The sequence below is a fragment of the Frigoribacterium sp. VKM Ac-2836 genome (assembly GCF_013248995.1).
Taxonomy (GTDB): domain Bacteria; phylum Actinomycetota; class Actinomycetes; order Actinomycetales; family Microbacteriaceae; genus Frigoribacterium.
Genome location: NZ_JABRPK010000003.1, coordinates 111,093 through 218,344 on the forward strand (window position 1 = coordinate 111,093; position 107,252 = coordinate 218,344).

Genomic DNA, 107,252 nt, shown 5'->3' on the forward strand with positions numbered 1-107,252 from the left:
CACGAACGTCAAGACCACGGCCGCCGAGTCGTGGTCCGCACGGGCCGGGGTCTGCCAGGACATCGCCCACGTCACGGTCGGCGCCCTGCGTGCGGCGGGCATCCCGGCGCGCTACGTCAGCGGTTATCTGCACCCCAAGCCCTCGGCCGAGCTGCGCGAGACCGTCACGGGCGAGTCGCACGCCTGGGTCGAGTTCTTCTGCGGCACCTGGCACGGCTACGACCCCACCAACCTGATCGACATCGGCGAACGGCACGTGGTGGTCGGCCAGGGCCGCGACTACCGCGACGTACCGCCGCTGCGCGGGGTGTACGCCGGGTCGTCGAACAGCGAGCTCTTCGTCACCGTCGAGATCACCCGCGAGGCCTAGGCCCGGCTGACCGAGATGTCACGACGTGCCGCTCAGCTCCGAAACTGAGCGGCACGTCGTGACATCTCGCCACAGCGTGGGACGAGGAGGCGCGGGTCAGCAGGCCGTGTAGGCGTGCGCCGAGTCGTCGGCCGGCACCAGGTCGTGGTCGCGCACGATCGTCGAGGGGGCCGGGTCGAGTGCGTCGATCCGTGCGCAGACCTGCTCGACCGAGCCGCGCAGGGCGTCGGTGTACTCGACGTCGAATACCAGCCCGCCGAACACGTCCGTGTAGGCGTCGCATTCGTCGTAGCGGTCGCACTCCTCGGTGACGGCGAAGTCGTAGCCGACCTCGTCCCGGCCCCGGGTGCCGAGGTCGGCGGTGTTCTTCTGCGCCGTCGCGAGCCCGGCGGCGTGGGCCCGGGCGACGAGCAGGGTGGCGAAGGCGACCGCCTCGTCCTCGCCGAAGGCGCCCTCCGAGCGCGTCCACGAGTCGAGGTTGTCGAACTCCACCGCTCGGTACCCCGAGGTGGCGCAGCCCTCGATCGTCGAGGCCTGTCGTTCGGCGACGGCCTGCCGGTTCGTCTCGGTCGACAGGTCGAACAGGTGCTCGTCGGGCCAGCCCGGGTCGACCAGCGGTTCGCCGTCGGCGGTCCGCACGAGCAGCTCGTCCGGCCACTCCGCCCCGGGTTGGGTCTGGAACCCGTTCACGTAGCAGATGCCGTATGCGCCCTGGGCGGGATCGTCGGTGCTGTCGCGGGCGACGACGGTGGCTCCGTCGGGGACGGGTGACGCGCCTCCCAGTTGGTAGTCGAAGCGGGCGCCCTCGGGCGGCAGGTCGACGCCGTCGACCGCAGGGGTGCCCGGCGTCGCCACTGCGGACGAGGAGGCGCGCTCGGGGCGCTCACCGGCCTCGGCCCCGATGGTGGTGCAGCCCGTCACGGCGAGTGCCACGGCGACCAGGCCGACGAGTCCAAGGGGTGCGCGCATGCGGCGAGCCTAGGGGATGCCCTCGGACGCGCCGTCGAGTGGACGCCGCACCGCCGCACATCGTGGTGCCTCGTCCACTCGAAGGCGTCCTCCGGCGAGGGGGACTGCGGCGGCGTCAGGCGCTGTGTGTGAGCGGGGCCGACTCTTGCTCGGTGACGGCGGCGTCGGTCGGGCCGGCCAGGGCGGCGGCGGCCGACGCGGGCGTCCCCGTCGGAACTCGGCGCGAGGTCAAGAAGTCGAGGCGGGCGGCCTCGCGGGCGGACTCACGATCGAGTTCGGCCTGGCGGGCGGCGGCCCGGGCGGCCGACAGGGTGCGCGCGTTCTCCCGGGCGCGGGCGGCGGCGGCCGAGGAGGCGCGGCGTGCGCTCGCCCCCGTGGCCCGAGCGGCGACGACGGCACCGGCCGCGGTGGCCCGGCTGCCGTGACGCACGCCGTCCCAGGTCGAGCGGGCGGCCGGTCGGGTGCGCGTCGCGACGGTGCCACCGGTCGTACGGAACCAGGCGGCCACGACCGGCGTGGTGCGTCGGACCCACGCGACCACGGCCTGTGCGGCTCGGCGGGTGGCTCGGGCCGTGGCCCGACCGGCCCGGGCCAGGGCGTCACCGGTGGCGCGTGCGGCGTCCCCGACGCGGACGGCGGCGGACGAGAGGACGGGACGCACGCGGTCGGCGAGGCTCGGCCCCGGCGGTGTCGGTTCGAGCGCGCTCGGGGAAGTCGGCGCGGTCTCGATCGGCGTGCCCGTGGCGGGGGCGACGGCCGGAGTCGGCGCTGCGGCGACCACGGGGGCGGCGGCGAGGACGGCGGCGGCGGGCCGTCCTGCCGGGAGGTCCCGCGCCTCCTGAGGTGTCGCTCGAACGGTGACCGAGGCCGTCTCACGGACGACCTCGTGCTCGGGGGGGCGCGCCGGCTCGTCGCGCGGCAGGGCGCCGAGCACCCGGTCGGCCAGCCCGACGAGAGCGAGGGCGACGCCACCGACGGCGAGGGCGGCACCGAGCAACCAGATGGCGATGGTGACGAAATCGAGGTCGCCGAGGGGCATGAAGCCGCCCGCGAAGAGGCCCAAGCTGACCAGGCGGAAGGTGGCCGCCAGGACGAGCGCCGCGCCCGAGACGAACATCGCCAATGCGACCCAGCCCGTGACTGCTGCCTTGCCCATGCGACACCTCCCTGGTGGTGGGCGCGCGTCGCGGGTCGGGCCCGCGCGGACGTCCCCTGCGAATGTAACCCGGCCGAGGGCTCGACGGTAACCCGCCGCCTCGGACGCGCCGTTCCCGGACGATGCTCGGCTTCTGCGGGGGCTTCTCGCATTCGGGGCCGGGAGGATCACGTGCATGGCCAACTTCGACCGTCTCCTGGGTGCCGCCGCGCGTGCGCTCGGCAACTCCTCTTCTTCTTCGTCCGGCGGGCGCGGTGGTGCGTCCGGCGGCTCGACCGACTGGCGCGACATGGTGCGCAAGGTCTCCGACAAGGTGACCGGCGACGACCGGCAGGGCGGCGGCGGGTCGGCCTCCGGTGGCGGGCCGGCCTCCGGCGGCGGGCCGACCCCCGGCGGCCACGCCCCCCAGGGCTCCGCTGCCGACCGCGCCGCCCTCGCCAAGTACGACTACCTGCTGCAGACCGCGCCGCCGCAGCAGCTCGAGCAAGTGCACCGCGACGCGTTCGAGCGGCTCACGCCCGAGCAGCGGCAGCAGGTGCTGGCGCGTCTCAGCGCCGAGGTCCCCGCGGGCGAGCGCCCGGCGTCGAGCGACCCCGCCGACCTGGCCCGTGCGGCGACCCGGGGTGAGACGGCGCACCCCGGTCTGATGAAGCGGGTGCTGGGCAGCACGGGGGGCAAGGTCGCGGCCGGCGCCGCGGTCGGTGCCGGCGTGGCCGGGGTCGCGGGGCTCGCCGTCGCCGTGGCCGGCGCGGCGGCGGTCAGCAGCGTCGCCCTGCCCCTGCTGTCGGAGGCGGTCACGTCGGGCATCGACTTCGACCAGCTGACGAACGGGTTCGGCTTCGAAGGTCTCGACGGTCTGACCGCCGGCGGCGAGGAGTACCTCGGCGGCCTCGGGGACCAGGTCGGCGGCCTGGGCGAGCAGGTCGGTGGGTTCGGCGAACAGCTCGGCAACCTCGGCGACGGATTCCAGATCCCGGGCCTCGGCAACCTCTTCGACCGCTGACCGAAGGCTCACGCTTGTAATCTCGGGGCATGACCGTGATCTCGGCCGGCATCGCCGTCGTCTTCGTGCTCCTCTTCGCCGTCTCGCGCCGGCGCGACGCCCGCCGGTTCCGCAACGGGGTATTCCTGTTGACGGCCGGTGGGTTCGGGCTCGTCGCTCTGTCGGACGTCCTGGTCACCGCGTTCCCGCCGCTCGTCTTCGTGTTCGTCCTCGCCGGGGTCCTGGTCCCGGTGCTGGTGCTCGCGCTCGCGGTCTTCGCGATCGCGAACGGGGTCACGATGCTGAGATCGGAGGGGCGCAGCCTGGGCAACCTGCTGTCGTTGCTCGTCGGCATCGCCCTGATCGGCGTGCCCGTGGTCGTGGTGTTCCTGGTCGAGGCGGGCCGACGCTCGGACGTCGCCGCCCTGCAGGACGTCACCCTCGGCCTCGGCGTCGTGGTCGTCTTCGTCACCGGCTACGCCGCCCTGACCTTCGCCGCGTTCACCCTGTGGTCGCTCGTCTACGCACGACCCCGGGTGCGCCCGCAACCCGACGCCCTGATCGTGCTCGGCTCCGGGCTGATCCGTGGTGAGGTGCCGCCCCTCCTGCGCAGCAGGCTCGACCGGGCGCTGGCGATCTACCGGTCGACCCCCGAGGGAGCGCGTCGGCCCGTGCTCGTGCCCTCGGGTGGGCAGGGCGCCGACGAGCCGCGGCCCGAGGGCCAGGCGATGGCCGAGTACCTGGTCGCCCAGGGCGCCGACCCTGCCGACGTGCTGCCCGAGACCGAGTCGCGGTCCACCCGCGAGAACCTCGTGCTGTCGGGGCGGGTGCTCGCCGACGCCGGACGCACCGGCTCGACCCTCGTCGTCACCAACAACTACCACGTGCTGCGAGCGGCCCTGCTGGCTCGCGACACCGGCAGCAGCGCCGACGTCGTCGGGTCGCCCACCGCCGCGTACTACGTGCCGAGCGCGTTCTTGCGGGAGTGGGTGGCCGTCATGGTCGAACACAAGCTGCTGAACCTGCTGCTGGTCGCCCCGTTCGTCGTGCTGCTCGCCTCCGTGCTGGTGTACGCGCGGTCCTGACCGGGTGGGCGGGGTGGCGGGCCGGCACCGCGCCTCCTCGTCAGGACGGCCGCGAGGCCGTGCCCTCGTCGACGGCGAGCTCGGTCGCGGCCTCGTCGCGTGCGGCGTCCGCCGCCCCGTCGCCGTCGTGCTCCAGGCGGTAGTGGAACCGCCCCGCGCCGAGCACGGGCAGCGCGCCGGTCACGGGGTCGGGTTCGCCCACCCGGACCCGACGGACCCGCAGGTGCTGCCCGCGCACGAGCCAGACGATCGCGACGCCGGCCGCCACGAATCCCGACGCCGCCGCGACGCCGATCGCCCAGCGCGGCCCCGCCACGTTCGCGACCCAGCCGACCACCGGGGCGCCGAGCGGTGTGCCACCGGTGAACACGGCCATGTAGAGCGCCATGACACGGCCGCGCATGCGGGGTGCGGTGGTCAGCTGGACGGTGGCGTTCGCCGTCGTCATCAGGGTGATCGACGCCAGACCCACGGTGACGAGGACGGCGGCGAAGCTCCAGTAGGTCGGCATGAGGGCGGCGACGAGGCAGGTCACGCCGAAGGCCACCGCCGCCGTGACGAGCACCCGCCAGCGGGGTTTCTCGCGCCGGGCCGACAGCAGGGCGCCGACCAGCGACCCCACGGCGATGGCGGAGGACAGCAGGCCGAAGCCGCTGGCGTCCACGCCGAACTCGACGCTGGCCATGGTCGAGGTGAAGATGGCGAAGTTCAGGCCGAAGGTGCCGATGACGAAGACCATGACGAACACGACGACGAGGTCGGGCCGTTCGCGCACGTACCGGAACCCCTCGCGGATCTGCCCCTTGGCCCGCGACACGGCCGGTTTCAGCTCGAGCTGAGCGATCCGGATGAACCTCAGCGACAGCAGCACGGCGGCGAACGAGCCCGCGTTGATCAGGAACACCCAGCCGGTGCCGATCGTCGCGATGAGCACGCCGGCGACCGCGGGGCCGATCAGCCGGGCACCGTTGAAGGACGCCGAGTTGAGGCTCACGGCGTTCGTCAGGTGGCCGGGGGGCACGAGCTCGGAGACGAAGCTCTGCCGCACCGGGGCGTCGATCGCGGCCACGACGCCGAGCAGCAGCGCGAAGAGGTAGACCATCCAGAGCTGCACGCTGTCGGTCAGCACGAGCACGCCCAGCCCGAGTCCGAGCAGCCCCATGCCCAGCTGGGTCACCATCAGCAGTCGTCGCCGATCGAACCGGTCGGCGATGAGCCCCGTGATCGGCACCATCAGGATCGGCGGCGCGAACTGCAGCGCCATGGTGATGCCGAGCGCCGTGGCGTCGTTGTCGGTCAGGTCGGTGAGGACGAGCCAGTCCTGTGCCGTCCGTTGCATCCAGGTGCCGACGTTCGACACGAGGGCGCCGGCGAACCAGAGCCGGTAGTTGAACAGCGAGAGGCTGCGGAACATCGCGTTCACGAGCGGGTCAGCTTGCGGAGGATCTCGGTGGCCTCGGCCAGGGTGCGACGTTCGTCGGCGGTCAGCGCCGAGAGGCGGGGCACGAGCCACTCGTCACGACGCCGACGCGTCTCGAAGACGAACGCGGCCCCGGCCTCGGTCGTCTCGAGCAGCACGCGACGCTTGTCGTCGTCGTCGACCGTGCGACGCAGCAGACCGGCCTCGACGAGTTTGCCGACGGTGCGGTTCATCGACGGGGGAGTGACGCCCTCGTGCGCCGTCAGCGCCCCGATCGTGAGCGGCTGGTTCTGCACGACGTAGCCGAGGGCGGCCATCTGGGCGTCGCTCACGTCGGCGTCGGCCTTCTGCTGCCGCAGTCGTCGGGCGAGCCGCAACACGGCACCGCGCACGTCGGTCGCGAGGTGCGCGTGCGGCACGGCCCGGGGGGCGGGCGGGACGGGAGGCGCGGAGTCGGTCATCGCCGAGCCACGATACTCGTTTAGTTCGGCTAAGTAAATGTCTGGGTGCGGGGTGTGCACATCGCGACGGTCGGAGGCCGACACGCCGCTCGTTCCGGAAAGTGAGCGGCGCGCCGCGCTCGACGTGTCGGGATGTGCACGCCTCCGGCCCTCGGCGTGGTCGCGATTTGCACAGGCGGCAGGCAACGGGCGGCAGGCGGCAGGCGGCAGGCGGCAGGCGGCAGGCAACGGGGCGAGGAGGCGCGGGTGCGGCGGAGAGGAGGCGCGGCGGGCGAGGGTCCCGGCGCGGCAGCGCGGGGAAGCGTGCGCCTAGGCTCGGCGTGATGAGAGACGACGACGTCCCGGCCGACGCGAGCCGCCCCTCCTGGCTGTCCGGCCGTGGGGCCGTGCTGACGGTGGCGCTCATCGTGGGCATCTCGCCGTTCGCGACCGACATGTACATCCCGGCGTTGCCGGCCATCGCGCGCGACCTCGGGGCGACGACGGCCGAGGTGCAGCTGAGCCTGACGGCGTTCCTCGTCGCGTTCGCGGTCGGTCAGATCGTGATCGGCCCGATCAGCGACGGTCGGGGCAGGAGGCGCATCCTGCTGGGCGGGACCCTCCTGTTCGCCCTCGCATCGATCGCCTGCGCCGGGGCACCCGACGCGGCCACCCTCGTCGTCGCGCGCGTCGCGCAGGGCCTCGGCGGTGCGGCCGGTTCGGTCGCTGCCCGGGCCATGGTCGGGGACTCGACGACGGGTCTCGTGCGCAGCAGGCTGTTCGCGACGCTCGCCGCGATCAACGCCGTGGGCCCGGTCGTCGCACCACTCGTCGGCGGCGTGGTGCTCTCGGTGTCCAGCTGGCGGGCGACCTTCGTCGTGCTGGCCGTGCTCGGGGCCGCGTTGACCTGGGCGGCCGCGCGCCGCCTGCCCGAGACGCTCGTCGATCCCGAGCCCGGTGCGGGGTCGCTGCTCGCGTCCCTGCGGCGGATGGGCACACTGCTCGCGATGCCGCGCTTCCGCTGGTACCTCGTGACGGGCTGTGCCGCGACGATCGGGTTCTTCTCGTACATCGCCACGTCGTCGTTCGTCTTCCAGGAGCAGTACGGCTTCGGCGAGGGCCTCTACACGCTCGTCTTCGCCTCGAACGCATCGTGCATGATCGCGTCGACCCTGGTGTTCCGTCGCCTGGTCGGGCGCTTCGCCGAGGACCACCTCTTCACCGTGGGACTCGTCACTTGCACCGTGGGCTCGGCTCTGGTGCTGGTGGGTGCGCTGTCCGGTCTCGGCCCGGCGATGATCTGGCCGGCGCTGGCGCTCGTCACCGCGGGCTGGGGCTGGGTCATCCCCGGGTCGATCACGCTGACGCAGGCGCTGGGACACCGCGCACCCGGCACGGCGGCCGCACTCGCTGGCGGTCTGCAGTTCGGGCTCGGCGGTGCCGCGACGCCGCTCGCCGGTGCGCTCGGCGGCACGGCCGTCGTGATGGGTGCCCTGATGCTGGGGTTCATCGCGACCGGCCTGGTGGTGCAGCTCGCGGCGTCGTCGCGGGGCGGCACCCCGGCGACCTGACCCCCGGGACGCGACCCGCGCCTCCTGCGTTCGATCCGGGGCTGGTGCGCGGGGCCCGGTGGTGTCACCCTGGGCTCGACGCCGCCCGGCGCCGCGACCCCAGGAGGACACCGTGACCGTGCAACTCACCCCGTACCTGGCGTTCCGTGACCAGACGCGCGAGGCCTTCGACTTCTACGCCTCGGTGTTCGGCGGCAGCCCCACCTTCAGCACCTTCGGCGAGTTCGGCGTCGGCACGCCCGACGAGGCGGAGAAGGTCATGCACGGTCAGCTGCAGACGCCGTCGGGCCTGCTGCTGATGGGCGCCGACCGTCCCGACTCGTACCCGCTCGAGGAGGCGAGCAGCATCTCGCTGTCCCTGTTCGGCGGCCCCGACGACGCCGACGCCCTGACCGGCTGGTTCGAGGCGCTCGCCGTGGGCGGCACCGTGCACGAGGCCTTGGCGCAGGCGCCGTGGGGCGACTCGTTCGGCATGCTCGACGACCGGTACGGCCAACACTGGATGGTCAACATCGGCGGCGCGGCGGCCTGACGCCGGAACGCGCCGCCGACCGATCAGGAGGCGCGGTGGCGGTCGCGAGGACACCACGCCCCGGTGCCCGGCTCAGTCGCGCGCGAGCCGACCGATCACGCTCTCGTCGAGCCGGGCGAGCAGGTCCGCCACGTCGTCGTAGACCTCCTCGGCCCCGGCGTCGACCAGCTCGGCCCGCGAGAACCCACCGCTGAGCACGCCGACGCAGGTGACGCCCGCACGGTGTGCCGCTTCGACGTCCCACACGGCGTCGCCGACCATCACCGCGCGCTCGGCCGGCACGTCCGCCTTCGCGAGGGCGATCTCGACGATGCCCGGGTCGGGTTTGGCGGTCTCGACGTCCTCGCTCGAGGTGACGGCCCAGAGGGCGTCCTCGACGTCGAGCAGCCCGCGCAGCGCCGCCAGCTCGTCCTCGGGCGCACTCGTGGCGAGCACGACGCCGTGCCCGCGTCGTGCGAGCTCGGCCAGCAGATCGGTGGCCCCCTCGAACACGTGCAGGTCGCCCTCGTCGCCCAGGTGCTCGGAGTAGTGACGAGAGTGGGCGTCCTTCGCGTCGTCCAGGAGGCGCGCGGCGACGTCCTTCCCGACCAGACCCTCGATCAGCAGTGACGAGTCCTTGCCGATCGACCGGTGGATGCGCCAGCTGTCGACCGGGTGGCCGAGGTCGGTGAAGGCCCGCGACCAAGCGTCGACGTGGGCGAAGTTCGAGTCGACCAGGGTGCCGTCGATGTCGAAGAGGACGGCGGTGGCAAGGGAAGAGGGGTCGTCGGAGGCGCGGGAGGTCATCCCGCCAGCCTGCCCCCGAAACGGAGAAGCTGCACGGGCTGCACGAATTACCACACAGCAAAGCGACACCTGTTGCCCGCTTATCCATGCGGGCGTATGTTCGCACCGGGGCTCGTCGACGAGCCCGACCGGCCCCGGCGGTCGGCCCACGATCGAGAAAGGCACGCACCATGGCACGATTCAGCGACAAGACGGCCCTCGTCACCGGCGGAGGCAGCGGCATCGGCGCCGCGATCTCCCGAACCCTCGCAGCCGAGGGGGCCTCGGTGGTCGTCACCGACATCAAGCTCGAGTCGGCCCAGGGCGTCGTCGACCAGATCGTCGCCGCGGGCGGCACGGCCGTGGCGTTCGAGCAGAACACCGCGAAGCCCGAGCAGTCCGAGGCGGCCGTCGAGTTCGCCAAGACCACCTACGGCGCGCTGCACCTCGCCGTCAACAACGCGGGCATCGGTGCCCCGGCCGCCGACATCGGCGAGTACGACATCGCCGCCTGGGACCGCGTCCGCTCGGTCGACCTCGACGGCGTCTTCTACGGCCTGCGCTACCAGCTGCCCGCCATGGTCGAGGCAGGCGGCGGCTCGATCGTGAACATGAGCTCGGTGCTCGGTTCGGTCGGCATCGCCCAGAACGCGGCCTACGTGGCGAGCAAGCACGCCCTGGTGGGCCTGACCAAGGTCGCCGCCCTCGAGTACTCGAAGCGCGGCGTCCGCACGAACGCGGTCGGCCCCGGCTTCATCGACACGCCCCTCGTACGCGCCTCGCTGGACGGCGACGCGCTCTCGTACCTCGAGTCGCAGCACGCCACCGGCCGCCTCGGCACCGACGCCGAGGTGTCGGCCCTCGTGCTCTTCCTGCTGAGCGACGAGGCGTCGTTCGTCACGGGCAGCTACCACCTCGTCGACGGCGGCTACTCGGCGCACTGACCCGCGCCTCCTCGGCCCCGCGCCCTCAGCCCGCCGAGATGTCACGACGTGCCGCTCAGTTCCGGACGTGAGCGGCACGTCGTGACATCTCGCCCGGGTCGCACCCGCTTCAGCCCCGCTTCAGCGCACGCCCGCCATGATGGGCAGGACGCGCAAACGGCGCGACCGAGGGAGGCCCCGTGCGCGTGCTCGTCGTCGAGGACCAGGCGGCGCTGGCCGAGGGCCTGAGGCTCGGGCTCGAGGCCGAGGGCATCGCGGTCGACGTGGCGGCCACCGGAACCGACGGCCTCTGGCGCACCCGCGAGGGCCGCTACGACGTGGTCGTCCTCGACATCATGCTGCCGGGCCTCAGCGGCTACGCCGTCTGCCGGGCCATGCGCGAGGGCGGCGACTGGACGCCCGTCATCATGCTGACCGCCAAGGACGGCGAGTGGGACCAGGTCGAGGCCCTCGACACCGGGGCCGACGACTACCTGACCAAGCCGTTCTCGTTCGCCGTGCTGCTGGCCCGGCTGCGCGCCCTCGTCCGCCGCGGCGCCCGCGAACGACCCGTCGTGCTCGAGGCAGGCGACCTGCGCGTCGACCCGGCTTCGCGCAGCGTCCACCGCGGCGACGTCGCGGTCGAACTCACCAGCCGCGAGTTCGCGGTGCTCGAGTTCCTCATGCGGCACGCCGGCAGCGTCGTCACCAAGCGCGAGGTGCTCGACGGGGTCTGGAACGACGACTTCGAGGGCGACCCCAACATCGTCGAGGTCTACGTGCGACACCTGCGCAACAAGGTGGACCGGCCGTTCGGCCGCGAGGCCATCGTCACGCTGCGCGGAGCGGGCTACCGTCTGGAGGCGCGGGGTGGCTGAGCGCGCCCCTCGCGCCCCTCGCGCCCCGACAACCGGGTCCGGGTCGGCCAAGGGTGCCGGGTCGGGCCGGCCCCGACGGGCGTCGCTGCGGTCCCGCATCACCGTGGCCGCCGTGCTCGCGGTGGCACTCACGCTGGGGGTGTTCACGCTCGTCTTCGCGCTCGTGCAGCAGGCCGTGCTGGCCGACGCCCCGCGCCAGGCCGCCTCGGCCGACGTGGACCGGGCGGTGTCGGCCCTGGCCTTCGGTTCGACTCCCGACGTCGCCGTCGCGGGCGAGGCGGACGGTGCCCTGGTCGTGGTGACCGACGCGTCGGGGAGGGTGCTCGCCTCGGGCGGTGACGACGACCTCGTCGGCCTCGCCGCGTCGATCGCCTCGTCCGACTCGGGTGACCGCGTGTCGCTCGACGATGACGAGTTCGTCGTCGAACGGCAGGACGTCGGGGTCGAGAGCACCGCGACGCCGACGCCGACCGCGTCGGCCTCGATCGCGACCCCCACGCCCGCGGCGTCGGAAGGGGACGACGACGACTCCGACGACGACTCGGGAGACGACTTCTCGCCCTCCGAGGAGGCCACGTCCGTGCCCCGCGACGTGGTCTCGACCGAGTACGGCGTCGTCGCCGCGCGCTCCCTCGACGAGGCGAGCGCCGCCTCCTCCGCCAGTCTCGTCACGCTCGGCATCGCGATCCCGGTCGCGTTGCTGGTGCTGGGGGTGACCACCTGGCTCGTCGTGGGTCGTGCCCTGCGGCCGGTCGAGTCGATGCGCCGCCAGGTCGACTCGGTCACGGCGCAGAGCCTCTCGCGCCGGCTGCCCGACCCGGGCGGCGGTGACGAGATCGCCCGCCTCGCCCGCACGCTGAACGGCATGCTCGACCGGCTCGACGCGTCCGCAACGGCCCAGCGGCGCTTCGTCGGCGACGCCTCGCACGAGCTCAAGACGCCTCTCGCCACGATCCGGCAGCACGCCGAGGTCGCCCTGCTGCACCCCGGCAGCATCGACGGTGCGGCCCTGGCAGGCACCGTCCTCGGCGAGGAGGCGCGGCTGACGGCGCTCGTCCAGGGCCTGCTGGTCCTCGCCCGGGCGGACGAGGGGGCCCTCGGGGTGACACGGCGCCCGGTCGACCTCGACGACCTCGTGGTGGCCGAGACCGCCCGTCTGCGCGGCCTCGCACGCCCCGACGGTCACGCACCGTTGGCCGTCGACGCCACGGCCGTCGGTCCGGCCCGCGTCGACGGCGACGAGGGACTGCTCGGCCAGGTCGTCCGCAACCTCGTGGCGAACGCGGCCCGTCACGCCGAGGGCCGCGTCGCCGTCGCCCTCGCCGAGCGCGACGGAGGCGTCGAGCTCACCGTCGACGACGACGGGGCCGGCGTCGCCGAGGCCGACCGCGAGCGCGTGTTCGACCGGTTCGTGCGACTCGACGAGGCCCGCGCCCGCGAGGCGGGCGGCAGCGGCCTGGGGCTCGCCATCGTGCGCGAGATCGTCCGCGTCCACGGAGGCGCGGTGTCGGTCGGTGCCTCACCCCTCGGTGGTGCCCGGTTCGTGGTGACGCTGCCCGCCGGCCGGGCGTGACGTGACCGGGCCGACCCGCGCCTCCTGAACGGATCTTCAGGTCGCTTCAGCACGGCTTCAGTGCCCGCTCGCGAGAGTGGGGTCCATCAGCTCGAGAGAGCGACAGACCCGGCCGACACGGCCCCACGAACGGAGCGGACCATGCTGAAGAACACCCTCACCACGAAGAAGTCCCTGCTCATCGCCGGCGGCATCGCCGGGGTGCTCGTCCTCGGTGGCGGAGGGGTCGCCCTCGCGTCGGGTCTCGACGACGGCGTGCCCGCGCAGACCCGCGACCGGGCCCAGGAGGCGGCGCTCGCCGAGACCGGCGGCGGCACCGTCACCGAGGTGGACAGCCTCGACGACGGGCTCGTCGGCTACGAGGTCGAGGTCGTCCTGCCGGACGGGCGCGAGGCGACGGTGCTGCTCGACGGCGACTACGCCGTGACCTCGAGCCGCGTCGACGACGACTCGCGGGGGTCCGATGCCACCCCGACGCCCGTCGCGGGTTCGGGGCGAGACGACTCGGACGACGACTCGAACCGGGACGACGACCTGACCGGCGCCGACTACGACCGGGCCGAGGCCGCCGCACTCGCCGCCGCCGGTGGGGGCACGGTGACCGACGCCGACCGCAGCGACGACACCGGCGTGGCCTACGAGGTCGACGTGCGCCTCGACGACGGCACCGAGGTCGACGTCGACCTCGACCAGGCGTTCGGTGTCGTGCGCACCGACGTCGACGCCCGCCGCTGACACCACTGCCCTGCCCCAGGGCGCCGCGATGGCACGACGTGCCGCTCACCTCCGGAGGTGAGCGGCACGTCGTGACGTCTCGACCCGGGGCGGGCCGGTGATGGGAGACTGGTGCCGTGCCCACCTTCTCCGCCGCCCGAGGCGATTACGAGTTCACCGACGCCTACGGCGTGACCGTGCACTACTACGTCTGGAAGGCCGCGGCGCCCAAAGCCGTGGTGCAGATCGCCCACGGCCTCGGCGAGTACGCGCTGCGCTACGAAGACCTCGCGCAGGACCTCGTGCGCGCCGGCTACACGGTCTACGCGAACGACCACCTCGGCCACGGCGAGACCGGACTCGGCCAGTGGGGCGGCGACCACACGAAGCTCGGCCGCCTCGGCCCCTCGGGGCTGCGCGGGGCGATGGAGGCGGTGGTCCGGTTGACGGGCATCGCGCGCTCCGAGAACCCCGGCTCGCCGCTCGTGCTGCTCGGCCACTCCTGGGGCTCGTTGATGGCGCAGAAGCTCGTCGACGAGGGGTCGGACCGGTTCGACGCCGTCGTGCTGAGCGGCACGGCCTACCGTATGCCCGGCAGCATGAACGCCGGTGATCTGAACGCCCGGCACGCCCACCTCGGTGACACCGGCTACGAGTGGCTCAGCCGTGACCAGGCCGTGGTCGACGCCATGGCCGCCGACCCCCTGTCGGTGCAGGCCACGGCTCGGCAACTGTTCGGCACGGTCGACACGTTGCGCTTGATGGGCCGCCCGTCGACGCGGCTCGCGAGCGACCTGCCCGTGCTCGTCCTCGTCGGCGACGACGACCCGCTCGGCGGCGAGGCGAGCGCCCGGAAGCTCGCCGACGCGTACGTGAACCGCAGCCGGCTCAGCGACGTCGAGCTCGTGGTCTACCGCGGCGCCCGGCACGAGGTGTTCCGCGAGACCAACCGCGACGAGGTCGTGGCCGACCTGGTGCGCTGGCTCGACGACCGCGTGGGGCACCAGGCATAGGCTGCGACCATGCACGGTGAGTACAAGGTCCCAGGCGGAAAGCTCGTGGTCGTCGACCTCGACGTCAAAGAGGGGCGCATCGCCGGGTTCCGGCTCGCCGGTGACTTCTTCCTCGAGCCCGACACGGCGCTCGACGCCATCGACCGGGCGGTGAACGGCCTGCCGGTCGAATCCGACGCGGCGACGATCGCGGCGACGATCAGGCAGGGCCTGCCGGCCGACGCGGTGCTGCTGGGCTTCTCGCCCGAGGCGATCGCCGTGGCGATCCGTCGCAGCCTCTCGAAGGCGACCGACTGGCGCGACTACGACTGGCAGATCATCCACGACGCTCCGGTGTCGCCCAACGTTCACCTCGCCCTCGACCAGGTGCTCACCGAAGAGGTGGGGGCGGGTCGCCGGGGGCCCACGCTGCGCTTCTGGGAGTGGGACCAGCCGGCCGTGGTCATCGGCAGTTTCCAGTCGCTGAAGAACGAGGTCGACCTCGACGCCGCCTCGACCCACGGCTTCGAGGTGGTGCGCCGTATCAGCGGCGGCGGCGCCATGTTCATGGACGCGCAGTCCATCGTCACCTACTCGCTCTACGCCCCGGGCGAGCTCGTGCAGGGCATGAGCTTCGCCGACTCGTACGCGTACCTCGACGAATGGGTCATCACCGCGCTCAAGTCGCTCGGCATCGACGCGTTCTACCAACCGCTCAACGACATCACGAGCGCCAAGGGCAAGATCGGCGGGGCGGCGCAGAAGCGACTCGGCAACGGGGCGTTGCTGCACCACGCCACCATGTCGTACGACATGGACGGCGACAAGATGGTGCAGGTCCTCCGCATCGGCCGCGAGAAGATGAGCGACAAGGGCACGACCAGCGCCGCGAAGCGGGTCGACCCGCTGCGCAGCCAGACCGGACTGTCACGGTCCGAGATCATCGAGCGACTCAAGCAGACCTTCACCGGCCTCTACGGCGCGACCGAGGGCCACGTCACCGAGGCCGAACTCGACAAAGCGGAGCAACTCGTCACCTCGAAGTTCGCGACGCCCGAGTGGCTGGCGCGGGTGCCCTGAGCACGCGACGGGCGCCGACGAGGCGACCCGCGCCTCCTGCACGGCGCCCGCCTCGGCCGGGCCGGGCAGCGCCGCGCCGGGGTCAGCGGTCGAGCAGCTCGCGGTAGTCGACGTGATCCTCGACGAAGTCGACCACGAACGGGCAGAGCGGCACGACGCGGAGGTCGGTGTTCGCCCGCACGTCGTCGAGGGCGCCCTGGACGAGTCGAGCCCCGAGGCCGGCGGAGCGTCGACTGGGCTCGATCTCGGTGTGGGTGAAGCGGATCTCGTGGCCGACGACGTCGTAGGCCGCGAAGCCGATCGTCTCGCCGTCCTCGACGAGGGCGTACTGGTTCTGGGTGGGGCGGTTCTCTACCTCGGTGGTCATCCCGACACGCTACGCGCCTCGGGCCGGGAGTCGGGCACGTGTCGGCGCCCGGCAGGCAGCAGAATGGTCGGATGCCCCTCGACTGGACCACCGCCTCCCCGAGCCTCGTGGTCCACGGCGACAACCTCGACGTCACGGTGCAGCTGCCCGACGGCGGATTCACCATCGTGTACCTCGACCCCCCGTTCAACACGGGGCGGCAGCAGCGACGCCGGTCCACGACGTCGGTGCGCAGCGCCGAGGACTCGATCACCTCGGTGACGGGCTTCAAGGGCGTGCAGTACGAGCGCATCCGTGGCGACCTGATGGGCTACGACGACCGGTTCGAGGACTACTGGTCGTTCCTCGAGCCACGTCTGGCCGAGGCCTGGCGGTTACTCGCGCCCGACGGCACGCTCTACCTCCACCTCGACTACCGCGAGGCGCACTACGCGAAGGTGCTGCTCGACGCCCTGTTCGGGCGGGACTGCTTCTTGAACGAGATCATCTGGGCCTACGACTACGGCGCGAAGAGCCGCAACCGGTGGCCGACCAAGCACGACACGATCCTGGTCTACGTCAAGGACCCCAAGACCTACCACTTCGACTCGACGAGCGTCGACCGCGAACCGTACATGGCGCCGGGCCTCGTCACGCCCGAGAAGGTGGCCCGGGGCAAGCTGCCGACCGACGTGTGGTGGCACACCATCGTGTCGCCCACGGGGCGGGAGAAGACCGGCTACCCGACGCAGAAGCCCGAGGGTGTGCTGCGGCGCATCGTCCAGGCCTCGAGCCGAGAGGGCGACTGGGTCCTCGACTTCTTCGCCGGCAGCGGTACGACCGGCGCCGTGGCCGAGGCCCTCGGGCGCAACTACCTGCTCGTCGACAGCAACGAGGAGGCGGTGGCCGTCATGCGCAGACGGCTCCCGACGGCGCGGGTCGAGTCGGCCTGAGCCCCCGCGGGCGGATGCGCGCCTCGAGGGTCAGGAGGCGGAGGCGGAGGCAGAGGCGGAGGGGGAGTCGGCCACGGCCGACGTCGGTTCGTCGTCGACGTGGTGGTCGTCGATCTCGATGGCCGCCGTCATGCGCTGCAGGAAGCCCACGACCACGGCGGCCTGGTCGGCGTCCAGCGACTCCGCCGTCGAGATCATGCGCGCGTGCATGGCGGCCATGGTGTCGCGGACCTCGGAGTTCGACTCGCCCGTGGCGGTCAGCAGGACCCCGCGCTTGTCGGACGGGTGCGGGTGTCGCAGCATGTGACCGCTGGTGACGAGTCGGTTGATCAGCACCGAGGTCGAGGCCGAGGTGATCTTCAGCTGGGCGGCGAGCTCTTTCGCACTGACGGGTTCGCCCCGGCGCTGGGCCCGCAACAGGAACCGCAGCGCGGCGAGGTCGGTGTCGTTCATCTTCATCGACTTGCGGGTGCGCGCTCGCATGGCGACCTCGGCGGCGCGGTAGGCGCGCAAGGTGTTGAGCACGGTCACACCGCGTTCTTCGGTGCTGCTGGTGTACCAGTAGCCGGACGCGTCGAAGGGTGCGGCGGTGGCGTGCTGATCGGGCATGAGGCGGAGTCTAGCCCACATCGCTAGCCCGTCTAGCTAAAAAGTTGCGACTGACCAGGGATTATCGGCTCGTGTCAACCCCTGTGCCGCCGGGTGTGCCCGTCTTAGGCTGGAGTGGTCCGCCTCAAGTGGGCAGAGACGTCCCGCCGCGTCGACCGGAGCTTCACGCAGGGGATCGATTCGGTGGGCGTCCCGTGGACGGAGAAAGGCCGCACGCCCGATGGGCGTGCGGCCTTCGATTGTCTCGCCTCCCGCGTGAGCTTCACGGGCAGGGAACGCCGGACACGAGACGATCCGTTCGGCACCGAAGCACCGTCCAGGGAACGCTACCCGACACCTGGTGCGTCGCGACACCAGCTCGCCCGCATCGGGCTCGACGATCGCGTCGGATCAGGACCGTGGCGTCCCGTCGTCGCGTCGCTCGCCCGAGGCCGCGACGTCGATCGACCCGGTGTCGGGTGCGACGAGCGACCCGGTGCGGGCCGCGGCGGCCTGGGCCGAGAGCGCCGCGTCGGCGGCCACGGCGGCCCGGGCGTCGTCGGCCGCCTCGTCGATCGCCGACTTCTGGCGAAGGGGCGTGGCCTTGAGGAAGAAGCTCAGCGCGAAGGCCACGAGCACGACCGCGAGGGCGACCCAGAACACGGTCACGGCCGCGTTCGCGAAACCGTCGAGGAAGGGTGCGGCGAGGCGGCGGTCCGCGGTGTTCAAGAACGACGTGTTGCCGTCGAGCGCCCCGCTGACCTGCGAGGTGTCCCCGCTGCCGGCCGCCTGGTAGAGCTTGAGGATGGCCGCGTTCGCCGGGTCGGTCAGCACCGACTGGTCGGCGAGGGCGGCCTGGGCCCGGCTCTGCAGGCTCGAGTCGGCGAACGCCGCCGCGATCGTCTGGGGGATGCGGCTGAAGAGCACGGAGAACAGCACGGCCGTGCCGAGCGTCCCGCCGATCTGGCGGAAGAACGTCGACGCCGAGGTCGCCACGCCGATGTCGCGGGCACCGACCGAGTTCTGCGACGCGATCGTGAGGGTCTGCATCAGCTGCCCGAGACCCAGGCCGACGAGCAGCATGCCGACCATCATGAACCAGTACGGCTTGTCGAACGAGAGGTTCGTGAACCAGAAGAACCCGGCGGCCATGAACGCCGTGCCCGTGATCGGGAAGATCTTGTACTTGCCCGTCCGAGAGATGAGCTGGCCGGCCACGATCGACGAGATCATCAACCCGGCGATCATCGGCAGCATCTGGAAACCGCTCTCGGTCGGTGTCGCGCCGTTCACGAGCTGGAGGTAGAGCGGCACCGTCAACAGGGCGCCGAACATGCCGAACCCGACGAGCACGCCGAGCACGGTCGCCATCGAGAAGGTCGGGTTGCGGAACAGCTTGAGGGGGATCAGCGCGTCGTCGCCCATCGATCGCTCGATCATGACGAAGGCGACGATGCCGACGGCCCCGATCACGTAGCAGGCGAAGGCCCCGGGCGAGCTCCAGCCCCAGGTGCGGCCCTGCTCGGCCACCAGCAGCAAGGGCACGGCGGCCACGATGACGGACGCGGCGCCGAACCAGTCGATCCGCACGTTCTCCCGTCGCTTCTGGCCCGGGATGTGCAGGAACCGCACGACGATGAAGAGGGCGACGATGCCGATGGGCACGTTGATCAGGAACACCCAGCGCCACCCGGTGACGAACAGGATCTGGTCGGCTCCCGCGAACAGTCCGCCGACGAGCGGGCCGATGACGCTCGAGATGCCGAACACGGCCAGGAAGTAGCCTTGGTACTTGGCGCGCTCGCGCGGGGCGAGGATGTCACCCATGATCGTGAGGGGCAGGGCCATGAGGCCACCGGCGCCCATGCCCTGGATCGCCCGGAAGATCGCGAGCTGGTACATGCTCTCGGAGAAGCCGGCCGCGATCGACCCCAGCAAGAAGATCGTGATGGCGATCAGGAAGAGCGGCCTCCGGCCGAAGATGTCGCTGAGCTTGCCGTAGATCGGCGTCGAGATGGTCGACACGATCAGGTACGCGGTCGTGACCCAGGCCTGCAGGCTGAGCCCGTCGAGGTCGTCGGCGATCGTCCGCATCGAGGTGCCCACGATCGTCTGGTCGAGGGCCGAGAGGAACATGCCGGCCATCAGGCCGAAGATGACGTACAGGATCTGGCGGTGGGTCATCAGGCCCTGACGCTCGGCGGGGGCCGTGGTCGCGGGGGCGGGGGCAGCGCTCGACATGGTGTCTCTTCTGTCTGGTGGGGGAGGCGCGACTGGTCATTGCGCGGTACGCAAAGTTACTTCACGGGCAAGATTTCGACAAGAAGAGGGATCGTGGCGTCCAGGGCCTTCCCGAGACGTCCGACGATGCCCGCCCGTGGCTCGTGACTAGGCTCGGTGCGATGTCTCGACGCCCCTTCCTGCCGCGCCCCGTGACGACCGTCCTGGCCCTCGTGCTGACGACCGGTCTGCTGGCCGCATGCACGGGGGGCGCGCCCGAGCCGAGCCCGAGCACGTCGGCCGTGACCGTCTCGCCGACGCTCACACCCACACCCACACCGACCCCGACCGAGGAGGCGCCTCCCACGTCCCCCACGACACCCGCGTTCGACAAGGCGGCCCGGTCGGTGGACGACCCGGCCAGCCTCTGGGTGGTCAGCGACAAGCTGCGGCCCCTCGACCCGGTCGACTACGTCCCCGCCGACCTCGTCACACCCGACGTCACCCACCAGAACCCGCCGACCCTGCGGGCCGAGGCCGCCGCTGCGGTCGTCGCGATGTTCCAGGCGGGCGAGGCCGAGGGTGCCGGATCGTTCCAGGTGCAGAGCGCGTACCGCTCGTACGACACCCAGGTGAGCGTCTACGCCGGTTGGGTGCAGCGACTCGGGCAGGCCCAGGCCGACGCCCAGAGCGCCCGCCCCGGGTTCAGCGAGCACCAGACGGGGCTCGCCCTCGACATCAGCCCCGTGCCGCTGAGCTGCGCGCTGCAGGCCTGCTTCGGCGACACGCCCCAGGGGCAATGGCTGGCGGCCAACGCATGGCGCTTCGGATTCTTGCTGCGCTACCCGGCCGACAAGGTCGCCGTGACCGGCTTCACGTTCGAGCCGTGGCACTTCCGGTACGTCGGCGTGCCGCTCGCCACCGAGATGCACGACACCGGCGTCACCACCCTCGAGGAGTTCTTCGGCCTGCCCGCCGCCCCGGACTACGCCGGCTGAGCCCGTGTTCGTCCGACGCCCGCCCACCGACGAGAAGCCCGCCACGGGCTGGCAGCTCGTGGTCATCGGCTTGGTCTTCGTCGCCCTCGGCGTGGGGGCGTTCCTGGCGTTCAGCTACTGGGACTGGCAGGGGCGGGTCGAGGGGTTCGCCCTGTTCGGAGTGCCGGTCGGCATCGTCGTCATCGTCTGGGGCATCGTCCGAAGCGCACGCGCCGCCGTGCGCCGTCTGCGCGCCCGTCGCGACCGCCGACGAGAGGTCTCGTAGACAGCCGAACGGGCGTGTTCGTGGGGAGCGGGCGACCCTGATCGCCCGCTCTGCACGAACACGCCCGTCGGGCGATGCGGGAGGCGCGGGTCAGGCGCCGAGGGCGGCGTCGACGATCGTCTTGGCCTCGGCCTGGACGCGGGCCAGGTGCTCGGGGCCCTCGAACGACTCGGCGTAGATCTTGTAGACGTCCTCGGTGCCGCTCGGGCGGGCGGCGAACCAGGCCTTGTCGGTGACCACCTTGACGCCGCCGACCGCCGCGTCGTTGCCCGGGGCCTTGCTGAGCTTCGCCGTGATCGGGTCACCGGCGAGTTCGGTCGCCTCGATCGCGTCGCCGTCGAGCTTGCCCAGGCGGGTCTTCTGCTCTTTGGTCGCGGCCGCGTCGACCCGCTGGTAGACCGGGTCGCCGTACTTCTCGACGAGCTCGGCGTACAGCTGCGACGGGGTCTTACCGGTGACGGCGATGATCTCGCTCGCGAGCAGGGCCAGCAGGATGCCGTCCTTGTCGGTGGTCCAGACCGTGCCGTCCTTGCGCAGGAAGGATGCCCCGGCGCTCTCTTCTCCGCCGAAGGCGACCGACCCGTCGACCAGGCCGGGCACGAACCACTTGAACCCGACCGGGACCTCCCACAGGCGGCGACCGTGTGACTCGGCGACCTTGTCGATGATGCTCGACGAGACGAGGGTCTTACCGATCGCGGCGTCGTCGCGCCACTCGGGGCGGTGCGTGTAGAGGTAGTCGATGGCCACGGCGAGGTAGTGGTTCGGGTTCATCAGGCCGCCGTCGGGCGTGACGATGCCGTGGCGGTCGGCGTCCGCGTCGTTGCCGGTCAGCACGTCGAACTCGTCCTTGCGGTGCACGACGCTGGCCATGGCCGAGGGGCTCGACGGGTCCATGCGGATCTTGCCGTCCCAGTCGAGCGTCATGAAGCGCCAGGTGGGGTCGACGCCCGGGTTCGTGACGGTCAGGTCGAGGCCGTACACGTCGCGGATGGCGCCCCAGTACTCGACGCTGGCGCCCCCGAGCGGGTCGGCGCCGATTTTCACGCCGGCCTTCTTGATGGCGTCGATGTCGATGATGTTGACGAGGTCACCCACGTAGCCGCGCAAGAAGTCGTGGCGGCCGGGGGTGCCCACGCCGCGCTTCACATCGACGTTGCCGGCGGCGATGATCTCGTTGGCGCGGTTCGCGATCCAGTTCGTGGCGTCGCTGTCGGCCGGTCCGCCGTGCGGCGGGTTGTACTTGAAGCCGCCGTCGCGGGGCGGGTTGTGGCTGGGGGTGACGACGATGCCGTCGGCCTTGTCGGTGTTCGCCGGGTCGTTGTTGTAGACCAGGATCGCGTGGCTGAGCGCGGGCGTCGGCACGTAGCCGCCCTCGGCGTCGGCCAGCACCTTCACGTCGTTGCCGGTGAGCACCTCGACCGCGGTGCGCTCGGCCGGGCCGCTGAGGACGTGCGTGTCGCGCCCGATGAACAGCGGGCCGGTGATGCCCTGGCCCGCGCGGTACTCGACGATCGCCTGCGTGATGGCGGCGATGTGGGTCTCATTGAACGCGGCGTCGAGCGAGGAGCCGCGATGGCCCGAGGTGCCGAAGACGACCTTCTGCTCGACCTTGCTGACGTCGGGGACGAGCTCGTAGTACGCGGCCGACACCTCTTCGGGGTCGATCAGGTCGCTGGCTTCTGCGGGGGTTCCGGCACGGTCGGTCATGGGGACATCCTGGCACCCGGCGCGGACCTTCGTCGCGGTGCCCGGGCGGCTCTCAGTAGGCTCCTCGTCATGCCGACCCGCGCCTCCTCGACGACCTACAGCTACCTCGGGCCCGCGGGCACCTTCACCGAGGCGGCGCTCAAGCAGGTGCCCGAGGCCGTCGGCGCCGACTGGAAGAGCGTCAACAACGTCGGCGAGGCCCTGGCCGACGTCGTCTCGGGCGTCAGCACCGCCGCCATGATCGCCATCGAGAACAGCGTCGAAGGCGGGGTCAGCGCCACGCAGGACGCCCTCGCGACCGTGCCCGGTCTGCGCATCGTCGGCGAGTACCTCGTGCGGGTCAACTTCGTGCTCGTCGCCCGGCCGGGAACCCGCATCGAGGAGGTGCGGGTCGTCAACGCGCACCCGGTCGCCTACGCGCAGACCCACCGTTGGCTCGAGCGGAACCTGCCCGGCCACGGGCACCTGCCGGCGTCCTCGAACGTTGCCGCCGCCGCGTCGCTGCTCGAGGCGGGCGGGGCCGGGGGCTCCGCGGACGCCGCCGTCGCGCCTCCCGGGATCACCGACCACCACGATCTCGAGGTGCTGGCCCGCGACATCGGCGACAACGACCAGGCCGTCACACGCTTCGTGCTGGTCAGTCGCACGGTGCCCGTGCCGCCCGCGACCGGAGCGGACAAGACGAGCCTGATCGTCGAGTTGCCGACCGACGGCTCCGGGGCCCTGGTCGACATGCTCGAGCAGTTCGCCACCCGCGGCATCAACCTCAGCCTGATCCAGTCACGGCCGATCGGCGACGCCCTCGGCCGCTACCGGTTCGTGATCGACCTCGAGGGGCACGTGCTCGACGAACGCGTCGCCGACGCCCTGCTCGGTCTGAAACGGTTCAGCCCGAACGTGATGTTCCTCGGGTCGTACCCCCGCGCCGACGGAGCCTCGGCCGAGGTCTCGTCGCGCCACGACGACGAGGCGTTCGTCGACGCCCGCGACTGGTTGCGCGGATTGATCAGCGGCCTCGGCTGATCAGGAGTCGGCGGGCACGCGGACGGTCAGGCCACCCGGGTCGACGACCGCACGCAGGGCGACGGCCTTGCCGACCGAGTCGCCGTCGATCTCGAAGTCCTGCGGTGAGTCGAGGCGCAGGACGAGCTTCTTGCCCTTGTTGTAGCGCAGGGTGCGCACCTCGCGACTGTTCGCGGCGAGGATGCGGCGACCGACCTGGGTGCGGCGCAGCACGCCGTTCTCCCACACGATCTTGACCCAGATCTGCAACCAGCCGAAGAAGCCCTCGGGGCGCAACGCGACGATGTCGAAGATGCCGTCGTCGATCGCGGCGTCGGGCAGGAGCATGATGTTCGCCGGCAGCAGGCCGCAGTTGCCGACGATGATCGTGTGGGCACGCAGCGTCTTGCGGCCCCCGTCGTCGAGCTCGTAGCGGACGTCGATCTTGTTGTCGTCGCGCAGCGCGCGGGCGATGGCGTCCACGTAGGCGAGCCAGCCGACGCGCTTCTTCAACTCGTCGTTGGTGTTCGCGAGCATCTTCGCGTCGAGACCCACGCCGGCCATGACGACGAACGCCTTGGTCTCGCGCGAACCGTCCTCACGCTCGATGTCGACCACGCCGAGGTCGATGTCGCGATCGCGACCGCTGAACGCCGTGGCGATCGAGTCGTCGAGGTTGTCGAGCGAGAGCTCGAGGTTCCGAGCGAGCAGGTTGCCCGTGCCCGAGGGCAACAGGGCGAGTGAGGCGTCGGTGCCCTGGAGGGCCTCGGCGACCGCGCGCACCGTGCCGTCGCCACCGGCGGCGATCACCATGTCGGCGCCCGCGGCCAGGGCCTGCTTGGTCACCTCGCCGCCCGGGTCTTCTTTGCTGGTCTCGTAGAACTTCGTGGGGGCCCAACCGTTCGAGAACTCGTGGCGCTCGACGGCCGTCTTGATCGCGTCGAGGTCGACCTTGATGGGGTTGTAGACGACCGCGGCGGTCTGGCGAGCGGTCTCGGGCTCGGACGTCGAGGCGCCCTCGGCAGGGGCGGGGGAGGTGGCGGTCATGGGGCGAGCGTATTGGACGCACCCCGGCGAGGTAACGAGAAGGCGAAGGCTCTGTGCAGAACGTCGGCCGGGCGGGTGCCGTTGCCTAGGATGGGCGGGTGATCGATCCCCAGTTGCTTCGTGAATCCCCCGACCTCGTCAAGCAGAGCCAGCGGGCCCGGGGCGACTCCGAGTCGCTGGTCGACGACGCGGTGGCGGCCGACCAGGCCCGCCGCGCCGCGATCGCGGCCTTCGAAGAGCTGCGTGCCGAACAGAACGCCTTCGGCAAGACGGTGGCCAAGGCCCCCAAAGACGAGAAGAAGGCGCTCGTCGCGCAGGCGCAGCAGCTCGCCGCCCGCGTGAAGGAGGCGCAGGTCGCCTCGAACGAGGCCGATGCGGTCTTCGACACGGCCGCGCGCGGCATCGGCAACCTGATCGTCGAGGGCGTGCCCTCGGGTGGCGAAGAGAACTTCGTGACGCTCCGTGAGCACGGCACCCGCCCCTCCTTCGACTTCGAACCGCTCGACCACGCCGACCTCGGCGAGAGGCTCGGCGCCATCGACATCAAGCGCGGTACCAAGGTCTCGGGCTCGCGCTTCTACTTCTTGCGGGGCATCGGCGCCCGCCTCGAGCTCGGCTTGATGAACATGGCTCTCGACCTCGCGTTGAAGAACGACTTCACGCCGCTGATCACCCCGACGCTCGTGCGGCCCGAGGTCATGGCGGGCACGGGATTCCTGGGAGCACACGCCGACGAGGTCTACCACCTGCCGGCCGACGACCTGTACCTGACCGGCACGAGTGAGGTCGCGCTCGCCGGGTACCACTCCGACGAGATCCTCGACGTCGAGTCCGGCCCGATCCGCTACGCGGGCTGGTCGACCTGCTACCGCCGCGAGGCCGGGGCCGCCGGTAAAGACAACCGGGGCATCCTGCGCGTCCACCAGTTCAACAAGCTCGAGATGTTCAGCTACGTGCACCCCGACCAGGCCGAGGCCGAGCACGACGCGCTCGTGGGCTTCCAAGAGAGCATGTTGCAGGCCCTCGACCTGACCTACCGCGTCATCGACGTCGCGGCCGGCGACCTCGGCTCGAGCGCCGCCCGCAAGTTCGACATCGAGGCCTGGGTGCCGACACAGGGCACCTACCGAGAACTCAGCAGCACGTCGAACTGCACCACGTTCCAGGCGCGTCGACTCGACACGCGCTACCGCACCGAGAGCGGCAAGACCGCGCCGGTCGCGACCCTGAACGGCACCCTGGCGACCACGCGGTGGCTGGTCGCGATCCTCGAGACGCACCAGCAGGCCGACGGCTCGGTGGTCGTGCCCGAGGCGCTGCGCGGCTACCTCGGCGGCCTCGAGGTCATCGAGCCCGTCGCATGAGCCAGGCCGCTGCTGCACCCCGACCCGACGACGAGACGGTGGCCGCTGCCGACCGGTGGCTCGTGGCGCTCGACGTCGACGGCACGATCATGCCCGAGGACGGCACGATCTCCGAGGCCGTCCTGGGTGAGATCACCCGCCTCCACGACCAGGGGCACCAGGTCATGATCGCGACCGGTCGCTCGGTGTCGATGACGCTGCCGGTGATGGAGCGTCTGGGCCTGGTCTCGGACTACGTCGTCTGTGCGAACGGGGCGATCACCCTGGGCCGCGACGAGTCGGCCCCGACCGGGTACCGGCGCGTGCACGTCGAGGAGTTCGACCCGACCCAGGTGCTGTCGACGATCCGCGAGGCACTGGCCGACGCGGGGGCCGGCTACGCCGTCGAAGACCAAGAGGGCCTGCTGCGGTACTGCGGCTCGTTCCCGGCCGCGGCCGCCGCCCTGAACGCCGAGAAGGTCGAGTTCGACGACCTCGTCGGGCGACCCGCGACCCGCGTGGTCGTCGTGTCGCCCGACCACGACACCGAGGACTTCCTCTCGGCCGTCGAACGCATGGGCCTGCAGCACGTCAACTACAACGTCGGCTGGACGGCCTGGCTCGACATCGCCCCCGACGGCGTCACGAAGGCGACCGCGCTCGAACGGGTGCGCGGGTGGCTGGACGTGCCGCGCTCTCAGGTGCTGGCCGCGGGCGACGGGCGCAACGACATCGACATGCTGCGCTGGGCGGCCGGCGAGGGGCGAGGGGTCGCCATGGGCCAGGCACCCGACGACGTCGCCGCGTCGGCCAACGAGCAGACGTCGAGCGACCTGGACGACGGGCTCGCCGAGGTGCTCGCCACGCTCTGAGCCGACGGCGCTGCCGAGTTGCTAGGCTCGTCCTGGTTGCCGGGTGCGCGCACCCCGCCACGAAATGGACACGACGCCACGACAAAACGTGGCGTTTCGTCCACATCGTGGCGGCATAGCTCGCCAGGCCACCGGGAGGGCTGTCCGAGCGGCCGATGGAGCTTGTCTTGAAAACAAGTGGGCAGAGATGTCTCGTGGGTTCGAATCCCACGCCCTCCGCCAGGTGAGGCGGGGCACGTGACGTGGCCCCCGCCTCCTCGGGTGGACCGGCCTAGTGCTTGGCGGCGGCGTAGGTCGCGAAGGCCTCGCCGATCAAGGTGCTGAGCTCGCGCCAGGTGGTGTCGTCCACCGAGACGGCGGAGTCGCCGTCGACGAATCCGGCGTGCTTGTGCAGCACGTCCGAGCCGACCGCGGGCAGCACGAAGAAGTCTCGGGTCCAGTCGTCGGTGTCGGTCATCACGGGGGCGCGGTACCAGTCGAGGTACCCGTCGAAGACGTCGTTGCGCTCGTCGCCCTTGAGCCAGGTCTCGACCGAGTCCCGCCATGCGTCTCGGTTGGTCTCGCCGTTCATGTGGTCCTCCGGGGCCTGCTGCGTGCGGGAGCATCCGCGACCGCCGCTCCAGTGTCCCAGGTCGGTCGTCGCGAGGGCCGCCACGACGGCTGCCCCCCGAAGGGGAACGCCCCGTCCCCCCGAACAGGGACTGAACGCGGCCGTGCCTCCGTGTTGCACTGTTCGAGCCTCCGTTGCGGCCCCGCACCGGCCGGCACCCGGGCGGGCCGAACACCGCCCGGGCCTCCGACCCCTCCCCAGGACCGACACATGACCCACCTGACCCCGACGACCCGCGCCGCCGTCGTCATCGGCGTCGCCGTCGCCCTGGCGGCAGGCCTCGCGGGCGCGCCTGCTCGGGCGGACGCCGCCCCCGTCGAGCCGCGCTCCGCCTCGGCCACGCCACCACCCGCGACCTCGGCCACGACCACGACCGACCCGACCGTCCGGCCGACGAAGTCGGCCGAGCGCGCCATCGCCGCCTTCACCTCGCGCGGCGGGCGCGGGGCGACCGCGTCGCCCGACCCTGCCTCGTCGACGGTCCCGACGGTGACGACGCCGGCCGTCGCCCCCCAGACCATCCGCACCGCCCCCAGCACGACCCTCTACCGGGGCGGCCTCTACGTCGACCCCAGTGGCGAGGCGGCTCGCGCCGCGACCGCTTTGTCGTCCCAGGGGCGGACGGCCGAGGCGTCGGCCGCCCGAACCATCGCCCAGCAGCCCGTCGCGACCTGGCTCGGGGGCTGGTTCACCGACGCCCAGCTCGTGAAGAAGATCGACGGCACGGTCGCCGCCGCCGAGAAGGTCGGCGCGACGCCCGTCTTCGTCACCTACAACATCCCCAATCGCGACTGCGGCAGCCACTCGGCCGGTGGTTCCGCCGACAACGCGGCCTACCTCCGCTGGAACCAGCTCGTCGCCTCACGCCTGGCCGGCCACCGCGCGTCCGTGATCGTCGAACCCGACGCCCTGGCCCTCATCAGCACCTGCCCCACCCAGACGAACGGACGGGAGGCGACCATCGCCGCGGCCGTGGCCGCACTCGCCGCCGCCGGGGTGCCGGCGTACATCGACGCCGGCAACTCGAACTGGGTGCCGCCGAAGATCATGGCTGCCCGCCTCGAGGCCGCAGGTGTCGATCGGGCCCGTGGCTTCGCGACCAACGTCTCGAACTACTACCCGGTCGAGAACGAACGGGCCTACGCCGAGCAGGTCTCGGAGGCGGTAGGAGGCGCGCGCTACGTGATCGACACCTCGCGCAACGGTCGCGGCTGGAAGGGCACGTGGTGCAACGCCCCCGGCGCCGGTCTGGGGTCGGTGCCCTCGGTGCAGACCGGCACGACGAAGCTCGACGCCCTGCTCTGGATCAAGACGCCCGGGGCCAGTGACGGGCAGTGCAACGGGGGACCGGCGGCCGGCCAGTGGCATGCGTCGTACGCCGTGCAGCTCGTCGCGAACCGCGCGGTCGGCTGAGTCCCGGCGGCGGCTCAGGGCCGTCTGTTTAGAATCTTCATCTGCCCCTACACCGAACGGCGCCCGTCCGCCCGCTCGATCCGCGAGATCTCTCGAGGCCGAGTGGCCGACGACCGTCGTCGATGACCGAGAGGACACCGCGTGAGCGACCTTCGCGACCGATCCGGCCGTGGCCGCCGAGCCGCCCGACCCGAGACGACCGGTTTCGGCCGTCGTTCCACCCCGGCGTCGACGGGAGTCGCCCGTCACGGCCGACTTACGAGCGGAGGCGCGGTTCGGACCGTGACGAAGGTGGTAGCCGCCTCGGTGGCCGTGCTGCTCGTGAGCGGCGCCTCGGTCGGCGCGATCGCGGCGTATCAGGTACGCAGCGACCTCGGCACGGGGGTCGAGCTGCAGGCGGCCCAGGGCGAGACCACCAGACCCGCGCCTCCGTCGATCAGCGAGTACGAGGGCGGCTTCAACATCCTGGTCGTCGGGACCGATAACGACGCCAGTCAAGACCAGGGGGCCTTCGGCGAACGCGACGCGACCCTGAACGACGTCAACATCCTGCTGCACGTCTCGGCCGACCACAGCAACGCGACGGCCGTCAGCATCCCGCGCGACATGGTCGTGCCCATCCCGTCGTGCGCGAAAGAGGACGGCTCCGGGTACTACTCGGCGATGTCGGCGCGACCCATCAACGAGGCCTACTCGTACGGCGGGCTGAGCTGCGTCGCTTCGACCGTCTCGAGCCTGACCGGTCTCGACATCCCCTTCGCCGGCACGATCTCGTTCAACGGCGTCATCGAGATGTCCAACGCCATCGGCGGGGTGCCGGTCTGCGCCGCCACTCCCATCAAGGATCGCTACACGGGCCTCGACATCCCGGCCGGCGAGACCGTGCTCTCCGGGGCCGATGCCCTGGCCTTCCTGCGCACCCGCCACGGCGTGGGCGACGGTTCGGACCTCGGCCGCATCAGCAGCCAGCAGGTCTATCTCTCGTCGCTGCTGCGGACGGTGAAGAGCGCCGACACCCTCAGCAACCCCACGAAGCTCTACTCGCTGGCCCGGGCCGCGGCCAGCAACATGACCCTCTCCGACCAGCTGACGAAGATCGACACCATGGTGCAGATCGGTCTCGCGCTGCGTGACCTGCCACTCGACGACGTCAACTTCGTCCAGTACCCCGGCACGACCGGCGGCTCGGGAGTGTACGAGGGCAAGGTGCAGCCGAACAAGGCCGTGGCGACCCAGCTCTTCGACGCGATCGCCGCCGACGTGCCGTTCTCGATTCCCGAGGGCAGCACCGGCATCGGTTCGCAGAGCACGGCCACGGGCGACGGCTCCGCGGCGAGTCCGGCGCCGACCACTCCGGCCGACACGGCGACACCCGCCGACCCGAGCACGGGGGAGGCGACCGCGGCACCGACGACCGAGGTCATCGAGGGCCTCACCGGTCAGACGGCGGCCGACCAGACCTGCTCGGTGGCGTTCGGCTCGAACTAGGGATGGCCGGACGACCGAGGAGTCGTCCCGGCGAGTAACCAGCTCGCCGGGACGACCGGTGACCTCAAGCGGCGGCCCGAACCGGCACGCATGAGAACCCCGCGGTGCCGGGATCAGGGGTGCGGCACCGTAGGGGGTGTGGGAGCCGGCGTCGGTGCCGGCGGCGAACCCCTCGGGCGCTGCCGTTCGGGTGCGGCGCTCGATGATGGGGCACGTGACGGCGAGACTGTCGGAGGGCGTGTTCGGCAAGGGTGAACGGGCCCGTGCTGTCGGGCCTCGGCCCCTCGGCGGTCGTCGTCGTCAGGGGTACTCTATGTGTCCGCACAAATGCCGACAAGCCGATCGCGCCCCCCAAAGCGGGTGGCGCACGGGTGGTTCTGTCCCTGCCCCTCGGGGCTCGACGTCCGGCCGGCTCCGGCACGCGTTTCGGCATCTGGCCTCCGGGCCGCTATGCTTGTCCCTGCGCGTTCGCTCGCGAGCCGCATGGAGCCGTCGCATAGTTCGGCCTAGTGCACCACCCTGCTAAGGTGGAGTTCCCTTTGTGGGAACCGTGGGTTCAAATCCCACCGGCTCCGCTGGATTGGCCATGTCGTAACTCTCTCTCGCCAGAGGTGTTCGGGGTGGCCTTTCCTTATGTTTACGGGCCTCTACCGCTCTTGACCTCGGTCGCCGTCTTATGAGGTGGTCCGTCAAGCCTCGCTACGCAGCAGAAGGGAGGACCCGTCGGCGACACGAAGTATGTCGCCTGCGAGCAGGTAGGTCCAGACAATGCAGGTCTCGGCTTCTGCAAGCGATACGTCGTCGTGAACTCCCTTGCTCGCGAGCGAGTCCAGAGCCGTCAGGCGAGCTCCAAGGGATTGGATCGTGGCCTTGATGACGTCGTGTTGGCCGTGCTTGCCAAGTTCGGCCCGAACAAATTGCAGAAGTCTGTTGCGGTAGGCGTCGTTGGTCATCACTCGAACCACGCTGTCGTCCCCGGTGATTTCTTCATTCGTCGCGGGATACAAGGCATCTGCGAGCGACTTGATCACGCGTCGGCAGGACGTCAGGGCGTGCGACAGTTCTTCTCGTCCACCCGCTTGCAGGCGATCTTGAGCAGCAATGAACGAAGTAGCCGCGTCGGGTGCCCTCTGGGCGAGGGCAGCGTTGATGTAGCTCTGCGCGCGATCGAAGATCGATGCCGCGGTCTGCCCTTCTTGGAGCTGTAATTCCGTGTCGACTAAAAAGGCCCACACGGCGTCCTTCACCCGTTCGAGAACATGACGCTGGTCGAGCATGGCCGGGCTGATCTTGGCCCGACCGGTATCCGCCTCTCGGACAGCGTGGTAGGTGTCGATCGGTGTGAGATTTGGGTTGGGTGTGAGGTCGGAGTAAATACGTTCCATCTCGGCCAGGGACTGCTCGATCTCGCCGAGCGAACCCGCGGCGATGGTGCCGACTTGGTCGCCGTAAGATATGGCTCGAAGCCTGGCGTGCATGCGCGTTTGCCGTGCATGCTCGGCCATGATCTCATCGGCGCTGAGAGCGCCGCTCATTGTCTTAGTTAGGCGCGCGGCAACGGTGTCGTCAGGCCCGGCCTTTTGTCCACGTGGAATGAGGCTCGTCGACTGAAGGGTCAGCCAAATCAGGTTCGAGTAATCATGTCGAGCCGTGGCTATGCGGACTGCTGAGCGAACGAGCGCGCTAGTTGGTTTTCCCGAATCAAACTCGCGCATGGCCGTTTCGACCATCGCGTTGATTGACTCACGTTCTGGCTGCATCAGGACCCCCTTGGTGGAGTGAGCCTAGCCAGAACAAGTCGGCCAGCGCGCCGCAGTGCGGTTCGAATGGACAACTTGCGACAGCGTCCACAGGGCAGACCACTGGGCTAATTCCTACCCCTCGAAGTTCGAGTCGACAAGTGTCACATTCACACCGTTATCCGGGTGGTATGACCAGGTCGCGTCGATACCGTCCCAGGAGCCGGTCTGTCGCCCGTCGAGCGCCCGCGTGGTCTCTATCAGGTTCATGGTCGCATCGGGCACGTCTAGGTCCTCCAAGACGCACTCGACTGAGTAATAGGTCAGCCCGTCCAAGTCCTCCTCGCCTTGACTGTCGAGGGTCAGGCTCTGACCGCCGTCGCCCAGTTGCGCGCCATCGTCGTAGCGGATGCCGCATGTGTCGAGAGTGGCGCTAAGGCGGGCCTCGACCTGCGTTGCCGTCGGCGTCGGGTCCGTTGAGCCACCGGAGGACGAGCATCCGGTGAGAACCCCTAGGGCGAGCGTGCCCGCCAGGCCAGCCCCGAGTTGCGTGAGCATCATTCGGTTATTCACGTCGCTGACTCTAAGACGTATCCATGTGCTGTGGCGGCCCGCGAGTAGGGGGTGCCTTGCATGCTCCTGGGACCCCCACCCCACCCTCCCCGCGGGTGTCTGAGCATGACTGCTACGTTCTGCCTGACGCTGTCCGCGCGGGTCTGGGAGATTTGACGAGCTCCTGAGCATGTCTATTTGAGCGCGGATGTCGTCGGTGTCCCCTAGGCTGGCGATAGACCAGTGATAAGAAGTCCAGGGGACGTCTTCCTACGGGATAGCTGGTCGCTAACTTTCGAGGCGGCCCCAAGGCGTGAAGCTAGATGCCGTCAGTGGTTCCACATAGTCGGTGAACCAAGTCCCGGTACGCCCCTCGAGGTCGCGTTGACCCGCCCAGAGACCATAGTCCGCAACTTGAATGCCCCACGAAGTGCTCGCGTCCCAAATGCACAGGACGAATTTTCGTCCCATCTGCTCGCAGACGTCCTTAAGAGCCAGCTCTGCCTCGCGTTGACGAGCTTTTGTCCCGAGCGTGGCGACCACGACGATGAGCGTGTCTCCCTTGACCGAGACCTGGGTGGCGAGGTACTTAAAGTGGAGAAACCAGGCCATCTTGTACAGGCGCATCTCCCCTGCGGCTCTGACGTAGTCACGGGCGTTCCGCTTCAAGAGATACGTGAAGTCGAATCGCGGCGCCTGGTCGACTATCTCGGCGAACATTGCCGCACGGGTTGCTGGGGTGTCGTTGACGGCGTGGAACCCTTTTGGAAGCCCTACCCCGGGTCGTTCGCCTTCACCTCCGGCAAGGCGCGCTCTGAGTGACATCCCTGCCCACAGGGCCGCCGGGTGATCGTCACGAAACACCGCGGTACCGAACCCGAAGTATTCGGAAGCCCCTGCCTTAGATCCGTAATCAAGATTTCCCGTTTCGTCCGCATAGACGTAGACCGTGGCCACTACTTTCCTTCCCCCGGTACAGCTCTAGAAAAACTCATCTTTACAGACCTGGCACCAGCATTGCGGTACCCCCGGCCACAAAGGGTTCACGGTTCGAACTCGTCAGGTCCGCCAGCCGCGAGCCCATAATTCGCCCTCAACCGAATGGCTATCTCGATGCCGGAGACGTCTTCAAGAAACTGTCGAGCCCGGTAGCCCGTGACTATTAGAACGGTGACCTGACTGTCCTGCGACGAACGCGAGAGTTTAAATCCCACCGGCTCCGCGGAAAGCCACGTCGGTTCTCTCTCTCGCCAGAGATGTTCCGGGGTGGCTTTTCTTCTGCCCGCTTCCGGCACGCGGACGTCCCCCGGCGAGGCGGCCTCCCAGATGCCTGCGGCGTAGCGTGACCGGCGACGACGAGCCGTCGCAACGACAGGGAGAACCCACCGGTGAAACGCATCCACTACGCCGACGAATACATCGTCACCGGTGACGCGATCGCGGCGGCGATCGTCGAGTACGCGCGGTCGCTGGCACTGAAGAACAAGTCCGACATGGTCGACCTGCCCGGCATGGATCGCGGCGGCGTCCACCAGAGGTTCCAGATCCTGCTCGGTCCGGCGAGCCAGATGCTCGTCTCCGAGGAGCAGACCGGCGAGACCGAGATCGAGGACGCGGGGCTGGTCGACGAGATCGAGGTGCGCATCGGTCGGCTGAGTGGCGTCGAGCCGCAGTCCGCCGAACCGGCCGAGGGCATCCCGCTCGACTCCGACGAGTTCTGACGCACGGTCGAATCGACGACACCTGTCGGTGGGCTCCATGTCAAGGCCCTCCGACGTGACGGCTGACCGACTAGCGTCGGCACGATGACCTCCAGCGCACCTCCGCATCCGGCCGGGGCCGTGGCCCCGGTCACCTTGGGAGGCGCGGGTCCGGCCGTCGGCACGGCCACCGCCCTCGTCGTGCGCCGGCTGCGATCCCGCCCGACGCCGCCGGTCGGCGAGGCCCTCGACCTCGCGGTCGAGCTCGGCCGACACGGTGCCCTGCCCGGACTCGGCTCGACGGCGGACCTCTGGCAGGCCCTGGCCACGCTCGCGGCGCACGACCTCGGCGCGGCCCGGGCCGTCGAGCCGCACCTCGACGCCCTCGCGATCCTCGACCAACACGCCGAGGACCTCGCCGCGACCTCGTCCGAGACCCTGCCGGACGCGGACGCCGCGGACCGCTCCACGCTCCCCGTCCGCGCCCGGGCCGACGAGTCCTTCACCTGGGGCGTGTTCGCCGCCGAAGGCCCGGGGGTCCGCCTGACGGGCACCCGTCGTCCCGGGACGCCGAACGCCTGGTCGCTCACCGGGACGAAGCCCTGGTGCTCGCTCGCGGGCACCGTCGACGGTGCCCTGGTCACCGCCTGGGTCGGCACCGAGCGGCGGTTGTTCTCGGTCGACCTCCGCCAGCCCGGCGTGACCGTCACCGCCGACGCCTGGCACCCCCGGGGACTCGTCGAGATCCCGTCGGGGCCGGTCGACTTCGACGCGGTCGAGGCGCACGAGGTCGGTGCGCCCGGCTGGTACCTCGAGCGTCCCGGGTTCTCGTGGGGCGGCATCGGCGTGGCGGCGTGCTGGTACGGCGGCGCGGTCGGGGTGGCCCGCACGCTGCTGGGCGCCGCGGTGACCGCCTCGTCGCGCACGCCGGAACGCCCGGCCGACCCGCACCTCCTGCAGGCCCTCGGCCTCGTCGACACGCGGCTGGCCGACGCCCGCCGCGCGCTGGTCGAGGCCGCCGACCTCGTCGACGCCGGTGAGGCGACGGGCGAGGCGGGGCGGCTGCTGGCCAAGCGCGTCCGCGGCACGGTGGCACACGCCTGCGACGAGGTGCTCTCGCGGGCGTCCCGTGCGCTCGGCCCCGCCCCGCTCGCGACCGACGCGCAGCACGCCAAGCGTGTCGCAGACCTCGGGCTCTACCTACGCCAGCACCACGGAGAGCGCGACGACGCCTCGCTCGGCCAGACGATCCTCCGCGACGCCGTGGCGGACGGGCCCTCCGCGTGGTGAGATTCGACGGTCGCGCGCCGGGGACTCCGGTCGAGACCTGGGAGGCCGACCCGCGCCTCCTCGCCCTGCCGCCGCTGACCGACGCCGTCGACCCGATCGCGGTGACGCGGCTGGTCGTGCTGGCCGCGCACCCGGACGACGAGACCCTCGGCGCCGGTGGCCTGATCGCCGCCGCAGCGGCCCGGGGCGTGCCGGTCACGGTCGTCGTCGTCACCGACGGAGCCGCCTCGCACCCCGGCTCGGCCACGAGCGCCGAGAGCCTCGTCGCGACGAGGGCCGAGGAGGCGCGGGTCGCGGTCGAGCTGCTGGGTCACGACGTCGAGTTGCTGCGGTGGAGCATCGCCGACGGGGCGGTGCGGGAGGCGCGGGCCGAGATCACCGAGCGGCTGCGGCCCCTGCTGCCCGGACCGGGTGGCCTGGTCGTCGCACCCTGGCGCGGGGACGGGCACCGCGACCACCGCGTACTCGGCGAGATCGCCGCCCAGCTGGTCGGCGAGGCGGGCCGGGCCGGTGCGACGTTGCTCGAGTACCCGATCTGGTTGTGGCACTGGGGCTCGCCCGACCACCCCGACGTCCCCTGGCCGTCGCTGCGGCTGTCGCCCCTGGACGCCGACGCCGACGCGGCCAAGCGCTCCGCCCTCGCGGCCTACGTCTCGCAGCGTCGACCCCTCTCGGCCGCACCCGAGGACGCGCCCGTGCTGCACCCGGTGTTCGAGCGGCACTTCGCCCGCGGTCGCGAGGTGTTCGTGGTCGGCGACGAGGCAGCGGGTGTCGCGACCGAGGCGACCTTCGACCGGACGCACGCCCGCCGGGCGGACCCCTGGCGGGTCACGACGCGCTGGTACGAGCGGCGCAAACGGGCCCTCACGGTCGCGTCACTGCCGCGAGAGCACTACGGGAGCGTGCTCGAGGTGGGCTGCTCGATCGGCGTGCTGACCGGCGACCTGGCCCCCGCGGCCGACCGCCTGCTGGCCCTCGACGTGTCGTCGGTGGCCGTGGAGGCGGCCCGCGAACGGCTGGCCGACCTGCCGCACGTCACGGTCGAGCAGGCCGACGCCGCCGCCGACTACCCCTCGGGCCCGTTCGACCTCGTCGTCCTCAGCGAGGTCGGCTACTACCTGGCCCCCGACGCGTTCGGGCGGCTCGTGGACTCGATCGTCGACGGGCTCGCCGAGGACGGCGACGTGGTCGCGTGCCACTGGGCCCGGCCCGAGGGCGACTTCCGGCAGGGTGCGCAGGATGTCCACGCCCGGCTGGGGGCCGACCCGCGCCTCCACCGGGTCTCGCACCACGTCGAGGCCGACTTCGTGCTCGACGTGTTCTCGCGTGACCCGCGGTCCGTGGCCCAGCGGACGGGGCTGCGGGTGACCCCCGCCCCCGAGAACTCGGTCGCTGCGCTCCCCGTCCGGGCCGTCGCGGTCGTCGTGCCCGCGCACGACGAGGAGGAACTCGTCTCGCGGGCCCTCGACGGGATCGACCTGGCCCGGCGGCACACGGCCCGGACCCACCCGGAGGTGCGGGTCGTCGTCGTCCTGGTGGCCGACGCCTGCACCGACCACACGGTCGCGGCCGCGCGTGCGCACGCTCGCGTCACCGTCGTCGAGATCGACGCCCGAGGCGTCGGCGCCGCGCGGGCCGTGGGCGTCGACGTCGCCCTGGGCGAGCTCGCCGCCCCCTCGGGTGACCTGTCGCGCGGCGACCTGCCGCTCGAGGCCGTGTGGATCGCCTGCACCGATGCCGACTCGGTAGTGCCCCCGGGCTGGATCGACGACCAGCTCGACCGCGCGGCCGCGGGTGCCGACGTCGTGATCGGTACCGTCCGCCCGGACTTCGCCGACCTCTCGCCTCGCCAGATCGCGGCCTGGACCGCCCGGCACACGCCCGGACGGCCGAACGGCCACGTGCACGGCGCCAACCTGGGCGTGCGGGCCTCGTCGTATCGTGCGGTCGGCGGGTTCGCCCCGATCGACCTCCACGAGGACAACGTGCTCGTCGACCGGCTGCGGGACGCGGGCGCGACGCTCGTCGCGTCGGACGTCGGTGAGGTGTTGACCTCGGGGCGCCGCGACGGGCGCACCTCGGGCGGCTACGCGGGCTATCTCGCCGTCGACCTGCTCGCTTGACGCACCGGAGCAGCGCCTCCTGACCCCGGCGCTCTGTCCGTGCGTCCGGCGCCTGCCGCGGTGGTCGAGCGCAGGAGGCGCGTGCGGGTCAGTCGCGCAGGGTCGCCAGGTACGCGGCCTCGCGCTCGTACCCGTCCGCGTCGTCGGCGAGACGGGGGTTGCCCAGCTCGACCGCCTTGTCGCGGCTCATCTCGGCGAGGTCGTGCAACCGGATGATCGCGACCCGCAGCACGTCGGCCCAGGTCGCCTCGCTGCCGTAGGCGTCGAGGAGCAGCCGCACCCGCCGCTCGGCGTCGGCCATGTCGGGGGCGTTCGGCGGCGTGCGGTCGGTGAGGGGGACCGCCCGGGTCGCGTAGTAGGCGAGGTCCCACAGACGCGGTCCGGGCGAGGCGAAGTCGAAGTCGATCGCGCCGACGATGTGCCCGGCGGCGTCGTAGGCCAGGTTGTGCGGTGAGAAGTCGTTATGGCAGATCACCTCGGACGGCACCTTCGCCGGGGCTTGCCAGACGGCACCGTCGAGGCCGAAGCCGATGCTCGCGTCGTGGAGGCGACGCAGCAGGCGGGCTCCCTCGACGAGCGCGTCATCGGTGAAGACGTGGTCGGGCAGCGGGTAGACCGGCACGTCCGCGTCGACGAAGCTCAGGCGTTCTCGGTCGCCCTCGATGCCCAGGGGCCGGGGGATGCCGTGGACGCCCGCGCGGGCCAGGTAGTCGAGATAGCGGTGGACGGTCGGCGTCCATCGTCCGGCCACGCGCAGCACGCTGTCACCCTGGCGGACGACGGTGTTCATGTTTCCCCCGGCCAGCACGGTGCCCTCGTCGGCGGGGAGGACGGCGGAGACGTCGCCGTCCACGCGTCAGGCCACCGGGCCGAAGCCGGTGCGGAATCGGTCGAAGGTCGTCACCCAGTAGGCGCGCAGGGCGTCGACGCGTTCGTCGTCCGTCGCCGCGTCCACCCACGGATCGTAGACGCCGCGCAGGACGGCGATGACGGCACCCCAGGTCGAGTGGATCAGCAGGGACGTGGTCAGGGCGTCGCGTGAGGGACCGACCGCGAGGGCGATGACGTCGCCGACGCGTTCGGTCATGGGGACTCCGACCGCGAGCACGTACGGCAGCAGGGGCTCGTGCGTGCGCAGCAGGTGACGGAGGCTGATCATGTAGTCGACGAGCTGGATGTCGACCGCCGAGAGCAGCAGCAGCTCGAGCAGGTCGATGTCGGTGCCCTCGAACGAGGCCAGCACCGATAGGGATGAGGCGTCGACCGCCGCGCCCGCCTTGTTCAGCAACACCGAGGCCACGGCGTCTTCCTTGCAGGAATAGTGGTTGGCGAAGGTGCGCCGCGAGTAACCGGCCAGCGCGGTGACGTCCTCGACGACGAAGCCGTCGAAGCCCCTCTCGGTCGCCAGTCGGAAGGCCGCGTCCGCGAGCCCACGGCTCGTGGCCCGACGCTTCTCGTCGCGTCCACCCACGACGTCGGTGAGGAATCGAGACTGTCCGCCGGCTGCCGAGGTCAGGTGCATCCCGCCATGGTGCCGAAACTTCCTGAGAATTTGCATGCCCATTAGGCAATGGGCCGCCGACATCGCGTATCCTGCAAGAGTCCGATTCGGGTCGGACGGCCTCGAGAGACACCAGGCACACAACCCCCTGCGAGATCGCGCAGGGTCGCGTCGGGTGCGACCCTCCAGCTGAACCGTGGTGGGGGCCAGGTCCTCTCGAGACATACGCCTCGTGGCCCCCGCGGTCACGGGGCGTTCCCGCGTGCCCCGACGGTCGCCCGGCATCCGCGTCATTCCTCGACCGCGTGACCCCGACCGCGTGACCCCGGCTCGGCACGAGCACGAGCACTGCTCGTCCGGTCGGCGTGAGGAATCCGTGAGCATGCGGCCCCCCGCCGTAGGGAGTCCGTGAGGACGCCCGGCCGGGACGTGCGACAGGTGTCTACTGACTCGCTGTGCCGCACCCGGCACGGCGACCGGCGCGACCGGCCGCACCGCACCTCCTGAACCTGGAGTCACCGTGCTCGACATCCTCTACGTCGCCCTCGTGGCAGCCGCCTTCGCGGTCGTCGCCCTGATCGCCCGGGGGGTCGAGAAGCTGTGATCGTGTTCGACGTGATCGCCGCGGCGCTCGCCGTGGCCGCCCTGGTCTACCTCGTGGTGGCCCTCGTGAAACCCGAGCGGTTCTGATGGGCGACACCGCGGCCGGTCTGCTGCAGATCGGCACCGTCGTCGTCGTGCTCGTGCTGCTCTACCGCCCGCTCGGCGACCACATGGCCCGTGTCTTCACCAGCTCCCGGCACCTGGCCGTCGAACGCGGCCTCTACCGTGTGATCGGTGTCGACGGCTCGGCCGAGCAGACCTGGCGGGCCTACCTGCGCGGGGTGCTGGCCTTCTCCCTGGTCGGCTTGGCGTTCGTCTACCTGCTGCAGCGGACGCAGGCGCTGCTGCCCGCCAGCCTCGGATTCCCCGCCGTGCCGCCCGGACTGGCCTTCAACACGGCCGCCAGCTTCGTGACCAACACGAACTGGCAGTCCTACTCGCCCGACGTCACGCTCGGCTACGCCGTGCAGCTGGGCGGCCTCGTCGTGCAGAACTTCGTCTCGGCCGCCGTCGGCATCGCCGTCGCGATCGCCCTGGTGCGGGGTCTCTCCCGCAGCCGGTCGACGACCCTGGGCAACTTCTGGGTCGACCTGACCCGCTCGCTGACCCGCATCCTGCTGCCCGGCGCCGTCGTCGCCGCCGTCGTGCTGCTGCTCGGCGGGGTGGTCCAGGACTTCGCCGGATTCACCGACGTCACCACCCTCACCGGCGGCAGCGCCACGATCCCCGGCGGGCCGGTCGCCTCGCAGGAGGCCATCAAGCTGCTCGGCACCAACGGTGGTGGCTTCTTCAACGCGAACTCGGCGCACCCGTTCGAGAACCCGACGGCGTGGACGAGCCTCGTCCAGGTCGTGCTGATGCTCGCGATCCCGTTCTCGCTGCCGCGCACCTTCGGGCGGATGGTCGGTTCGACGAAGCAGGGGCTCGCGATCGCGTCGGTCATGTCGATCTTCTTCGCCGTCTCGCTGACGGCGATGACCTGGTTCGAGCTGCGCGGCGCCGGCACGGCGACGCAGCTCGCCGGCGGCGCGATGGAGGGCAAGGAGGTGCGGTTCGGCATCTGGGGGTCCACCCTGTTCGGGACGACCTCGACCCTGACCTCGACGGGTGCCGTCAACTCGATGCACGATTCGTACACCGCGCTCGGCGGCATGATGGCGATGATCAACATGATGCTCGGCGAGATCGCCCCCGGTGGGGTCGGCTCGGGGCTCTACGGCATGCTCGTGCTGGCCGTCATCACCGTGTTCGTCGCCGGGCTGCTGGTGGGGCGCACGCCCGAGTACCTGGGCAAGAAGGTCGGGCCGCGCGAGATCAAGCTCGCCAGCCTCTACATCCTCGTCACGCCGACCATCGTGCTCGCCGGCACGGCGCTGAGCTTCGCGATCCCGGCCGTGCGCGCCGACGTCGAGGGGACGTCGATCTGGAACGCGGGGCTGCACGGTTTCAGCGAGGTGCTCTACGCGTTCACCTCGGCCGCCAACAACAACGGCTCGGCCTTCGCCGGCCTGACCGCGAACACGCCGTGGTTCAACACGGCGCTGGGTCTCGCGATGCTGTTCGGCCGGTTCGTGCCGATCGTGATCGTGCTCGCCCTCGCCGGTTCGTTCGCCGCCCAGGGGCACACCCCCTCGACCTCGGGCACCCTGCCCACCCACCGGCCGCAGTTCGTGGGCCTGCTCACGAGCGTGGCCTTCGTCATCTCGGCACTGACCTACTTCCCGGTGCTTGCACTGGGCCCGCTCGCTGAAGGGCTGAACTGACCATGTCCACACCGACCATCGCTCCCACCACCCCGTCCGAGCCTCCCGCGGCGACGACCGGCCCGTCGTCCGACGCGTCGAGCCGTGCCGGTGCCTTCGGGCCGGCCCAGCTGGTCGCGGCCCTCCCCGGTGCCCTGCGCAAGCTCGACCCTCGCCAGATGTGGCGCAACCCCGTCATGTTCATCGTCGAGGTCGGCGCGGCCTACACGACCGTACTCGCCGTGGCCGGTGCCTTCACCGGCCCACAGACCTCCGGGGGCTCGGTCGTCCCCGGGTCGTTCACCTGGGCCATCGCGATCTGGCTCTGGCTGACGGTCGTCTTCGCGAACCTGGCCGAGTCCGTCGCCGAGGGGCGCGGCAAGGCACAGGCCGAGACGCTCCGCGCGACCCGCACGAGCACGACGGCCCGACGCGTGGTGTCGTACGACGCGACGGGCGACGCCTCGGCCGAGCGCGCCTCCGTCGAGGACGTGTCGTCCGCCGACCTGGCGCTCGGCGACACGGTGGTCGTGGTCGCCGGCGAGCTGGTCCCGGGCGACGGCGACATCGTCCACGGCATCGCCTCGGTCGACGAGTCGGCCATCACCGGCGAGTCGGCCCCGGTGATCCGCGAGTCGGGCGGGGACCGCAGCGCGGTGACCGGCGGGACGCGCGTGCTGTCGGACCGCATCGTCGTCCGCATCACGAGCAAGCCGGGCGAGACCTTCGTCGACCGGATGATCGCGCTCGTCGAGGGCGCCTCGCGGCAGAAGACCCCGAACGAGATCGCGCTGAACATCTTGCTCGCCAGCCTGTCGATCGTCTTCGTCGTCGTCACCCTGACCCTGAACCCGATCGCGGGCTACAGCGACGCCGCGGTCAGCGTCCCCGTGTTGATCGCCTTGTTGGTCTGCCTCATCCCGACCACCATCGGCGCCCTGCTGAGCGCCATCGGCATCGCCGGCATGGACCGACTGGTGCAGCGCAACGTGCTCGCCATGTCGGGCCGAGCGGTCGAGGCCGCCGGCGACGTGACGACGCTGCTGCTCGACAAGACCGGCACGATCACCTACGGAAACCGTCAGGCCGCCCGGTTCACCCAGCTCGACGGGGTGGCCGAGGCCGAGTTGGTCGACGCCGCCGCGACGTCCTCGCTCAGCGACCCCACCCCCGAGGGCAAGTCGATCGTCGACCTCGCCCTCGTCACGGGCTGGCACCAGGCCGCCGACCTGCGCGGCGAGATCGTCCCGTTCACCGCCCAGACGCGCATGAGCGGGCTCGACCTGCCCGACGGCACACGCATCCGCAAGGGCGCCGGCGGCTCGGTGATCGCCTGGATCGAGGAGGACCGCCGCCTCGCGTCGACCGAGCACGACGAACTGCGGACCCGCATCGACGAGATCTCCGAGGCCGGCGGCACGCCGCTCGTCGTCGCGGTGAAGACGGGTGGCCCGTCCGGCGCGGCTCGCGTGCTCGGCGTCGTGTACCTCAAGGACGTGGTGAAGACCGGCCTGCGCGAGCGTTTCGCCGAGCTGCGCAGCATGGGCATCCGCACGGTGATGGTGACGGGTGACAACCCGCTCACCGCCGCGGCGATCGCGGGCGAGGCGGGCGTCGACGACTTCCTGGCCGAGGCGACCCCCGAGGACAAGCTCGCGCTCATCCGTCGCGAACAAGAAGGAGGCGCGCTCGTCGCGATGACCGGCGACGGCACGAACGACGCCCCGGCCCTCGCCCAGGCCGACGTGGGCATGGCCATGAACACGGGCACCTCGGCCGCCAAGGAGGCCGGCAACATGGTCGACCTCGACAGTGATCCGACCAAGCTGATCGACGTGGTGCGCATCGGCAAGCAGCTGCTGATCACCCGCGGTGCCCTGACGACGTTCTCGATCGCCAACGACGTCGCGAAGTACTTCGCGATCATCCCCGCCATGTTCGCCGGGGTGTTCCCCGGGCTGGGGCTGCTCAACGTCATGCAGCTGCATTCGCCGGCCTCGGCGATCCTGTCGGCGATCGTCTTCAACGCTCTCGTCATCGTCGTGCTGATCCCGCTGGCCCTTCGCGGGGTGCGGTACCGCCCCGCGTCGGCCTCGCAGATCCTGTCGCGCAACCTGCTGGTCTACGGCCTCGGCGGCGTCGTCGCGCCCTTCGTCGGCATCAAGCTGATCGACCTCGTCGTCAGTCTGCTGCCCGGCTTCTGACCCGTCCCCGCCGACTCGACGGGCACGGCGCCTCCTTCGCTTCTCGCACCACCGTTCCGAAAGAAGAACCGACATGAACCTCCGCTCCACGCTCCGCCAGTACGGCGTCGCCCTTCGCGCGATGGTGGTCGCCACCGTCGTGCTCGGCCTCGCCTACACGGCCCTCGTCACCGGCATCGGGCAGCTCGTCGTGCCGGGCCGGGCGAACGGCTCGCTCGTGACCGTCAACGGCGAGACCGTCGGCTCGTCGCTGATCGGGCAGTCCTTCACCGACGCCGACGGCGCCGCCCTGCCCGAGTGGTTCCGGTCCCGCCCGTCGGCCGCCGGTGACGGCTACGACGCGTCCGCCTCGAGCGGCAGCAACCTCGGGCCCGAGAACGACGACCTGGTCGCCGCGATCGAGCAGCGCCGCGCCGACGTGGCGACCCTCGACGGGGTGGATCCGGCCTCGGTGCCGGTCGACGCCCTGACCGCCTCGGGATCGGGCCTCGACCCGCACGTGTCGCCCGAGTACGCGTTCGAGCAGGTCGCCCGGGTGGCAGAGGCCCGCTCGCTGCCCGAGGCCACGGTGCGCACGCTCGTCGAGCAGCACGTCCAGGGACGCGACCTCGGCTACCTCGGCGAACCGACCGTCAACGTGCTCGAGCTCAACGTGGCACTGGCCGGCCTCGGTCGGTGACAGGCTGAGCGCATGAAGCGAGGGCGGTTGCGGGTGCTCCTGGGGGCGGCACCGGGCGTGGGCAAGACGTACACGATGCTCGAAGAGGGAACGCGGTTGCGGTCCGAAGGGGTGGACGTCGTCGTGGCCGTCGTCGAGACGCACGGGCGACGAGCGACCTCAGCACTGGTCGGCGACCTCGAGGTGGTGCCCCGTCGGACGGTCGGCCACCGCGGCGTCGCGCTCGACGAACTCGACCTGGAGGCGGTGCTCGCGCGGGCACCCCAGCTCGCGCTCGTCGACGAACTCGCCCACACGAACGCCCCCGGCTCCGCCCACGAGAAACGCTGGCAGGACGTCGAGACCCTGCTCGACGCCGGCATCGACGTCGTCTCGACCGTCAACGTGCAGCACGTCGACTCGCTCACCGACGTGGTCGAGCGCATCACCGGGGCGACCCAGCGCGAGACCGTGCCCGACGCCGTGCTGCGCAGCGCCGACCAGGTGGAGCTCGTCGACCTCGCCCCGCAGGCCCTGCGCGACCGGCTGGCCGAGGGCGTCGTCTACCCGGCCGACCGGGTCGACGCGGCGCTCTCGAACTACTTCCGTCTGGGCAACCTGACGGCCCTCCGCGAGCTCGCCCTGCTCTGGTTGGCCGACGAGGTGGACAGCGCGCTCAAGGCGTACCGCGACGAACACGGCATCGACAGCACGTGGGATGCCCGCGAGCGCGTGGTCGTCGCGCTGACCGGCGGGCCCGAGGGCGAGACGCTGATCCGCCGGGGCGCGCGCATCGCCGCCCGCTCGTCCGGCGGGGAGCTCGTCGCCGTGCACGTCAGCGCCCAGGACGGCCTGCGGCAGGGAGCGCCCGGAGCCCTCGCCGCTCAGCGCGCCCTGGTCGAGAAGCTCGGCGGCACCTACCACCAGGTCGTCGGCTCGGACGTGCCCCGCGCGCTCGTCGACTTCGCCCGCGGCGTGAACGCCTCGCAGCTCGTCATCGGCGTCAGCCGGCGCGGGCGCCTGGCCGCGGCGCTGACCGGCCCCGGCATCGGCTCGACGGTGATCCGCGAGTCGGGCCGCATCGACGTGCACATCGTCACCCACGCCTCGGCCGGGCGCGACCGGGTGCTGCCCCGACTCGGCGGGGCCCTCTCGCGGCGCCGAGTGGTCGCCGGGTTCGTGCTCGCCCTCGTGGCGGGGCCCCTGCTCACCGCGCTGCTGGCCGGTCACCGCTCCGAGGACGGCATCGCGGGTACGGTGCTGGTCTTCCAGCTGCTGGTCGTGGTGGTGGCCGTCACAGGGGGCGTCTGGCCGGCCCTACTGGCGGCACTCCTCTCGGGGGTGACCCTCGACCTCTTCTTCATCGCGCCGATCTACCAGCTGACCATCGCCGAGCCGCTGCACCTGGCGGCGCTCGTGCTCTACGTGCTCAACGCCGCCATCGTCAGCTACGTCGTCGACCAGGCCGCTCGCCGCAGTCGCGCCGCCGCCCGGGCGCTCGCCGAGACCGAGCTGCTCGCCACGGTCGCCGGCAGCGTGCTGCGCGGCCAGGACGCCCTGCAGGCCCTGATCGGCCGCACCCGCGAGGCCTTGGGCATGACCCGGGTGCGCGTCGTCCAGGGCGGGGTCGAGCTGGGGGAGGCGCGGCTCGTCGAGGACGGACGCCCGGCCGGGTCCCCCGAGCAGACCACCACGTCCATCGCCGCGGGAACCGACGCGACCCTCGAGCTGACCGGACCCGAGCTCCAGGCAGCCGACCGGCGCCTCCTGGACGTCGTCGCCGCCCAGGTCGAGGCGGCCCTCGAGCACTCCGAGCTCAGCCGGGCCGCGGGCCAGGTCGCGCCGCTCGCCGAGGTCGACCGCATGCGCAGCGCCCTGCTGGCCGCCGTCGGCCACGACCTGCGTCGCCCGCTCGCCGCCGCGACGGCCGCCGTGAGCGGACTGCGGCAGACCGACGTCACCTGGAGCGACGCCGACCGCGACGAACTGCTGTCCACCGCCCACGAGAGCCTCGACTCGCTCTCGACCCTCGTCACCGACCTGCTCGACGTCAGCCGGGTGCAGGCCGGGGCGCTCGCGGTGACGACCACGGACGTCGACCTCGACGAGGTCGTGCTCGGTGCCCTCGACGAGCTGGGCCTCGGGCCGGCCGACGTCGAACTGGCGCTGCGGGCAACCGTGCCGCCGGTGCGGGCCGACGCGGTCCTGCTGCAGCGCGTGGTCGTCAACCTGCTCGACAACGCCCTGCGTCACTCGCCGCCGGACGCGAGCGTCCGCATCTCGACGAGCGCCTTCGGCGACCGGGTCGAGTTGCGTGTCGTGGACCGGGGGCCGGGGGTGCCGGTCGAGCGGCGCGACGAGATCATGGTGGCCTTCCAGCGATTGGGCGACACCGACAACGGCACGGGGCTCGGGCTGGGCCTGGCGCTGAGCAAGGGGTTCGTCGAGGCGATGGGGGGCACCCTCGCGCTCGACGACACCCCCGGCGGCGGGCTGACCATGGTGGTCGGGCTGCCGGTGGTGCCCGGGCCGTGCGATGCCGATCGGGTACGGTCGGCCACGTGAGCGCCGTGAAGATCCTGATCGCCGACGACGACCCGCAGATCCTGCGGGCGCTCAAGGTGACCCTCGGGGCGCGGGGCTACGACGTCGTCACGGCGGCCGACGGGCGCGAGGCCCTCGACCTCGCGGCGACCCGGCACCCCGACCTCGTGATGCTCGACCTCGGCATGCCGCACCTCGACGGGGTCGAGGTGATCACCGGCCTGCGCGGCTGGTCGACCGTGCCGATCCTCGTCGTGTCGGGCCGCACCGACGCCGCCGACAAGGTCGAGGCGCTGGACGCGGGCGCCGACGACTACGTCACGAAGCCCTTCTCGATGGACGAGTTGCTCGCCCGCATCCGCGCGCAGACCCGCCGGCTGCCGTCGGGCACCGACGACGAGCAGCCCGTGGTGACGTTCGGAGACGTGCAGGTCGACCTCGCGGCGAAGACCGTGGTCCGTCGGCCGGCGGGCGAGTCGGTCCGGCTGACGCCGACCGAGTGGAAGATCCTCGAGCTGCTGCTGCACAGCCCCGACAAGCTGATCTCGCGCGAGACGATCCTGACCGAGGTCTGGGGGCCGTTCCACGCGAAGGACACCGGGTACCTCCGGCTCTACTTCGCCCAGTTACGGAAGAAGCTCGAACCGGTGCCGGCCGCGCCCCGGCACCTCGTCACGGTGCTCGGCATGGGCTACCGCTTCGTGCCCGACGGCGACGCGGAGGTCGCCTCGAGCCCGTGACCCCGGCACCCCCGACATCCTCACGGTTCCCTAACGCCGGGCGTCACCACGAGGAGGCGCGCGAGGCCTAACGTGAGAGCGCGCGTGCCTGCACCCCGGCCCGTGCGCCCCGCACGTCCGAGGAGGACCCGTGTCCGCGCAACCCGAGTCACCCGCCAGGGTCGAACCGTCGACCCGTCCCGAGAACGGCCGGCGGATGCGCAGCTGGTTGCTGCACGGGCTCACCGAGACCGCGGGCACGCACCAGGGCCCGCACGCCGAGGTGCCCGAGAAGACCCACTCGTGGTGGCGGGTGATGTGCCTGACCGGCGTCGACTACTTCTCGACCCTGGGCTACCAGCCGGCCATCGCCGCCGTCGCGGCCGGACTGCTCTCTCCTCTCGCGACCATCGTGCTCGTGCTCCTGACCCTGTTCGGCGCGCTGCCGGTGTACCGCCGGGTCGCCCGCGAGAGCCCCCGCGGCGAGGGGTCGATCGCCATGCTCGAGCGGCTGCTGCCCTGGTGGGGCGGCAAGCTCTTCGTCCTCGTGCTGCTCGGCTTCGCCGCCACCGACTTCATGATCACCATCACCCTGTCGGCGGCCGACGCCACCGCGCACGCGGTCGAGAACCCGTTCGCCCCGGCCTGGTTCCACGGGGCCGAGGTGCCGCTGACCCTCGTGCTCGTCGCGTTGCTCGCCGCGGTCTTCCTCCGGGGCTTCCGCGAGGCGATCGGCATCGCCGTCGTGCTCGTCGCGGTCTTCTTGACGCTCAACCTCGTGGTGATCGCGGTCTCGCTGTTCCACATCGGCGAGAACCCGGTCGTCATCGGCAACTGGTGGGACGCCCTGACGGCCCAGCACGGCAACCCGTTCGTCATGGTCGGCATCGCGCTGATCGTGTTCCCGAAACTGGCCCTCGGTCTGTCGGGCTTCGAGACCGGCGTGGCCGTCATGCCGCAGATCACCGGCGACGCCACCGACACCCCGGCCAAGCCCGTCGGTCGCATCCGAGGGGCCCGTCGTCTGCTCGCCACGGCGGCCATCATCATGAGTTCGTTCCTGATCCTGTCGAGCTTCGTGACGACCCTGTTGATCCCACAGGCCGAGTTCCAGGCCGGCGGGTCGGCCAACGGCCGCGCCCTGGCGTTCCTCGCGCACCAGTACCTCGGGGACGGTTTCGGCACGCTGTACGACGTCAGCACGATCTGCATCCTCTGGTTCGCCGGGGCGTCGGCCATGGCCGGACTGCTGAACCTCGTGCCGCGCTACCTGCCGCGCTACGGCATGGCGCCGCAGTGGGCCCGGGCGGTCCGACCGCTCGTGATCGTCCTCACGGTCATCGCCTTCGTCATCACCATCGTGTTCGAGGCCGACGTGGACGCCCAGGGCGGGGCCTACGCGACGGGGGTGCTCGTGTTGATCACCAGCGCCTCCGTGGCGGTGACGCTGTCGGCGCGCCGGGCGCGCCAGCGCAAGCGCACCATCGGCTTCGGTGTCGTCGCCCTGGTGTTCGTCTACACGACGATCACCAACGTCGTCGAGCGGCCCGACGGCGTGCGCATCGCCGCGATCTTCATCATCGGCATCATCGCCGTGTCACTCGTCTCTCGTGTGCAGCGGTCGTTCCAGCTGCGGGCGACCTCGGTCACCCTCGACGACACCGCTCTCGCGTACGTTCGCGAGGACGCCGACGAGTACGGCACGATCCGCGTCATCGCTCACGAACCCGGGCGCGAGGTCGCCGAGATCTACAAGAAGAAGTTGATGGCCGAACGCAAGTACAGCGGCATCCCGCAACGGTCACCCGTGATCTTCCTCGAAGTGCACAAGGGGGACTCCTCGAACTTCGAGGAGGACCTCGTGGTGACCGGCCACGCCCTGCACGGTTACCGGGTGCTGCGCACCACGAGCGGTGCCGTGCCGAACGCCATCGCCAGCGTGCTGCTGGCGATCCGTGACGAGACCGGCGTCGTGCCCGACATCTACTTCGAGTGGACCGAGGGCAACCCGCTGTCGAACATGGGGCGGTTCTTCTTGACCGGGGTGGGCGAGGTCGCACCCGTGACGCGCGAGGTGCTGCGCCGGGCCGAGCCGTCTCGCGGACGCCGCCCCGACGTGCACGTCAGCTAGCCCCCTGCCCCCGCCCCCCTGCCCCCCGCCCCACGATGAACCACTTCGGGGACGAAAACCCGCGCCCCGCGCACGTCTTTCGTCCCCGATGTGGTTCATCCGCGTGCACCGTCGAAACGTCGAGCGGCAATGCGTGTCGCCTCCGCACGCCGTCGCGGGTTCAGCGCCACGTCGGCGTCGTCGAGGAGCGCTGCCAGGAGTCGTGGCTTGACGAGTTCGATGTAGTAGCAGTGGACGACATGCCTCACCTCCGGGAGGGCGAGGAGTCGTTTGTCGCGCCGTACTCTGTCGCGCAGTGCCTCCTCAGGCGTTTTCCCGGCGAGCATCGTGGGGTCGGTCAACTTGACGAAGCCGTCGAACTCGACCACCGTGCCGGACTCGGCGAGGTAGGCGTCACACCGCGCGACGAACCTCCCGTTCCGGGTGAAGATCCTCTGCAGTTCGGGGGTGGGGGCACCCAGCTCGTGCAAGACGACCCTGAGAAGCGACTCACCGCCGTTCTCCGCGTGAGGCGACGCGAAGTCGATGACCCGTCGTGCGGCCCGTCCCCCCGGGTGGTGTGACGGGCCGACCCTGTCGAGGAGGGCAGCGCGGTGTCGCGCGAGGAGGGTGTCGACCGCGGGCCCGGTCCGATGACCGAGGGGGAGGACGAGCCGACGGAGCACGGCGTCGACGCAGAGCACGGCGTCTGCGAAGTTCGCCGTCCGCGCCGTGTCGACGGCGGTTCGTGCGATCGAGGTCACGGGCACGCCGTTCACGAAGGTCACGTCGTCTGCTCCGAGCAGTCCCGGGCGTCGACGAAGCAGCCTGGACCGTCGCACCGCACGTCGTCGCTCGTCGATTATCTCTACGAGCGGTTCGTACTGCCGACTCACCTGGGGTAGTCCGTGGAGCGCGACGGCCGAGCGGTGCGACACGACACTCGGTGCCGTGAGGCCGGCCAGGACGGCTCGGGTCAGGACGACGTGACGCCCTCGCCCGTCGAGCGACAGCCACGTCGAAGTGGGCGTGTAGGCACCCGGGCTGACCCTGGTCATGTGCCCGCCCTCCACAGCACGTCGCAAGGCTCTGGCCTCGCGTGAGTCGTTGCCGTGCGTCGCGACGAAGTGCAGAGGGCAGGAGAACGGATCGAAGGGTTCGGCCATGGACCGACCGTGGCGGAGGATGCCGGGCGGCGTACATGCCGTTCGGGCCCGGTGGAGAGTCCTCCTATGAACGCCGGGTGGGGAGGAGGACTGCGGCGAACCACTTCGGGGACCGATGACCGTGGCGGCCGCGGATGTTTCGTCCCCATAGTGGTTTTCGGGAGGCGCGCGGCGGGGTACGGCGCTCAGCTTGGCCGCCCGAACCGCTCCTCCTGTACTGCTGGGAGGATGACCGACTCCCGTTCCCTGCCCTACCCCCTCGGCGTGACCCCCCTGCCCGGCGGCGGCGCCCACGTCGCGGTGTACTCCGAGACCGCCGACCGCGTCTGGTTCTGCCTGTTCGACGACGGGGCCGACGGCGGCACCGAGCGCCGCTTCGAGCTGACGAACCGTACCGGCCACGTCTTCCACACCGTGGTCGAGGAGGCGCGGGTCGGCTCCCGCTACGGCCTGCGGGTCGCGGGCCCCTGGGACCCGGCGAACGGCCTCCGCCACAACGAGCACAAGCTGCTGCTCGACCCCTACGCCACGGCCCTCGACGGCCGGTTCGACTGGGGCCAGGCCGTCTTCGGCCACGACATGGACGAGCCCGACCAGCGCGACGACACCGACTCGGCCGCGGCCATGCCCCGCAACGTCGTCGCCGACCGCGACTTCGACTGGGGTGACGACCAGCGCCCGCTGACGCCGCTGGAGGACACCGTCGTCTACGAGGTGCACGTCAAGGGCTTCACGCAGACCCACCCCGACGTGCCGGAGGACATCCGCGGCACCTACGCGGGCATGGGTCACCCCGCCGCGATCAAGCACTTCACCGACCTGGGCGTCACCGCCGTCGAGCTGCTGCCGACGCACCAGTTCGTGCAGGACAGCCACCTCGAGGAGAAGGGCCTTCGCAACTACTGGGGCTACAACTCCATCGGCTTCTTCGCCCCCCACGACGAGTACGCGTCGAAGGCGGCGGGCACGAAGGGCGGTCAGGTCGCCGAGTTCAAGCAGATGGTCAAGGACCTCCATGCCGCCGGCCTCGAGGTGTGGATGGACGTCGTCTACAACCACACGGCCGAGGGCAACCACATGGGCCCGACCATCTCGTTCAAGGGCATCGACAACGCCGCCTACTACCGTCTGGTCGAGGGTGACGAGGGCAACTACTTCGACACCACCGGCACGGGCAACAGCCTGAACGTCAGCCACCCCGCGGCCCTCGGGCTGATCATGGACAGCCTGCGTTACTGGGTCACCGAGATGCACGTCGACGGCTTCCGCTTCGACCTCGCCACGACGCTCACGCGCCAGGGCGGCGAGGCGAGCGAGCACAGTGCGTTCCTCACGCTGATCCACCAGGACCCCGTGCTGCAGAGCGTCAAGATGATCGCCGAGCCGTGGGACACCGCCGGGTACCAGGTCGGGGGCTTCCCGGCCGACTGGTCCGAGTGGAACGGCAAGTTCCGCGACGACGTCCGTGAGTTCTGGAACGGCGAGCCCGGCGTGCTCTCGACCTTCTCCGACCGCGTGCTCGGCAGCCCGGACGTCTACGAGGCCGACCGTCGCTCGCCCCTGTCGAGCGTCAACTTCGTCACCGCACACGACGGCTTCACCCTCGCGGACCTGACCAGCTACGCCGAGAAGCACAACGAGGAGAACGGCGAGGACAGCCAGGACGGCGAGAGCGACAACAAGTCCTTCAACGGTGGTGCCGAGGGGCCGACCGACGACCCCGCGGTCAACGAGTACCGCGACCGTCAGCGCCGCAACTTCCTCGGTACGTTGCTGATCAGCGCCGGGGTGCCGATGATCCTCGGCGGCGACGAGATCGCCCGCAGCCAGGGAGGCAACAACAACGCCTACTGCCAGGACAGCGAGATCTCGTGGTTCGACTGGGAGCGAGCCGACCGCGACCTCCTCGCCTTCACGACCGAGCTGATCACGCTGCGTCGCGAGAACCCGGCCCTGCGCCCCGACTGGTTCCGCTACGCTCCCGAGGTCGAGAGCGACGACCACGTGCAGGTGCGCCGTGCCGACGACCACTCGTTCTCGACCGGCGACTGGCAGCAGGGCGAGAACAAGGCGATCACCTTCGTCCTGACGCACAAGGACGCCGACGCGTTCGCCTACCTCGTCAACGGCTCGACCGCGGTCGTCGAGTTCAACGTGCCCGACGCGCCCCACGGCGAGTGGGAGCTCGCCGCGTCCAGCGACCCCGGCCAGCAGGTCGAGGGGGCCGTCACGACGCTGCTCGTGCGCGACGCGAGCTTCACGCTGCTGCGGAGCCGCGCCTCCTAGTCGGCGACGCGAGCGCAGGAGGCGCGGTGCCCGTCCCCGAGGACGGCACCGCGCCTCCCGCATCGGGCGGCGACGCAGAAGACCGCCGCCCCGAAGGGACGGCGGTCGTCGTGTGTGTCGGCCGAAGCCGAGCCGGGATCAGGCGGTCGCGAGCTGCTGCGCCGCGGGGGCGAAGAAGTCTTCGTACCGGGGGCCCGGCGTGATGTCGAGGACGGTGCCGCAGACGACGGGCTCGCGCTCGTGCTGCGAGCGTCGTGCCCGGTCGGTGGATCGACGCTTGGCGTAGACCTCGATGCGGGCGGCGGGCACCCGCTGGTCGGCCACGTAGTGGCCGGTCACGTCGACGGAGCGACGGACGTGCGCCACGAGCTGGTCGTGGCTGAGTCGGGCGAGGTCGGCGGCGTTCATGCCGATGCCTCGGCCAGGAGGAGTGCACTGATGTCGATCGGCTCGGTGGGAGCCAGGTCGTGCACGAGGGGGTGGTGCCCGGAGGCGTGGACGCTGTTCATTGTTCTGCTCATCTCTGCGGCCCTGCGACCGCGTGCGGAACGGGGTGATGCGGGTCGCGTCGCCGTGAATCGACGCGTGCCCGACTCTCGCAGGTCGCCGACCGATCGCCACCATCGGTCGGTGCATCGTTCGCAACGTGGACATTCGTTCGAACGAGGGTGGCCGCCTCGTGGGGTCCGCCGCCCCGAGCCGTGAGCAGAGCTCAGTCGCGGCGGGCCCAGAGGGCCTGCACGAGGGACGTCGTCAACTCGTGGTCGATAGCGAACGGCCGACCGTCGAGGTCTGACACGGGGGCGATCTGGCGGCCGCTCGAGAACAGCCACAGGGCGTCCGCCTCGTGCACCTGCTCGATCGTCACGAGCTCGTACGCCGTCTCGTGTCCGAGGTCGGCCAAGGCGTCGAACACGGCCGCCTGCGTGGTGCCCTCGAGGATGCCCTGATCGGTGCGGGGGGTCACGAAGCGGTCGCCGAAGCGGGCGACGAGCGAGGCCGACGGCCCCTCGAGGGCGAACCCGTCGCTGCTGACGAAGAGGACGTCGTCGGCACCCCGGCGGGCTGCCTCGCGCAGCACGCTCTTGTTCACGGCGTACGAGAGGGTCTTCGCACCCTGCAGCAGCCACGGCGAGGTCTGCGCGACGTCGTGTCGGTAGCCGCGGTCGAGCGACACCACGCGGATGCCGTCGCGTCGCTCGGCGGCGTGGTCCTCGTAGACCTCGGTGCGCGCCCACGCGGTCGGCTCGCTGTCGGGCACGCCCTCGAGGCCGCGCGTCACGATCAGCTTGGTCAACGCGAACGGGACGGGTTCGTGGGCGGCGGCCGAGGCGAGCACGGCCTCGCGGATCAGGTCGAGGTCGAGGTCGGGCAGATCGAGCAGGGCCGCGGACCGGGCCAGTCGGCGCAGGTGCGGTTCGAGCGCCTGCACCGCTCCGTCCACGACGCCGAACGCCTCGAAGATGCCGTCGCCGCGCGTCACGCCCAGGTCGACGACGTGCACGGTCGGCCCGGTCGCGTCGACGACGTGCCACCCGGGGCCGTCGCCCCGGGCGCCGGCCCGGGCCCGGTCGATGACCACGAGCACGGGGGCAGGAGGCGCGGTGTCGGTCGTGGGGGAGGCGTCGGCAGCGAGGTCGGTCACGCCTCCGACCGTACCTCGGGCCCACGTTTTCGCTTTGTGGACAGGCTGTGGAGAATTGCTCGGTGTCGAGAGGTTAGAGCGTCACGCCATCATCTGCGCCGAGATGGTCGGCATCGGGGCAGGAGGCGCCACCCCCCGTGGCAGGTCGCTAGTCAGTCTAGCCAAAATAAGGGGTTGATCGGGGTTTTCTCGGGCCGCCCACCCCTTGCGCGCTCAGACTGCGCAGGTAGCGTGAACGAGCCCGCCCACGGTGGGCGCATGGTGCCCGGTGGGCCGGGAGCTTCTTCACGGGGCGGCCCGCCCGGCACCACTCCACACGCGCCGAAGGGCCGCACCGTCGACACGGTGCGGCCCTTCGTGGTCGGTGCGAGAAGCCTCAGCCTCGGGGCTTCGGCGGTCCGGGCTTCGGGTGCGACGGTGCGGCGTCGTGCGTGCCGACGTCGGCGGGGTCGGGCTCTCCGGGCTTGGGGTGCCCGGGGATCGAGTCGCCCGAGAGGTTGAGGTCGTCCGGGTCGACCTCGATGTCGCCACCGTCGTCGGGTCCGCCTTCGCCCGGCAGGGCCTGGACGGCGTCGAGGTCGGTGTCGGCGTCGACGGCGGGGGAGTCCTCGGTGGCCGACCGCTGCATCTCGGCCGTTGTCGCCTCGCTCCGCGGGAAGTCCGCCGTCGGGTCGTCGGCGTCGCGACGGTCCGGTGCGGTGTCGGCGGTGCCTGCGGTGCCGGTCTGGGTGTCGTGCTCGTCTTCGTGCATGGGCGCACGGTACGCCGCGGGGGTGCGTGCCGCATGTGCGCCGGGGCAGACTGACGACATGACGACCCTCACCTGCCGCGCGATCGTTTTCGACATGGACGGCACGCTCGTCGACTCGACGGCCGTGGTCGAACGCATCTGGGGCGACTTCGCCGCCGAACACGAGCTCGACGTCGACGACCTGTTGGCGTTCGCGCACGGACGGCAGACCCACGACACCGTCACGCGGTTCCTGCCCGGGTTGCCCGAGGTCGAGGCCCGGGCGCTCACCGACGGCCTGCAGGCCGTCGAGGCCGGCACGGGCGGGGGCACCGTCGAGATCCCGGGCGCGGCCGCGTTCCTCGAGGGTCTCCCGACGGATCGTGTGGCCCTCGTGACGAGTGCGAACCACGACCTGGCGCGGTCACGCATGGCCGAGGCGGGCGTGACCTGGCCGGCCGTCGTGCTGGCGTCCGAGCAGGTGGCCGTGGGCAAGCCCGCCCCGGACGGCTATCTGTTGGCTGCCCGGCTGCTGGGCGTCGCCCCCGACGAGGTCGTGGTCTTCGAGGACGCGGCGGCGGGGCTCGAGGCGGCCCGCGCCTCCGGAGCCTCGGTCGTCGTCGTGGGCGACCACGACGGACCGGCGGCCGACGGCCTTCCGCGCATCACCGGCTACGAGGGCGTGTCGGTGACCGTCCGCGACGACGGGACCCTCGAGCTCACGCTGCCGTAGGGTCTCGAGGCCCGCACCGGATCACCCGTGCAGCGGGTGCGACCCCTCGTGGTTCGTGCGATGGGCGAGGGCTCGCGCGAACTCGCGCAAGGTCTCGTCCGAGGTGTGGCGGGGCGACCAGCCCAGCACGTCACGGGCCTTCTGGGTCGACATGACGGGGATCTTCGCCGCGATGTCGAGCCAGCCCGGCTCGGTCGGCTGCAGACGGGCCAGCCAGGTGAGCTGCACGACGGCGCGCAGCAGACGGTAGGGCACCGGCAGCAGACGGGAGCCGAAGGCCCGGGCGATGCGGTCGGGGTCGACCACGGGCTCGGCGGCGAGGTTGAACGCGCCGCCGGCCCGCCGGTCGATCGCCCGCCAGAAGGCGTCGGCGACGTCGCTCGCGTGCACGACCTGCGACACGAAGCGCGGGGCGAGCGGGACGAACAGGGGGCGCACGCGTTGCATCCAGCGGGTGGGCACCCAACGGCCGGCGAAGAGTCCGACGATCTCGCTCGCCGCGGCGGCCTGGAAGACCAGGCCGGGCCGCATGCGGGTCAGCGTGACCTCGGGGTGCTGCTCGGCGAAGGCGTCCATGACGCGTTCGTTGATCGCCTTGTGCTTCGAGTAGCTCGACCGGCGGACGCCCTTGGTCTTGTAGGTCTCGTCCACCCGCCGCCCCTTGGGGCCGCGCGAGTAGGCACCGACGGACGACGCCACGAGCACGTGGGGCACGCCGGCACGGGCGGCGGCGTCGAGCACGTGCGAGGTGCCCGACACGTTCGTGCGGTACATGACGGCCTTGTGATGGCTCGGCTGCAGGGCCCAGCCGAGGTGCACGACCGCGTCGGCCCCGGCGAAGGCGCGTTCGAGCGAGGCGGGTGCGTCGTCGGCCCCGACGTCGATCGAGAACCAGGTGACCTCGCCGTAGGGTGGCGTCGCCATGCGGGGGCCGCGGCGGGCGACGCCCACGATCGACGTGACCTCGGGCTCGGCCTGCAGGCGGGTGAGCAAGGCGGTGCCCAGGTTGCCCGTGGCTCCGACGACGACCACGCGCATGGGGGTCTCACTTTCACGACTCGACGAACGGCCTCGTGCCGACCCCGGGTGGGCGGCAGGCCTGCATCGAGCCTACGCGCGGCCCCTGGGCGCGGGTCCGGCCGCGGCGGCGATGCGGGCGACGGCGGCCTCGTCCAGCACGAACACCTCGTCGCCGTCCCGCCGGTCGGGCACGCGCACCGGAGTCGAGCGCACCGACCCCGTGGCCGACACCTCGACGACGGCGAAGCCCGAGCCGCGCACGGCTCGCTCGGTGCCGACGGCCGCCAGCACGTCCGTGTCGTTCGCCACCCCGGGCGCGACCACCACGGGCACGCCCGCCAGGTGCCCGACCATGTGGTGGTGGTAGTGCCCGCCGAGGACGACGCGGACGTCCGACGCCTCGACGGCCGCGGCCAGCGCCTCCGGGTCCTGCAGGGCGAGCGACTCGTGCAGGGTCGTCGGCGCGGTGATCGGCGGGTGGTGGAGCACGAGCACGGAGCCCCGTTCGGCGGGCGTCGCCAGCTCGTCGCGCAGCCAGGCGAGCTGTTCGGGCCGCAGCAGACCGTAACCGGCCCCGGGCACCGACGTGTCGAGCCCGATCACCCGCCACCCGTCCACGTCGCGCACGAGGTCGAGGGGGCGGTCGGGGTCGCCGCCGAGCACCTCGGCGAAGCCCGCCCGCACGTCGTGGTTGCCCGGCACGAGGACGACCTCGGCGCCGGCCGCTCGCGCCCACGCGTCGGTGCGGTCGCGGAGGTGGCGGTAGGAGGCGCGGCTCCCGTCGTCCGACAGGTCACCCGACCCCACCAGCAGGCGCACCCCCTCGACGCGAGCGGCCTCGGCCAGGACGAGGTCGAGGGCCTCGCTCGTGTCGACGACTCCCTGGTGCAGGGCCCCGTCGGCGAGCAGGTGCGCGTCGCTGAGATGGACGATGCGGAGGGCTCCGGGGGGCAGGGCGTGCATGCTGCGACGCTACCTCGTGCGGCGCGTGCCGCTCGTGCGGCTCGTGCGGCTCGTGCCGTCGTGTTGCACCACCGATGTGGCGTCGAACCACGCATTCGGGTGGTTCGACACCACATCGATGGTGCGATCTCGGACGCGGCCGGGGAGGCTCAGCCTCGGAACTGGTCGGCGGGCGCGAGGCGGCCGTGCACGCGGCGGCCGAGCTCGGCGAACATGTCGGTGATCGTCGTCCAGTCCTCGTGCGTCGGCGAGGTCGGTTCGACGAACAGGCCGTAGAAGCGTCGGCCCCTGGTGAGCGACTCGACCAGGACGGTCTCGGAGCGGTCGAAGAACTGCGTCCCGTCCTGCTTCAGGGACGACGCCCGGACGGGTTCGCCGGTCAGGTTGCAGAAGCCTGCCGACGCCAGGGCGCGGGCGGTCTTGCGACGGGACAGCCGGGGCGGCACGGGACCGGCCTCGGCCGCGCCCAGGACCGCACGCACGTGGGCGAACACGAGCTCTTGCTCGTGGACGGGGTGCGAGGCGGAGGTCGGTGAGATCGTCACCGCATCACCGTGACAGGTCCGGGCACCGAGGGCGACGCCCAGTGCGGGGGCGGCCTGTTGGGGTGCGACCCGGACTGGGGAGCGGCGTCGGCGTGCCACCGGCCCCGCGGCGGAGTAGCCCGCGGCACCGCGGGCGCGGCAGGCGCGGCAGGCGCGGCAGGCGCGGCGCGGGTGGTCGATGTCGGCAACTCCGGGCTGGTGCCGCGTCGGGGTGCCGGAGCAGGCGTGGCGCGGGCGGTCGGCAGCAGGAGCCAGGAGTTGCCGGTGCGTGCCGCAGAATGGCCTGATGTCTCCTGTTGCATCCGGCCCCGGCCCCGGCCCCGGCCGCGACCTCGACGACTCGGCGCGGTGCCCCTGCCTCAGCGGCGAGACCTACGGGTCGTGCTGCGGACCGGCGCATCGGGGCACGACGCCCGCCCCGACGGCGGAACGGCTGATGCGCTCGCGGTACTCCGCGTTCGCGCTCGCGCGCGCCTCCTACCTGCTCGAGACCTGGCACCCCTCGACCCGACCGACGACCCTCGAGGTCGACCCGGCCACACGATGGTTCCGCCTCGACATCGTGCGGGCCCTCGGTGGTGGGCCCTTCGACGACGCGGGCACGGTCGAGTTCGAGGCGCATTTCCGGGACGGCGACGGGGTGGGCGTCCAGCACGAGGTCAGCCGCTTCGCCCGGGTCGACGGGCGCTGGCTCTACGTCGACGGCGTCGCGGGCTAGCTCCGGGGGCGGCACGACGGGAGCGGCACCGGCATGGCGGGGTCGGGCGACACGAAGAGGACGTCGGGTCCGTCGGGCCCGACGTCCTCTCCGTGACGCCGCCGGGCCACAGGGAGAGCTTCACGGGCAGGGACCCGCGGTCCGGACGACACCGATGCAAGGCTTGCACCCTTCATCCAGGCGAACGCTAGGCCGCAGGGGATGGTGCGGTTCAGACGTGGACGCTCCTCACAGGGTCGGGCGACGGACCCCGCGTTTCGGGGGACAGGCCGAGCCCGGTCGCGGACAGGCTGCGTCCCGTCGTCACGGCTCTCGGGGTCGGAGGGCGACAACCTCGAGCGCCCGTACGATCTCGCCGACGGCCCGCTGCGCCCGGATGACGCCGACCGGGCCGCCGAGCACCGACAGGGCGGGTTCGTGCACGACGCGTGCCACGAGCCGTGCGCGATCGTCGACGAACCACTGCACGGAGAGGGTCAGCATCTGCGCCCGCCCGGCGAACGCCCGCAGCGCCAGGGTGGACACCAGGTCGCCCCGGGTGGCCCGGGTGCTGCCGTCCGGTGCCGCCGACAGGGTGAAGCCGTGATCGACCAGGGTCCGTTCGACGAGATGTCGCGACTCGGCGTGGGGACCCTCGAGGAAGACGTCGTGCGTGCTGGCCACCGCCGCGCTCAGCGCAGCGGCGCGAGCATCTCGAGCTCGCGTGCCGTCGGATCGAGGGCGTAGGCGTTCGTGTGGCCGGTCGGCTCGTAGCCGCGTCGACGGTAGAACGCGACGGCCCGCTCGTTCTGCTCGTGGACGTGCAGTCGCAGGACGTCGCCCTCGGTCGCGGCCCAGGCCTCGACGCCGTCGAGCAGCAGGTCGGCGACCCCGGCCGACCGCCCACGGTGCGACGGTGCGACGTAGACGCCGACCAGCATCGGCTGGCCCGGCGCCTGCAGGAATCCGCCCATCGAGCCGACCCACTCGCCCGTGCCGTCGTCGATCGCGACCAGCGAGGTGCCGTGCTCGGCTTGGCCGCGGGCGGCACGCATCCGCCACTCGGGCTCGGCGTGGCGCCGTGCGACGGCGAGGGTCTCGCCGTAGGCGATCGGGGTGTCGGCGAGCATCGCGAGGCGCAGGTCGCGGACGCGCTGCCAGTCGTCGGCGGTCGTGCGGCGGACGGTCACGGGTCGTGCGGGCATGCCGTCACCCTGCCACACGGCGGCACGAGCCGAGGGCAGGAGGCGCGGGTCGCGTCACGACATCGCGTCCCGCCCCGGGGGCGTCACGTGCGGAGGGCACGGGGCGCATCCGCGTCGGCCCGCGCCACGGGTGCGGGGCCGAGCCGCTGCTCGGGGCGGGCCGGCGAGATCAGTGTCGCGCGCCTCCCGCGAGCGTCGGGTCCGGTGTCGGCGCCGAGCACCTGCAGGCGTCCCGGTGTGCGGTCGCGCAGCGCCGCCGTCCAGGCGCAGACCAGGGCGTCGAGCAGGTCCTCGCGGTGCTTGTAGGCCCGGTCGACGAGCGGCGACGGTTCGTCGACGAGCATCGCCGACACGGGGTGCGAGCCGAGCCGCAGCGGCACCTCGGCCCCGGCCAGGCCGGCCAACCGGCGGAGCAGCTCGTCGCAGGCCGCCGCCCGCGCCTCGCGCCGCGCCTCCTTCGGCAGGGTGAGGTCGGGTCGCTTGTAGCGCGGACGCTTGTCGTCGTAGCCGAGTTCGGCCATGCCGACGAGTGTCGTGTACGGGTAGCACTCGAAATGTCCGACCGCCTCGGCGGGCAGCGGCACGACACCGTCGTCGTAGATGCCGCCGGCACGCTCGAGCCGCTCGCCGAGGGTGCGTCCGCCGAGCCAGGGCAGGGAGGCGCTGCTGGCGTTGGCCGACACGTGCCAGCGACCGTAGGCGCGCGCCACGAGCCGCTCGCTCGCCCGCATCCCCGTCGCGTTCGGCACGAGCACGGGGGCGTCCACCGCCACGACCGAGCCGGGCGTCGACCAGCGCAGGACCCAGGCCTCGACCTCGTCGACCCCGCGTGCCCAGCCGGCGTCGAGCACCGTGCCGTCGGCGTCGATCACGGCGAGGCCGGTCTCGTTCGCCGGGCGGGCGGGCGTGGAGTCGCGCCAGGCGAGGTCGACGCCGAGATAGCGGGGTCGGGGTGTGCTCACCGCTCGACCGTACTCGCGCCCGATACTGTCCCCATGCCCACCAGCACGCGCACGAGCACCCGGACCCCGGCCGACCTGCGCCGATGGCGTCGCTACCTCGCCGACGAACGGGCCGAGGAGTCGACCTACCGTGACCTCGCCCGCCGCCGCGACGGCGAGGAGCGCGCGATCCTGCTCGCCCTGGCCGACGCCGAGGGCCGCCACGCGCAGCACTGGGTCGACCTGCTCGGCGCCGACGTCGGGCGTCCGGCCCGCACCGACCTGCGCACCCGCGTGCTCGGCGTGCTGGCCCGGCGGTTCGGCTCGATCTTCGTGCTCGCGCTCGTGCAGAGCGCCGAGGCGCGGTCGCCCTACGCGACCGACGTCGACGCCACCGACGCGATGGCCGCCGACGAACGCATCCATGGCGAGGTGGTGCGCGGCCTGGCCGAACGGGGTCGCAACCGGCTGTCGGGGTCGTTCCGGGCCGCCGTGTTCGGGGCGAACGACGGGCTCGTCAGCAACCTCGCGCTCGTGCTCGGCATCAGCGCCTCCGGTGTGGCGAACCACGTGGTGCTGCTGACCGGGCTCTCGGGTCTGCTCGCCGGGGCCCTGTCGATGGGCGCGGGCGAGTACGTCTCGGTGCGGTCGCAGCGCGAGCTGCTCGACGCCTCGACACCCGACCCGACGGCGAGGCAGGTGCTGCCCGACCTCGACGTCGACGCGAACGAGCTGGCCCTCGTGTACCGGGCACGGGGCATGTCGCCGGACGAGGCCGAGGCCCATGCGCGGCAGGTGCTCGCGGGTGCGGGGCGAGGTGCCTCGTCGCCGAGCGCGCCTCCTGCCGGTGCGGCGCCGGGCGCCGCCACGGGCGGCTGGGCGGACGCCCCGGGCGAGGAGGCGCGCTCGGCCGACGAACCCGCCACCCACGAGACGCTCGGCACGGCGTTCGGCGCTGCCGCTTCGAGCTTCTGCTTCTTCGCGTCCGGGGCCGTGATCGCCGTGCTGCCCTACCTGTTCGGTCTGTCCGGGCTCGCGGCCGTGGTCGTGGCCTCGGCCCTGGTCGGCGTCGCGCTGCTCGGCACGGGTGCCGTGGTCGGTCTGCTGTCGGGGGCGAGCCCGGTCAAGCGGGCCCTGCGGCAGCTGGGCATCGGGTTCGGGGCGGCCGCCGTGACGTACCTGCTCGGGCTGCTGTTCGGGACGGGCGCCGCGGGTTGAGCCGGTCGGTGGAGGGCTCAGGCCTTGCGGTCGAGTTTCCAGGCGATCCAGCACGTGACGAGGACGACGCCGGCCGCGGCCAGCCGCGCTCCCATCAGTACCCCTTGCCCGGTCGACGTCGTGAGGCTCATGTCGGCACCGATGCCGATGCTCCAGATCGCGCCGGACAAGGTGAGGCAGACGACCAGGGCGAGGCCGAGCACCACCGAGGTCGCACCGTGGGATCGCGGCCCGACGTCGTCACGACCGCGGGGGTCGCGCGAGAGGCGCGCGGCGGCGATGCGCACGAGTCCGAGCCAGAGGAGTGCCACGGCGCAGGCCCCGACGACGTCGCTGCAGCGGTGCCAGCCGAAGGCCACGGTCTGTTCGGCGACGACGGCCGCGAAGGCAGCGCCGACCATGTAGAAGAGCGGTCGGGCGTGCCGGCCGAAGGTGGTCATGATGGCCAGGACGGCGGCGACGGCGACCGTGACGTGCCCGCTGGGGAAGCTGTTGCCGTAGATCTCGCCGGTGAGCTCGGGGCGCGGAGCGAGTTGCTTGAGCAGCTGCGTCGTGATCGTGGCCCCCACGATCAGGACGCCCGCCTGCACGGCCGAGCCGGGCCGGCGGCGCAGGAACGCGACGACCATCGTGAGGGCGACGACCAGCAGCACGGCCGGCGGCGAGATGGCGTCCAGCGCGACACCCGACTGCAGCAAGGTCGTGCCGTCGACCGACCGGAGGATGCTGTCCTCGATCGACTGGCCGGTCTCGGTCAGGACGGCGATCGTGTAGACCCCCGCCAGCACCACGACCGAGGCCGACGAGGCGACGACCCAGCGACCCGTGACCCGTCGGCGGACGGCCGGGGTCGTCGAGAGGGCGGGGTGAGGGGTCACCGGACGAGCTAACTACACGGCGCCTGGAAACCGGCTCGGTCCGACCTGCCGATGCGCCGGGGTGGTCCGGACTCACAGCGCGGGTGCAGGTGGCCGGTCGACCGAGGGGGTCGTGCGCTCCATCTGACGCCAGGCCCCGCCGGTGAGCGGGGCGAGCGTGACGGTCGTGTAGACCGCGGCGACGATGCCGAACGCGAGGGCCAGTCCGATCGTGTCGGCGGCGACGCCGCCGAGCAGGGCACCGAACGGGATGCCGGCCCAGGCTCCGGCGTTGACCAGCCCGAAGACCCGCCCGCGGAGGTGCTCGGGGGTGCGTTCGAGTTGCACGGTGCCGAGGATGGGGTTGAGGGCTCCGGCGGCCAGTCCCGAGAGCGCGGTCGCGGCGACCAGCGCCGGCAGCGGTGCCCCGAGGGCGAAGGCGAGGCTCGACGGGCCGCCGGCGAGCGTGAAGCAGATGACGAAGGTGACCCGCCGCGGCACTCGGTGGGCGACGAAGCCGAAGACCACGTTGCCGGCCAGGGCGCAGCCGCCCATGGTGGCGACGAGCAGTCCCAAGGCGGCCGCGCCTCCCAGTCGATCGTTCGCGTAGAGGGGCAGCAGCGTGGACCCGCGAGCGGCGTCGAGCAGGTTCGTGACCAGCACGAGCGCGACGATCAGCCGCATCAGCGGGTCGCGCAGGACGAACCGGGCGCCCTCGGCCAGGTCGGCCCGGTAGGAGGCGCGGGCGGGCTCGGCATCGTCGCTCGGCTCTGTCGGGTGGTCGTCTCTCGAATTCTGTGATCCGGTACGTACCGGATCGGGCGCGGGGACGAAGGCCCGGGTGAGGCTCGCCGAGACGGCGAAGGTGGCCGCGTTGACGAACAGCGAGGCGATCGGGCCGACGGCGGCGACGAGCAGCCCGGCGATCGAGGCTCCGATCATCTTGGCGAAGCGTTCGGACCCGTCGAGCAGGCCGACGCTGCGTTCGATCCGCACCCCGGCGCGCTCGGTCAGCCCGGGCAGCATCACCCGGCGGGCCGTCTGCCCCGGGGTGTCGAGCAGCCCGCCGACGAAGACGAGCGAGAGCAGGGCCCAGAACGGCAGTCCGACGGTCAGGGCGAGCACGGGCATCGCGAGGACGGAGGCGCCGCTCACCAGGTCGGCCACGATCGCGGCCCGGCGGTGCCCGACCCGGTCGACGACGACGCCGCCGAGCGGTCCGCCGATGATCACCGGTGCCGTCGCGAACGCGGCCGCGAGGCCGACCTCCGCTCCTGATCCGCCGAGGCCCAGGACGTAGAAGGGCACGGCGAAGGCCGTCACGACGTTGCCGGTCTGCGAGATCGCGTGGGCGGCGACCAGCGCGGACAGGGCGACCCGCGCCTCCTCGGGTCGTCTGATCTCGCCCATGGTCCGCACTCAGGGCCGGCGGTAGGCCTGGTAGACGAGCACGACGGGCTCGGCCCCGTCGTCGAGCGTCGGGTCGTGGGCGTCGCTGACGCCGAGCCAGCGCTCGACGACGCCCTCGAGGTCGCGGCGCAGGTCGGCGAGCTCGGTCGCGGTGAGGCGCAGGCTGCGGTCGCCGCTCGCGCCGGCCTCCACCCACTCGCGGGGCAGCGTGGGCGTCGCGTCGACGTACTCGCCGAAGCGGGCGGCGTAGGCCTGGCCGATCGACTTCTGCAGGGCGGACGACGCGGCGAGGCGGTCGGGATCGTCGAGCAGTTCGGCGGGCTCCCAGCTGGTGAGCTGCGCGGTGGCCTGCCACCAGCGTTCACGCCGATCGGTGGTCCGGGGCTCGGCCGGGCCGATCAGGTCGATCGAGGCGAGCTTCGACAGGTGGTAGCTGATCGTGCCCGGGGCCTCGTCGACGGCGTCGCCGAGCTGGGCGGCCGTCTGCGGCCCGCGCTCGCGCATCAGCCCGAGGAGGCGCAACCGGGTCGGGTGGGCCAGCACGCGCATCGAGGCGGCGTCGGTGAGCGTACTGCGGGAGGTCTCGCGCGGGGTCATGCGGTCGACCCTAGATGCACAAGAGATGTTGCGCAAGGGATGTTGTGGGCTTGGCTGGGGCACGGGAGCGTGAGGGTCGACCGGTCGAGCCGTGAGTGTGGTGGGTGTCGTGGACGCCGGAGCGGCCCGCGGCGCAAGCTCGATCCACGACGACCGGACGGCCCGGCTCGCAGGAGGAACCCGATGACGAAGACCCCGGACGACCCGCACGGCACTGACGAGACCGAACTCGAGCGCAGCGGTAACAGCAGCGGCGAAGGTCACGGCGACCACACCGTCGGTGAGCGGGACGATCGCCCCGTCGAGATCACCAGCGAGAACCACCCCGACGGTGGCACCGGGTCGCGCACGCTCGATGACGGACCGGCCGAGGACGCCGTCCCGACCCGCCGGCCCGGGCAGGCCGACGCCGGCGAGGTTGACGAGCTGATCGGCGACTACAAGGGTGACGGCGAAGGCAAGCACGCCTACTGACGTGACCCGAGGAGGCGCGGGTCGGCCTCGATTCGCGCCCCGCGCCTCCCTCGTGTAGTGTTTCCTCTGGCCAATCGGCCCGAGAAACGCGCCTGTAGCTCAACGGATAGAGCATCTGACTACGGATCAGAAGGTTGGGGGTTCGAGTCCCTCCAGGCGCACGCAACTCAGCATGGCCCCTGCCCTACACGGCAGGGGCCATTCTTCGTCTCGGTGCTCTCGACCGGCGACGACCCCGGCACGGGCTCCCGGTCAGGGTGACGAGGCGAGGGCGGCGAGTTCGGTGCGGCTGCGGGCCCCGAGCTTGCGCAGCAGGTTCGAGACGTGGAACTTCACGGTGTTGTCGCTGATGCCCAGTGCCGAGGCGATGTCGCGGTTCCGATCGCCGGATGCCACGCGGTGCAGCACCTCACGCTCTCTCTCACTGAGGGCCGCGACCAGCTCCCACGGCTCGTTCGAGGGGGGCGGGTCGAGCGGAAGCCGCACCGTCAGCTCCGAACCCCACCCGGCCGTGGACGCGACCGTCAGGTCGCCGCCGACGCCCGAGACCTGCTCGGTGATCGGCCGCAGGGCGTCGTCGTGTGCCGTGAGCTCACCGGCTCCGTCGTCACGGATCGCGATCAGCAGGTTCAGGCCGTCGCAGTCCCACTGGATGCGCACCCGACGAGCGTCGCCCGCATCGACGAAGGTGAGCACGGCGTTCCGCACCACGGCCCGCGCCACGTGCGCCACGTCACCCGGCAAAGCCCGGCCCGTGGCCGGCGGTTCGACGAACTGCACGTCCAGGTCGCCGAAGCGGACGAGCGGTCGCAGGTCGGACCGGAGGCGCGCGAAGGCCCCCACGACCGGCTCGAGCGTCGTGCCGCGCTCCCGGTCCGAACCGGTCCTCAGCGCGACCAACGCGCCCGCTGCGACGTCGATGGCCTCTGCCCGTGCCGCCCGATCGTCGAGGCGTCGAGAACGCAGGGCGGCCAGCACGGACTCGAGCGTCATCGCGTGACGGTCCACCAGCTCGGCGGTCGCCCGCGCGTGCTCGGACGCCACGGTCCGCGCGAGGGCGTCGGAACCGGCTCGGCCGGGGCCGTCGTGCAGGGTGCGACTCATGCCCCTCAGCCTAGGTGTGTGCCTACCCGTCATCATCGTCCCTACCCGAACGGGTGGGTGGGACGCCTCCGTCGAGGAGCTGCCCTCTCAGCATCGGCGGACCATGATCGAGGGCAACGGGATCGACGACGTATCCAGAGGCCCGATCGGGCCCCGTCGCCCCCACGAGGAGCACCACATGAAGCTGCAGTTCGCCATGGACACCCTGACCATCGACGCCGCCCTCGAGCTGGCCGCCGCCGCCGCGCCGAGCGTCGACATCATCGAGCTCGGCACGCCGCTGATCAAGGCCGAGGGTTTCCGCGCCATCACCGCCGTCAAAGAGGCGCACCCCGACAAGATCGTCTTCGCCGACCTCAAGACGATGGACGCCGGTGAGCTCGAGGCGGGCGAGGCGTTCAAGGCCGGCGCCGACCTGGTGACGGTCCTCGGCGTCGCCGGCGACAGCACCATCGCCGGGGCGGTCAAGGCCGCCAAGGCGCACGGCAAGGGAATCGTCGTCGACCTGATCGGCGTCGGCGACAAGGCCGCCCGTGCCAAGGAGGTCGTCGCCCTCGGCGCCGAGTTCGTCGAGATGCACGCCGGTCTCGACGAGCAGGCCGAAGAGGGCTTCACGTTCGAGACGCTGCTCGAGGCCGGCAAGGCCAGCGGCGTGCCGTTCTCCGTCGCAGGCGGCGTCAAGGCCGCCACCGTCGGCTCGGTGCAGGACGCCGGAGCAGACGTCGCCGTCGCCGGTGCCGCGATCTACTCGGCCGACGACGTCGCCGCTGCCGCCGCCGAGATCCGCGCCGCCATCAAGTAGCACCGACGTCGAACCGCGCTCCGGCCGAGGCTGGAGCGCTGACGCGCAGGAGGCGCGGTGTCGGTCGGACCGGCACCGCGCCTCCTCGTTCGTCAGCGGGGTGTTTCGACCAGGCGGGCCGAGACCGCCACCACGACGTCGTCGCCCGTCAGGCCGGTCTCGGCCAGGCGTCGACGCAGCGCGTCGGCGGCCCGGGCGAGCGTCTCGGGTGTCGGTGCGTCCAGCTCGGTCGCCACGTGGGCGGTGACCGACACCGAGTCGGACCTGCGCGAGATCTCGACGAGTCCCGTCGAGCCCGCGAGGTCGAGCCCGGCGGCGACCACCCGGACCGCGCCCTCGACGACCGGGTGAGCGTCGAACACGTCCACGATGCCCGCGACGCCGCGCAGCAGGTCGGTCAGCTCCCGCGAGAGCGTGTCGTCGTTCATCGGTCGTCCTCTCGGGGCACGAACACGTCGTCGATGTGCACATCGACCCGGGTGACGTTCAGTCCGGTGTGTCGCGTCAGGGTCTCGGTGATCCGTCCGCGCAATTCGTCCGCCACGGCGCCGAGGTCGAGTCCGTAGCGCGCCGCGGCCGTCACGCTGACGTTGACGGGGGCGCCGGCGGTCGTCAGGTCGCCGTCGATGGTCGTCGAGCCCAGCACGACCCCGGACTGCGCATCGCCCGCTCGTCGAACCAGCCCGCGCGCCGCCGCCTCGGTGACGCTCAGTCGGACGCCGGGGTCGGGGTGGCCCACCGGGATCTCGCGGCCGCCCACCACCTCACGTCTGATCGAGTCCAGCAGGCCGTCGATCCACGCGCCGTCACGGTCGGGTTCACGGGCCGCCACGTGTTCGAGGGAGGCACGCGACAGGTTCTGCACCCGGGCCAGGGACTGCAGGTACAGGCGGCAGGCCGCCGACCCCTCGATCTCGGGTTCGCGCGGCGTGCGGCCCGCGTCGAGGTAGTCGCCCAACCGTTCCACCGGGATGCCGTCGACGGTGTCGTCGGGCTCCTGGGCGTCGAGGGTCGAACGATCGTCGGTGCTCATCTCCACGCCTCCATCTCGGTGATCAGGAACGTCCGGGCCCGCGAGATCTTGCCCCGGACCGTCGAGACCGGCAGGTCGAGGGCCTCGGCGATGTCCGCGTACGAGTAGTCGGCCGTCTCTCGCAACAGCCAACACCGTCGCTGGTCGAGGGGAAGCTTGTCCAGTGCCGACCACATCGCGTCGAGCTGGAGACGCGCCTCGACCACGCGCTCGGGTGTCTCGTGGCGCGGTGCCGCGACCTCGAGACGATCGACGTCGTCGTGGTCGCGTCGGACGCGCAGCCGGTCGACGGCCTTGTTGCTGACGATGCGCATCAGCCAGTTGCGCACCCGGGACGGGTCGTCGAGGTCGGACAGGCGCCGCCACGCGGTGAGGAACGCGTCCTGGACGACGTCATCGGACTCGAGCTCGGAGCCGAGGAGGCGCGCGGCGTAGACGCGCATGAGCGGACCGTGACGTCGGGCGATGACCTCGTAGGCGTGGACGTCACCGTCGCGGGCCCGGACGGCCAGTGTCGCGTCGGCCGCCTCGAGGAGCGGGTCGTCGGTGGTGATGACGACCTCCTGTGTGTGATCGACGGTGGGGCGGTCGGGTGCCCCTAATAACTGAGTACCACCCTGCGCCCGGATCGGGGGACGCCGTGGCCGAAAAGCGAGTGCTCTCGGATCGTTCGCTGAGAGCTGGCTGATCCACCATGACATGCGACGTGACCGATGCGTCTGAATGATGTGTCCCGCTTCACGGGCACTCAGACACCGGCCGGTAGACACCCGGCCCCAGCGCAAGGAGAAACCATGAGCAACGTGACCCCCGCCACCAGCACCAGCACCGCTGCCGCGAAGAACACCTCGTCCCACGCCGCCGGCAAGAACACGATCGCCGAGGGCGTCGTCTCGAAGGTCGCCGGCATCGCCGCCCGCGAGGTCCGTGGCGTCCACGACCTCGGCAACGGTGCCGCCCGTGCCATCGGCGCGATCCGCAACGTGATCAACCAGCAGGACCGCGGCCAGGGCGTCTCGGTGGAGGTCGGCGAGAAGCAGGTCGCCGCCGACATCGTCATCGTCGCCGAGTACCCCGTCGAGCTGCAGAAGGTGGCCGACGACGTCCGCAAGTCCGTCACCGACGCCATCTCGCAGGTCGTCGGCATGGAGGTCACCGAGGTCAACGTCACCGTTTCCGACGTGTACATCCCCTCCGAGGACGACAACAAGGACGACGCCGACGACAGCCGCGTCAAGTGACCGCCACGACCACCGGCATGCTGGTCGGCGCCGTCCTGGCGTTGACCGCCCTGGCCTTCGGCTTCTGGGCCTTCGTGTTCGTCGCGATCGCCATGGCGATCGGGTTCGGCGTCGGTCGTGTCGTCGAGGGCAAGCTCGACGTCCGAGGCCTCGCCGACGCACTCCGCGGGCGGCGGTCGTCGTGACCGCGGCGGTGACGGCCGACCAGGCCCTCCACGGCCGGAACAAGATCACGTCACGTGCCGTGCGTCGGGTCGTCTCGGCCGTCACCGCGGAGGCCCTCGAGGTCTCCGCGTCGAAGGTGTCGGTCGAGTTGGCCGACCACGACGGCGCGCTCAGCGTGATCGCCAAGACGCCCATCCGCGTCTCGCCCCTCGGTGTCTCCGAACGCCGTTCGGGCACCCTGCTGGACCGTCTCACGACGGCTCAGTCCACCATCCGTGACCGCGTGCTGCAGCTGACCGGGTCGAGCATCGACAAGGTCGACCTGCAGATCACGGGCGCCGACATCCGAGAGAGGAAGCGCGTCGCATGAGCACCGCATCGCTCTACAAGCGCATCGTGCGCCGTGAGACGCACTCGTCCCGGGCCGGCATCGCCATCACTCTGGCCGTCCTGCTGATCATCGCCCTGGCTTGGATCGGCACCGAGTCGGTCCTGGCCGCCGTCGGGACCGCTCCGCTCCTCCTCGCGCCGACCGACCTCGTCGGATCGACGCTGGACGCCGCGAGTGCTCCCGTGGGTGTGCTGACGGCGATCGCGGTCGTCGTCGCGCTGGTCGGGCTCGTCCTCATCATCGTGTCGCTCGCCCCCGGTCGTCGGGGTCGTCGCGGGGCGAAGGCCGAGCGCACCGTGGCCGTGGTCGACGACCGGGTCATCGCCCGTTCGCTGGCCCGCACCGCGAGCTACGCCGGCGACGTCGACCCGTCGCAGGTCAGCGTGAGCGTCGGCAAACGCAAGGCCCTCGTCGAGGTGACCCGCACCTCCGGTCGTCAGACCGACGTGCGCAGCATCGACGAGGCCGTCCGTGACGAGCTCGGCGGTTACGACTTCAGCCCGGCCCTGCGTCACAAGGTCAAGCTGTTCGAGAAAGGAACGGTCGGGTCATGAACAGCACCAATCGCGCTCTGAACCGCATCGTCGTTTTCGTCATCGGCCTCGTGCTGCTGCTCGCCGGAGGGGCGGTGGCCGTCGGTGCCCTCGTGCCCGACGTCCAGCAGACCGTCTCGCAGGGTGCCGCCGACGCGAAGGGCCCCGTGACCGACGCCCTGACCGGGCAGCCGTGGATACTCTGGGTCGTCGCGGTCGCCAGCCTCGTGCTGATCGTCCTGCTCGCCTGGTTCGCCCTGCGGCAGGGGCACGGCCAGACCGACACGCTGCTCACGGTCGACGAGGGTTCGCGTCGTGACCAGACCACCGGTGGTCGCCTCGTCATCGACGCGAAGGTCGCCGAGCAGGTCCTCGAGGAGGCGCTGGCCGACATCCCGGGAATCGTCTCGGTGGACGTCACCGCCTTCCGCGTCAAGCGCGAGTCGGTCCTGCGTGTCACGGCGAACGCCCGTCGCGGTGTCTCGCCGACCGACATCCGTCGGAGCATCGACCAGGCCGTCGCCCACTGGGACGGCGTTCTCGGCACCGAGACGCCCGTCGTCATCCAGATCAACGGCGGACTGCGCAGCCAGATGTCGTCCGCGACACGGCTCGACTGACGACCGTCGACCCACCGCGCGGACGGCCCTCGCCCTCGAACGAGGACGGGGGCCGTCCGCCGCTCCACCCACGTTTCCCGATGAAAGGCCGGTCTCATGAGCGAGTCCACCCACCACGTCACCCCCATCGACATCGACGCCGCGGCGTCCACCCCGTCCGACTCGCCCGAGGAGGTCCTCGAGCACACCATCGGCGTGACCGTCCTCGGCGTCTCGGGAGTCCACGCACTCGGTAGCGCACCCCAGCGGCTGGCCGGCGCCCTCCGCACGGCCATCGGCACGGGGTCCGTCCCGGGCGTCCGGGCCGGGACGACCGACGAGGGTCTGGTCGTCGACATCGCCGTCGTCGCCGAGTACCCGACGAACGTCACCGCGCTCGCCGACACCGTCCGCACCCAGGTCCAGCACGCCGTCGGGCAGCTCGACGGTGAGAAGGTCACGGTCAACGTGACCGTCACGGACGTGCACGGCCCCTTCGACTCCGACGAGGACGCGGCCGACAAGGTGAACGCCGCCGCCGACAAGACCAAGCAGGCCGTCTCGGACGCGCGCGACGCCGTCGGGGCCGCGGCCTCCGAGGCGGGGGACCGCGCGAAGGAGGCCGGCGAGAAGACCAAGGCGGCCGCCGGCGAGGCCGGCGACCGTGCGAAGTCCGCTGCGGGCGACCTGTCCGACAAGGCGCGCGAGCTGGGCGGCAAGGCCGGCGAGCTCGCCGAGCAGGCGAAGGCCACCGCGGCCGAGGTGGGCGAGAAGGCGGCCGACAAGGCCGACGACGTCGCCGACAAGGCCCGTGACGTGGCGGACGAGGCGAAGGACGCCGCCGCCGACGCCCGCGACTCCGCCGCGGACGCCCGTGACTCGGCCGCGGACCGCGGCGACGACGCCCGGGAGAAGACCGCCGACGCCGCCGACGCCGCTCTCGACAAGACGTCCGAGTTCGTCGCCGGTGCCCGGGAGAAAGCCGCCGACGCCGTGGACGGCGTGGCCGACGCGGTGGACGGCGAGCGCGCCTCCGACGACGACGCGACCCGCGCCTCCTCGGCCGACTCCCAGAAGGCCACCGATGCCGGCGAGGCTGACGAGGCCGACGGCGCCGACGTGACCGTGACGGTCGACGGCGGCACGGTCACCGTCGAGGTCGACGCCGACAGCGACGCGCAGGTCGTCGTCGACGGCGACCACGTCGCGACGACGGAGAAGTGATGTTCGGCCGTGGCGCCACGACGAGCACCCGGCGCCCCCGGCCCCGGCCCCGGGCCGTCTGGGCCGCCCTGGTGACCTCGGTCGTCGTCTGCCTGCTGATCGTGGTCGGCGTGCTGCTGCCCGTGCTCACCCTCATCGGAGCGGCGGACGGCGGTACGGCGGGCGCCCTCGACGTCCCCGTCGGCTCGATCGCCGCGGCGATCGCCATCGGCTACGTCCTGGCGCTGGTGTTGCTGCTGCTCGTCGTGAAGGCGCGCAACGGCGCCCTGGCCTGGGTGCTCGGGGTCGCGGCCGTGATCTCGACGCTGGTCGTGTCGCTCTGGCCCCTCGTGGCCGTCGCCCTCGCCGGTGTCGACCAGGTGCAGGACCTCATCCCGTTCATCCAGGACCTGATCGGACGTTTCTGGCCCGGCAGCTGACCCGGACCCGCGTGGATCGGCCGATTCCGGCCGACCTCCGCTGAGGCGAGCACACCGAGGAGGCGCGGTGCCGGGCGACCGGCACCGCGCCTCCTCGCTGTCCCCCTTTCGGTGGGCATGACGGGGACGAGGGTCTGTGGCATCGTTGACCCGTTCGAAGAAGGCTCGTTCCCACCAAGCGCGCCCAGCGAGGAGAGCCGTGTCGATCAGGGACGAGTCACGCGAGGAACGGCGCCAGCGGGCGGTCGAGAGCCTCGGCATCGTCGAGTCGGGGCACGAGGATCGCCTCGACCGGGTCACGCGGGTCGCCCGGGCGGTGTTCGGCGTGCCGTTGTCCTCCGTCACCGTGATGGATCACGACCGGGCGCTCTTCGTCGGCCGCGCCGGCTTCGAGGACCCCGAGTCCGCTCGCACCGACACGCCCTGCAGTCTCGTCACCGACACGGGAGACATCGTCACCACCGACGACGCCCGCGTCGATCCCCGGTTCGCCCACCTCGGCGCCTTCAAGGACAACGGGCTGGGCTTCTACGTCGGGCACCCGCTCCGCGACGGTTCGGGCAACGTCGTCGGCTCGTTCTGCCTGATGGACGCCGAGCCCCGGCGACTCACCGACGACGAGATGGCCGAGTTCCGCGACCTGGCCGCCTGGGCCCAGGTCGAACTGCTCGCCGACGCCGAGGCCTCGGCCGCCCGGTCGACGCAGCAGGCGCTGTTGCCGGCCGAGCCTCTCGAGGTCGAGGGCGTCCGCGTCGAGGGGATCTGCCTGTCGTCGCTCAGCGTCGGCGGCGACTACTACGACTACGGGCTCATCGGCCGGTTCGTGCACGTGGCCGTGGGCGACGTCATGGGTAAGGGCGTCGGGGCGGCGATCATCGGTTCGTCCGTGCGCGCGGCCTGCCGGGCCGCCTCTCCGCACGTCGCCGCCGGACGCGAACTCGGCCTCGCGGTCGACCGCATCGAACGTGCCGTGCGGACCGATCTGCAACGCACCGGGACGTTCGTCACCTACTTCCACGCCGTCCTCGACCTCGACACGGACGAGCTCTGGTACGTCGACGCCGGGGCGGGGTTGTCGATCATCGCCCGGGCCGACGGCAGCGTCCAACACCTCGCCGGCACGGGGCTGCCCCTCGGGCTCGACGAGCTGCAGCACATCACCGAGACGACCCGCCTCGGCGTCGGGGACCAGTTGATCGTCATGAGCGACGGCGTGCTCGACGTCCTCGACGACGAGCGCGACTGGGCTCTCGAGGTCGGGCGGCTCGCGACGCAGCCCGGCCCCGACGGTCACGGTCTGCTCGGATCGATGGTGGCCCTCACCGAACGACGCCTCTCACGCGACGACGTCACGGTGGTCGTCATGGACCGACGCCCGTGACCGACACCCTCGGTCGCCGCGATCAGCGGCTGCTCGACCGCACCACCGGTGGCCGTCGCATCGTGGCGATCCGGGTCGTGGTGCTGCTGGCGTCACTCGCCGGCCTGAACTACATCGTGTGGCGATGGGCCGCGTCGGTGAACTGGTCGTCGTGGTGGATCGCGGTGCCGCTGATCCTCGCCGAGACCTACAGCGTGATCGATTCACTGCTGTTCGGCCTCGGCGCCTGGCGGCTGCGCGAACGCGGCGCGCCGCCGGCCGCACCCGACCCCGACACCCTCGAGACGCGGGTCACGGTCGACGTCTTCGTCACGACCTACGACGAAGAGGTCGACCTCGTCATGCGCACCGCCCTCGCGGCGCAACGCATCCACTACCCGCACACGACCTGGATCCTCGACGACGGCGGACGTCCCGAGATCCGTGCCGCCGCCGAGGCCGCCGGCATCGGCGTCATCACCCGCTCGGACGACTGGGCCGACCGGCCGCGCCACGCGAAGGCCGGCAACCTCAACAACGCGTTGCTGGCCACCGAGGGCGAGTTCCTGCTCATCCTCGATGCCGACCAGGTGCCGAAGCCCGAGATCCTCGACCGCACCCTGGGCTACTTCAAGGACGAGCGGACCGCCCTGGTGCAGACGCCGCAGTGGTTCGAGAACGTGCCCGAGTCCGACCCCCTCGGCAGTCAGGCCCCCCTGTTCTACGGGCCGATCCAGCAGTCCAAGGACGGCTGGAACAGTGCGTTCTTCTGTGGATCGAACGCGGTGCTCCGGCGGGAGGCGCTGATGCAGCTGGGGGTCGCGCGGTACGTCACCGAGGTGGAGGCCGCCGTGCGTCGGGCCATCCGCACCTCGCGCAAGCTGCTCGTCCGCGCGCGGGAGGAGGCCGTCGACCAACCCCGCGTGCTCGAGGCTCTGGACGACGCCGAGACCGTCGTCGAGCGCGCCCGGGCCGAGTTCGCATCAGGCGAGTCCATCGGCGACGTCACCTACCGGTTCCAGCGCAGCATCGACACGATCGCCTTCCGCTTCGCCGATGCCGACCTCGCCGACATGAAGGGCGACCTCGCCGAACTGGCCGCGATGTCGCTCGGCCCCGACACGTTCGACGCCCTCGACGAGGCCGCGCTCGACCTGCTCGCGCAGCGGTCGTCCTCACCGCTGGCCGCCATCGAGTCGATCTCGTTGCTCGTCGGCGCGCTCGACGTCGACCGGGGCTCCGAGGCGCAGGCGATCATGCCGCTCGCGACGATTTCGGTGACCGAGGACATGGCCACGGCGATGCGCCTCCACGGGCTGGGCTGGAAGTCGGTCTACCACGACGAGATCCTGGCGATCGGACTCGCCCCCGAAGACCTGGCGACCATGATGACCCAGCGCCTGCGCTGGGCCCAGGGCACGATGCAGGTGTTCTTCCGCGAGAACCCGCTCGTGCAGAAGGGGCTCTCGTGGGGGCAGCGCCTCATGTACTTCTCGACCATGTGGAGCTACCTCTCGGGTTTCGCCGCCGTGGTCTACATCGCCGCTCCCGTGCTGTGCCTGTCCTTCGGCGTCGTGCCCGTGCAGGCCTACAGCGTCGACTTCTTCGCCCGCCTGATCCCGTTCCTCGTGCTCAACCAGCTGCTGTTCTGGGTCGTGGCCGCGGGGCGGCCGACCTGGCGAGGTCAGCAGTACTCGCTGGCGTTGTTCCCGGTCTGGATCGCCTCGGTCACCACGGCGTTCCAGAACGTCTATCGCGGCCGGGCTCTGGGCTTCTCGGTCACGCCGAAGACCCGTCAGGTGGCCACCGGCCCCCGCTGGGACCTCGTCCGACCGCAGATCTGGGCCGTCGCCTGCCTCGTCGCCGCACTCGTGCTCGTCGGCGTGCGGTACGCCACCGGACAGGCCGAGGGCATCGCACCGCTGGTCAACATCGCCTGGGTGCTCTTCGACCTGGTGATCTTCAGCATCATCGTCCGTGCCGTTCTCTATCCGGGGCCCCCGGCACCCCACGACAAGGAACCATCATGATGACCGTCACCGTCGAGACCGTAGAGGGCGGCTGCGTCCTCTCACCACAGGGGCGTCTCACCGTCGTCTCGACACCACAACTGCGGGACGAGGTGTCGGCACGCCTCGCCGCCGGCGACCGCCTCATCGTCGTCGACCTCTCGGGCACCACCTTCGTCGACTCGTCGGGCCTCGGTGCCCTCGTGTCCTGCCTGAAGTCGGCACGCCAGGCCGGCGGGGACCTGCGGCTCGTGGCACCCACCGAGCAGGTCTCGATGGTGCTGCGACTGACGAACCTCGACCGCATCCTCAAGCCCCGCGCCTCGGTCGCGGCCGCCCTCGATGACTGAGCGTCCCGGCTCCGTCGTCATCGACGTGGCCGTCGAGCCCGAGAGCATCGACCTGGTGCAGAACGCCTTCGAGGCCTGGTGGACGTCGCTCGGCGACGACTCGCTCGAGACCCGCTTCTCGTTCGAGACGGCCATCGTCGAGATCGCCGCGAACGTCGTCGAGCACTCGCGTCGTTCCGAGGCCGACCTCGGTCGTCGCTTCACCCTCGAACTGTCGGCCACCGACGACCGCCTGACGGCCGTCTTCCACGACAACGGCATGCCCAGCGAGATCGACCTCAGTGCCGTCTCGATGGCCGACCTCGAGGACGAGGACGGCCGCGGCCTGGCCCTGGCGCTGCTCAGTCTCGAGAGCCTCGACTACCGGCACGAGGGCGGCCGTAACGTGTGGACGCTCGTGTGCCGACGCTGAACCACCCGTCGTCGACGGGTGCGGGGTCCGCGAGCGGGCCGCGACGGTCCGTCGCGCGTCGGCTCGGCGCCGCGCTCCTCGCCGTCGCGGCCCTCGTGCCCCTGGCGCTGGGGCCGGCGGTGCTCGGGGACGCGACGTCCGCGTCGGCCGCCACCGCGCCTCCGGAACCCTCGGGCACGTGGTTCGGCCCCGACCTCGACTGGGGTTCGGACGGCCCCGACGGCTACGCCGGTCGGCTCGGCGCGACGCCGTCGCTGTACGGCGTCAACATCGACTACCCACTCGATCGCCGGGCCACCGACGAGTGGCGGCGTTCGGCACGGGCCGCCGCCGCGCAGGGCGCCGTGCTCGTGATCAGCCTCGAGCCGACCGGGCGGCTCTCTGAGCTCGACGCCGCGGACGCGCGTCGCGCCGACGACCTGCTGACCGAGATCGACGAGCAGTACGGCACGTCGCAGCTGGTGCGCTTCGCGCCCGAGATGAACGGCAACTGGCAGCGCTGGGGACAGCAGCCCACCGCGTTCGTCGGCGCCTTCCGTGAGCTGGCCGACGTCGTGCACGCGGGGGAGTCCCGCGCACGGATGGTCTGGGCGCCGTCGTACGGGGCGGGGTACCCGTTCTCGGACGCCGACGGCCGCCTGCCCGAGACGCCGGCCGGCGACGTCGGCCTGCTCGACACGAACGACGACGGGCGGGTGACCGAGGCCGACGACCCCTACGGGCCCTACTACCCGGGGGACGACGCGGTCGACTGGGTCGGCCAGTCGATGTTCTACTTCGCCAAGGGCAGCGCCTCGACGGCGGCCGGCACGTCGGTGCCGTTGGTCGAGAACCAGGCTCCGGCCGCCGGCGAGGTCGAGGGTCGCTTCGGCGAGACCTGGGGCTACGCCGAGGCGCAGCCGTCGACCTTCTACGAGCGGTTCGCCGAGGGGCGTGACCGGCCGATGCTGCTCGACACCGGGGCCCTCTACGCCGATGAGCTCGCCGGCGCGGCCGAGCTCGACGTCAAGCAGGGCTGGTGGCGTCAGGTGCTGGAGTCCCTGCCCGGGCACGACCGCATCGCCGGCGTGACCTGGCTCGAGGTCGAGCGCGACGAGGCCGAGGCGGGCGACCGCCCGGTCGACTGGCGGGCCACGGCCGAGCCGGGCATCGCGGGATCGCTGCGCACCGACCTCGAGGCGAGCGACCGCATCGACCTCGGGCCGGTCACCGATCGGATCACCTCGACCGACGGCGACGCCGCGACCGTCCAGGTTCGTGACGGCGGCGGGGACGAGATGGGGTGGATCGTGGCCTGCGCCGGGGCGCTCGCCCTGGCCTTCCTCGTGAGCGGCGTCGTCGGCCGCCTGCTGCCCCGGTGGCGCTACCCCGACGACGGTTCGCCCGCCCGCGACCTGCGCATCGACCTGTTCCGCGGCTTCATCATCCTCGCGGTCGTCATCACGCACATCGAGGTCGCCGGACCCTTCTCGTTCGTCACGCTCAAGGCCGTCGGAGCGATCACGGGCGCCGAGATGTTCGTGTTCCTCAGCGGCATCGTGCTCGGCATGGTCTACCCCCTGGGCATCAAGAAGTACGGAGAGAAGGCGGCGGCGATCGGGGCGTTCGTCCGGGCGCGCAAGCAGTACGTCGTCACGCTCGCGGTCATCCTGATCGTCTTCGCGCTGAGCTTCGTGCCGCTGCTGAACACCGACGCCGTCACCACGTTCACCGACCGCGGCACGGGCACGACCGGGACCACGGCCGAGGGGCGCGTCTACGACCTCTACCCGAACGTCGACCGCCTGCTCGACTACCCGCCGCCCTGGTACGCCGTGCGCCAGCTGCTGTTGCTCGAGATGGGGCCGTGGCCGTTCAACATCATGGGCCTCTTCGTCGTGCTCAGCTTGACGATCCCGGCGCTCATGTGGGCGATCAAGCGGCGTGCCTGGTGGGCCGTGCTGCTGGTGAGTTGGGCGCTCTACGCCGTCGGCGTGGTCTTCCCCGACGTCCACCTCCTGCCCTCGCAGTTCGAGGCGGTGTTCCCGCTCTTCGCCTGGCAGGTGCTGTTCACCCACGGCCTCGTGATCGGTTGGTACCGTCGGCAGATCGTGACGGCGTTGACCACCCGACTCGGCAAGGTGCTGGTGGGTGTCGGAGTCGTCGGTTACGCCGGGTTCCTCGCGCTGATCTGGGCCGGGCACGCCTACGGATTCGCTCCGGGGCCGATCCCGTCGGGCCTCTACGACACGCTCTACGCGACCGGCTACCAGCGGGTCGACATGCAGTGGGGCCGACTGGTGGACGTCGCGTTGGTCGCCGTCTGCGTCTACGCGATCCTCACGGTGTTCTGGACGCCGATTTCGAAGGCCGTCGGATGGTTCTACGTCCCCCTCGGCCAGGCGAGCCTCTACGTGTTCATCTGGCAGGTGTTCTTCGTGCTGGCCGTGGCGTCGATCCCCGGACTCGACCGGTCGAGCGTGGTCGTCGGCACGATCGTCCACACGGTCTCGGTGCTGCTGCTCTGGGTGATGGTGAAGAAGAAGTTCCTGTTCTCGGTCGTGCCGCGCTGAGCGGCGCGCCCCCGGGGACGCAGGAGGCGCGGGTCGGGTGACCCGCGCCTCCTGAGCCGGCGGCTCGTCGCCTCAGGCGGGCTCGCCCGGGGTGGCGACCACGAGGTCGAGACCGGCGTCGACGAGCGCCGCCGCCGCGTCGTCGTCGAGTCGGTCGTCGGTCACGATCGTCTGAAGCTCGGCGAGCCGGAGGGCCCGGTACTTGCCGAATCGCCCGTACTTCGAACTGTCCGCGACGAGCACCGAGCGTTCGGCCACCTCGAGTGCGGCCCGCTTGACCTCGACCTTCGCCTCGACCGGCGTGGTGACGCCGTGCGCGAGATCCCACGAGCTCGACGAGATGAAGGCCAGGTCGAGCGACAGTTCGGCGAGCGTCAGGCGGGTCAGGCGGCCGAGCGTCGACTGGTTCGCGCTGTCGACGCGGCCCCCCACGACGATGAGGTCGACGTCGGGGTGGTCGAAGAACGACCGGACGGTGGCGAGGTCGTTGGTGACCACGGTCAGGCCGGTGACGTCGTCGAGGTGTTCGCGCATCGCCTGCACCGTCGTGCCGGCGTCGAGATACACGGTCATGTGGTCGCGGACGAGGGCTGCCGCCTGGCGGGCGATGGCCCTCTTCTGGTCGACGTCGACGTCTTGTTTGACGTCACGGCTCGCCTCGACCAGGAGCCTCGGCGTCAGTTTCGCCCCACCGGGGGTGGCCGTGACGCGACCCTCGTCCTCGAGGGTCGCGACGTCGCGTCGGATCGTCATCTGGCTGACGCCGAGCAGGTCGGTCAGCTGCCGGTAGCTCAGCACGCGCTCGCGCTGGAGGTGCTCGACGATGCTCTCGCGCCGCTGCTCGGGGATGAGGGGGGCTGTGGTGGACACGTCCGGCCTTTCTCGCGTCGATCAGCCTAGTGCGGTGGGCCCCGTCCACGGCATGCCCGAGGCCCGGGTGATGGCGGCCACCTGGTCGGCGGGGATGAGGCGGCGGGCGGCGCCGTGGGTGAGCAGGGCGATGCGGCAGGCCTCCTCGACCTCGACGGCGCCGAGGACGGCGCGGTCGAGGTCCTCGCCGCTGACGACGCTGCCGTGGTTCGACAGCAGTGCCGCGCGGAACGGCACCGGGCTGTCGGTCACGAGTGATCCCATGGAAGGGTCGCCCGGAGCGACGAAGGGCAGCAGGGGGATCTGCCCGACGCGCATGAGCGAGTACGGCGTCAGCGGGGGCACGGCGCAGTGCTCCGACCAGGGCTCGAGGCAGGACAGGGCGACGGCGGAGGGGGAGTGCACGTGCACGACGGCCCGGTGTCCGGGGTTCTTGAGGTACATCGCCCGGTGCAGGGCGACCTCCTTCGAGGGCTTCGGGCCGGAGATCGACCTGCCGTCGGCATCGAGGACGGAGAGGTCGTCGACCGTGAGCGACCCCAGCATCGTGCCGGTGCCGGTCATGAGCAGGCGGTCACCGTCGCGGACGCTGACGTTGCCCGAGCTGCCGGGGCTGAGCCCGGCGGCGACGAGGGCCCGGCCGGCCTCGACGAGTCGTTCGGCTGCGGTCACGAGAGGGCCTCCCAGGCGGTCGAGAAGAGGTCGACGGCACCGAAGTTGCCGCTCTTCAGGACGAGGGCGACCGGTCGGCCGCCACTCGTGGTCGCAGCGGTCCAGCAGACGCCGGGGCCGAGCGCGGGCCCGACCACCAGGGCGGCCGTGCCGAGCGCCGTCACGACGGCGCCGCTGGTCTCACCCCCCGCGACGACGACCAGCCCGACGGTGCCGTCCGCGACGAGGTCGTGGACCAGGGCCGACAGGACCGACTCGACCACGGACGCCGCCGAGAACCCTGTCGCCGACCGGCTCGCGGAATCCGCCGCGACGACGTCGGACGGCTCACCGACCGAGTAGACGACGGGCACGGACTCGGCGTCGAGGCCGCGCACCCAGTCGGCCAGGGCCGCGGTCTCGGCGGCGGGGTCCGCCGTGGCGGCCGTGAGGTCGATCTTGCGCGTGGGATGCGTGGCGGCCGCGTGCGCGATCTGCCCGCGGGTGGCGGCGGAGGCCGAACCGCAGACGACGAGGCGTCGTCCGGTCACGTTCGAGAACTCGGTGGGCAGGACGGGCGGCGGCGCGTCGTCGGCGCCGACCCCGAGGGCGAGGCCCGCGCCCCCGCTGACCAGACGGTGGTGTGCCGTCGCGCGGCCGATCGTCACCAGGTCGTCGTCGTCCACGGCGTCGACGACGAGGTGACCGGCCGGGGCCGAGTCGAGCACCGCCCTCAGGGTGTCGACCCCCGCGCGCACGTCCGCCAGGGGCACCTCGGTCACGGGGGCCGTCGTCTGTGGCGCGAGGAGGTCACGGAGTCGCGAGCGCGTCATGGGCGTCAGCGGGTGGTGACGCATCGACGACTCCTCGAGCAGCTCGTCGCCGACGTACAGGCGGCCCTCCAGGACCGTGCGGCCGTTCGCGGGGAACGCGGGGACGACGATGGCCCGGTCGGTCCCGAGCCGGTCGTGGAAGGCATCGAGGACGGGCCCGATGTTGCCCTCGTCCGTCGAGTCGAAGGTCGAGCAGTACTTCAGGGCGAACCGTTCGGCCCCGGCGTCGATCAACCAGGCCAGGGCCGCGGTCGACCGCTCGACGGCCTCGTCGACCGGGGCCGTGCGGGTCTTGAGAGCGACCACGACGGCGTCGACGCCGGCGTAGGTCGCGGGATCGACCGCCGAGGGGGTGACCACGACCACCGTCTCGAGGCCGCGACTGCGGAACCCCGTGGCGAGGTCGGTGGCTCCGGTGAAGTCGTCGGCGACGGCACCTATCAACATGGCGGGACCTTTCGGTGGCGGGCGGGCTCACGACGGCGCAGCGGCGACGTCGGGAGCCCGATCAGTCTATGTGACTATTTGGTGCGATGTTTGACAATTTGATAACCCCGGCTACAGTTGCCATGCTCGCCCGGGCCGACCCTGGCCTCTTGAACGAACGGGAACAACGGTGATCCTCCACTCGACGACGTCTCGCACGACTCCGGTCCGTGTCCTCCTCACCGGCGCCAACGGCGGGTACGGCCGCACCCTGCTCGACCAGCTGCGTCGGCTGCCCGACCTGACGGCCACGCAACTCGTCGATCCCGACGTCGCCGGCGTGCGGGTCATGCTCGACGAGCTGGGAGTGCCCTCGGCCGAGGTGGCGACGCCGACCACGGCGGCGGCCACGGCCCAGGCGGTGTCGTCCGGCTCGATCGCCGTGATCGCCGACGCCTCGGCCGTCGACTGGGAGGGTGTCGACGTCCTCGTCGAGGCCACCGGTCGGATCGAGGCCGGCCACCGGTACGCCGACACCGCCCTCGAGCACGGCGTGCACGTCGTCATGGTCAGCAAGGAGGTCGAGTCCGTGGCCGGCGTGGCGTTGAGCGCCAAGGCCCGCGCGGCCGGCCTGCGGTACCTGCCCGGCGACGGCGACCAGCCCGCGAACCTGCTGCGTCTCGTGGCGTGGGTGCTCGAGTGCGGCTTCGACGTCGTGGCCCTGGGCAAGTCCGGCGAGTACGACCTCGCCTTCGATCCGGCCACGGGCGTCGTCGACCAGGCCGGCACGACCGTGGACGCCCCGGCCCTCGGTTCGTTGCTCGACCTCGGCGACGACCCCCTCGCGACCCTCGAGGCGCGTGCCGCCGCGGTCACCGGTCTCAAGCGCGCGGCGGCCGCCGACTCGTGCGAGATGAACGTCGTCTCGCTCTACACCGGCGCTCGCGCCGACGTCGAGGCCATGCACTACCCCGTCGCCCGACCCGACGAACTCGCCGACCTCTACACGGCACGCGAGGACGGCGGTCTCCTCGGCCGCACCGGCGTCGTCGACGTCTTCTCGATGCTCCGTCTGCCGGGCGAGGCGAGCTTCGCCGGCGGTGTCTTCGTGATCGTCCGTACGGGCGATCCCGTGACCTGGGAGACGCTGCGAGGCAAGGGGCACGTCGTCAGCCGCGACGGTCGTCACGCCTGCATCTACTGGCCGTACCACTTCATGGGCGTCGAGACCCCGCTCAGTATCGTCGCGGCCGTCGACGGGACCTCGCACCTGCCCGAGCCCCGGCAGCACACGGTGCTCGCCGCCCGTGCCGGTGAGGCGTTGTCGGCCGGCACCGCGTTCCGCGTCGAAGGCCACCACCACGAGATCGCCAATGTCGCACCCGTGATCGTCGATCCCGACGACGAGGGCATCGCGCCCTACTACCTGCTCGGCGGCGCGCGGCTCGTGGCCGACGTGGCCCCCGGCGACCTCGTCCGGCTGGACGACCTCGCCGACGTGCCCGAGGCGGCGCTGGCGGCCTACCGGGCCGGACTCGCGCTGGGTCGCTGACCCGCGCCTCCTCGACTTTCCCTCCCTCTGACCCCGTGACACCCCGAACCAGGAGATCGACGACGATGCCCTTCACCCCCGACCCGACCGACCCGACCCCGGCGGCGACCTCGTGAGCGTCGAGCTCGTCGCCCTGATCGTCCTCGTGGCCGTCTTCGCCCTCTCGGCGATCCGCAACGTGCACATGGGCGCCCTGGCGCTCGTGGCCGCCCTCCTCGTCGGCGTGCTCGTCGTGGGCGAGAGCCTCGACGACGTCCTCGGCGGCTTCCCGGTCGACGCCCTGCTGATCCTGCTCGGCATCACCTACCTGTTCGGCATCGCCCGAGAGACCGGGGTGGTCGACTGGCTGGTCGACCGCTCGGTCGGCCTGATCGGCGACCGCGTGGCGCTCATCCCGTGGGCGATGTTCGTCATCGGGACGCTCGTCGCCTGCCTCGGCACGTCGCACGCCGCCTTCACGATCGTGCCGATCGCGATGAGCCTCGCGCACAAGCACAAGATCCACTCGACGATGATGGGCATCGTCATGAGCTCGGCCATCGTGGGCGGCGCCCTCGCCCCGACGAGCATCAACGGCATCACGGTCATGACCGTGGCGCGGGCGTCGGGCATCCCCTACAACCCGGGCCTGATGTTCGGTCTCTCGGTCGGCATCAACACGGTGGTCGTGCTCGTCGCGTTCTTCCTGTTCGGCGGTCGCGAGCTGATCGCACGGACCCGGGCGGCGGGCGCCGCCCGTGCCTCGGCGCCGGCCGGTGGAGTCGGCGGCTCACACGGCACCGGTGGCGGGCAGGGTTCGAACGGCACGGCCGTCCTCACCGAGCCGGCCACGGCCACCAGGCTCGGCGCCTACCAGCTCGTCGTGCTCGTGAGCATCCCCGTGCTGATCGTCGGCTTCTTCACGATCACCCTGCTCGACGTCGACCTGAACCTCGGTGCCGTGGCCCTGACGCTCGCCGTCTTCCTCGCCTTCGTCAAGCCCGACGTGGGTCGGGCGTCGCTGGCGCGGGTGGACTGGAACACGATCCTGCTGCTCGGCGGAATCATCACCTACGTCGGGGTCCTGACCCGGCTCGGTGCCATCGACCAGCTCGGCGAGGTCGCCCGCTCGGTCTCGTCGCCGTTGCTCGCCGCGTTCGTCATCTGCGTGATCGCCGGACTCGTGTCGGCCTTCGCCTCGACCATCGGCATCTTGGGCGCGCTCATCCCGCTCGCCGTCCCCCTGCTCGTGCCGGGCGGCGGACTCGAGATGACCGGCTTCATCTACGCCCTGGCGATCTCCGCCTCGCTCGTGGACTGTGCCCCGTTCGGCACGACCGGCGCGACCATCGTCGCCTCGGGCGTCGAGGAGGACCGACCGCGCCTCTACCGCCACCTGACCCGGTGGGGTCTGTCGATGGTGGTCGTCGGGCCGGTCGTCACGTTGCTGCTGTTCGTCGTGCCGTTCCTCTGGGCCTGACCGGTCGGGCCTGACCGGTCGGGCCTGACGGCCCCGAGAACGCAGGAGGCGCGGGTCACGTGACCCGCGCCTCCTGCGTTCTCTTTTTCCGCGGCACCCAAACGGGGGAGGCGTGCGGCTCCGAAGACATGCCCGGGTGCCCCTGGGCACCCCGTGCCCGACCGACCCTGTCGAGGCACGCCGTCGGCGGCCCGAACCGTCGGCATCGTCGGGAGTCCGAAATCCCGACACGGACTCTGGTGTCAAGGGCGACACCGGGGTCTGCGGGGGCTCGTGGTCAGGCGAAGGCCAGGCGCAGGCGCGCGATCACGATCGGGTCGACATCGGCGACGCGGCACACGAGTGGTTCCTTCTCGATCAGGCTGATCGCGGCGCGCATGCGGCGGCGCTCGGTCTCGGTGACGTCCACCGCCACACGATCTCGCCGTGAGACGAGCGACCCGAGGGTGGCGATGTCGACGAGGTGTCGCGTGTGGTCGTCTCCCGGGATCTCGATGGCCGCTGCTTTGGCCAGGAGTGCGCCCTGCAGTGTCGGCCGCGAGACGACGCCCTCGCGGCCGTTCACCCGGACCTCGACGGGGTGTGCCCGGTCGACCGCACCCTGGGCGCCGGGCGCGGCGAGGGTCGTCCCGCCAGTGACCCCGCGGCGTGACGACGCCCGCTCCCCGAGGAAGCGCGGGATGAGGACGTCGATCTGGGCCTCGCCCCGCACCCAACGATGTTGGTGACCCTCGAAACTCTCACCGTCCGCCTCGAACCCACAGTCGCGGAGAGTCGTCGTGAATCGCAGCAACATCGTCGGATGGGCGCGCACGTCGAGCACGGTGTCCGCGTCGTTCGTGGGGCGGGCTGATGTCGACCCACGCTCCCAGCAGTGCGACTGGACCATCTGGCCGCCGACGACGGCCCAGCCCGTCGGCAAGCGGGCATGCACCTCGAACAGAGCGTGCCACGCCTCGGCCTGGGCGGCCCGCAGTGCCGGGGCGACGATCATCGTGAGCCCCGGCGGATCAATCCGTCGGCCGCGGCTCGCTCTCGAGGCCCGGTGCTCGTCGCCAGGTCGGCGATGAGGACGCCGAGTGGCAGAGGACGGGGCGAGGCGCCGTCGTGGACTCTGAGCGTGACGTTCGGCCGGGGGGACGGGACGAGCAGGTACTCGTGGACCACGGCGTCGAGGTCGGAAATGGACACGTGCGCCTCGAGCCTGCCTCCGTCGCTCATGCCGGACCGGTCATCGCTGCTGCCCCCCGGGGTCAGTCGGGCGTCGAGTCGGAGATCCGGGAGGTCGTCCGCAGGGGCCTCGAACCCGAGGGCGGCGGGGTAGGCGGTCCGTAGCCAGGGGGCGAGCCTCTCTGACGGCCTCGCCTCGTTGCGGAGTTCGGCGACGCGGGCGGTGGTCCGACCGCGCTCACTCGGCGAGAGGCCCTCGGCCCAGCCGGGGTCGTCCGAGAGTCGCGCCACGAGGGCATCCGCGGAGCGACGCGACAGCGGTCGACCGGGAAGGTGTCGATGAGGAAGGGCGTCGTCGATCAACCAGCGGCCGCCGACGCGCCTCGCGTCGAGACGACCCGCCGCTGCTGCGGCCTGGGCGCGCCGAATGGAGATGTCGTGCTCTCGTGCGTACTCGGACGCGCTCACCTCGGCCATGGTGACCACAATCATACGCATTCGCGAACCATTGTGGAAGCCCGGCGACGTCAACCGCGCGGCGGCCCCGTCGTCCCGCGCACCACGAGGCGGGTCGGCAGCTGCACCTCGGGCGCGGCGGGCTCGCCGCCCTCGAGCATCGTGAAGAGCATGCTCGCCGCCACGCTGCCGAGGCGCTGCATGGGTTGCTGCACGGTCGTCAGCGGGGGTGACTCGCGAGAGGCCTCGGGGATGTCGTCGAACCCGACGATGCTGAGGTCGTCGGGCACCCGCAGGCCGAGGTCGAGGGCGGTGCGCAGCAGGGCGATGGCCGAGAGGTCGTTGGCGGCGAAGACCGCCGTCGGCCGATCGGCGCTGGTCAGCAGCGAGCGGGCCGCCTGACGTGAGGCCGTCAACTCGAAGTCGCCGTTGCGCGTCAGCCCGGGGTCACGCGTGATGCCCGCCGCCCGCAACGCCTGGACGTAGCCGGCCTCGCGTAACGACGCCGACCGCAGGTCGGGGCGTCCGGCCAGGAAGCCGATGCGCCGGTGCCCCAGCCCGAGCAGGTGCTCGACGGCGAGCAGCGCGCCACCGCGGCTGTCGCCCTCGACCGAGGGCAGATCGGTGCGACCGGTGTGGGGGTCGACGGCCACCACGGGGATGCTCGAGGCCGTCGTCAGCACCGACGGCGTGACGAGGATCGCGCCGTCGATCAGCGTGCCGCTCAACCGGCTGAGCGAGCGGCGCTCCCACCCGGTGTTCTCCCCGCGGTGCGCACCGCTGTAGGCCAGCAGGTCGTACTCGGCGCCCCGCGACCGCACGGCCGCCCCGACCCCCTTGAGCACCTCGGAGCTGAACGGCTCGAAGTCGGCGACCAGCACGCCGATCACCCCGGTGCGGCGGGCCCGCATGCTGCTGGCCACGAGACTCGACTCGTAGCCCAGCTCGTCCACCGCCGCCATCACGCGCTCGATCGCCTGCGCCGAGACGCCGTAGCGGCCGTTGACCGCCTTCGACACGGTGGCCACCGACACCCCGGCCGCCCGCGCCACGTCGTGGATCGTCACCCGTGCCGTCATCACGTCGGCAGCCTAGCGCGACGGAAATTGTTTTCGAAAACGTTTGACACCACCTCCGGCGTTTTCGACACTGAGGCCATGCCGCGCATCGGAGCACGGCACGCTCGGCCGACCACGGCCGCTCAACGAAGAGGAAAAGGTGGAACCATGACCACATCTCGACGGCTCCTGGCCGGGTCGGCGGCCCTGCTGATCGGAGCGGGACTCCTGACCGGCTGCAGCACCGGGGGCGGAGGCGGGTCGGACGACGGCACGCTCACCCTCTGGCAGAACTCGACGACCGGCCCCGGCCAGGACTTCTGGACCGCGACCGCAGCCGACTTCGAGAAGGCCAACCCGGACGTGACGATCGACGTCCAGACCGTGCAGAACGAGGACTTCGACAGCAAGCTGCAGACGGCCCTCAACTCGGGAGACGCCCCTGACGTGTTCCTGCAGCGCGGCGGCGGCAAGCTGCAGGCGATGGTCTCGGCCGGGCAGGTCAAGGACATCACCGACGTCATCTCGGACGACGCGAAGAACGACATCAGCGAGGGGACCTTCGGGTCGGGTTCGGTCGACGGCAAGGTCTACTCGATGCCCGTCGCGGTGCTCCCCGGTGGCTTCTGGTACAGCCAGGACCTCTTCGACGCCGCAGGCATCACCGAGGCACCGACGACGATGGACGAGCTCGACCAGGCCGTCACCGCGTTGAAGGGTTCGGGCGTCTCGCCCGTCGCCCTCGGCGGCAAGGACGCCTGGCCCGCGGCCCACTGGTACTTCTTCTTCGCGCTGCGTTCGTGCAGCTCGGACGTCCTCGAACAGGCCGCGACCGACCGTGACTTCAGCGACGACTGCTGGGTCAAGGCCGCCGAGGACCTCGCCGACTTCCGCGACACCGAGCCCTTCAACGACGGGTTCCTCACGACGGCCGCCCAGCAGGGCGCCGGCAGCTCGGCCGGCCTCATCGCCAACCGCCAGGCCGGCATGGAACTGATGGGTGCGTGGGACCCGGGCGTCATCGCCTCGCTCACGCCCGACCAGAAGCCGTTGTCCGACCTCGGCTGGTTCCCCTTCCCCTCCGTCCCGGGTGGTGACGGCGAGGCCGGCGCGATCATGGGCGGCGTCGACGGCTACTCGTGCTCGGCCGGTGCCCCCGACTCGTGCGTGGACTTCCTCAACTACCTGGCGACCCCCGACGTGCAGGAGGCCTACTACAAGGCCTTCAACGCGCCTCCCGTGAACACGGTCGCCCAGCAGGCCGTCACCGAGCCCTACCTGCAGGACGTGCTCAGCGCCTACAACGACGCCCCGTTCGTGTCGCAGTGGCTCGACACCGTCTACGGTCTGAACGTCGGCAACGCGATGAACGTGGCCGTGGTCGACCTGCTCTCGGGTGACGGCACGCCGCAGCAGTTCGTCGACGCCGTCGACGCCGCCGCCAAGAAGGCGTAGGGGGCGCCTCGTGAGTCTCCGCGAACCCTCCGTGCGGCCCGCCGCACCCTCGCGGCCTCACGCCACCGCCGGGGGCGATGCACTCGCATCGCCCCCGGTGGCCTCCCGGGCCGTGTCCCGGAAGGGGCGTGGCGCCCGCGGCCTCGAGATCGCCCTGCTCGTCGGCCCCGCCCTCGTGGTGTTCCTGGCGTTCGTGGTGTTCCCCATCGTGATGGCCGCCTACTACGGCTTCTTCAGCTGGCAGGGCTTCGGCCCGCCGACCGACTTCGTCGGGTTCCGCAACTACGTCACGATCTTCCAGGACCCGACCTTCCTCGACGCGCTCCGGCACAACGCCACGATCGTCGTGCTCTCGCTCGTGCTGCAGGGCCCGGTCGCCATCGGCCTCGCGTTGCTGCTCAACCGCAAGTTGCGTGGGCAGTCGCTGATCCGCGTGCTGATCTTCGTCCCCTACGTCATCAGCGAGGTCGTCGTCGGGACGGGCTGGAGCCTCATGCTGCAGGGCAGCGGCGCCGTCAACGACCTGCTGACCAAGGTCGGGCTCGGCTCGCTCGCCACCGACTGGCTCGCCGACCCCAGCATCGCCATCTGGACCCTGCTCGTGATCATCACGTGGAAGTACGTCGGTTTCGCCGTCATCCTCTTCCTCGCCGGGTTGCAGGGCGTGCCCGAAGAACTCAGCGAGGCCGCGGCCATCGACGGCGCGAGCTGGTGGCAGATCCAACGACGCATCACGCTGCCGCTGCTCGGACCCACCCTGCGCATCTGGGCGTTCCTGTCGATCATCGGCTCACTGCAGCTGTTCGACCTCGTCTACATCATCTGGGGCCAGTACATCGCGGCGACCGCCGGCACCTCGACCATGGCCACGTACATGGTCGCCAACGGCCGCACCTCGGGCAGCTACGGCTACGGCAACGCCGTCGCGGTCGTGCTGTTCCTCATCTCGCTCGTCGTCGCCCTCGTCTACCAACGCTTCGTGCTGCGACGCGACACGGCCGGGGCCGTCACGACCTCCGCCACCACCGCAGGAGAAGAACGATGACCGCCAGCACCCTGCCCGCCCGCCCGCGCGGCGGCGCCCCTGCCCCGGCGACCCCTCGGCCGACCACGCGCAGGAGGCGCGGCATCGCGGACCCCGGACGCGGCGTCGCGTACGTGGTCGCGGCGGTCGTCGTCGTGGCCATGCTCGCTCCCGTCGCGTTCATCGTGATCGGCGGCTTCCGCACCAACGCGCAGATCACGACGGACCCGTCCGGGTTCCCCAGCCCGTGGCAGGTCGGCAACTACCTCGACGTGCTGACCGGCGGCACGTTCTGGCGGCAGGTCGGCAACTCGCTGATCTCGGCCGGGGCGACCACGATCGGCACCGTCGCGCTCGGCCTGGCCGCCAGCTACGTGTTGGCCCGGTACCGCTTCGCCGGTCGCGGGGTTCTCTACGCGTTGTTCGCGGCGGGCCTGATGTTCCCGATGACCGTCGCGATCACGCCGCTGTACCTCGTGATCCGCGACCTCGGGCTGACGAACTCGCTGGCCGGCGTGATCCTGCCGCAGATCGCCTTCGCCCTGCCGACCACGATCATCATCCTCGTGCCGTTCCTCCGGGCGATCCCCGACGAGATCGAAGAGGCCGCGTTCATCGACGGGTGCAGCCGCCTCGGCTTCTTCTTCCGCATGGTGGTGCGGCTGTCTCTGCCCGGCGTGATCACCGTCGGCATCCTCGCGTTCATCGGCGCCTGGAACTCGTACCTGCTGCCGCTGTTCATCCTCAACGACCCGTCGACGTTCACGCTGCCGCTCGGCGTGCAGGCGTTCTCGTCGCAGTACTCGGTCGACACGGCCCGGGTGCTCGCCTTCACGGCGCTCTCGATGCTGCCCGCGCTGATCTTCTTCAGCCTCTTCGAACGCCGCATCGTCGGCGGGCTCACCGGGGCGGTCAAGGGATGACCGCCACCGACACCGCCACCGTCACAGACCAGGAGGCGCGAGCCGACATGACCGACACCATCCAGCGACCGCAGACCCCCACGACCGGCGAACCCCGCGCCTCCGCCCGGGTGAGGTCGCTGCTGGCCGAGATGACCCTCGACGAGAAGCTCGCGCAGCTGGTCGGCTGGTGGGTCGATCGGGGCGCGGGCAACGTGGCTCCGATGCAGGGCGAGATGGCGACCTCGGGCGACTACGACGAGGCGACCCGCCACGGACTCGGCCACCTGACGCGGGTCTACGGCACGCGGCCGGTGGACCCGGTCGAGCGCGCCTCCTGGTTGTGGCGCGAGCAACGCCGCCTCCGTTCCGAGACCCGTCTGGGCATCCCCGCGTTGGTGCACGAGGAGTGCCTCACGGGCCTCGCCGCCTGGCAGGCCGCGACGTTCCCGACGCCGCTGGCCTGGGGCGCGTCGTTCGACCCCGAGCTGGTCGAGCGCATGGCGCGGCTGATCGGCGGGTCGATGCGCGACCTCGGCGTGCACCAGGGGCTCGCGCCCGTGCTCGACGTGATCCGCGACCCGCGATGGGGCCGGGTCGACGAGTGCATCGCCGAGGACCCGTACGTCGTCGGCACCATCGGCACGGCTTACGTGAAGGGGCTGCAGGCGGCCGGTGTTCACGCGACGCTGAAGCACTTCGTGGGCTACTCGACGTCGGCGGCCGGTCGCAACCACGCGCCCGCGCAGGTCGGGCCGCGGTTCGTCGAGGACGTGTTGCTGCCCCCGTTCGAGATGGCCGTCCTCGACGGCGGGGTGCGGTCGGTGATGAACTCGTACGCCGAGATCGACGGGGTGCCGGTCGCCGGCACACCGTCGTACCTGACGGACGTGCTGCGCCGACGGTGGGGATTCGACGGGGTGGTCGTGTCGGACTACTTCTCGGTGGCGTTCCTGCAGGTGATGCACGCCGTCGCGGCCGACCGGGGCGAGGCCGCTGCGCTGGCACTGGAGGCCGGCATCGACGTCGAGCTGCCCACCGGCGACGCCTACCTCGAGCCCCTGGCCGAGCGGGTCCGTAACGGCGAGGTCGACGAGGCGCTGGTCGATCGGGCGGTGCTGCGCGTGTTGGCCGAGAAAGACGAACTGGGGCTGCTGGACGAGACGTTCGAGACGCCGCCGCCCACCTCGATCGACCTCGACTCGGCCGAGCACCGGGCCATCGCCCGGCAGCTGGCCGACGAGTCGGTCGTCGTGCTCACCAACGACGGCGTGCTGCCGCTGGTGCGGGGTGCCGATGGTGCCGACGGTGCCGGTCCGGCCTCGATCGCGGTGGTCGGCCCCAACGGGGACAGCGCCGAGGCCCTGATGGGCTGCTACTCGTTCGTCAACCACGTGCTGGCGCACCACCCCGGCGTGCCGCTCGGCATCGAGCTGCCCACCGTGGCCGACGGTCTGCGCACCGAGCTGCCGGCGACCCAGGTCGTGGTCGAGGCGGGCTGCGGCGTCGAGGGCGCCGACCGGTCCCGCATCGCCGCCGCCGTGGCCGCCGCCCGCGCGGCCGAGGTCGCCGTGGTGGTCGTCGGCGACCGGGCCGGCCTCTTCGGCCGGGGCACCGTCGGTGAGGGGAACGACGTCGAGAGCCTCGAGTTGCCCGGGGTGCAGCGCGAACTCGTCGAGGCGGTCGTCGCCACCGGCACGCCGACCGTCATGGTCGTGCTCTCGGGTCGGCCGTACGCCGTCGGCTGGGCGGTGTCGGGCGCGGGGGCACCCGCCGCCGTCGTCCAGGCGTTCTTCCCGGGTGAGGAGGGCGGGTCCGCCGTCGCCGGCGTGCTGACCGGCAGCGTGGAGCCGTCCGGGCACCTGCCCGTGTCGCTTCCGCGGTCGGCGGGGGCCCAGCCGTTCTCGTACCTGCACCCGGTGCTCGGCGGGCCGTCCGAGGTGACGAGCGCCGACAGCACGCCGGTCCTGCCGTTCGGGCACGGTCTGTCGTACACGTCGTGGCGGCGGTCCGACCTCGTCGTCGACCACGCCGAGGTGGCGGCGGGCGGCTCGTTCGTCGTGTCGGTGACGGTCGCCAACACGGGCGCACGCCCCGGCACCGATCTCGTGCAGCTCTACGCCCACGACGTCGTCGGATCGGTCACCCGGCCGGTCGCGCAGCTGCTCGGCTACGCGCGCGTCCCGCTCGACCCGGGCGAGGAGGCACGGGTCGCCTTCCGCGTGCCCACCGCCCGCCTGGCGTTGACCGACCGGCACCACCGACGGGTCGTGGAGCCCGGCGACGTCGAGCTCTGGGTCGGCGGTTCGTGCGCCGAGCGCGAGACCGAGGCCGCCGTGCGGATCACCGGCGAGGCGTACCCGGTGACGATCGCCGACGAACGGCTCGTCGGCGTCGAGATCGGGACGCCCGTCCCGAGCTGACCCGCGCCTCCTCGGGTGGCCTGAGCGGGGTCAGGGGGCAGTAAGGCGACATGTGTAGCCTTGATAGGAGCCGCGCGCAGCCGCCCGGCGACTGGCCCGGCGCCGCGTCGGGCCCCACCGAACGAGAGAACCGGAGCCCGTCCCATGGAACGTTTCACCGACAAGGTCGTCCTCATCACGGGCGGAGGGTCGGGTCTCGGCCGCGCGACCGCCGTCCGCGTCGCGAGCGAAGGGGCGAAGCTCGCGCTCGTGGACGTCTCCGAGAAGGGGCTCGCCGACTCGCAGGCCGCCGTGCTCGAGGCCGTCGCCGGTGCCGAGGTGCTGACCGTCACCGCCGACGTGTCGAGCGAGGACGACGTCGCCCGCTACGTGTCGGCGACCATCGAGCGGTTCGGCCGCATCGACGCGTTCTTCAACAACGCCGGCATCGAGGGCAAGCAGAACCTCACGGAGCGGTTCGGCGCGGACGAGTTCGACAAGGTGGTCTCGATCAACCTGCGAGGTGTGTTCCTCGGCCTCGAGAAGGTTCTCGGCGTCATGCGTTCGCAGGGCGACGGCGGTGCCGTGGTCAACACGGCGAGCGTCGGCGGCATCCGGGGCGTCGGCAACCAGTCGGGCTACGCCGCGGCCAAGCACGGCGTCGTCGGCCTCACCCGCAACTCGGCCGTCGAGTACGGCGAGTTCGGCATCCGCGTCAACGCGATCGCTCCCGGCGCCATCTGGACCCCGATGGTCGAGGCCTCGATGCGCCAGATCGACGCCGAGAACCCCGAGAAGGCCGCCGAGCAGTTCATCCAGATCAACCCCACCAAGCGGTACGGCAAGGCGGACGAGATCGCCTCGGTCGTGGCCTTCCTCCTGTCGGACGACGCCACCTACGTCAACGCGGCGGTCGTGCCGATCGACGGCGGACAGTCCGCGAAGTACTGACGCGCGTTCCGGGCGTCACCCGAGCTGCCGGCCCGCGGCCCTACGGGTGGCCCGACCCGCGCCTCCGGCGTCAGCGGACGACGACGATCATCCGCTTCGAGACGCTCGCCGACACGTCGTCGGTCCCGGCGTACGAGGCCGTCAGGGCGTAGACGCCGGCTCGCGTGAACGACGAGACCGGGACGCTGACCCGGCCCCCGCTCGCGCTCGTGAGCCGCGTCGACCCGAGCACCGTGCCACCGGCCGAGACGGTGACGACGCCCTCGGGTCTCGCGACACCGGGCGACGCGACCGTCACCGTCACGTTCGCCGCGGCGTTCCGTTTCACGGGGGTCGTGCCGGTCGACAGGGCACTCGTCGACGACGCCTTGTCGACCGTGACCGTCACGATCGCCGAGGTCGACCCGGCCTGCGCGGCCGTGTCGGGCACGAAGGAGGCGCGGAGCGGGTGGGCGCCCGACCTGGTCGTCGCCGGGAGGGTCACCGCCGCACGACCGTCGGTGCCGACCCGCGCGGAGCCGACCGTGGTGGTCCCGTCCCGCAGCGTCACGGTGCCGGTCGGGGTCGACCCGTCGGTCGTGACGACCCGCGTCGTGGCGGTGATGCGCGTCGGCGAGCCGTAGGTCTGGCGCGTCCGGTCGACGGTCAGCGTGCTCGCCGTGGCGACGGCCGACGCCGGGGCGGGGGCTGCGACGGGCTGCTGCTTCGCGGCGCCGGCCAGCGTGACGTCGAGCACCGCGCCTCCCGACGGGGTCATCGAGCGGACGGAGACGGTGAAACCGCCGTTCGCGCTCGTGAACGACTCGCCCGCGTCGAGGTGCGTGTCACGGCGGCTGGGGTCGCGCTTCGTGTCGAGACCGACGGCGAGGGCCACGGTCGACACCGTGCTGCCGGCGAGGGTGAGCGGTCGGAGCACCCGCACGCTGCCGGTCGTCCTGTCGCTGGTGAGCCCGCAGCGGGTGAAGCCCGGCGCGGCGACGGCGCAGGACGCCGCTCGACCGCCGAACTCGGCGCTGGTGGCGTCCGTTCCGGTGGCGGTGCGGTACTCGACGTAGTAGTCCTGCCCGCTGATCGGGTCGACGACCTTCAGGGCGCGGCCCGTCGCGGTGCCGTCGAGCGAGGTGACGACGACCTGGCGGGTGGTGCCCGCGCCGCTGAGGGTGGTCACGTCGGTCATGAACCCGGCTCGGACGCGCTGCACGGAGGACAGGTGGGGGCGGGCCGACGAGACCGAGTAGCCCATGATGTCGAGGAAGTCCCCGTACTCGAGCACGGGGCAGGCGGCGGGGGAGTCGGTCGACGTGGCGTAGCGGTAGTCGCTCGCGGCGCCGTCGAACGAGGTCGTGCTGCGGCACATGCCGGCGCCGGCGTGGCCGAAGCCCAGGTTGTGGCCGAACTCGTGCAGCAGGACCGGGACGCCGAGCGCGCTGCCCGCGCCGTACGAGCTGAACACCTCGCCGCCGTCGCCGCCGACCGTGCCGAACGCCGTCGCCGTGGTGCCGCAGGTCTCACGGCTCAGCACGATCAGGTGCTCGTTCGTGCCGGCCCACGCGTACTTGGCGAAGCGGCCCCCGAAGGCCGCGGTGTGGACCGTGTTGAGCACCGTGGCCGGGACGCACGAGGCCTGCCCGAGCGGGCGGGTCTCGATGCCGGCGAGGGTCACGTCCACGGTGTGGCCCGACTCCGCCCACCAGTAGTCGTGCAGCTGCGTGACGGCGGCGCGGATCGAGGCCTCGTCAGGCGGCGTGGGGGAGTCGTCCGAGGTCGCGGCCGTCACCGTGGCGACGCTGACGTAGACCGGGTGGGTCGTCACCCCCGTCGCCGGCGACACGGCGTCGTCGGTGCGGGCCCTCAACAGGGGCGCGGCCGGCACCGTCACCATGTCGCGGGACAGATCGGCGGGTGCGCCTGCGGCGGTCGTCGAGGCGGCGGAAGTCGTCACGGGCGCGGCGGCGGACGCGGCGGCCGGAGGGCTCGCGGCCTGGGCCGGGGCGGTCGCCAGGGCGGTGAGCACCAGGGCCGCTGCCGCGGTGGTCGCCGCGAGGCGGCGGATCGGGAACGACGGCATGGAGCACTCCTGGGGATCTCGGAGGCGCGGGTCGTCACCGAGGGATGCGCGCCTCCATCGGACGTCGGGCGACGAGGGAGGCCCTGCCGCCTCGACGGACGTCGGGGAACGTCGAGGCGGCAGGTGTTCTCCGGCGGACGTCGGGGAACGCCGGAGAGGTGACGGCAGCGAGCCGTCGGTGGGGGTTCACGCCCACGAATGGAACTCAACCACCCTCGTCCGGCGGCCCGAACCCCCCGTCCGAGGACGTCGGCACCCCCAGAACAGGACCGTTCGGGCTGCCCGAGGCCGCGCCTCCTGCCTGGGCGTCGGCCCTGACGGGTCAGGGGCGAGGGTATATCGTCCGGGTATCGTTCGACCCCGTTCCACCCTCGACAAGGAGAACACCATGAGCAGCACGTCAGCACCCGGCAGCTTCGGTCTCGGCAACGGCCTCGACGGCATGTGGCAGGCGATGGAGCAGCTCCGTTCGACCTTCGACCGCCGCGAGGGCACCAGGGCGCCCCGGGGCGAGGTGCGCGCCGCGATCCTCGCGCTGCTGGCCGAACGACCGATGCACGGCTACCAGATCATCCGCGAGATCGACGAGCGCAGCGGCGGCGACTGGAAGCCCAGCGCCGGATCGGTGTACCCGACCCTGCAGCTGCTCTCCGACGAGGGGCTCGTTGCCGCCGAGGAGACCGACGGCCGCAAGGTCTACTCGCTCACCGAGGCCGGTCGAGCCGCCGCCGGGGTCGACCCGTCGGCCCCGTGGGAGCCCGAGCGCTCCGCCACGGGCGACCGGTTCCGTGCCCTGCCCAAGGCCGGCGTCGAGCTCGCCCGTGCCACGGCACAGGTCGGCCGGACGGGCTCGCCCGAGCAGGTCGACGAGGCGGTGGCGGTGCTCGACGAGGCCCGTCGTCGCATCTACTCGATCCTCGCCCGAGACTGACGAGAGTGGCGTCGACCGACCCCTCCGCGTCCCGTCCGCCCGTGCGCGACCGTGCCGGTCGCGCACGCTACCGTCGCATCCTGCGGTTCGCCTCACGGCACCTCGCCGTCACCTGGTGGTTCGAGCTCGTGCTTCCGCGCTTCGGCCTGCGCCGACTGGCCGAGCGCACCCGTGCCCGGCGCATGCGGCGTTTCGCCCGGGGCTTCCACACGCTGGCGCTCGATCTCGGCGGCCTGATGATCAAGGTCGGGCAGTACCTGTCATCGCGTCTCGACGTGTTGCCGCCCGAGATCACGAAAGAACTCGAGGGGCTGCAGGACGAGGTCACGCCCGTCCCCTTCGCCGGAATCCGTGCCCTGGCCGAGGCCGAGCTGGGCCGACCCCTCTCGCAGGTGTTCGCGTCCGTGGCCGAGTCACCCATCGCCGCCGCATCGCTCGGGCAGGCGCACCGCGCCACGCTCGGCCCCGCGGACGCGGCCGACACGGGACTCCGCGACGTCGTGCTCAAGGTGCAACGGCCGGGAATCGACGCCGTCGTCGACGTCGACCTGGCGGCCCTCCGCCGCGTCGGCGGCTGGCTCAGCCACGTCCGTCTGGTGTCGGACCGGGTCGACGCCCCCGCCCTGGTCGAGGAGTTCGCCCGTACCAGCCTCGAAGAGATCGACTACCTGAACGAGGCCTCCAACTCGGCCCGCTTCGCCGCGGACTTCGCCGGTGACGACCGCGTGAGCGTGCCCGACGTCGTCTGGGAGCGGACCACGCGACGCGTCCTCGTACTGGACGACGTGTCGGCGATCAAGATCACCGACGTCGCGGCGCTCGCCGCCGCCGGCATCGACCCGGCCGAGGTCGCGCCCGTCTTCGCCGAGGTGATGTTCGAGCAGCTCTTCACCCACGGGTTCTTCCACGCCGACCCGCATCCCGGCAACATCTTCGTCACCCCCGTGCCCGGCGCGACGGACGGGCAGCGGCCGTGGAAGCTCACCTTCATCGACTTCGGCATGATGGGCGAGGTGCCGACGGGCACCAGGACGGGCTTGCGCAAGCTGCTGATCGCGGCGGCTTCCCGGGACGGCTCGGGCATGGTGAACGCCATGCGCGACCTCGGCGTCCTGCTGCCGAGCGCCGACACGGTCGGCCTCGAGCGGGCGGTGACCGCCACCTTCGCGCGCTTCGGCGGCATGGGCTTCGCCGAACTGCGCCAGGTGGACCCCCGCGAGTACCGCGAGTTCGCCGGACAGTTCGGTGATCTCATCCGGTCGTTGCCGTTCCAGCTGCCCGAGGACTTCCTGCTCGTCCTGCGCGCGATGACGCTGACCTCGGGGGTCGCCAGCGCGCTCGACCCCGCCTTCAACCTCTGGGACTCGGTGGAGCCCTACGCCGCGCAACTGATCCGCGACGAGCGGGGCAACGCGGTGCAGGACGTCACACGTCGTGCCGTCGACGCCGCGACCGTGGCCGTGCGCCTGCCCGGCCGCCTCGACCATCTGGTCACGCGACTCGAGGACGGCACGCTCGAGGTGGGCAGCCCGCGACTCGAGCGCCAGCTGACGCGCATCGAGCGGACCGCCCGGCGCGTGGTCTCGGCCGTGCTCTTCGGGGCGCTGCTCGTCGCCGGCGCCGTCCTGCGCAGTGGCGACGACGTCGTCGGCACCGTGCTGATGATCGTCTCGGTGGTCCCGTTGCTCTACGCCCTGCTGTCCGGTCGCGGACGCTGACGACCGACGTCCGGGCTCGAAAGGGGTACAGGTGGTTCCCCCTCACTGGGGACAGCGAGACCCTCACCGACGTGACCGTTCGTCGGTACTTTCGCATCATCGGCACCGTGCCGACACGTCTGCGCCTCCTCCCGACCCGCACCATGGGGGCCGCGACGCACCCCACCCGAAGGACTCCCCGACATGTCCCGATCGATCAGTCGCGCCCGCTGGACGCGTCGCGCCCGCTGGGCCGCCGTGCCCGTCGCCGTCATCGCCTCCGGCGCCATCATCTCGACGGCGTCGTACTCGGCCTTCTCGGCCACCACCTCGAACCCGACGAGCAACTGGTCGACCGGCACCGTGCAGCTCACGGACGACGATTCCGACGTCGCCCTGTTCTCGGCCTCGGGCCTGATGCCCGGTGACACCGGCACGAGGTGCATCACGGTCACCTCGGCGGGCAGCCTGCCCTCGTCGGTCCGGCTCTACGGCACCGCGGCGACCACGACCAACTCGCTCTCGTCCTTCCTCGACCTGACGATCCAGCAGGGGTCGGGCGCGTCCAGCGCCTCGTGTGACGGCTTCACCCCGGCGAGCCAGGGTGCGCAGGTCTTCTCGGGCACCCTCGCCGACTTCGCGAGCCAACGGACCGGCTACGCGACCGGCGCCCCGACCTGGTCACCGGACGGGACGGCCGCCGAGTCCCGCTCGTTCGAGTTCACGTACGCGCTCAGCCAGTCGACGCCGAACACCGGTCAGGACTCGCGCGCGGCGATCGCCTTCACCTGGGAGGCCCAGACCCGCTGACGCGGGAGACGACGCCCGAGCCGGAACACGCCGACATGACGACCCTCGCGGCCCCCGCCGCCACCACCTCGCAGGTCCGCTCCGACCTGTCGTTCTGGGGTGCGCTGTGCCTGGCGACGATCGCGCGGGTCGTCCTGACGACGGCCGTGTGCCTCCTGCTCTGGGCGGCCGTCCCGGCCCTCTGGGGCTGGTCGCCCACGACCGTGGTCACGGGGTCGATGTCGCCCGCGATCGCCGCCGGGGACGTGGTCGTGGCGATGCCCGTCGACACCGCCGACCTCGACGCGGGGCAGGTGCTACTCGTCGACGATCCGGACCGGACCGGGGAGCTGCGGCTGCACCGTCTGGTCGACACGACCGACGACGGGTCGTTGCGACTCAAGGGCGACGCCAACGCCGAGGTCGACTCGAGCCCCGTCGCCGCCGAGGCCGTGCACGGCGTCGGGGTCCTGCTCGTGCCGTCCATCGGGTCGCCGATGCTCTGGCACGGCGGCGACCGCGTCGTGGGCGTGCTCGTCGTGTCCCTCGTCGTGCTGCTCCTGCTCGCGGCGACGCGGCTCGAGCCGACCAGCGAGGACGTCGTCGACCCCCTCGCCCCGTCCCGTCATCGCGCGCCCTCGCAGCCGTCGGGGCGGTCGCGCGCGGCTCGGGTCGCGGGCGTCGCCCTCACCGTGGTGGCCGGGGTGGCCGTGCTGTTCCTCGTCGTCGGCTCGAGCCACGCGGCGTTCTCGGCCTCGACCTCGACCTCGAGCGTGCTCGCCACCTCGCGGTTCGCCTGCCTCGACCGCCCGGTCGCGGCGCAGGCGCGGTTCGCCTACCAGTTCAACGACGGGGTCGGCACGACGGCGCGCGACAGCAGCGGCAGCGGACGACCGGGCACCCTCACCCCCGGGGCCACGATCACGGGCGGCACGTGCGCCCCCGGTGACGGCCCGTTCCTGAGGCTCGACGGCGTGGACGGTCAGGTCACGACGGGGCTGAACGTCGACGGCCCCCAGGTCTTCACCGTCGAGACCTGGTTCCGCACGACCACGACGACGGGCGGCAAGCTGATCGGCTTCGGGAACAGCCAGGCGGGCGCGTCGGGACAGTACGACCGTCACCTCTACCTGACCGACCGGGGCACGCTGATCTTCGGCGTCTACAGCGGCGGGTACTTCACCCTGCAGAGCCCGTCGACGTACACCGACGGTGCGTGGCACCTCGCGACGGCGACCCTGGACTCCTCGGGCATGACGCTCTACGTGGACGGCGCACCGGTCGGGTCGTCGTCCCAGGCGGCGGCCGAGAACGCCCGAGGCTACTGGCGCATCGGCTACGACGCGGTGAACGCGCCCTGGCCCTCGCCGCCGACCAGCAAGCACTTCCGGGGCGACCTCGACGACACGATGGTCCTCGACGTCGCCTCGACGGCGGCCGAGGTGAGCGCGAGGTACGCGGCCAGCCGGTGAGCGTCGACCGGCGTCCGTCGACCGGCGACCGGGGACCCGGGCCCGGGGCCTCGGTCAGGAGGCGCGGGTCGGTCGAGCGAGGCGCCGCCGGTGTACCCGTCGGTCAGGAGCGGGCCAGGCGGCGGCGTCGGATGGCCGTGACGGTGACGAGGGCGGCACCGAGGAGCAGGACCAGGCCGGCACCGATCACCGGCAGCGTGGTGTCCGCACCCGTGTAGGCGAGGTCGCCGCGGGGGCCGGTGCCGTTCCGGTCGGAGACGGGGGTGGCCGGGGTCGACGGCGTGGTCGTCCCGGGCGGCGTGGTCGCGCCGGGCGGCGTGGTCGCGCCGGGCGGCGTGGTCGCGCCGGGGGGAGTCACGGTGCCGGGAGGGGTGCCGCCGTCGCCCGGGGGCGGCGTGACGACGACGGCCGGGGTGACCGTGACCGTGTAGTCCGCGGTGTCGGGCGGCGTCGTGCCGTTGTCAGCCGTGATGGTGACGGTGGTGTCGCCGGGGGTGGTCGGGGTGCCCGAGATCTCGCCGGTGGCGCCGTTCAGCGTGAGTCCGGCCGGCAGGGTGCCGGTGGTGACGGTGAAGGTCGGGGCCGGGGCACCGGTCGCCGTGACGGTGAAGGAGTACGGGGTGCCCTCGGTCGCCGTCGTCGGGCTGCCCGACGTGATGGTCGGGGCGACGGTCTCGGACGGCGTGCCGACCGTGGGGCAGGCCGCGGGCACGGCGAGGGTGTTGGTGTCGAGCGTCACGGCGCCGGTGCGGGCGAGGAGTCGTCCGACGACGGTCGCACCCGTGGTCGCGGTGATGGACTCCTGCGCGAGGATGGTCCCGCGGAAGTCCGCGTCGGCGAGGAGGGTGGCCGAGCTGCCGACCTGCCAGAAGACGTTGCACGCGCTGGCGCCCTGGGAGAAGGTCATGGTCGTGTTCGCGCCGATGGTCAGGGTGCTCGCGGCCTGGATGACCCAGACCGACCGATCGGAACCGGCGAACGCGAGGCTGCCGTTCTCGGTGAGCTGCACCGCGTCCCCCGAGTAGACGCCGGGCGACAGCGACCGACCGGCCAGGTCGACGACGTTGCTCTCCTGCGGGGTGAGCGCCGCGGCCACGTCGTAGGCCGAGGTGAGGTCCTGCTGCGCGAGCCGCGCGGGTTCGTCGGCCACGTGCTGCACGCCCCCGACGATCACGCCGGGGCCACCGGCGTCGAACCCGGTGACCGAGGAGCCGGGGCTGAGGCCGACGTCGCCGTTCACCACGCTGGGGCCGGTGTTGGTGACCGTCGAGGCGGCGAGCACGGCGTAGCTGCGGGCCGACCCGAGGTCGACGGGGCCGTCGATGACGTTCGCGGCGCTCGCGGGGAGGGCCGAGGCCACCGTGAAGGCGGCGGCGACGCCGAGGACGAGCCCCGAGCGGGCGAGGAGGGAAGTAGACGTCGAACGGGGCATGGCGCCACCTGACTGGGAAGAGGAGGCACCTGGACACACGTGATCGGTTCGTGTGGGCGTTCCCCGTTACCTGAGGTATACGCGGGTCTCCCTGATAACTCAATCTTTGAAGCTTTTTCTGTCGTCGCGACCGACGCAGCGGCACCCGTGTACCCCGGACTGGGCGTCGACTCGTGCGCCGTGCGGTCCGTAACGTCGATGCGTGATCCACGAGACCCACCCCGAGTCGTCGGACGCCCCGACGGCCACGACGACCACCCCCGCCACCCCGTTCGGAGCCCCCTCCGCCGCCGTGGAGCGGCGCATCGCCATCGTCGAGGCGGCCATGCGCGTCTTCAGCGAGCACGCTTTCCACGAGGCCTCGTTCGAGCTGGTGGCCCGAGCGGTCGACCTGCCGGTCAAGACCGTGAGGGACGAGTTCACGCACTGGAACGGCCTGGTGCTGGCGACCGTCGACCTCTGGGTCGGCCGTCGCACCCGTCCTCTGCTGCCCCTCGTCGAGACCCACGGCACGATCGCCCTGCTGCGTGCCATCGTCGTGGCGAACGCCGCCGAACCGGCGTTGATGCGCCTGCTCAGCGCCACCGTGAACGTCGCCGCCACACCCGGGCATCCCCTGGCACCCCTCTTGCACGACCAATGGCAACAGTTCTATCGCCTGATCCACACCTCCCTCGTGCGAGACGTCGACCTCGGCCGTGAACCCGAGACGATGCAACCGGCCCGAGGTGCCGAGCAGTTGATCGCCCTGTACGAGGGCCTGCAGCTGCAGTCGATGGTCCGACGCGACATGGACGTGCTCGATTCGTTCGACCGGGCGATCACACGGCTGCGGGCCGGCTGGGGCTCGGTGTACGTGCCACCGGCCTGGGACCTCGAGCTGGTCTGAGGTCTCGTCGCCTGGAGAGAATCGGCATGATCGGGGTACATCTGAGGTGTTCTCATGGACATCTCCCGGCGGTCGGCGTAGAAAAGACGGCACATCGCGTCTTACCAGCGCGATGAGGGGCACGACCCCGACGCCGAGGCCAACTACCTCGACGTGAGACGCGACCGAAGAAGGTGCGCCGTGGATCAGACGGCCGAGACGACGACGAGGCGACCCGCCCCGCTCCGTCTCGCGCGCCTCCTCGGACTCTCCGGTCTCGCCGCGATCGGCCTGGTCGGTCTCGGACTCGCCTTCTCGTCGACCTCGGCCTCGGCCGACGAGGCCCCGTCGTCACTGCTCGGCGGTGTCACCTCGGCCGTCGGCCAGGTCGCCGGGTCGCTCGACGCCCCCGTGGCCGCCGTGGGGCAGACCGCTGGAGGCGCCGTGTCGCAGGTCACGGACGTCGCCGTCCAGGCCACGGCCGTCGCGCCCCCGGTGCAGCAGGTCGTGCAGGCCGCCGCCCCGGTGGTGCCACAGGCCGTCCAACACGTCGCGGCCGCGGCGCCCGTCTCGTCGGTCGTCGCGCCCGTCGCGCAGACCGTGGACCACGTCGTCGCGGCCGTGCCCGTGGTGTCGACGGTCACCGGCCCCGCACCCGTCTCGACCGTGACCGACCCGCTCACGGGCGTCGTCGACGGCGGACTCGCCGCGGTCGGCGACTCGGCGGCGGCTCCGGCCGCTCCGATCGTCGTGCCGGTCGTTCCCGTCGTGCCCGTCGTGCCGGCCGTGCCGGTCGTGCCCGAGGGCGTCACGCCCGTGCCCGATACCACGCTGCCCGCGGGCGATGCCCCCACCGGCGCCGAGACCGTCGTCGACGGCCCTGCTGTCGTCGAGGCCAGCGACTCCCTCGTGACCGCCTCGACCTCGGCCGACGACGCGTCCGACGCGATGACCGTCCTGCGGGCGCACATCGCCTCCTCCGGTTCGACGCCGGCCGTCGAGGCGACCACCGTGCCCCTCGCGCCCGGCCCCGGCCCCGCGCCGCTTCCCACCGGCGACGACCACGGCACGCCCGCCCTGCCCTCGAGCACCGGCGGCAGCGCGAACGGTCAGGCCTCGGGTGGAGGCGCGGCCGGCGGGGCCGTCGCGCTCGACGCGACCCGCGCCTCCCAGCTTCCCGGACTCGCCGTGTCGGCGGGCTCCGCGGACGGCGACGACGACCTCCCGTCGACGCCTGCGTACGACACCGACTCTTCTCCCGACTGAGGCCGGTCGCGTCGCCCCGGCAGCGTTCCCGCTGCCGGCGACATCAGCGACCCCGCCGCGACCACGCGGCACCACACACCTCATCTCTTGGAGAAGACCATGAACAAGTACGTCTCGAGAGGGCTCATGGGAGCGCTCTTCGTCGGGGGCATCTGGGCCCTCGGAACGACCGCCGCGAACGCGGCGACCACCACCGGTGACGACGGGCTGCTCTCGGGCACCCAGATCGGCGCCGTGGTCGAGGCCCCGGTCTCGGCCCTCGGCAACGCCGTCAGCGTCCTCGGCGACGCGAGCAGCACCACCGCGGCACCCGCCGCCCCGGTCGCGGCACCTGCCGCCCCGGTCGCGGCACCTACCGCGCCGGTCGCTGCACCTGCCGCGCCCGTCGTTGCACCGGCGGCTCCTGCGGCACCCGTAGCACCCGCCGTACCCGTCACGACGACGAGCGGCGACTCGGGCCTGCTCTCGGGCAGCCAGGGCATCGTCTCGATCGACGTGCCCGTCAGCGTCGGCGGCAATGCCGTCTCGGTGCTGGGCGACTCCACCAGCACCGCTGCTCCCGTCGAGGCGCCGACCGCGCCGGCGCCCGCCCCGGCCGCACCGACCGCGCCCGCACCGGCCACGACGTCGGGTGACGACGCGATCGGCTCGGGCACGCAGGCGCTCGTCGACCTGACCCTGCCGGTCACGGTCGGTGGCAACGCGATCTCGGTGGTCGGTGACTCCGCGAGCACCGGAGCCTCGACCGAGACCCCGGCCGGAGGCGCGGCTGACGTCGCCCCCGCCGGCTCGGCCACCGGCAGCACCAGTGGTGACGACGGCATCCTCGGGGGCACGCAGGTCGTGCCGTCGGTGGGGCTGCCCGTGACCGTGGGTGGCAACGCGATCTCGGTGGTCGGTGACTCGTCCAGCACGGGGACCACGACCGGAGCGGGTTCGACCGGCCCCGGCACCGGCACCGGTACGACCGGTGGCAGCACCAGTGGTGACGACGGCATCCTCGGGGGCACGCAGGTCGTGCCGTCGGTGGGGCTGCCCGTGACCGTGGG

The 107,252-nt window shown here is 71.7% G+C and carries 102 protein-coding genes and 3 tRNA genes (1 of these 105 only partly in view); 64 read left to right on the top strand and 41 right to left on the bottom strand.

Features of this window, described 5'->3' with window-relative positions; genetic code table 11:
• Positions 1–370 carry the end of a transglutaminase family protein gene (locus HRF36_RS12055; RefSeq protein ID WP_173210242.1) on the top strand. The gene continues 476 nt to the left of window position 1, outside the view, so the window shows 370 of its 846 coding nt (coding positions 477–846); its start codon lies off the left edge, out of view; it ends in the stop codon at positions 368–370.
• A gap of 96 nt (positions 371–466) precedes the next feature.
• Here HRF36_RS12055 and HRF36_RS12060 read toward each other — a convergent pair whose 3' ends face one another.
• Positions 467–1,339, bottom strand: a complete 873-nt coding sequence (locus HRF36_RS12060; RefSeq protein ID WP_173210244.1) for an endo alpha-1,4 polygalactosaminidase — start codon at positions 1,337–1,339, stop codon at positions 467–469.
• A 115-nt stretch (positions 1,340–1,454) separates the two neighbouring features.
• Entirely contained in the window at positions 1,455–2,495 is a 1,041-nt protein-coding gene (locus HRF36_RS12065; protein WP_173210245.1) for a hypothetical protein, read from the bottom strand.
• A 175-nt stretch (positions 2,496–2,670) separates the two neighbouring features.
• On the opposite strand from HRF36_RS12065, the gene HRF36_RS12070 reads away from it, so the two are divergent.
• Together HRF36_RS12070 and HRF36_RS12075 are read left to right on the top strand one after the other, a co-directional pair.
• Entirely contained in the window at positions 2,671–3,498 is an 828-nt protein-coding gene (locus HRF36_RS12070; protein ID WP_173210247.1) for a cation-transporting ATPase, read from the top strand.
• 29 nt (positions 3,499–3,527) lie between these two features.
• Positions 3,528–4,562 (top strand): YdcF family protein, encoded by a 1,035-nt coding sequence (locus HRF36_RS12075; RefSeq protein WP_173210249.1) that lies wholly within the window; start codon positions 3,528–3,530, stop codon positions 4,560–4,562.
• A gap of 40 nt (positions 4,563–4,602) precedes the next feature.
• On the opposite strand, the gene HRF36_RS12080 is transcribed toward HRF36_RS12075, so the two are convergent.
• Positions 4,603–5,985, bottom strand: coding sequence for an MFS transporter (locus HRF36_RS12080; RefSeq protein WP_173210251.1), 1,383 nt, complete (start codon positions 5,983–5,985; stop codon positions 4,603–4,605).
• Positions 5,982–6,443 (bottom strand): MarR family winged helix-turn-helix transcriptional regulator, encoded by a 462-nt coding sequence (locus tag HRF36_RS12085; RefSeq protein WP_173210253.1) that lies wholly within the window; start codon positions 6,441–6,443, stop codon positions 5,982–5,984. The genes HRF36_RS12080 and HRF36_RS12085 overlap by 4 nt, the downstream gene beginning before the upstream one ends.
• A 323-nt stretch (positions 6,444–6,766) precedes the next feature.
• On the opposite strand from HRF36_RS12085, the gene HRF36_RS12090 reads away from it, so the two are divergent.
• Positions 6,767–7,993, top strand: a complete 1,227-nt coding sequence (locus HRF36_RS12090) for a multidrug effflux MFS transporter (RefSeq protein ID WP_173210255.1) — start codon at positions 6,767–6,769, stop codon at positions 7,991–7,993.
• A 112-nt stretch (positions 7,994–8,105) separates the two neighbouring features.
• A complete protein-coding gene (locus tag HRF36_RS12095) occupies positions 8,106–8,525 on the top strand; it encodes a VOC family protein (RefSeq protein WP_173210256.1) in 420 nt (139 codons plus the stop codon).
• Positions 8,526–8,597: 72 nt separating this feature from the next.
• On the opposite strand, the gene HRF36_RS12100 is transcribed toward HRF36_RS12095, so the two are convergent.
• Positions 8,598–9,311: an HAD family hydrolase gene (locus HRF36_RS12100; protein WP_173210258.1), complete on the bottom strand. Its 714-nt coding sequence runs from the start codon at positions 9,309–9,311 to the stop codon at positions 8,598–8,600.
• Positions 9,312–9,481: 170 nt separating this feature from the next.
• Between HRF36_RS12100 and HRF36_RS12105 the strand changes: the two genes are divergently transcribed.
• The 6 genes from HRF36_RS12105 (at position 9,482) to HRF36_RS12130 (ending at position 15,450) form a co-directional block, all read left to right on the top strand.
• Positions 9,482–10,234: an SDR family NAD(P)-dependent oxidoreductase gene (locus HRF36_RS12105; RefSeq protein ID WP_173210260.1), complete on the top strand. Its 753-nt coding sequence runs from the start codon at positions 9,482–9,484 to the stop codon at positions 10,232–10,234.
• A 179-nt stretch (positions 10,235–10,413) separates the two neighbouring features.
• The gene (locus HRF36_RS12110; protein ID WP_173210262.1) at positions 10,414–11,091 is read left to right on the top strand and encodes a response regulator transcription factor; all 678 of its coding nucleotides are present in this window, start codon (positions 10,414–10,416) and stop codon (positions 11,089–11,091) included.
• On the top strand, positions 11,084–12,664 hold the full coding sequence (locus HRF36_RS12115; RefSeq protein ID WP_371740146.1) for an ATP-binding protein: 1,581 nt from the start codon (positions 11,084–11,086) through the stop codon (positions 12,662–12,664). The genes HRF36_RS12110 and HRF36_RS12115 overlap by 8 nt, the downstream gene beginning before the upstream one ends.
• A 141-nt stretch (positions 12,665–12,805) precedes the next feature.
• Entirely contained in the window at positions 12,806–13,399 is a 594-nt protein-coding gene (locus tag HRF36_RS12120; protein WP_173210264.1) for a PepSY domain-containing protein, read from the top strand.
• Between the two features lie 116 nt (positions 13,400–13,515).
• Positions 13,516–14,391, top strand: a complete 876-nt coding sequence (locus HRF36_RS12125) for an alpha/beta fold hydrolase (RefSeq protein ID WP_173210266.1) — start codon at positions 13,516–13,518, stop codon at positions 14,389–14,391.
• 9 nt (positions 14,392–14,400) lie between these two features.
• Positions 14,401–15,450, top strand: a complete 1,050-nt coding sequence (locus tag HRF36_RS12130; protein WP_173210268.1) for a biotin/lipoate A/B protein ligase family protein — start codon at positions 14,401–14,403, stop codon at positions 15,448–15,450.
• Between the two features lie 82 nt (positions 15,451–15,532).
• Here the strand turns inward: HRF36_RS12130 and HRF36_RS12135 are convergent, their stop codons facing one another.
• Positions 15,533–15,817 carry a GNAT family N-acetyltransferase gene (locus HRF36_RS12135; protein ID WP_173210270.1) on the bottom strand — a complete coding sequence of 95 codons (285 nt, stop codon included), beginning with the start codon at positions 15,815–15,817 and terminating at the stop codon, positions 15,533–15,535.
• Between the two features lie 71 nt (positions 15,818–15,888).
• Here HRF36_RS12135 and HRF36_RS12140 point away from each other — a divergent pair, with 71 nt between their 5' ends.
• Complete coding sequence (locus tag HRF36_RS12140) at positions 15,889–16,749, top strand: site-specific DNA-methyltransferase (protein WP_173210272.1); 861 nt, start codon at positions 15,889–15,891, stop codon at positions 16,747–16,749.
• A 30-nt stretch (positions 16,750–16,779) separates the two neighbouring features.
• Here HRF36_RS12140 and HRF36_RS12145 read toward each other — a convergent pair whose 3' ends face one another.
• Both HRF36_RS12145 and HRF36_RS12150 read right to left on the bottom strand, forming a co-directional pair.
• On the bottom strand, positions 16,780–17,358 hold the full coding sequence (locus HRF36_RS12145) for a MarR family winged helix-turn-helix transcriptional regulator (protein ID WP_173210274.1): 579 nt from the start codon (positions 17,356–17,358) through the stop codon (positions 16,780–16,782).
• A 390-nt stretch (positions 17,359–17,748) separates the two neighbouring features.
• Entirely contained in the window at positions 17,749–19,578 is a 1,830-nt protein-coding gene (locus tag HRF36_RS12150) for an MDR family MFS transporter (RefSeq protein ID WP_254281302.1), read from the bottom strand.
• A gap of 161 nt (positions 19,579–19,739) precedes the next feature.
• Here HRF36_RS12150 and HRF36_RS12155 point away from each other — a divergent pair, with 161 nt between their 5' ends.
• On the top strand, positions 19,740–20,555 hold the full coding sequence (locus HRF36_RS12155; RefSeq protein WP_173210276.1) for a M15 family metallopeptidase: 816 nt from the start codon (positions 19,740–19,742) through the stop codon (positions 20,553–20,555).
• A 4-nt stretch (positions 20,556–20,559) separates the two neighbouring features.
• Positions 20,560–20,820, top strand: coding sequence for a hypothetical protein (locus HRF36_RS12160; RefSeq protein WP_173210278.1), 261 nt, complete (start codon positions 20,560–20,562; stop codon positions 20,818–20,820).
• Between the two features lie 90 nt (positions 20,821–20,910).
• Here the strand turns inward: HRF36_RS12160 and pgm are convergent, their stop codons facing one another.
• The gene (gene pgm / locus HRF36_RS12165; protein WP_173210280.1) at positions 20,911–22,530 is read right to left on the bottom strand and encodes a phosphoglucomutase (alpha-D-glucose-1,6-bisphosphate-dependent); all 1,620 of its coding nucleotides are present in this window, start codon (positions 22,528–22,530) and stop codon (positions 20,911–20,913) included.
• Between the two features lie 69 nt (positions 22,531–22,599).
• Between pgm and pheA the strand changes: the two genes are divergently transcribed.
• Positions 22,600–23,553 (top strand): prephenate dehydratase, encoded by a 954-nt coding sequence (gene pheA / locus HRF36_RS12170; protein ID WP_173210282.1) that lies wholly within the window; start codon positions 22,600–22,602, stop codon positions 23,551–23,553.
• On the opposite strand, the gene HRF36_RS12175 is transcribed toward pheA, so the two are convergent.
• Positions 23,554–24,579: a diacylglycerol kinase family protein gene (locus tag HRF36_RS12175; RefSeq protein ID WP_173210284.1), complete on the bottom strand. Its 1,026-nt coding sequence runs from the start codon at positions 24,577–24,579 to the stop codon at positions 23,554–23,556.
• Positions 24,580–24,677: 98 nt separating this feature from the next.
• Between HRF36_RS12175 and serS the strand changes: the two genes are divergently transcribed.
• The 3 genes from serS (at position 24,678) to HRF36_RS12190 (ending at position 27,016) form a co-directional block, all read left to right on the top strand.
• Positions 24,678–25,943 carry a serine--tRNA ligase gene (gene serS / locus HRF36_RS12180; protein ID WP_173210286.1) on the top strand — a complete coding sequence of 422 codons (1,266 nt, stop codon included), beginning with the start codon at positions 24,678–24,680 and terminating at the stop codon, positions 25,941–25,943.
• Complete coding sequence (locus HRF36_RS12185; protein WP_173210288.1) at positions 25,940–26,794, top strand: HAD family hydrolase; 855 nt, start codon at positions 25,940–25,942, stop codon at positions 26,792–26,794. Before serS ends, HRF36_RS12185 begins: the two co-directional genes overlap by 4 nt.
• Positions 26,795–26,928: 134 nt before the next feature.
• A tRNA-Ser gene (locus HRF36_RS12190) sits at positions 26,929–27,016 on the top strand.
• A gap of 49 nt (positions 27,017–27,065) precedes the next feature.
• On the opposite strand, the gene HRF36_RS12195 is transcribed toward HRF36_RS12190, so the two are convergent.
• Positions 27,066–27,365, bottom strand: a complete 300-nt coding sequence (locus HRF36_RS12195) for a hypothetical protein (RefSeq protein ID WP_173210290.1) — start codon at positions 27,363–27,365, stop codon at positions 27,066–27,068.
• 249 nt (positions 27,366–27,614) lie between these two features.
• Here HRF36_RS12195 and HRF36_RS12200 point away from each other — a divergent pair, with 249 nt between their 5' ends.
• The 3 genes from HRF36_RS12200 to HRF36_RS12210 all read left to right on the top strand — a co-directional run bounded on the left by HRF36_RS12200 (position 27,615) and on the right by HRF36_RS12210 (position 30,880).
• A complete protein-coding gene (locus HRF36_RS12200; protein ID WP_173210292.1) occupies positions 27,615–28,817 on the top strand; it encodes a glycoside hydrolase family 6 protein in 1,203 nt (400 codons plus the stop codon).
• A 282-nt stretch (positions 28,818–29,099) separates the two neighbouring features.
• Complete coding sequence (locus HRF36_RS12205; protein ID WP_371740147.1) at positions 29,100–30,305, top strand: LCP family protein; 1,206 nt, start codon at positions 29,100–29,102, stop codon at positions 30,303–30,305.
• A 485-nt stretch (positions 30,306–30,790) separates the two neighbouring features.
• Positions 30,791–30,880: transfer RNA gene (locus HRF36_RS12210), tRNA-Ser, on the top strand.
• A 114-nt stretch (positions 30,881–30,994) separates the two neighbouring features.
• On the opposite strand, the gene HRF36_RS12215 is transcribed toward HRF36_RS12210, so the two are convergent.
• From HRF36_RS12215 to HRF36_RS12225, 3 genes are all read right to left on the bottom strand, one after another.
• Entirely contained in the window at positions 30,995–32,065 is a 1,071-nt protein-coding gene (locus HRF36_RS12215) for a hypothetical protein (protein ID WP_173210296.1), read from the bottom strand.
• A gap of 114 nt (positions 32,066–32,179) precedes the next feature.
• Positions 32,180–32,617, bottom strand: a complete 438-nt coding sequence (locus HRF36_RS12220) for a hypothetical protein (RefSeq protein ID WP_173210298.1) — start codon at positions 32,615–32,617, stop codon at positions 32,180–32,182.
• A 267-nt stretch (positions 32,618–32,884) separates the two neighbouring features.
• Positions 32,885–33,553, bottom strand: coding sequence for a DUF3800 domain-containing protein (locus tag HRF36_RS12225; protein ID WP_173210299.1), 669 nt, complete (start codon positions 33,551–33,553; stop codon positions 32,885–32,887).
• Positions 33,554–33,984: 431 nt separating this feature from the next.
• On the opposite strand from HRF36_RS12225, the gene HRF36_RS12230 reads away from it, so the two are divergent.
• The 3 genes from HRF36_RS12230 (at position 33,985) to HRF36_RS12240 (ending at position 37,709) form a co-directional block, all read left to right on the top strand.
• The gene (locus tag HRF36_RS12230; RefSeq protein WP_173210301.1) at positions 33,985–34,317 is read left to right on the top strand and encodes a hypothetical protein; all 333 of its coding nucleotides are present in this window, start codon (positions 33,985–33,987) and stop codon (positions 34,315–34,317) included.
• 84 nt (positions 34,318–34,401) lie between these two features.
• Positions 34,402–35,586, top strand: coding sequence for an acyl-CoA dehydrogenase family protein (locus tag HRF36_RS12235; RefSeq protein WP_173210303.1), 1,185 nt, complete (start codon positions 34,402–34,404; stop codon positions 35,584–35,586).
• Positions 35,580–37,709: a PIG-L family deacetylase gene (locus tag HRF36_RS12240; RefSeq protein WP_173210305.1), complete on the top strand. Its 2,130-nt coding sequence runs from the start codon at positions 35,580–35,582 to the stop codon at positions 37,707–37,709. Before HRF36_RS12235 ends, HRF36_RS12240 begins: the two co-directional genes overlap by 7 nt.
• 88 nt (positions 37,710–37,797) lie before the next feature.
• Here HRF36_RS12240 and HRF36_RS12245 read toward each other — a convergent pair whose 3' ends face one another.
• Positions 37,798–38,562, bottom strand: a complete 765-nt coding sequence (locus HRF36_RS12245) for an aminoglycoside phosphotransferase family protein (RefSeq protein WP_371740148.1) — start codon at positions 38,560–38,562, stop codon at positions 37,798–37,800.
• Positions 38,563–38,565: 3 nt separating this feature from the next.
• On the bottom strand, positions 38,566–39,231 hold the full coding sequence (locus HRF36_RS12250; protein ID WP_173210307.1) for a TetR family transcriptional regulator: 666 nt from the start codon (positions 39,229–39,231) through the stop codon (positions 38,566–38,568).
• 579 nt (positions 39,232–39,810) lie between these two features.
• Between HRF36_RS12250 and kdpF the strand changes: the two genes are divergently transcribed.
• The 7 genes from kdpF (at position 39,811) to HRF36_RS12285 (ending at position 49,811) form a co-directional block, all read left to right on the top strand.
• Positions 39,811–39,900, top strand: a complete 90-nt coding sequence (gene kdpF / locus HRF36_RS16335; RefSeq protein ID WP_123520065.1) for a K(+)-transporting ATPase subunit F — start codon at positions 39,811–39,813, stop codon at positions 39,898–39,900.
• Positions 39,900–41,576 (top strand): potassium-transporting ATPase subunit KdpA, encoded by a 1,677-nt coding sequence (kdpA, locus tag HRF36_RS12260; RefSeq protein WP_173210309.1) that lies wholly within the window; start codon positions 39,900–39,902, stop codon positions 41,574–41,576. Before kdpF ends, kdpA begins: the two co-directional genes overlap by 1 nt.
• 2 nt (positions 41,577–41,578) lie before the next feature.
• Positions 41,579–43,759: a potassium-transporting ATPase subunit KdpB gene (gene kdpB, locus HRF36_RS12265; protein ID WP_173210311.1), complete on the top strand. Its 2,181-nt coding sequence runs from the start codon at positions 41,579–41,581 to the stop codon at positions 43,757–43,759.
• Positions 43,760–43,832: 73 nt separating this feature from the next.
• On the top strand, positions 43,833–44,438 hold the full coding sequence (kdpC, locus tag HRF36_RS12270) for a potassium-transporting ATPase subunit KdpC (RefSeq protein WP_173210313.1): 606 nt from the start codon (positions 43,833–43,835) through the stop codon (positions 44,436–44,438).
• 12 nt (positions 44,439–44,450) lie between these two features.
• Positions 44,451–46,982 carry an ATP-binding protein gene (locus HRF36_RS12275; protein WP_173210315.1) on the top strand — a complete coding sequence of 844 codons (2,532 nt, stop codon included), beginning with the start codon at positions 44,451–44,453 and terminating at the stop codon, positions 46,980–46,982.
• Between the two features lie 5 nt (positions 46,983–46,987).
• On the top strand, positions 46,988–47,701 hold the full coding sequence (locus HRF36_RS12280) for a response regulator transcription factor (protein WP_173210425.1): 714 nt from the start codon (positions 46,988–46,990) through the stop codon (positions 47,699–47,701).
• A gap of 196 nt (positions 47,702–47,897) precedes the next feature.
• On the top strand, positions 47,898–49,811 hold the full coding sequence (locus HRF36_RS12285) for an amino acid transporter (protein ID WP_173210427.1): 1,914 nt from the start codon (positions 47,898–47,900) through the stop codon (positions 49,809–49,811).
• Between the two features lie 95 nt (positions 49,812–49,906).
• Here HRF36_RS12285 and HRF36_RS12290 read toward each other — a convergent pair whose 3' ends face one another.
• Positions 49,907–50,494: a hypothetical protein gene (locus HRF36_RS12290; RefSeq protein WP_173210317.1), complete on the bottom strand. Its 588-nt coding sequence runs from the start codon at positions 50,492–50,494 to the stop codon at positions 49,907–49,909.
• A 690-nt stretch (positions 50,495–51,184) separates the two neighbouring features.
• On the opposite strand from HRF36_RS12290, the gene glgX reads away from it, so the two are divergent.
• Positions 51,185–53,242 carry a glycogen debranching protein GlgX gene (glgX, locus tag HRF36_RS12295; protein WP_173210319.1) on the top strand — a complete coding sequence of 686 codons (2,058 nt, stop codon included), beginning with the start codon at positions 51,185–51,187 and terminating at the stop codon, positions 53,240–53,242.
• Positions 53,243–53,380: 138 nt separating this feature from the next.
• Here glgX and HRF36_RS12300 read toward each other — a convergent pair whose 3' ends face one another.
• The 3 genes from HRF36_RS12300 to HRF36_RS12310 form a co-directional block, all read right to left on the bottom strand.
• Positions 53,381–53,650 (bottom strand): hypothetical protein, encoded by a 270-nt coding sequence (locus HRF36_RS12300; RefSeq protein WP_173210321.1) that lies wholly within the window; start codon positions 53,648–53,650, stop codon positions 53,381–53,383.
• Positions 53,651–53,954: 304 nt separating this feature from the next.
• Positions 53,955–54,887 carry an aminodeoxychorismate lyase gene (locus HRF36_RS12305; RefSeq protein WP_371740149.1) on the bottom strand — a complete coding sequence of 311 codons (933 nt, stop codon included), beginning with the start codon at positions 54,885–54,887 and terminating at the stop codon, positions 53,955–53,957.
• 376 nt (positions 54,888–55,263) lie between these two features.
• Positions 55,264–55,638: a hypothetical protein gene (locus HRF36_RS12310; protein ID WP_173210101.1), complete on the bottom strand. Its 375-nt coding sequence runs from the start codon at positions 55,636–55,638 to the stop codon at positions 55,264–55,266.
• A 58-nt stretch (positions 55,639–55,696) separates the two neighbouring features.
• On the opposite strand from HRF36_RS12310, the gene HRF36_RS12315 reads away from it, so the two are divergent.
• Positions 55,697–56,350: an HAD-IA family hydrolase gene (locus HRF36_RS12315; protein ID WP_173210323.1), complete on the top strand. Its 654-nt coding sequence runs from the start codon at positions 55,697–55,699 to the stop codon at positions 56,348–56,350.
• A gap of 21 nt (positions 56,351–56,371) precedes the next feature.
• Here the strand turns inward: HRF36_RS12315 and HRF36_RS12320 are convergent, their stop codons facing one another.
• The 3 genes from HRF36_RS12320 to HRF36_RS12330 form a co-directional block, all read right to left on the bottom strand.
• Positions 56,372–57,388 (bottom strand): NAD-dependent epimerase/dehydratase family protein, encoded by a 1,017-nt coding sequence (locus HRF36_RS12320; RefSeq protein ID WP_173210325.1) that lies wholly within the window; start codon positions 57,386–57,388, stop codon positions 56,372–56,374.
• Positions 57,389–57,460: 72 nt separating this feature from the next.
• Positions 57,461–58,333, bottom strand: coding sequence for a metallophosphoesterase (locus tag HRF36_RS12325; RefSeq protein ID WP_173210327.1), 873 nt, complete (start codon positions 58,331–58,333; stop codon positions 57,461–57,463).
• A 149-nt stretch (positions 58,334–58,482) separates the two neighbouring features.
• On the bottom strand, positions 58,483–58,878 hold the full coding sequence (locus HRF36_RS12330) for a hypothetical protein (protein ID WP_173210329.1): 396 nt from the start codon (positions 58,876–58,878) through the stop codon (positions 58,483–58,485).
• A gap of 286 nt (positions 58,879–59,164) precedes the next feature.
• Between HRF36_RS12330 and HRF36_RS12335 the strand changes: the two genes are divergently transcribed.
• The gene (locus HRF36_RS12335) at positions 59,165–59,596 is read left to right on the top strand and encodes a YchJ family protein (protein ID WP_173210331.1); all 432 of its coding nucleotides are present in this window, start codon (positions 59,165–59,167) and stop codon (positions 59,594–59,596) included.
• 303 nt (positions 59,597–59,899) lie between these two features.
• On the opposite strand, the gene HRF36_RS12340 is transcribed toward HRF36_RS12335, so the two are convergent.
• The 3 genes from HRF36_RS12340 to HRF36_RS12350 all read right to left on the bottom strand — a co-directional run bounded on the left by HRF36_RS12340 (position 59,900) and on the right by HRF36_RS12350 (position 61,742).
• The gene (locus tag HRF36_RS12340; protein ID WP_173210333.1) at positions 59,900–60,259 is read right to left on the bottom strand and encodes a hypothetical protein; all 360 of its coding nucleotides are present in this window, start codon (positions 60,257–60,259) and stop codon (positions 59,900–59,902) included.
• Between the two features lie 8 nt (positions 60,260–60,267).
• Positions 60,268–60,780, bottom strand: coding sequence for a GNAT family N-acetyltransferase (locus HRF36_RS12345; protein WP_173210335.1), 513 nt, complete (start codon positions 60,778–60,780; stop codon positions 60,268–60,270).
• An 83-nt stretch (positions 60,781–60,863) separates the two neighbouring features.
• Positions 60,864–61,742: a DUF429 domain-containing protein gene (locus tag HRF36_RS12350; protein WP_173210337.1), complete on the bottom strand. Its 879-nt coding sequence runs from the start codon at positions 61,740–61,742 to the stop codon at positions 60,864–60,866.
• A gap of 33 nt (positions 61,743–61,775) precedes the next feature.
• On the opposite strand from HRF36_RS12350, the gene HRF36_RS12355 reads away from it, so the two are divergent.
• A complete protein-coding gene (locus HRF36_RS12355) occupies positions 61,776–62,939 on the top strand; it encodes a VIT1/CCC1 family protein (RefSeq protein ID WP_173210339.1) in 1,164 nt (387 codons plus the stop codon).
• A 17-nt stretch (positions 62,940–62,956) separates the two neighbouring features.
• Here HRF36_RS12355 and HRF36_RS12360 read toward each other — a convergent pair whose 3' ends face one another.
• The 3 genes from HRF36_RS12360 to HRF36_RS12370 all read right to left on the bottom strand — a co-directional run bounded on the left by HRF36_RS12360 (position 62,957) and on the right by HRF36_RS12370 (position 65,803).
• A complete protein-coding gene (locus HRF36_RS12360; RefSeq protein ID WP_173210341.1) occupies positions 62,957–63,817 on the bottom strand; it encodes a phosphatase PAP2 family protein in 861 nt (286 codons plus the stop codon).
• A 72-nt stretch (positions 63,818–63,889) separates the two neighbouring features.
• On the bottom strand, positions 63,890–65,206 hold the full coding sequence (locus HRF36_RS12365) for an MFS transporter (RefSeq protein WP_173210343.1): 1,317 nt from the start codon (positions 65,204–65,206) through the stop codon (positions 63,890–63,892).
• Between the two features lie 9 nt (positions 65,207–65,215).
• On the bottom strand, positions 65,216–65,803 hold the full coding sequence (locus tag HRF36_RS12370) for a helix-turn-helix domain-containing protein (RefSeq protein WP_173210345.1): 588 nt from the start codon (positions 65,801–65,803) through the stop codon (positions 65,216–65,218).
• A gap of 183 nt (positions 65,804–65,986) precedes the next feature.
• Between HRF36_RS12370 and HRF36_RS12375 the strand changes: the two genes are divergently transcribed.
• Entirely contained in the window at positions 65,987–66,277 is a 291-nt protein-coding gene (locus HRF36_RS12375) for a hypothetical protein (RefSeq protein WP_173210347.1), read from the top strand.
• 88 nt (positions 66,278–66,365) lie between these two features.
• Positions 66,366–66,438, top strand: a tRNA-Arg gene (locus HRF36_RS12380).
• Between the two features lie 91 nt (positions 66,439–66,529).
• Here the strand turns inward: HRF36_RS12380 and HRF36_RS12385 are convergent.
• Complete coding sequence (locus tag HRF36_RS12385; protein WP_254281303.1) at positions 66,530–67,381, bottom strand: LuxR C-terminal-related transcriptional regulator; 852 nt, start codon at positions 67,379–67,381, stop codon at positions 66,530–66,532.
• 178 nt (positions 67,382–67,559) lie between these two features.
• Here HRF36_RS12385 and hxlA point away from each other — a divergent pair, with 178 nt between their 5' ends.
• A complete protein-coding gene (gene hxlA, locus HRF36_RS12390; RefSeq protein WP_173210349.1) occupies positions 67,560–68,183 on the top strand; it encodes a 3-hexulose-6-phosphate synthase in 624 nt (207 codons plus the stop codon).
• Between the two features lie 92 nt (positions 68,184–68,275).
• Here the strand turns inward: hxlA and HRF36_RS12395 are convergent, their stop codons facing one another.
• The 3 genes from HRF36_RS12395 to HRF36_RS12405 are packed head-to-tail and all read right to left on the bottom strand — an operon-like array spanning position 68,276 to position 69,917.
• Positions 68,276–68,611: a hypothetical protein gene (locus HRF36_RS12395; RefSeq protein WP_173210351.1), complete on the bottom strand. Its 336-nt coding sequence runs from the start codon at positions 68,609–68,611 to the stop codon at positions 68,276–68,278.
• The gene (locus HRF36_RS12400; RefSeq protein WP_173210353.1) at positions 68,608–69,216 is read right to left on the bottom strand and encodes an Asp23/Gls24 family envelope stress response protein; all 609 of its coding nucleotides are present in this window, start codon (positions 69,214–69,216) and stop codon (positions 68,608–68,610) included. Before HRF36_RS12400 ends, HRF36_RS12395 begins: the two co-directional genes overlap by 4 nt.
• Positions 69,213–69,917, bottom strand: coding sequence for an RNA polymerase sigma factor (locus HRF36_RS12405; RefSeq protein WP_173210355.1), 705 nt, complete (start codon positions 69,915–69,917; stop codon positions 69,213–69,215). The genes HRF36_RS12400 and HRF36_RS12405 overlap by 4 nt, the downstream gene beginning before the upstream one ends.
• Positions 69,918–70,010: 93 nt before the next feature.
• Between HRF36_RS12405 and HRF36_RS12410 the strand changes: the two genes are divergently transcribed.
• The 12 genes from HRF36_RS12410 to opgC all read left to right on the top strand — a co-directional run bounded on the left by HRF36_RS12410 (position 70,011) and on the right by opgC (position 80,471).
• Entirely contained in the window at positions 70,011–70,457 is a 447-nt protein-coding gene (locus tag HRF36_RS12410; protein ID WP_173210357.1) for an Asp23/Gls24 family envelope stress response protein, read from the top strand.
• Positions 70,454–70,642 (top strand): DUF2273 domain-containing protein, encoded by a 189-nt coding sequence (locus HRF36_RS12415; RefSeq protein ID WP_043597628.1) that lies wholly within the window; start codon positions 70,454–70,456, stop codon positions 70,640–70,642. Before HRF36_RS12410 ends, HRF36_RS12415 begins: the two co-directional genes overlap by 4 nt.
• Entirely contained in the window at positions 70,639–70,992 is a 354-nt protein-coding gene (locus HRF36_RS12420; protein WP_054144851.1) for a hypothetical protein, read from the top strand. The genes HRF36_RS12415 and HRF36_RS12420 overlap by 4 nt, the downstream gene beginning before the upstream one ends.
• Positions 70,989–71,567, top strand: a complete 579-nt coding sequence (locus HRF36_RS12425) for a DUF6286 domain-containing protein (protein WP_173210359.1) — start codon at positions 70,989–70,991, stop codon at positions 71,565–71,567. Before HRF36_RS12420 ends, HRF36_RS12425 begins: the two co-directional genes overlap by 4 nt.
• Positions 71,564–72,166 (top strand): hypothetical protein, encoded by a 603-nt coding sequence (locus HRF36_RS12430; protein WP_173210361.1) that lies wholly within the window; start codon positions 71,564–71,566, stop codon positions 72,164–72,166. The genes HRF36_RS12425 and HRF36_RS12430 overlap by 4 nt, the downstream gene beginning before the upstream one ends.
• 96 nt (positions 72,167–72,262) lie before the next feature.
• The gene (locus tag HRF36_RS12435; protein ID WP_173210363.1) at positions 72,263–73,369 is read left to right on the top strand and encodes an Asp23/Gls24 family envelope stress response protein; all 1,107 of its coding nucleotides are present in this window, start codon (positions 72,263–72,265) and stop codon (positions 73,367–73,369) included.
• Positions 73,369–73,788 carry a hypothetical protein gene (locus HRF36_RS12440; RefSeq protein WP_173210365.1) on the top strand — a complete coding sequence of 140 codons (420 nt, stop codon included), beginning with the start codon at positions 73,369–73,371 and terminating at the stop codon, positions 73,786–73,788. Before HRF36_RS12435 ends, HRF36_RS12440 begins: the two co-directional genes overlap by 1 nt.
• Positions 73,789–73,987: 199 nt before the next feature.
• The gene (locus HRF36_RS12445) at positions 73,988–75,169 is read left to right on the top strand and encodes a SpoIIE family protein phosphatase (RefSeq protein ID WP_173210367.1); all 1,182 of its coding nucleotides are present in this window, start codon (positions 73,988–73,990) and stop codon (positions 75,167–75,169) included.
• On the top strand, positions 75,166–77,178 hold the full coding sequence (locus HRF36_RS12450) for a glycosyltransferase (RefSeq protein WP_371740151.1): 2,013 nt from the start codon (positions 75,166–75,168) through the stop codon (positions 77,176–77,178). Before HRF36_RS12445 ends, HRF36_RS12450 begins: the two co-directional genes overlap by 4 nt.
• Positions 77,175–77,507, top strand: coding sequence for an STAS domain-containing protein (locus HRF36_RS12455; protein WP_173210369.1), 333 nt, complete (start codon positions 77,175–77,177; stop codon positions 77,505–77,507). The genes HRF36_RS12450 and HRF36_RS12455 overlap by 4 nt, the downstream gene beginning before the upstream one ends.
• The gene (locus HRF36_RS12460) at positions 77,500–77,919 is read left to right on the top strand and encodes an ATP-binding protein (protein WP_173210371.1); all 420 of its coding nucleotides are present in this window, start codon (positions 77,500–77,502) and stop codon (positions 77,917–77,919) included. Before HRF36_RS12455 ends, HRF36_RS12460 begins: the two co-directional genes overlap by 8 nt.
• The gene (opgC, locus tag HRF36_RS12465; RefSeq protein ID WP_371740152.1) at positions 77,907–80,471 is read left to right on the top strand and encodes an OpgC domain-containing protein; all 2,565 of its coding nucleotides are present in this window, start codon (positions 77,907–77,909) and stop codon (positions 80,469–80,471) included. Before HRF36_RS12460 ends, opgC begins: the two co-directional genes overlap by 13 nt.
• 72 nt (positions 80,472–80,543) lie before the next feature.
• Here opgC and HRF36_RS12470 read toward each other — a convergent pair whose 3' ends face one another.
• Genes HRF36_RS12470 through otnK form a run of 3 tightly spaced genes read right to left on the bottom strand, consistent with a single transcriptional unit; the run spans position 80,544 to position 83,272 of the window.
• Positions 80,544–81,341, bottom strand: a complete 798-nt coding sequence (locus HRF36_RS12470) for a DeoR/GlpR family DNA-binding transcription regulator (RefSeq protein WP_173210373.1) — start codon at positions 81,339–81,341, stop codon at positions 80,544–80,546.
• 21 nt (positions 81,342–81,362) lie between these two features.
• Positions 81,363–82,013 (bottom strand): class II aldolase/adducin family protein, encoded by a 651-nt coding sequence (locus HRF36_RS12475; protein ID WP_173210375.1) that lies wholly within the window; start codon positions 82,011–82,013, stop codon positions 81,363–81,365.
• A complete protein-coding gene (otnK, locus tag HRF36_RS12480; RefSeq protein WP_173210377.1) occupies positions 82,010–83,272 on the bottom strand; it encodes a 3-oxo-tetronate kinase in 1,263 nt (420 codons plus the stop codon). The genes HRF36_RS12475 and otnK overlap by 4 nt, the downstream gene beginning before the upstream one ends.
• Before the next feature lie 169 nt (positions 83,273–83,441).
• Between otnK and HRF36_RS12485 the strand changes: the two genes are divergently transcribed.
• Together HRF36_RS12485 and HRF36_RS12490 are read left to right on the top strand one after the other, a co-directional pair.
• Positions 83,442–84,803: a homoserine dehydrogenase gene (locus HRF36_RS12485; RefSeq protein ID WP_371740153.1), complete on the top strand. Its 1,362-nt coding sequence runs from the start codon at positions 83,442–83,444 to the stop codon at positions 84,801–84,803.
• A 112-nt stretch (positions 84,804–84,915) separates the two neighbouring features.
• Complete coding sequence (locus HRF36_RS12490) at positions 84,916–86,262, top strand: SLC13 family permease (protein ID WP_173210379.1); 1,347 nt, start codon at positions 84,916–84,918, stop codon at positions 86,260–86,262.
• 277 nt (positions 86,263–86,539) lie between these two features.
• On the opposite strand, the gene HRF36_RS12495 is transcribed toward HRF36_RS12490, so the two are convergent.
• From HRF36_RS12495 to HRF36_RS12505, 3 genes are read right to left on the bottom strand one after another with little or no spacing between them, the layout of a single operon-like run.
• A complete protein-coding gene (locus HRF36_RS12495; protein ID WP_217271264.1) occupies positions 86,540–87,256 on the bottom strand; it encodes a hypothetical protein in 717 nt (238 codons plus the stop codon).
• A complete protein-coding gene (locus HRF36_RS12500) occupies positions 87,253–87,930 on the bottom strand; it encodes a hypothetical protein (RefSeq protein WP_254281304.1) in 678 nt (225 codons plus the stop codon). Before HRF36_RS12500 ends, HRF36_RS12495 begins: the two co-directional genes overlap by 4 nt.
• A gap of 29 nt (positions 87,931–87,959) precedes the next feature.
• Entirely contained in the window at positions 87,960–88,967 is a 1,008-nt protein-coding gene (locus HRF36_RS12505) for a LacI family DNA-binding transcriptional regulator (RefSeq protein ID WP_173210439.1), read from the bottom strand.
• A 147-nt stretch (positions 88,968–89,114) separates the two neighbouring features.
• Here HRF36_RS12505 and HRF36_RS12510 point away from each other — a divergent pair, with 147 nt between their 5' ends.
• The 5 genes from HRF36_RS12510 to HRF36_RS12530 all read left to right on the top strand — a co-directional run bounded on the left by HRF36_RS12510 (position 89,115) and on the right by HRF36_RS12530 (position 95,680).
• Positions 89,115–90,401 (top strand): ABC transporter substrate-binding protein, encoded by a 1,287-nt coding sequence (locus tag HRF36_RS12510; protein ID WP_173210383.1) that lies wholly within the window; start codon positions 89,115–89,117, stop codon positions 90,399–90,401.
• Positions 90,402–90,411: 10 nt separating this feature from the next.
• Positions 90,412–91,446 carry a carbohydrate ABC transporter permease gene (locus HRF36_RS12515; protein WP_371740154.1) on the top strand — a complete coding sequence of 345 codons (1,035 nt, stop codon included), beginning with the start codon at positions 90,412–90,414 and terminating at the stop codon, positions 91,444–91,446.
• Positions 91,443–92,348: a carbohydrate ABC transporter permease gene (locus tag HRF36_RS12520; protein WP_173210384.1), complete on the top strand. Its 906-nt coding sequence runs from the start codon at positions 91,443–91,445 to the stop codon at positions 92,346–92,348. Before HRF36_RS12515 ends, HRF36_RS12520 begins: the two co-directional genes overlap by 4 nt.
• Positions 92,349–92,395: 47 nt before the next feature.
• Positions 92,396–94,750: a beta-glucosidase gene (locus HRF36_RS12525; RefSeq protein WP_173210443.1), complete on the top strand. Its 2,355-nt coding sequence runs from the start codon at positions 92,396–92,398 to the stop codon at positions 94,748–94,750.
• A gap of 144 nt (positions 94,751–94,894) precedes the next feature.
• Positions 94,895–95,680 carry an SDR family oxidoreductase gene (locus tag HRF36_RS12530; RefSeq protein WP_173210386.1) on the top strand — a complete coding sequence of 262 codons (786 nt, stop codon included), beginning with the start codon at positions 94,895–94,897 and terminating at the stop codon, positions 95,678–95,680.
• Positions 95,681–95,750: 70 nt separating this feature from the next.
• Here the strand turns inward: HRF36_RS12530 and HRF36_RS12535 are convergent, their stop codons facing one another.
• Complete coding sequence (locus HRF36_RS12535; RefSeq protein ID WP_173210388.1) at positions 95,751–97,748, bottom strand: Ig-like domain repeat protein; 1,998 nt, start codon at positions 97,746–97,748, stop codon at positions 95,751–95,753.
• Positions 97,749–98,136: 388 nt separating this feature from the next.
• Between HRF36_RS12535 and HRF36_RS12540 the strand changes: the two genes are divergently transcribed.
• From HRF36_RS12540 to HRF36_RS12555, 4 genes are all read left to right on the top strand, one after another.
• Complete coding sequence (locus tag HRF36_RS12540; RefSeq protein ID WP_254281305.1) at positions 98,137–98,679, top strand: PadR family transcriptional regulator; 543 nt, start codon at positions 98,137–98,139, stop codon at positions 98,677–98,679.
• A gap of 5 nt (positions 98,680–98,684) precedes the next feature.
• Positions 98,685–100,397, top strand: a complete 1,713-nt coding sequence (locus tag HRF36_RS12545) for an AarF/UbiB family protein (protein ID WP_173210390.1) — start codon at positions 98,685–98,687, stop codon at positions 100,395–100,397.
• A 183-nt stretch (positions 100,398–100,580) separates the two neighbouring features.
• The gene (locus HRF36_RS12550) at positions 100,581–101,186 is read left to right on the top strand and encodes a hypothetical protein (protein WP_173210392.1); all 606 of its coding nucleotides are present in this window, start codon (positions 100,581–100,583) and stop codon (positions 101,184–101,186) included.
• A gap of 35 nt (positions 101,187–101,221) precedes the next feature.
• Complete coding sequence (locus HRF36_RS12555; RefSeq protein WP_173210394.1) at positions 101,222–102,637, top strand: LamG-like jellyroll fold domain-containing protein; 1,416 nt, start codon at positions 101,222–101,224, stop codon at positions 102,635–102,637.
• A gap of 103 nt (positions 102,638–102,740) precedes the next feature.
• Here HRF36_RS12555 and HRF36_RS16150 read toward each other — a convergent pair whose 3' ends face one another.
• A complete protein-coding gene (locus HRF36_RS16150) occupies positions 102,741–104,069 on the bottom strand; it encodes an ice-binding family protein (RefSeq protein ID WP_173210396.1) in 1,329 nt (442 codons plus the stop codon).
• Positions 104,070–104,271: 202 nt separating this feature from the next.
• Between HRF36_RS16150 and HRF36_RS12565 the strand changes: the two genes are divergently transcribed.
• The 3 genes from HRF36_RS12565 to HRF36_RS12575 form a co-directional block, all read left to right on the top strand.
• Complete coding sequence (locus HRF36_RS12565; RefSeq protein WP_173210398.1) at positions 104,272–104,958, top strand: TetR family transcriptional regulator; 687 nt, start codon at positions 104,272–104,274, stop codon at positions 104,956–104,958.
• Between the two features lie 180 nt (positions 104,959–105,138).
• On the top strand, positions 105,139–106,203 hold the full coding sequence (locus HRF36_RS12570) for a hypothetical protein (RefSeq protein WP_173210400.1): 1,065 nt from the start codon (positions 105,139–105,141) through the stop codon (positions 106,201–106,203).
• A gap of 99 nt (positions 106,204–106,302) precedes the next feature.
• Positions 106,303–107,252 (top strand): chaplin family protein (locus HRF36_RS12575; RefSeq protein WP_173210402.1); only part of this gene is annotated, 950 nt, incomplete at its 3' end.

Coding starts and splice junctions, on each gene's coding strand:
- HRF36_RS12505 (WP_173210439.1), bottom strand. CDS start 88,967: ATGACGGCACGGGTGACGATCCACGACGTGGCGCGGGCGGCCGGGGTG.
- HRF36_RS12435 (WP_173210363.1), top strand. CDS start 72,263: ATGAGCGAGTCCACCCACCACGTCACCCCCATCGACATCGACGCCGCG.
- HRF36_RS12555 (WP_173210394.1), top strand. CDS start 101,222: ATGACGACCCTCGCGGCCCCCGCCGCCACCACCTCGCAGGTCCGCTCC.
- HRF36_RS12320 (WP_173210325.1), bottom strand. CDS start 57,388: ATGCGCGTGGTCGTCGTCGGAGCCACGGGCAACCTGGGCACCGCCTTG.
- glgX (WP_173210319.1), top strand. CDS start 51,185: ATGACCGACTCCCGTTCCCTGCCCTACCCCCTCGGCGTGACCCCCCTG.
- HRF36_RS12550 (WP_173210392.1), top strand. CDS start 100,581: ATGTCCCGATCGATCAGTCGCGCCCGCTGGACGCGTCGCGCCCGCTGG.
- HRF36_RS12355 (WP_173210339.1), top strand. CDS start 61,776: ATGCCCACCAGCACGCGCACGAGCACCCGGACCCCGGCCGACCTGCGC.
- kdpA (WP_173210309.1), top strand. CDS start 39,900: ATGGGCGACACCGCGGCCGGTCTGCTGCAGATCGGCACCGTCGTCGTC.
- HRF36_RS12425 (WP_173210359.1), top strand. CDS start 70,989: ATGAGCACCGCATCGCTCTACAAGCGCATCGTGCGCCGTGAGACGCAC.
- kdpC (WP_173210313.1), top strand. CDS start 43,833: ATGAACCTCCGCTCCACGCTCCGCCAGTACGGCGTCGCCCTTCGCGCG.
- HRF36_RS12310 (WP_173210101.1), bottom strand. CDS start 55,638: ATGCACGAAGACGAGCACGACACCCAGACCGGCACCGCAGGCACCGCC.
- HRF36_RS12130 (WP_173210268.1), top strand. CDS start 14,401: ATGCACGGTGAGTACAAGGTCCCAGGCGGAAAGCTCGTGGTCGTCGAC.
- HRF36_RS12235 (WP_173210303.1), top strand. CDS start 34,402: ATGACCTCCAGCGCACCTCCGCATCCGGCCGGGGCCGTGGCCCCGGTC.
- HRF36_RS12430 (WP_173210361.1), top strand. CDS start 71,564: ATGAACAGCACCAATCGCGCTCTGAACCGCATCGTCGTTTTCGTCATC.
- HRF36_RS12100 (WP_173210258.1), bottom strand. CDS start 9,311: ATGACCTCCCGCGCCTCCGACGACCCCTCTTCCCTTGCCACCGCCGTC.
- HRF36_RS12175 (WP_173210284.1), bottom strand. CDS start 24,579: ATGACCGCCACCTCCCCCGCCCCTGCCGAGGGCGCCTCGACGTCCGAG.
- HRF36_RS12275 (WP_173210315.1), top strand. CDS start 44,451: ATGAAGCGAGGGCGGTTGCGGGTGCTCCTGGGGGCGGCACCGGGCGTG.
- HRF36_RS12525 (WP_173210443.1), top strand. CDS start 92,396: ATGACCGACACCATCCAGCGACCGCAGACCCCCACGACCGGCGAACCC.
- HRF36_RS12455 (WP_173210369.1), top strand. CDS start 77,175: ATGATGACCGTCACCGTCGAGACCGTAGAGGGCGGCTGCGTCCTCTCA.
- HRF36_RS12090 (WP_173210255.1), top strand. CDS start 6,767: ATGAGAGACGACGACGTCCCGGCCGACGCGAGCCGCCCCTCCTGGCTG.
- HRF36_RS12510 (WP_173210383.1), top strand. CDS start 89,115: ATGACCACATCTCGACGGCTCCTGGCCGGGTCGGCGGCCCTGCTGATC.
- hxlA (WP_173210349.1), top strand. CDS start 67,560: ATGAAGCTGCAGTTCGCCATGGACACCCTGACCATCGACGCCGCCCTC.
- otnK (WP_173210377.1), bottom strand. CDS start 83,272: ATGTTGATAGGTGCCGTCGCCGACGACTTCACCGGAGCCACCGACCTC.
- HRF36_RS12460 (WP_173210371.1), top strand. CDS start 77,500: ATGACTGAGCGTCCCGGCTCCGTCGTCATCGACGTGGCCGTCGAGCCC.
- HRF36_RS12135 (WP_173210270.1), bottom strand. CDS start 15,817: ATGACCACCGAGGTAGAGAACCGCCCCACCCAGAACCAGTACGCCCTC.
- HRF36_RS12215 (WP_173210296.1), bottom strand. CDS start 32,065: ATGCAGCCAGAACGTGAGTCAATCAACGCGATGGTCGAAACGGCCATG.
- HRF36_RS12185 (WP_173210288.1), top strand. CDS start 25,940: ATGAGCCAGGCCGCTGCTGCACCCCGACCCGACGACGAGACGGTGGCC.
- HRF36_RS12140 (WP_173210272.1), top strand. CDS start 15,889: ATGCCCCTCGACTGGACCACCGCCTCCCCGAGCCTCGTGGTCCACGGC.
- HRF36_RS12535 (WP_173210388.1), bottom strand. CDS start 97,748: ATGCCGTCGTTCCCGATCCGCCGCCTCGCGGCGACCACCGCGGCAGCG.
- pheA (WP_173210282.1), top strand. CDS start 22,600: ATGCCGACCCGCGCCTCCTCGACGACCTACAGCTACCTCGGGCCCGCG.
- HRF36_RS12395 (WP_173210351.1), bottom strand. CDS start 68,611: ATGAACGACGACACGCTCTCGCGGGAGCTGACCGACCTGCTGCGCGGC.
- HRF36_RS12335 (WP_173210331.1), top strand. CDS start 59,165: ATGTCTCCTGTTGCATCCGGCCCCGGCCCCGGCCCCGGCCGCGACCTC.
- HRF36_RS12520 (WP_173210384.1), top strand. CDS start 91,443: ATGACCGCCAGCACCCTGCCCGCCCGCCCGCGCGGCGGCGCCCCTGCC.
- HRF36_RS12075 (WP_173210249.1), top strand. CDS start 3,528: ATGACCGTGATCTCGGCCGGCATCGCCGTCGTCTTCGTGCTCCTCTTC.
- HRF36_RS12250 (WP_173210307.1), bottom strand. CDS start 39,231: ATGCACCTGACCTCGGCAGCCGGCGGACAGTCTCGATTCCTCACCGAC.
- HRF36_RS12120 (WP_173210264.1), top strand. CDS start 12,806: ATGCTGAAGAACACCCTCACCACGAAGAAGTCCCTGCTCATCGCCGGC.
- HRF36_RS12440 (WP_173210365.1), top strand. CDS start 73,369: ATGTTCGGCCGTGGCGCCACGACGAGCACCCGGCGCCCCCGGCCCCGG.
- HRF36_RS12150 (WP_254281302.1), bottom strand. CDS start 19,578: ATGTCGAGCGCTGCCCCCGCCCCCGCGACCACGGCCCCCGCCGAGCGT.
- HRF36_RS12345 (WP_173210335.1), bottom strand. CDS start 60,780: ATGCCCGCACGACCCGTGACCGTCCGCCGCACGACCGCCGACGACTGG.
- HRF36_RS12400 (WP_173210353.1), bottom strand. CDS start 69,216: ATGAGCACCGACGATCGTTCGACCCTCGACGCCCAGGAGCCCGACGAC.
- HRF36_RS12195 (WP_173210290.1), bottom strand. CDS start 27,365: ATGAACGGCGAGACCAACCGAGACGCATGGCGGGACTCGGTCGAGACC.
- HRF36_RS12315 (WP_173210323.1), top strand. CDS start 55,697: ATGACGACCCTCACCTGCCGCGCGATCGTTTTCGACATGGACGGCACG.
- HRF36_RS12105 (WP_173210260.1), top strand. CDS start 9,482: ATGGCACGATTCAGCGACAAGACGGCCCTCGTCACCGGCGGAGGCAGC.
- HRF36_RS12540 (WP_254281305.1), top strand. CDS start 98,137: ATGAGCAGCACGTCAGCACCCGGCAGCTTCGGTCTCGGCAACGGCCTC.
- HRF36_RS12060 (WP_173210244.1), bottom strand. CDS start 1,339: ATGCGCGCACCCCTTGGACTCGTCGGCCTGGTCGCCGTGGCACTCGCC.
- HRF36_RS16150 (WP_173210396.1), bottom strand. CDS start 104,069: ATGCCCCGTTCGACGTCTACTTCCCTCCTCGCCCGCTCGGGGCTCGTC.
- HRF36_RS12145 (WP_173210274.1), bottom strand. CDS start 17,358: ATGCCCGATCAGCACGCCACCGCCGCACCCTTCGACGCGTCCGGCTAC.
- HRF36_RS12285 (WP_173210427.1), top strand. CDS start 47,898: ATGCGCAGCTGGTTGCTGCACGGGCTCACCGAGACCGCGGGCACGCAC.
- HRF36_RS12410 (WP_173210357.1), top strand. CDS start 70,011: ATGAGCAACGTGACCCCCGCCACCAGCACCAGCACCGCTGCCGCGAAG.
- HRF36_RS12070 (WP_173210247.1), top strand. CDS start 2,671: ATGGCCAACTTCGACCGTCTCCTGGGTGCCGCCGCGCGTGCGCTCGGC.
- HRF36_RS12325 (WP_173210327.1), bottom strand. CDS start 58,333: ATGCACGCCCTGCCCCCCGGAGCCCTCCGCATCGTCCATCTCAGCGAC.
- HRF36_RS12300 (WP_173210321.1), bottom strand. CDS start 53,650: ATGAACGCCGCCGACCTCGCCCGACTCAGCCACGACCAGCTCGTGGCG.
- HRF36_RS12530 (WP_173210386.1), top strand. CDS start 94,895: ATGGAACGTTTCACCGACAAGGTCGTCCTCATCACGGGCGGAGGGTCG.
- HRF36_RS12200 (WP_173210292.1), top strand. CDS start 27,615: ATGACCCACCTGACCCCGACGACCCGCGCCGCCGTCGTCATCGGCGTC.
- HRF36_RS12500 (WP_254281304.1), bottom strand. CDS start 87,930: ATGCGTATGATTGTGGTCACCATGGCCGAGGTGAGCGCGTCCGAGTAC.
- HRF36_RS12065 (WP_173210245.1), bottom strand. CDS start 2,495: ATGGGCAAGGCAGCAGTCACGGGCTGGGTCGCATTGGCGATGTTCGTC.
- pgm (WP_173210280.1), bottom strand. CDS start 22,530: ATGACCGACCGTGCCGGAACCCCCGCAGAAGCCAGCGACCTGATCGAC.
- HRF36_RS12370 (WP_173210345.1), bottom strand. CDS start 65,803: ATGACCCCGCGCGAGACCTCCCGCAGTACGCTCACCGACGCCGCCTCG.
- HRF36_RS12085 (WP_173210253.1), bottom strand. CDS start 6,443: ATGACCGACTCCGCGCCTCCCGTCCCGCCCGCCCCCCGGGCCGTGCCG.
- HRF36_RS12385 (WP_254281303.1), bottom strand. CDS start 67,381: ATGAGTCGCACCCTGCACGACGGCCCCGGCCGAGCCGGTTCCGACGCC.
- HRF36_RS12375 (WP_173210347.1), top strand. CDS start 65,987: ATGACGAAGACCCCGGACGACCCGCACGGCACTGACGAGACCGAACTC.
- kdpB (WP_173210311.1), top strand. CDS start 41,579: ATGTCCACACCGACCATCGCTCCCACCACCCCGTCCGAGCCTCCCGCG.
- HRF36_RS12495 (WP_217271264.1), bottom strand. CDS start 87,256: ATGATCGTCGCCCCGGCACTGCGGGCCGCCCAGGCCGAGGCGTGGCAC.
- HRF36_RS12365 (WP_173210343.1), bottom strand. CDS start 65,206: ATGGGCGAGATCAGACGACCCGAGGAGGCGCGGGTCGCCCTGTCCGCG.
- HRF36_RS12155 (WP_173210276.1), top strand. CDS start 19,740: ATGTCTCGACGCCCCTTCCTGCCGCGCCCCGTGACGACCGTCCTGGCC.
- HRF36_RS12405 (WP_173210355.1), bottom strand. CDS start 69,917: ATGTCATGGTGGATCAGCCAGCTCTCAGCGAACGATCCGAGAGCACTC.